The sequence below is a fragment of the Pseudomonas sp. AK181 genome, assembly GCF_051122975.1.
In the GTDB taxonomy this organism is placed as follows: domain Bacteria; phylum Pseudomonadota; class Gammaproteobacteria; order Pseudomonadales; family Pseudomonadaceae; genus Aquipseudomonas; species Aquipseudomonas lactis.
Genome location: NZ_CP146348.1, coordinates 3255221 through 3370563 on the forward strand (window position 1 = coordinate 3255221; position 115343 = coordinate 3370563).

Sequence of the window (115343 nt, forward strand, 5' to 3'; positions counted from 1 at the left end):
CCTGCCCGTTCTGATGAATGTTGAAGTCGCTGATTACATCGTGGCCGAACCCGCGTTGATCGAAAACAAACAGGTCGCTGCCCACGCCACCGCTGAGTTGGTCATTGCCCAGCCCGCCGATCAAGACGTCATTGCCGCTGGCGCCATACAGCGCGTCGTTGCCCGTGCCGCCCAGCAGTGTGTCGTTGCCGTCGCCGCCGTGCAGCAGGTCGTTGCCAGCGCCACCGTCGAGCCGGTCATTGCCGTTCTGGCCGAATATCAGGTCACGCGCGGCGGTGCCTTTGAGGGTGTCGGCCAACTGGCTGCCTTCGATAGATTTGGCATACGCCTTATCGGCGCCAAACAGGCCTTCGAAGTCGAGTTTGCCACTGGTCACCGTATAGGCCGGCGTGAGGACCTCGCCGATGCCACCGAAGAGCCCGCCGAGCACGGGCACATGGCCGAGGCTGTTGGCCAGGCCGGTTTCGAACTCCACATGCTCTACGCCGTGCAATTCCTTCAGGCCATATTGGCCGCTGCTGTCGTTGAGAAACAACGTGCCATCGCTGAGTTTTACCGCTTCGTAGGAAGACGCGGTGCCTTTGAGGAAGACTTTGTCGTTGCCTTCACCGCCGGCGACGATATCGGTACCGGTACTCACGCGGAAACTGTCGTCGCCCTTGAACCCGTCGAGGAAGTCATCGCTGCGCCCGTCCTGCAGCTTGTCCGAACTGTCGGTGCCCAGCAGGAAGGCCGGTGTGCCGTAGTGGTTGGAAGTGGCGGTCTGCTTGTCGCTGACCCAGGTAAAGCTGCGGCTGATGGCGTCAAGGTTGCTGATGATGATGGTGCTGTCGCGTTCGATGTAATCGTAGAAGGTCGATTGGGCGATACGCTGGATAGGGTTAATGAAAATGCCTTCCAGGTGCGCGGCCCACCCTGACAGGTTGGCAATCGAGAACGGACCATTGGGCCAGGTTGGCAGCGCGTAGATTGTGTCGAACAGCACGATGTTGTCGGTGGTCGAGGTGTAACTGGCGTCACTGCCTTGAAGCGCGTCGATGATGGCGCTGCCCACGTCGGTCTCTTGCCCCGTGAGGCGGTGGACCACATCGTTTTCAAAGCCGAAGTTAAAGATTCCGTCGCTGTTGCTGGACTTGGGCGACTCCATGCCAAAGTAGTCCGAATCCTTGAAAAAACCGTCGGCCAAAGTGTCCTTGCCGATATACATGCTGTTGGTAACCGAGCCACCCTGGCTGTAGCCGGTTACCAGAACATCTTTGCCGCTCAGGTTATGGCCGGTGGCGTAGTCCTTGATTGAATTGAGCAGGTAGTCGTAGCCGTTGATATAAGAGTTATCAATCATCGCCGGCCAACCCAGCAGATCAATTGGCGAGTTAGTGCCGGCAATGGAAAAACCCATTTTGACTAATTGGCCGCTGTCATCGTATTGACCAAACACCCTGGCCTGGGAGCCGAACACGCCGTCGCCGGTAAAACTTCCGGTGATGTCGGTGTGGCTGCTATCAACCTGCAATTCGCTCGCGCCGATCTCACGCCAGCCCTTGGGCAATGCGAAGGTGTTGCCCTCGCCCAGCACAAGCCCCGGAATGTTGTAGAGCGCGCCTACGGTGGCAACACCGCTGGTATAAGTGGCGAGGGTCCAGGCATCTGAAATCAGGACGCGGGCGTCTTGCCCCTTGTAATCGAATATAGCCATGTCAGTACTCCTTGAGCCCAGCGATCAACACCGAAAGTCAACGGTAATACCTGATGCGTCGGGCTAAACAATATGCATTGAAGTTGTTGTTGTGCATTCTGTTCAGGCTGCTTCGTTGCTTAATATCGAGGTTGACCATTAAGGAAGCTCGTCAACACTAGCCTAGAAGTGCCGCCGGAAAGTGACCGACTATCGGAAGGTAAGGGTATGTACTTAGGGATATAGACGACAAAAGCGCCATAAGCGCTGTTTGTCGAACAAGAAAGGAAGTGTTGTGTTATTCGTGACTACCGAGTCAAAGAAACTCAAGCCCTTATAGCAAGTTGTGAACTGCAATAAGGGTTCAAGAAGTTCAGGTTTCTCTGGCGCTCATGAAGAATAAACCTCAGCACCTTGGCATACAGGCTGCTTGAACCTGGGCAATTGCTGGCGGGCCAGTTGTGCCTGCACGCCCGCGACCGCTTCAAGCACTCTTTGCGCCCAGTGCTCATCCTGCGGGTCGACCACCACCACGCGAAAGCCGTGGTCGTTACCTTCAATGCGCACGCCTTCGGAATCATCCACGTGCAAATCAATATCGAAGGCCGGCGGAAATTTCGACGGGGTGTTCGACAGCCCATGCACCGTGAGGGCGTGGTTATGCCGCTCGCTATTGACCACGCCGTCGACACGGATGCCGTACAGCATCAGCCAACGCCTGATGTAGGAAGGCGCCCTGCCCGATGAGGTGTAGACCCAGATACTGCAACCCTGGCGCCGCAGCTCCCGCGTCAGCGAACGGGTGCCGATACGCAGCGGTTCTCCCCACCAACGATGAGCGCAGGCCGGCAGCCAACTGCTCTCGACGTCAGCGTGGTCAAGCTGGCAAGCCAGTGTGTCGTCAATATCAAAGGAGATGCGTACGCGCGGGCGCTTGGCGGCACGCGTGAGGACCGCTTGCTGGACGGCTTGCACGGCTCGGCTGGCGAGCGTTGGATACCAGCGCATTAATGGCCTCCCTGATAGATAGGCTGTGGTGTATCGCTCAAGAAAAACGCCTTGGGATCCGGAGCCTGTTCCTCCAGGAAGGCGGCGTATTTTTTCTTGATCTTGGGCAATTCATACAACGCCTTGACCCCATGTTTGGCCGAGTTGCGGATCACCGAGGAAGGATTGAAATAGCCCTCGGCATTTTCCAACGTCAGCACAAACGGTGGCAACCCGGCGCGCATCAGCAGATAGCTGACGATCAGCGAGCCACTGCGGTTGTTGCCTTCGATGAACAATTGCGGCTTGCTGAGGATGCGCACATACACACCGGCCGCACGCTTCCACACCGATTCACTGCGATACGCGCAGTACCAGTTGAACAAGTCCTTGATACCGCCTTCAACATTGTTGAAGAAGTGCTCCTCGGTGGCGGCCAGGTGCTGCGCGTACTCCACGCGGCGCGCAGGGTCGCTACCACAGAGCACGGTGGCGTTGATCTCCAGCATCAGGTCCAGATGATGAAGGTCAAACAGGTCAACGCCCCGTGCGACATAGTCGTCAACCAGCGCATAGCCTTCAAGCACGTTGAGCAGCACTTCGTCGGTCAAGGGGTCGCGCGGCTCGGTGAATTGCGTGCTGAGCTCGGCAAAGCGGCTCTGCACTTTACGTAGCGCGCGTTCAATCGCTGACAAATCAAGACGATGCGTTGCAGACATTGGCATTCCTGGGCTGACGGTGGCGCACCTGTGGTTTTTATCGAACATAGGGACTCAGCTGAACTTGCCGCTGATGTAATCCTCGGTCATCTGTTCACGCGGGCTGCCAAAAATCTGCGCAGTCGGGCCCATTTCCACCAGGTAGCCGGTACGCGTGCCCTGGGAAATGTCCACCGAGAAAAACGCCGTGGTGTCCGCCACGCGAATGGCCTGCTGCATGTTGTGGGTGACCAGGGCGATGGTGTAGTCCTTCTTCAGCTCCACCATCAGTTCCTCTACCCGGCGGGTTGCAATCGGGTCGAGTGCCGAGCACGGCTCATCGAGCAACAGCACTTCCGGCTCGGTGGCGATAGCGCGGGCAATACACAGCCGTTGCTGCTGGCCACCGGAGAGCGACAGGCCGCTGACCTTGAGCTTGTCCTTGACTTCGTCCCACAGCGCCGCGCCTTGCAGGGCGTGCTTGACGCGGTCGCCCAAGTCGCCTTTGTAGCGGTTCAGGCGCAGGCCGAAGGCGACGTTGTCGAAGATGCTCATGGAGAACGGGTTTGGCTGCTGGAACACCATGCCGATGTAACGGCGCACCACCACCGGGTCTACACCCTTGCCATACACGTCCTGCCCCAGGAAATGCACGTGGCCCTCGAAACGAAAGCCCTTCACCAGGTCGTTCATGCGGTTGAGGCTGCGCAGCACTGTACTTTTGCCGCAGCCGGACGGGCCGATGAAACCGGTGATCTTGTTTTTCTCGATCGGCACATGGCTGTCACGCACCGCCATGAAATTACCGTAGAAAATCCGGTCCAGCTTGCAGTCCATGACCACAGGCGATTGGGTGACAAACGGAGCGGCTATTTGCGCAGTTGAGACGTTCAAGATTCAGATGCTCCCGTTCTTAATACTTAGGCTTGCCGAAGATACGGCTCACAATATTCACGACCAGCACGATCATCACCAACACCAACGAGGCCGCCCAGGCGAGCTCCAGCTGGTTGTCGAAGGGCATGCCGGAAAAGTTGTAGATCAACACGGCAAGGGAGGCCGTCGGGTTCATCACCGCCAGGTCGCCGTCGTGGTAGATCCAGTAGTTGCTGAACAGCGCGGTAAACAGCAACGGCGCGGTTTCGCCTGCGGCACGTGCCACGGCAAGCATCACGCCGGTGAGGATCGCCGGCAGGCCGGTCGGCAAGATGATCTTCCAGATCACCTGGGAGCGGGTGCAGCCCATGCCGTAGGCGGCGTCCTTCATGATCTTGGGCACCATGCGCATCGACTCTTCAGCCGTCAGCACCACGATGGGCAGCATCAGTACCGCCAGGGCTACGCCGCCTGCCGGTGCCGAGTAGGTGCCGGTGGTCATCACCACCAAGGCGTAGGCAAACACGCCGGCCAGGATCGAAGGCAAGCCGGTGAGCATCTTGGCGGCAAAGCGTGCAGCGTTGGCCAATTTGCTGTCCGGCCCCAGTTCGGCCAGGAAGATCGCCGCCATGATGCCGACCGGCACTGCGATCGCCGCAGCGATACCGACCATCACAAAGGTGCCGGCCATGGCGTTGCCGAAACCGCCGCCCGTTTCAAAGCCAGTGGGCGGCAGTTCGGTGAACACCTCCAGGCTCAGGCGTGCGCCGCCACGGGTGATCAGCATGTAGAGCACCGAAATCAGCGGCACACTGGCCAGCAGCGCGCCAAACCATACCAATGTAGTCAACACCAGGCTGCGCAAGGCGCGGCCTTCGAACTTGCGCTGCAGGCTCGGTACCGCGGTGATAGGGGATGTGAGATTCGTCATCATCGGTTACCCCGTTGGGCGTAGAGCATGATCATGGAACCAATGACATTCACCAGCAGGGTGATGAACATCAAGACGAGGGCGGCGTACATCAAGACCTCCACCTCGTTGGGCCCGGCTTCGGGGAAGTTCAGCGCCAACAAGGCTGCCAAGGTATTGGCCGGCGCGAACAGCGACAGGGAAATGTTGTTGGCGTTGCCCACCAACATCGCCAGCGCCATGGTTTCGCCCAGCGCACGGCCGAGGCCGAGTACCAGGGAGCCGAAAATACCGGTGGCGGCGGATGGCACCATCACCTTGAGGATCGCCTCCCAATGGGTGGTGCCCATGCCGTAGGCGGCCTGCTTGGTTTTCATCGGCACGCTGGTGAGCGCGTCCTGGGACACGGCGGCAATCGTCGGCAGAATCATGATGGCCAATACCAGGGCCGCCGGCAGCAACCCCGGCCCGCTCAAGGACGTGCCGAAAAACGGGATCCAACCCAGTTCGCTGTTCAACCAAGTGGTCAGTGGCCGTATAGCCGGGATCACCACGTAGATGCCCCACAAGCCGTACACCACGCTGGGGATGGCGGCGAGCAATTCAACGATGGTGCGAAACACGGCGGCCAGCTTGGCCGGCAGGAAATCCTGGGTGAGGAAAATCGCCATGCTGACACCGAAAAAGCCGGCGATCAGCAGCGCGATAAACGCGCTGTAGAGCGTGCCCCAAATGGCCGGCAGGATCCCGTACTTGCCTTGGTTTACGTCCCAGACACTGCCAAAAAGCACATCGAACCCGTGCTTTTCCATGCCCGGCAAGGCCTTGCGTCCCACCTCGAAGACCAAGGCTGCGACCAACGCCAGAATCAGTACCACCCCGATTCGCGCGAGCCCACGGAAGGTGCGATCGACCAGGAAGTCTTTGGCCGAGGGAGGTTGGCAGGCAGAATCCCGGTTAACCGGTACGACGAAAGGTTTGTTCATTGGCTAATTCCGGAACAGGGGGGAAACGCCCCCGGCGCGGCAAACAGCCCACACCGAGAGCGGCCTCACGGGTGTTACTGAATGTTGGCGGAGGCTTTGCGAACCTGCTCTACCACCGATGGCGGCAGCGGGATGTAACCCATCGAGTCGGCGATTTTCTGCCCCTCGGTCAGGCTGTACTCAACCATTTCGCGCATGGCCTTGGCCTTGGCAGGGTTGCCGTTGTCCTTGCGGAAGATCATCCAGGTGTACGAGGTGATCGGGTAAGACTTGGCACCGTCCGGGTCCGGCAGCCAGGCCACCAGGCTTTCCGGCATCTTCACGGCGGCCAGGGCCTCGGCGCCGCTTTCGGCGTTCGGCACCACGTACTGGCCGGCCTTGTTCTGCAACTGAGCGAAGTCAACCTTGGCCAATTTGGCAAAGCCGTACTCGATGTAGCCAATCGCGCCTGGGGTCTGGCGGACGGTGGCGGTCACACCATCGTTCTTGGGCGACTTGATGAATTTGTCGCTGGCCGGCCAGTTGACGGTGTTGCCCTCCCCCAGCGCCGTTTTGAATTCAGGGTTGATGGTGGCCAGGTGCTTGGTGAAGACCGCCGTGGTGCCGCTGGAATCTGCGCGCACTACCACGGTGATCGGGGTGTCGGTGAGTTTCAGGTCCGGGTTGGCGGCAACGATCTGTGGGTCGTTCCACTTGGTGATCTTGCCCAGGAAGATATTGGAGTAAACATCGCGGGGCAGCTTGAGGCCCTTGGGATTGCCCGGCAGGTTATAGGCCAGCACGATTTCACCGGCGGTCATTGGCAGCAACTGCACGCCTTCGGCGACCTTGGCGATGTCTTCGTCTTTCATGGCCGAGTCACTGGCAGCGAAGTCGACGGTTTTATTCAGGAAGTCCTGCACACCTGCGCCGCTGCCCTTGGATTGGTAATCCACGGTGACGCCAGCGGTCTTCTTGCTGAAATCCTTGAACCAGGTGAGGTAGATCGGTGCAGGGAAGCTGGCGCCGGAGCCGGTGAGGCGTACGTTCTCGGCGGCGAAGGTCACGGAGGAGGCACACAGGGATACCGTAATGGCGAGTGCTGCGGACTTCATCAAGCTTTTCATTAAAAGGAACTCGTTGTGGTGACGGGCTCCCGAACTGTGAAGCAGGGTTGTTACATTTTTATGAAAATTGAGTGGCGAGGTGGCGTTTTGTCCTGTTTTGCCGCCACAGGGCTGAATTTTTAGGACATGGGTTAGTAACAAAATACGACTTAAGTTCTGTCATCCTTCTAGCGGTGCTGATCCAGTGGTGAGGGAGCTTGCTCCCACGACGGTCAACGCTGCCGCCATCGCAGCATAGGACTCTACACAACGCTGTAACCGTAGACGGTAACCACGATGCGAAGCGAGTCGCTCTTGATCTTGCTTTTGATCTGAAGCGCCCCGTTAAACCCCGCTGGCCGGAATTCGACAGGGATTTGGGGGGTAAACCGGCAGGGATGCCGGTTTAGCCGCCCCGCGCCATGGATGGCGCGTGGCGGCGGCCCCCCAAATCACTGGCGGATTACGGGCACACCGAGCCTAGGCGAGGTGCCGAGGGGTGGGGCAAGAGCGTTTTGCTTACTTTGCCGCTTTTGCAAAGTGAGCCGCCGTCAGGGCGGAACCCTAAGCGGCCGTTACCGCAGCAATGGATATGTACACAATCCAGCTGTGTTGACTGCCAGGCCGCCTTCGCGAGCAAGCCCGCTCCCACAGTTGGATCGCGGGGTGTCAGGTAGGTAAATGTCGGCTGGCAGGCCGTCATCGCAGGCAAGCCAGCTCCCACATTTGAATCGCGCGTCGGTTATCAGACCTTCGCGTGAGCAAGCTCTCTGGCCACAGATCCAGTGTCGCATCGAATCGGTATAGACCCAGATCGCCAGCAGCCTCCCATCAGCCTCACTTGCCTTCAGTCAACGCGTTGTAGCTGGTGAACAGGTTGCGGTAGTCCGGAATGTGGTTGGAGAACAACGTCCCCAAGCCCTCGATGTCGTTGCGCCAGTCGCGATGCAGCTCGCAGGCCAGGCCGAACCAGGTCATCAGTTGCGCGCCGTTGGCCGACATGCGGGCCCAGGCCGATTGCTGGGTCAGTTCGTTGAAAGTGCCGGAGGCGTCGGTGACCACAAACACTTCAAAGCCTTCGGCCAGGGCCGACAGCGCCGGGAACGCCACGCACACTTCGGTCACGACGCCGGCAATGATCAATTGCTTCTTGCCCGTGGCCTTGATGGCCTTGACGAAGTCTTCGTTGTCCCAGGCGTTGATCTGGCCTGGGCGCGCAATGTACGGCGCATCCGGGAACAGCGCCTTGAGCTCGGGCACCAGCGGGCCGTTGGGGCCGGTTTCGAAACTGGTGGTGAGGATGGTCGGCAACTTGAAGTACTTGGCCAGGTCAGCCAAGGCCAGCACGTTGTTCTTGAACTTGTCCGGGTCGATGTCACGGACCAATGACAGCAAGCCGGCCTGATGGTCGACCAACAGCACCGCGGCGTTGTCTTTGTCCAAGCGAACGTAAGGTGTAGACATCTTCATACTCCTGATAAATAGAGGCAGCGCCCAACATGGGCGAACCGCAAAAGGCCCAAGCGTATTTACGTGCGCTGTGAGTCTAGTACTTCGTGGTTGTTTGCCACTTCCTGGGCCTTGATGTAGCTCTCGATCAGCAGCTGATAGTGCGGCATGGCCTGGGTGTAGACGTTGGCCCACGCCTGGGCATCCGGGCGGTTCCAGGAACCTTGCAGCTCCGACAGCGTGCCCATGATGTCGATCGGCACCACGCCGGCCTGGGCCAGGCGTGCGACGGTCAGGTCGGTGGCCAGCCTGGAGTGGTTACCCGAGGCATCGACCACCGCAAACACCTTGTAGCCTTCATGCACCGCCGCAATGGACGGGAACGCCAGGCACACGCTGGTCAGGGTGCCGGCGATCACCAGGGTCTTCTTGCCGGTGGCTTTGACGGCGGCATGGAACTCGGGATTGTCCCAGGCGTTGATTTCGCCACGGCGGGCCACGTACTGGGCGTGCGGCGCGGCTTCGTGGATTTCCGGGATCAACGGGCCGTTGGGGCCTTGCGGCACCGAAGCGGTGGTGATGACCGGAATTTTCAGCAGGGTTGCGGCCTTGGCCAGCGCGATGGCGTTGGCGCGCAATTGAGGAACATCAATGTCCTTGACGATCTGGAACAGACCACTCTGGTGGTCGATCAGCAACATGGCGGTGTCAGCGGGGTCAATCGTCGGCTTTTGACCATTGAAGTTTGCAGCGTTACCTGATGCAGTCATTTGCATTTCCTCTTGCTTGGCGATACCTCCCTGGCGTGGTGCGCCGGAACTGCGTCCGGCCGTGCCTGCGCTTCCTGTACAGACACGCTTGGGCCGCGACCTGGACGTGTGTCAGCAGGCCCACCCAAAAAAACAGTGGGACCACCTTAGTCATCGCGTTCGGGGTTAGGTAGTAGCTGAAACGGACCGCTCCATCCCATAAATGGAACAATGCAACTGCACCGTGGCAAGGGCACTTGGACGTGCCGGCCGTTACAATGCGATCATCGGCTCATTTGCAGGCAGGTGCCTTCATGGACATCAAACAACTTAAATTCCTGATCGCGCTGGAGCAGACCCGCCATTTCGGCCAGGCCGCCGCCCGCTGCAACATCACCCAGCCCACCCTGTCGATGCGCCTGCGCAACCTGGAGGAAGAACTGGGCCTGGAGCTGGTGACCCGCGGTCAACGTTTCGAAGGCTTCACCCAGGCCGGCGAACGCGTGCTGGCCTGGGCCAGGACCTTACTTGCCGCCCACGACGGCCTGTTCGCCGAAGCGGCTGCGTGTCGCGGCCAGTTGGTGGGTAACCTGCGCCTGGGCCTGGTGCCCCTGAGCGGCTTCAACCCGATCAGCTTCATTCAGGGCCTGTCCCACAGCTTTCCGGAACTCAAGTTCAGCCTCACCTCCATGAGCTCGGACAAAATCATCGAAGCCTTGGGCACCAACCAACTGGACTTGGGGGTGTGTTACCTGGACCACGTCAGCCCCAACTACCTGGAGTTTTTCGAACTGGGCGAAACCCGTGTCGGCCTGCTGTACGACACCCGCCACTTCCACTTCGAAGGCACGCAGATGAGCTGGGAAGAAGCCGCCGAACTGCCCCTGGGGATGATCAGCAATGGCATGCACTACCGAAAATCCATCGACCTGAGTTTCCGCAGCCGCGGTCTCGATCCCCAGCCGATTCTGGAAAGCGACTCCACCTATCAACTGTTCCAGGCCATTCACGAAGGCTTCTGTTGCGCGATCATGCCGTTGGACAGCGGCCTGGAAAGCCCTATCGAGAACCTGGCGTTTATCCACCTGCCGGATGCCAGCGTCCTTGCCCCCCTGGGCATGGTGATGCGCAAGACCGAACCGCGCTCGGCCATCGCAGAGAAATGCTTTGCCGAGGCCAGGCAGTTGTTTGCACCCAACACCCAGGTTTAGCCGGCCTGGGTTTGCAGCGCACACAAAAAAGGCGCTCCGTAGAGCGCCTTTTTACCGCCGATTGTTTTACTGCAAGCTGACCTGACGCAGCTCGGGTTTGGCCTCGCCACCAATCATGATGCGTTTTGGCTTGGCCTCTTCAGGCACTTCACGCAGCAGGTCGATGTTGAGCAACCCGTTGGTCAGGGATGCGCCACGCACTTCGATATGGTCCGCCAAGCGGAACGACAACCGGAACGCACGTTGGGCAATGCCCTGGTGCAGGTAAGCGACCTTATCGTCGGTTTCGCGTTTTCCGCCGGAAACCGTCAATACACCCCTCTCGACCTGGATATCCAGATCCTCCTCGGTCAGGCCAGCCACGGCGATGACAATGCGGTACGCGTCGTCACCGTGCTTTTCCACGTTGTGAGGTGGATAGGAATTCGGAGCCTCGCTGCGCAGCGCCGACTCGAACAGGTCATTGAAGCGATCAAAGCCCACCGATTGACGGAACAGTGGGGCCAACGACAGGGTAGTAGCCATTTTAAAATCTCCTGAGTTTCTCCAAGTGATTTAGTACGCGACCCGGATTCGGCATCGCGTGATCAAAAATTTATGGACGCGCAACAGGAATTCAAGAGGGCCGAAAAAAATTTTCTTGTGCAAGGGGCGATCACCGAAGCCCAAGTGTTATGGCGTGTGCTCTAATCAAAATGCCAGGCGTGCTTTACCCCGTGAGCGCCTGAGACAGCCCTTGAGGTACAAAAAAATGAAAATGACATTCCCGGCCCTGGCATTGGGCATCCTGATCTCCCAAGGCGCTCTGGCCGCTGGAGATGGTACGGCGGCGCTGGGAGGCGGTGTCGGCGGTGTGTTGGGCAATGTGGTGGGCCAGCAGCTCGGTGGCTCGACTGGCGCGGCCATTGGCGCAGGCGTAGGTGGCGCCGCCGGGAGTGCGGTGGGTGCGCAAAAAGGTAATAAAACCGAAGCGGCGATTGGCGGCGGTTTGGGTTCGGCGGGCGGTTCGCTGATTGGCAATCGCCTGGGCGGCACCACCGGTTCGACCATCGGCGCGGGCGTGGGCGGCGCAGCCGGTGGCGCGCTGGGTAATAACCTGGCCGATGACGAGAGCGGTCATCGTTCCGGTGGTGGCAAGCACAAAGGCAACAAACATAAGCACAAGAACAAGCACCACTGATCCTCTGGCTTGCCCGGTAGGAGCGAGCTTGCTCGCGAAGAACTCACAGACGCCGCGTTTATCCAGGAAGCACGCGTTATCGTTGACGTTATTTCGCGAGCACGCTCGCTCCTACAGGCGATTTACATCGGCGTGCTGCTCACCACCCGCAACGCCAGCCCTTCATAAGCGTCCAGCGTGATCGTGAACGCGCCCTCCTCGGTCAAATCGCCTTCCACCCGCTCATTGATGATATCCACTACCGGGCCCGGTGCGATGTTGGGCAGGTGCAAGGTTTCGGTGATCGGCGTGGCACCAAAGTTCAGCGCCGTGATTTGCGTGCCCTTACCCGCTGGCAGTTCGTGAACCATGATCAACAAGCCGGGATGCTCGACATCTGGCACCAGGATCTGGCGGCTGGCGGCGATATCGTAGGCGCGGCGCACGGCGAGGATTTTTTGCAGTTGGGAGGCAAAGGACTCCGGGTCCTGCAGTTGGCTGTTCAGGCTGCCATACAGGCTTTTTGAGCGCGGCATTTGCCCCGCCGACAGCTCGGCGTCGGGGTTCAGGTCTACCAGGTCATAGGCGCCACGGTGGATCCACCGGGTGTCGCCATCGGCCATCAGGTGCGCCACGTCTTCGGCCGCCAACGGCAACGCGCCCACCAGGTCCCAGCCGGACAAGGCAAACACCCCAGGTTGCATGGCGTTGTACATCACCAGCAGCAAGTGGATCTGGCGAATCTGCTGGATATCCGCCGGGGTGATCGTCTCCAGGTCACGAATCCCCAGGGCTGCGGTGATGATGCTGGCAGTGGTGCAGGACACGCCGTTGGTGACGAACTTGAGGTTATACGGCGCATGCTCACCGGTCAGCCGTTCGTACATCTGCTCGCGGATATGCTCGCGCAGGATGTTGCCGGGGAAAGTCTGGCCCTGGAACAGGAAACTGTCATGGGCGTGCAGCGTCCAGAAATGCACCAGCTCCAGGGTCAGCTCATCGTGGTTCTGTAGCGCGTGAATCAGCGAGCCAGGGTCGATGCCGAGGCTGTGCATCTGACGCAGCATCAGGCGCAGGAACTCGGTGTCGCCCATCAACAAAGCATGCTGGTAGGCCGGCCGGGTGATGAAGTCATAGGACAGGTCGGCGCCGCCGTGGGACATGGATGCGATGTCGTCCACAGTGAGATTGAGCTCCTGAAAACTGAACCCGCCCGCCTTGCGAATGGCGCCGCCGAGTAGTTGATTGCCGGTGATCGACAGCGGATGGCTTTCGGACCACGCCGTACCATCGAGCTTGCGCTCCACGCCCAGAAAGCCGTTGGCATCCAGGCGCAGGATTTTCGCGCCCATCACATCAATGGCGTGCAGCGCATCACCGATGATCATCTGCTGCGCGGCAAACGAAGGGTCGAGCCAGTTGAGCGACGGCTGGCCTTCCTTGAAGTAATGCAGATACACCCAGCGCCGCGGCTTGCCATCTACGCCGAGCACCACCGGGGTGGCGCTCCAGTCGGTTTCCTTGACGCCGGGCTCGAAGAAAATCACCCGCTGCAATTGGCCGACGATGTAGTGCTTGTCGCGCAGCGCGTCTACCTGGGAGGGGCTGAGGTTTTGTGCATCACGCCCGGCGGCCACGTCGGGCAGTAACGGCCAGTCTTCCTCGCGGATTTCGACCATGTGGTACAGGCCCGGATAGTCCTCATAGGCCATTTCCGCCAGGCGAAAATCCGCGCCTTTGCCGGTGTGCGACGGGATCACATCGTCGATGATCACCGCATTGTGCGCGGCAGCCATGCGCGTCAAGGCCTGCAATTGTGCCTCGGTGCCCAGTTGCGGGTCGATGTCGAAGCTGATGCGATCGAAATTGCCGTCAATGGTGGGGGTGTGCTCAGTGCCAGACAAACCACCGGACTTCTTCAACGGGCCGTTGTGAATGCCCTGGATACCGATTTTGGACAGGGTATGCCACAGGGTTTCGTCCCCCAGCGCTTCCAGTACGGTGCCGCCTTCGCGGGTGACAATCGACGCGGGGTAGGCCGTGAACCACACGGACGACAAGGCTGAAGCGTCACGCGGCCGGGTCTGTGCATAGGGCTGCTGCCACAAGCGCCCTTGCCCCGAATACAGCTTGGCCCGCTGCCGCGCCGCGTGAAGCATGGAATGTTGCACCAGCCAGTTCACATGATCGTTGTTCGCCGCGGTCATAAGCTCGTTACCTGTCGTGGTGAAAAGTGTCGGTGTAAGCATATGAGGGGCGTGCGCGCCATTCGTTGCATTGCAATAGAACGCTTACCCTGTAGGAGCGAGCTTGCTCGCGAAAAACTCACAGGCACCGCGTTCATTCAGGAAGGGCGCGTTATCGTTGAGGTTTTTCGCGAGCAAGCTCGCTCCTACAGAAGACATTCATCTGCGCTGCCGCCTTGTGTGGCTTGCCGGTACTGCCTCGGGGCGAAGCCTGTAGAGGATTTGAATTGCCGGGTAAACGCACTGTGATCGGTGTACCCGCACTGCAGCGCCACCTCGGTAATTGGCAGCTCGGTATGCAACAACCGCCGGGCATGTTCCAGCCGGACTTTCTGGATCATTTGCCGAGGTGTGAGGTGAAACACGCGCTTGCAGTAACGCTCCAGTTGCGCCACAGAAATCCCGGCGATGCGGGTCAGTTCACCCAGGGTGACACGGCGGTTGAAGTGGCTGCGGATATGTTCGTCCACCGCTGCCAAACGCTGGTAAGCCGGGTGGGTTTCACTGGCCGATTGCAGGTCTACCGAGATTCCGGCCAGGCCGATGATCGCGCCGAGCCGGTTGTACAGCGGCCACTTGTGGGTCAGGCACCAGCCGGGTTCGCGGGTGCCGTAGAGGTGCAATTCGAGTTGATCCTCCAACACCAGGCCTTGCTTGAGCACGCGCCGGTCCTGCTCGGTATAGCCGGGGCCCAATTGCGCGGGAAACACTTCGGCGCTGGTCTTGCCCAGCAGCGGTTGCAGCTGCTTGAGGCCGCAGCGTTGCACCAGGGTACGGTTGGCGAGCACGTAGCGGGCGTCGATGTCCTTGATGAAAATCGCCGCGTTGGGCAGTACATCGAGCATCGGCAGCAACTGCTCTACCCCGCTCAATAGCTGCTCGATGCTGTGGGGTCGGCTGCCCTGGAAAAGGCTCGCGAACGCGCTCTGCAACATGACTTTATCTGCCCTTTTATTCGTCGACAGCCAGCAGATTGCGCCATGGAACGAGCGCTGTCGAGCGCGGCAAATTGTGCTGAATTCGTCATCCATCGCCGCATAAAACATCAATCGTCAGCCAGGCCTGTGGGTTCAGGATAGCGCCACTGCATGCCTATCCAATAACTCACAAGAAGGCGCCGCTATGTCAGGCCAAGGCAAGTTCAAGAAACAGCTGTCACTGATGGACCTCACCTTTATCGGGTTGGGGGCCATCTTCGGTTCGGGTTGGTTGTTCGCTGCCAGCCACGTGTCTGCCATCGCAGGCCCGGCGGGGATTTTTTCCTGGTTGCTGGGTGGTTTCGCTGTGCTGTTGCTGGGCATTGTCTATTGCGAACTCGGCGCCGCCCTGCCCCGCGCCGGCGGCGTGGTGCGCTACCCGGTGTACTCCCATGGCCCGTTGCTGGGCTACCTGATGGGCTTTATCACGCTGATCGCGTTTTCCAGCCTGGTGGCGATTGAAGTGGTCGCCTCGCGCCAGTATGCGGCAGCCTGGTTTCCCCAGCTGACCAAGGCCGGCTCCAGTGACCCCACTACCCTGGGCTGGCTGGTGCAATTTGCCTTGCTGTGCCTGTTCTTTGTGCTCAATTACCGCAGCGTGAAGACCTTTGCCATCGCCAATAACCTGGTGAGCGTGTTCAAGTTCATCGTGCCGTTGCTGGTGATCGGCGTGCTGTTCACCTTCTTCAAGCCTGCGAACTTCCAGGTGCATGGCTTTGCACCGTTCGGCTTGTCGGGCATCGAGATGGCCGTGTCGGCAGGCGGGGTGATCTTTGCCTACCTGGGGCTGACGCCGATCATTTCGGTGGCCAGCGAAGTGAAAAACCCACAGCGCACCATCCCCATCGCCCTGATCCTCTCGGTACTGTTGTCGACGGCCATCTATGTGCTGCTGCAAACCGCGTTCCTCGGCGGCGTGCCTACCGAAATGCTCGCCAATGGCTGGGCCGGCATCAGCAAGGAACTGGCCCTGCCCTATCGCGATATCGCCCTGGCGCTGGGCGTGGGCTGGCTGGCCTACCTGGTGGTGGCCGATGCGGTGATCTCCCCCAGTGGCTGCGGCAATATCTACATGAACGCCACCCCGCGCGTGGTGTATGGCTGGGCGCAGACCGGCACCTTCTTCAAGATCTTCACGCGCATCGATGAGAAGTCCGGCATCCCGCGCCCGGCGCTGTGGCTGACCTTTGGCCTGTCGGTGTTCTGGACCTTGCCGTTCCCGTCCTGGGAAGCGCTGATCAACGTGGTGTCCGCCGCCCTGATCCTCAGTTACGCCGTGGCCCCGGTGACCGTCGCCGCCCTGCGCCGCAATGCCCCCGACATGGCACGCCCGTTTCGGGTCAAGGGCATGGCGGTGCTGGGCCCGCTGTCCTTCATCATCGCTGCGCTGATCGTGTACTGGTCGGGGTGGAGCACCGTGTCCTGGCTGCTGGGCCTGCAAATCCTGATGTTTGTGGTGTACCTGCTGTGTGCACGCTGGGTGCCGACCGCGCACCTGAACCTCAAGCAGCAGGTGCGCTCCTCGGCCTGGCTGATCGGCTTCTACGCCGTGACCATCCTGCTCTCCAAACTCGGCAGCTTTGGCGGTATCGGCGTGATCAGCCACCCGTTTGACACCCTGGTGGTGGCGGCCTGCGCCTTGGGCATCTACTACTGGGGCGCCGCCACCGGCGTGCCCGCCCACTTGGTGCGCCTGGAGCAGGAAGAGGACGAAAGCGAAGCCGTCAGCGACGCGCACTACAGCGCCCCACTGTCCCCGGCCACCCACTGATGGAGCGCCTTATGAAACGGCTGCACGTGATTGACTCACACACCGGCGGTGAACCTACACGCCTGGTCATGAGCGGTTTCCCCGCGCTGGTTGGCGACACGATCGCCGACCAACTGCACCACCTGCGCACCCACCACGATCAATGGCGCCGCGCCTGTCTGCTGGAGCCACGAGGCAATGATGTACTGGTGGGCGCGCTGTACTGCGCGCCAGTCACGCCGGGGGCGACCTGCGGGGTGATCTTCTTCAACAACGCCGGCTACCTCGGCATGTGCGGCCACGGCACCATCGGCCTGGTTGCCTCGCTGCACCACCTGGGGCTGATCCAACCGGGCGTGCACAGTCTCGACACGCCGGTCGGCCCGGTAGCGGCCACCTTGCACGACGACGGCAGCGTGACCCTGCGCAATGTGCCCGCTTACCGCTATCGCAAACAGGTGCCGGTTGACGTGCCTGGGCATGGCGTGGTGCTGGGCGACATCGCTTGGGGCGGCAACTGGTTTTTCCTGGTGTCGGACCACGGCCATCAGTTGCAGATGGATAACGTGGAGGCTCTGACCGACTACACCTGGGCGATGCTCAAGGCCCTCGAAGCCCAAGACATCCGTGGTGCAGACGGTGCGCTGATCGACCATATCGAACTGTTCGCCGACGACGCCCACGCCGACAGCCGCAACTTTGTGATGTGCCCTGGCAAAGCCTATGACCGCTCCCCCTGCGGCACCGGCACCAGCGCCAAGCTCGCCTGCCTGGCCGCCGACGCAAAACTCGCCGCGGGAGAGCTGTGGGTACAAGCCAGCATCACCGGCAGCCAGTTCCTCGGCCGCTATGAGTGGGACGGTGAACACGTACGCCCATTCATCACCGGCCGCGCCTACATGACCGCCGACAGCACCTTGCTGATCGACGAACAAGACCCGTTTGCCTGGGGCATCTGAGCCCTTCATCAATTCAACTGAAATGGAGTTAGCACCATGAGCGACAACATCTTCACCGGCTGCATGCCCGCCCTGATGACCCCTTGCACCGCCGAACGCCAACCGGACTTCGACGCCCTCGTCGCCAAGGGCCGCGAGCTGATCGACATCGGCATGAGTGCCGTGGTGTATTGCGGCTCCATGGGCGACTGGCCGCTGCTCACCGAGGCCCAGCGCCAGGAAGGCGTGGCGCGCCTGGTGGCGGCGGGTGTGCCAACCATCGTCGGCACCGGTGCGGTGAACAGCCGTGAAGCCGTATCCCACGCGGCCCATGCCGCCAAAGTCGGCGCCCATGGTTTGATGGTGATTCCCCGCGTGCTGTCCCGAGGTGCTTCGGTCACTGCGCAAAAGGCCCACTTTGCAGCGATCCTCAACGCCGCCCCCAGCCTGCCGGCGGTGATCTACAACAGCCCCTACTACGGCTTCGCCACCCGCGCTGATTTGTTCTTCGAACTGCGCCGCGAACACCCGAACCTGATCGGCTTCAAGGAGTTCGGCGGCGCCGCCGACCTGCGCTACGCCGCGGAAAACATCACCTCCCAGGATGACAATGTCACCCTGATGGTCGGCGTCGACACCCAGGTGGTCCACGGCTTCGTCAACTGCAACGCCACCGGCGCCATTACCGGCATCGGTAATGCACTGCCGCGCGAAGTGCTGCAACTGGTGGCGCTGAGCAAAAAAGCCGCCAAGGGCGATGCCAAAGCGCGTCGCCAGGCCCGTGAGCTGGAAGCTGCGCTGGCGGTGTTGTCGTCGTTCGACGAAGGCTGCGACCTGGTGCTGTATTACAAGCACCTGATGGTGCTCAACGGCGACCAGGGTTACGCCCTGCACTTCAACGAAACCGACGAGCTCAGCGCGGCCCAGCGCCGCTATGCCGAGCAGCAGTACGCGCTGTTCCGCCAGTGGTATGCCAACTGGTCGGCAGAACAGAACGCCGCTTGATTTTCTGTAGGAGCGAGCTTGCTGTGGCGAGGGAGCTTGCTCCCGCTGACTGCGCAGCAGTCTCCGGCTTTTATTGGGGGCGCTTCGCACCCCAGCGCAAGCAAGCTTGCTCGCCACAAAAGCTCGCTCCTACAACACTCCTCTGTTTTTCAGGATGCCCCCATGACTCTGACAGGCAAGCTGCTGATCGGTCAGCAATCCATCTCCGGCCATCGCGATGCGATCCGCGCGATCAACCCCGCCACTAACACCCCACTGGAACCCGCCTACGCTGGCGGGGATGAGCAGCACGTCGAACAGGCCTGCGCACTGGCGTGGGCCGCGTTTGACCCTTACCGCGAAACCACCTTGGCAGATCGCGCCACGTTGCTCGAAACCATCGCCACCCACATCGAAGCCTTGGGTGATGAGCTGGTCGAACGTGCCTGCGCCGAAACCGGCTTGCCTCGCGCACGCATTGAAGGTGAACGCGGCCGTACCTGCGGGCAACTGCGCGCTTTTGCCCGCACCGTGCGCCTGGGCGAATGGCTCGACGTGCGCGTCGATACCGCACAGCCCCAGCGCCAACCCCTGCCCCGTGGCGACCTGCGCCAGCGCCATATCGCTCTGGGCCCGGTGGCGGTGTTCGGTGCCAGCAACTTCCCCCTGGCCTTCTCCGTGGCGGGCGGCGATACCGCATCGGCCCTTGCCGCCGGTTGCCCGGTGATCGTCAAGGCGCATAACGCCCACCCCGGCACCAGCGAACTCGTGGGCCGCGCCATCGCCCAGGCGGTCAAAGATTGTGGCTTGCCGGAGGGTGTGTTTTCACTGCTCTACGGTGCGGGTAACGAGGTGGGTATCGCATTGGTGAGCGACCCGCGCATCAAGGCCGTGGGCTTTACCGGTTCGCGCAGTGGCGGTATTGCCCTGTGCCAAGCGGCGCAGGCACGCCCGGAGCCAATCCCGGTGTTTGCAGAAATGAGTTCGATCAACCCGGTGTACCTGTTTTGTGCTGCGCTTGAAGCCCGCAGTGAAGCCTTAGCCGAAGGGTTCGTGGCGTCGCTGACCCAAGGCGCCGGCCAGTTCTGCACCAACCCTGGCCTGGTGATTGCCCTGCAAGGCGCCGCTCTGGACCGCTTTATCCAGTCAGCCAGTGACCGCCTCTCGCGTTGCTCGGCCCAGACCATGCTCACACCGGGCATCTTCAACGCCTTCGAAACCGGTTTGAAGACCCTGGCCCAACACGCCAATATCGCCGCCAAGGGCTTGCCAGCGACCGGGCCGAACCAGGGCCAGGCCCATCTGTTCGTGACCCACGCCGAGGCGTTCCTGAACAACGAACACCTGCAAGCCGAAGTCTTCGGCCCCGCCTCGCTGGTGGTGGAGTGCCGCGATGTCGAGCAGATGCGCCAGGTGTCCGAACACCTGGAAGGTCAACTCACCGCCACCCTGCACATGGATGACCACGACCTGCCACAGGCCCGGGCACTGCTGCCGGTACTGGAGCGCAAGGCCGGGCGTTTGCTGGTCAACGGCTGGCCGACCGGCGTAGAAGTGTGCGACGCCATGGTGCATGGCGGGCCCTTTCCGGCGACTTCGGATGCGCGCAGCACCTCGGTGGGTACGGCGGCGATCCTGCGGTTCCTGCGCCCGGTGTGTTACCAGGATTTCCCGGACGCCTTGCTGCCCACCGCCCTGCAGCACGACAACCCGCTGCGGTTGCGGCGCCTGCTCGACGGCCAGCGAGAAGCATAACCATGGCCGAGCCCAATCAAGCAGACATCGTGGTGGTCGGCGCCGGCATTATCGGCGTCGCCTGCGCCTTGCAGTTGGCACGCCAGGGTCGCCAAGTCGTGGTGGTCGACGCCCAGGCACCCGGCATGGGCGCCTCCTACGGCAACGCCGGCCACCTGGCGACGGAGCAAGTCTTCCCCATCGCCGACCTGTCGATCCTCAAGCGCTTGCCCGCCATGCTCCTGGACCCCATGGGCCCGCTGCGCCTGGACTGGGCCTACCTGCCCCGCGCCCTGCCCTGGTTTATCCGCCTGCTGCTGAACCTGCGGCCAGCGCCTTACCAAAGCACTGTGGCGGGCCTTCGCGCCTTGAACGAAGGCAGCCTGGGCGCGTGGCAACGCTTGCTGCAATCGATTGGGCAAGCGCCATTGCTGCGTGAAGACGGTTCGCTATTGGTGTATGAGCGCACCGAATCCCGCGCTGCACTGGATGCAGTGCAGCAACGCATGAGGCAGCAAGGCGTCGCCGTGGAGTTCTGGAGCGGCGATGCGGTGCGCAAGGCTGCGCCGCAACTGAGCGACGCCATACAAGGCGGTTTGTTCTTCCCCGCTACCGGGCACTTTCTGGACCCGTATACGGTGGTTGGCGAGCTGGTGAAAGCGGCCAGGGCCGAGGGGGTGAAATTTCTTCAGCAGCGGGTTCTGGACGCGCGCCTGGAGGGCAGCGGCGTTTCCCTGATGACCGACCAAGGCCTACTGACAGCGCAGCACATGCTGATCGCCTGCGGCGCCCATTCGGCCAAACTCACCGCCGCACTCACCGGCAAACAAGTGCCACTGGACACCGAACGCGGCTACCACCTGATGCTGCCCCACGAGCAACAGCGCCTGCCATTCGCGGTCACTTCGCTGGAGCGCAAGTTCATCATGACGCCCATGACCGGTGGCCTGCGCCTGGCCGGCACGGTCGAATTCGCCGGCCTCGACCGCCCGGCCAATATGCAACGGGCCTGGCAGTTGCATCGGTTGAGCAAAGGGCTGTTCCGACACGACCTGAGCGACTGCGAAGCCACGCCCTGGATGGGGTTTCGCCCGTCCCTGCCCGACTCGCTGCCGATCATTGACCGGGTGTGCGAGGGCAAGGTACTGCTTGCGTACGGTCACCAGCATCTGGGGCTGACACAGGCGGCAGTGACGGCCGAACGGGTTGGGCAGCTGGCGGCGGGTGAGCGGGTGCCTGAGCTACAGCCTTATCGGCTGGATCGTTTCTGAACCTTGCTGTGGTAGGCACGCGGTGCTGAATAACGCATCAGCCGTTTCTTGAATTTCATCGCGCATGCATAGTTTGTTCAACCAATCGGCGGGGATAGCCTGGACGCCATAATACGCCCCCGCCAGTTGCCCAACGATTGCGGCAGTAGTGTCTGCATCATCCCCAAGGTTGGCGGCGGTGAGTATCGCGTCAGCAAAGTTGGAGGTCTGATCGAAACACCAGAATGCGGCCTCCAGCGAAGCCACCGCGTAACCTGAGCCAACGATTTGAGCAGAGGTTTTATCGCGATAATCGCCAGAGGCGATAGCCTTGACCTTAGGGGCCGACAGCACGGTGTGGGAAAAGCTCAGCACCTGCTTCTTTGGAACACCGCTCAGGGCATTGCTGATAGCCTCGGCCAGCAGCAGGCAGCACTCGATAGCCTCCTGCGCGGCATGAGTAGTTCGCGAGCTTTGCTCGGCAAACCGGTGGATGTGCGCCCTATCTGGAAAGTAAAACAACACCACAGGTGCGAGGCGCATCATTGAACCATTGCCGGCCGAGTACGGATGCGTTGAGCCCGCAAAAGCGTTGCCACTTTGCTGAAATTGCTCCAGCGCCTCACGAACCGTCATGCCGATATCAAAGCACTCTCCGGTAGAACTCAAGTAACCCCACTTCCACCAATTCAGATAACGCCCCATCTGGTCCATCGCGTCAAAACCGCCTTTGCGCAACAGGCTTTCGGCCAGACACAGTGCCATGGACGTATCGTCAGTCCATTGGCCAGGTTTGAGGCTAAACGGTCCGCCGCCTAGCATATCCGTCACGGGAGAAAAGCTGCCACGGGGCATGAATTCAACGGTCGTCCCTACCGCGTCGCCACACGCCAGCCCAAGTAGGCTGCCGCGATAACGATCCAAAAGCGTGATGTCCATTGCCACTCCTTATGAAAATCTTTCTACACACGCCAGGCTACTTGACCAACCGCTTCTCCTTCGAGGGGCGATAGCCGAAATACGCGCTGTAGCATTTGCTGAAATGGCTCGGCGAGACAAACCCGCACGCCACCAGCACATCCACCTGGGATAACTCGGTGTGCTGCAACAGGCGTCGCGCTTCAGTGACGCGCAGTTCCATGTAGTAGCGTTGCGGCGTGGTACCCAGTTGTTCTTTGAACAGGCGCTCCAACTGGCGGCGGGAACGGCCGGCGTAGACGGCGAGTTGATCGAGTTCCAGGGGCTCTTCGAGGTTGGCGTCCATCAGCTTCACCACCTCGCGCAGCGGCGCGCTGACACACATGTTTTCGGTGGGTTTGATACGGCGGTAGCGCGACTCTTCGAACGCCAGGATATCTTCGATGCCTTCGACCAAGGCTTTGCCATGCAAGCTCTTGATCCAGTCCAGGGCCATATGGAAAGCGCCCGAGGGGCTGGACGCAGTGAGGCGGTCGCGGTCGATGACGTAGGGTTCGCTGGTGACCTGCGCCGCCTTGGACACTTCGGCCAGCGCCGGGCGATGTTCGGGGTGGATGGCACAGCGGTAACCCTGCAACAGCCCCGCACGCCCGAGGAACCATGAGCCGTTCCACAAGCCGGCGAGGCGCACGCCTGCCTCGCCAGCGCTGCGCAGCCATTGGATAAATGGCTCGCTGGCTTTGAGTTCGGTGCGAAAACCACCACAGATCACCAGAAGATCCAAGTCCTGCAAGGTCGCCAGCATCAGGTTCGCATCCGGGCGAATGACCAGGCCCAGGTCGCTGATGACTTCGCCTTCGCCCCAGCCGAAGGTGCGCGTAGCGAACAGATCGGGGCGCAACAGGTTGGCGGTTACCAGCGTATCAAGGGTCTGGGTAAACGCCGGCAAGGAGAAGTGTTCGAGCAGCAGGAAACCGACACGGGTGACCGAGGTTGATTGCTGAGGGTTATCACTGAGGTAGCGCAGGTTCTTGCCTTGCATGCCACCGCTGAACTGGCGTCTTTCCATCGAGGGTCGGCCCACGCTTATTGTTGTGCAGTGGGCGCTATCTTAGGGGCAAATGCAGTGGCTGTCTCAGGTGACGCTCAAGGCGGGCAGCGGCCATGGCCCTGATCTTGATAAAAGCTGTTCGCTTGAAAAGCCACGGCCCAGGCGCTGCGCGGTGATCTGATACGGTTTTTTCTTTTCGATCTGCGCCTGTATTGAAAACCGCTTGAGGCGGACAATAGCCCCATCCCGACATTCCTGTCGTCCCCTTCCCCTCGGAGGCCTTATGACCAAGATGGCGATTTTCCTGTTTGGCTTTTTGGTGTTGACCATTGGCATCGGTATGTTGGCGACCATCTCGCCGGTCTAAGCCCGCGCTACTGCCCCTGTGGCGAGGGAGCTTGCTCCCGTGACGGCCTGACAACCGACGCCTATCTCCATGGCACCCTGCAATCCAACTGTGGGAGCTGGCTTGCCTGCGATGGCGGCCTATCAGCCGACATCTATCTACCTGATACTCCACAATCCAAATGTGGGAGCTGGCTTGCCTGCGATGACGGCCTCACAGTCAACACAGTTGGACCGGGTACATATCCGTTATTTAGGTAACGGCCGCTTAAGGTTCCGCCCTGACGGCGGGTCACTTTGGAAAAGCCCCAAAGTAACCAAAGGGCTCTTGCCCCACCCCTCGGCACCTCGCTTGGGCTCGGTGTGCCCGTAATCCGCCAGTGATTTGGGGGGCCGCCGCCACGCGCCATCCATGGCGCGGGGCGGCTAAACCGGCATCCCTGCCGGTTTACCCCCCAAATCACTGTCGAATTCCGGCCAGCGGGGTTTAACGGGGCGCTTCAGATCAAGAGCAAGATCAAAAGCCGAGCGGCTCGCTTCGCATCGTGGTTACTTACTCAGCCCACAAACAGCATCGGATACAGCGACAACACCAACAGCCCGGCCATGGACCAATTGAACATCCGTAACCAGCGCGGCTCACGCAGCAAGTTGCGCAAGCCGCTGCCACATCCCACCCACACGCACACACTCGGCAAGTTGACCACTGCAAATACCAGGGCGATCACCAGCACATTGGTGACATAACCCTCGGCGGGCGTGTAGGTAGTGATTGCCCCCAGCGCCATGATCCAGGCCTTGGGGTTGACCCACTGGAACGCTGCCGCACCGAGGAAGGTCATCGGCTTGCCGTGTTCATCCGGGTTATCAGACATGCCGCCCGCATTGGCAATCTTCCACGCCAGGTACAGCAAATACGCGGCGCCGACATAACGCAACAGCGTGTAGGCCCACGGGAACACCTTGAACACCTCGCCCAAGCCCAGCCCCACACAGATCACCAACAGCATGAAGCCGATACTGATCCCCAGCGCATGGGGCATCGAACGGCGAAAGCCGAAATTCACGCCTGAGGCCAGTAACATGGTGTTGTTGGGCCCTGGAGTGATTGAAGAGACAAAAGCAAACAGCACGAAGGCTGATAACAGGCTGGTAGACATGAACATGGCGCGGCATCCAAGCGGTGGTGATGTGCCTGCGACAGTAGTGGGTTATGGCGCGCTGCGCCCCGTACAGCTAGGGGTGGATCGAGGCATACACTTGCACAGCCTAAGCGCTTACCGAGACGCGTCGGGAACCGGTGTGGGAACCTGCCATGCCGGTTTTTTGCCCTCCTGACTGTCGAAAATACGCCGCGCCTTGCGAAAGTCCTCCACGTTTTCCACCACCCAGGTCCAGACAGGCGACATCCGAATCAAAAGCTCTCGGCCCAGGGGCGTCAGCTCGTACTCGACGCGGGGCGGAATCTCACCGAACTCGCGCCGAACCAACAAACCATCGCGCTCCATGGCGCGTAGGGTCTTAGTCAACATGCGCTGAGTCACACCTGTCATCTGCCGTTTTATCTCGGCATGACGCATCGCACCGTACACACCCAAGGCATGCAGAATGCCCAGTGACCAGCGGCTACCGGCGTGAGCCAGGACTGCACGCCTGACGCCATCGTCTTCTTCCCTGAGCGACTGGCAGATAATTTCTGCCTGGCTGAGCGTTTCATGATCGGTCATTTCTACCCCTGGTATCACCCGTGTGCCTTCTTATGAGCGCTGCCGAATCGTGCCAGCATGGGCTCATCTTATCGCCAACAGGTCTGCGGAGAAATCATGCCTGAAATGCCCCCACGTCCCTCTCAATCGATCCTCGTTCTAGGTGCCGGCGAGCTCGGCCTGCCGGTGTTACGCAACCTGGCGCGTGAGGCCAAACGCGCGCCCGGCTCCACCCTCAGTGTGTTGCTAAGGGAGTCGACCATCAACACGCAAGTGCCCGAAAAAAAGGTAGAGATCGATGAGCTGCGCGGCCTGGGCATCCAGATGGTCGCCGCAGACCTGGTGAACGACTCAATCGATCAACTTGCCAAGGTCTTCGCACGCTTCGATACCGTGATCGGCTGCGCGGGCATGGTCGCGGGCCGAGAAACCCCGATGAAGCTGGCGACCGCCGCGCTCAAGTCCGGCGTGAAGCGCTACTTCCCCTGGCAGTTCGGCGTGGATTTCGAAGTGATTGGCCGGGGCAGCCCTCAGGATCTGTTCGATGCTCAGCTCGATGTGCGCGAGTTACTGCGCGCCCAGCACAACACTGAATGGGTCATCATCTCGACAGGCATGTTCACCAGCTTCCTGTTCGAGCCGGTGTTCGAGGTCGTCGACTTCGACAACAACACAGTCAACGCCCTGGGCAGTCTGGCGAACAGCGTGACGCTCACCACACCGGACGACATCGGTACGCTGACAGCGCAAATCGTGTTCTTCGAACCGCGCCTGCGCAATCAGATCGTCTACCTGGCCGGCGACACCGTGACGTATGGGCAGGTTGCGAGCATGCTGGAGCGTGTTCTGGATCGTTCGTTCAAGCGCAACGTGTGGACGGTTGACTACCTCATGCAGGCACTGGAGCAAGACCCCACACACCACATCAAGAAGTACCGTGCCGTATTCGCACAAGGCAAGGGTGTGGCCTGGCCTAAGGCGGCCACCTTCAACGAGCAGCAGTCGATTCCGGTCACCACTGCCGAGCAGTGGGCTCGGGAAAACCTTGCAGGCCATTGAAAGCCGGATTCTGAGGCCAGCCGTAAAGGCTGGCACAGGTGAAGGGACGGTTAGCGGCTTTGAGCTTCACGCTGCTGGCCAGAGCCATGTTGTTTTTTTACATGCTTGCGCGACCTGAGCTCGTATTGATGGTGAATAAACCAGGCGACCAACAACAACCCCGTTACGCCAAAAACCAAGACCAACAGCTCTAGTGCAGTACCTTCATGTGAAAACATTTTTCGTTCCTCGTCCTGAAGCCGTGTGACCGAAAAAACAGCCACACCGAAATTGTTTGTAATAATTCAAACATTTTCAGGGTAGTCGGCGAAAGCTCAGGTGACAACCCCCGATCGGGCTATAACCCTTGATCTAGACGTGTCACTCGTCGAAAAACGGGTAAATCACGGGCAATAAAAAACCCCGTAGACGCTAATCTACGGGGTTTGCGCGAGCTTATTTGCTGCCAGAAGCGTCCTGCTCGACCACCATATCCAACACATAAACCGTCGAAGGCGCATCCGCTGGCGGATTCTTCCATTCGTACTGCTTGACCCGCAACACAGTGCGCACGCCGTCGTGATGCACAAAGCCTTCGATAGGCTGGTACAGCGGATGCCAGGTGTCTTGGGTCGCCAGTTGCAGGCCCGCGTCGTCATAGCGACGCTCGCGCACTTGCAGGCATTGATAGTTCGGGATCAAAGGGTGGCTACACTTGACCGTCTTGGCCGCCACTTCCAGAAACTTGACCTCACCCTCGCTACCGTAGCGGGTCTGCGGGGTGGCCTCGCCTTGCAGCTTGAGCAGCGAGCCGTCCGCTGTCGTCAGTTGCAGCATCGGCGCCCCGTTATCGCCGGTGATCACAGCGCGCAGATCGCCCTTGAACAGCCTTCCTACCTGGGCGTCAAGGTCCATCAAGCTCTTGTCACACGCCATCAGCGTAGAGGCCAGTGGCTGCACCTTCAGAACCCCGTCCTGGTAGTGATAGCCGCCGAACTGACGATTGCAGCCGCTGCTGATGCTCAGGTTTTTGTCACCGAAGGCAACGCGCAACTTGCGCTCGATGCCTTTGTTCATCGCCACGAGAGGCTTGCCCGACGCATCCGTTGCCGAGACCAGGTTCCAGTCGTAAGCAGATAAGGTTGGCGGGGCTACAGCGGCTGAGGTAGTAGGCATCGAAGGTGATTCTTCATGGCTTTTGGAAGGGGCGGCACAGCCTTGGATGAGTGCAGCACACACGGCTACAAGAAGAATTTTTTGTTTCATGGGTCACTCTGTCAGCTTTGATGAGTGCGGGCGTTATCTTGCGCTGGCAGGATAAGCGCGCGGCTAAAACGGCGTGAGGAGGTCGCTTGAGACCTTACTGAGCCTAGACCCAATGCGTGCTTGGAGGACCTCTTCCTTGGCCGATAGCAATCGGACATCATTTGCTTCGATCAGTTTCACGCAATGAGGGCGACGGCGGTAATGATTCGTTGCGTTCGATGGGCGCAATTCTGTACTCAGTTGCCTATACCTGTAGCTTATCTCAAGGATGTACCGATGCCTCGGCCAAAAGCAGTCAGTCATAACCGGCCGGCTGCCCTTGATGTAGCTGTGTTGTCGCCCTATCTTATTGGCATTCATGGAGGATTCTGACTGATGCCACGTGTGGGATTGATACTGACACCCGGTTTTGCGGACTGGGAATACGCTTTCATTGCTGGAACTGCGTCTGCGTTTTACGGGATCGACGTCAGGTTTTTCGCTTCTGCTACGGGGCAATTTCGCTCGCAGGGTGGATTGGCGGTAACGGTCGATAGCAGTTTGCAACAATGTCTGGACTGGAAGCCGGACGTTGTAGTCGTGATTGGAGGAATGGTCTGGGAGCGTGCAGAAGCACCCGATATTCGAGAGTTTCTTCATGCGAGCCGTTCAAATGGAGCGACAATTGCCGGTATCTGCGGGGGAACGCTGGCACTTGCCAGGGCCAGCCTTCTCGACACCGTTGCTCATACATCGAACAGCGCTGACTTCCTGCAACAGAATGCCGTAGGTTATGAGGGGCGCGCGCTTTATCGAAGCAGTCCAGTGGCTGTGGTTGCAGACCGCATCATCACTGCTCCAGGCCCTGCACCCGTTAGCTTCACCTGCGCAGTGTTCGAAGCTGCCGGGCTATCTTGCGAGACCATTTCTCAATTCAGATCAATGTTGGCAGCGGAGCATCGGTGACTGCGCCGCCTTACAAAACAGCCGGCTAGGTGATGTGTTCGAGTGGCCGCCCATGGACAATTTTTGCCTGTTATGAACGGCTGAAATCGCCATTCAAGAAACCGGATCCCGAGAACGTCTTATCCAAGAATACTGGAAGGATTTAGCCTCGACTTAATGGCTTCGCCGCCGATAGCTGCCCAGATCAGCGCTGTGGCAATAAGTACAATGTTGGAGGACCTGAATCTGTTCAATACTCACACCGCTCGCCACCAAGTGGCGCAGCGCATATTTGCGTAGATCAAACCAGGCTTCATTATGTGTGATCTCAGGTTCGACCCAAGGCGCACTTGCCGGTGGCGCACGATGGTGGGTCCACGGCGCAGAATCGTTTTGCCAGAGATGGCTGTCGGCATGTTCAATATCTTCGACAAACTTCCTGCTCACCTCATAACAACACGGGCCAATAGATGGGCCTATCGCTATTCTCAATCCAGTAAGAGAAGCACCTTCTTTCTCTAGCCGTCCGATCGAATGACCGAGAATACCTGCTTTCAAACCCTGCCATCCGGCGTGGATCGCCGCTACAAGTGGTTGATCAACCGAAGCAACCGAACCGGCAAGCAATCGGCAGTGATGACCGCTATCGCACCCTGGGCTCCTCTCGAGAATAGTGCATCGGCGACAGGACGCTCATCTCGCCTTTTCTGGTCAGCATCGACGATGTGCGTACCGTGAGCCTGAGCGCAGTAAAGTGTTCCTTCCGGCAACGTTAAATTTCCCGAAGTCTCGAAACCGTGGTCCACGCCGGGGATCTCGAGCAGCAATGAAGACAGGTAGGTCATAGAGCAGATCCTATCGATGGCAACCCGGGTACCGGCATATCATCCGTAAGAGGGATGGGTCAAGTTCGTATAGAACTCTGTGTTTCGGATGCGGTGAGCGCACGTTTAACGGCGTCTCAAATTTGCTGAAAAAAGGTTGGGTTGCGCAAGCGATCCGAAAAATTGCGGAAGCGATGACTAAATCGCAGGCATTAAAAAACCCCGTAGACGCTAATCTACGGGGTTTTCAAGAGTGGAGGCCGAGGTCGGAATCGAACCGGCGTAGGCGGATTTGCAATCCGCTGCATAACCATTTTGCTACTCGGCCTCAAACGATCAATGCCCTTGTTGCTGACATTCACCGCATACAAACTTGAGTGGGCTATGTGAAGCTTGCCTCTACTCTAACTCATTGAATACATTGAAGTTTTTAATGCTTCGTTGCGTTCGATGGGCGCCATTATGTACTCATTTGCCTAGGCCTGCAACCCCTTGATTTCAAAAAATATTCTGCCTTGGCATCAAGGGGTTGTGTGTCTGCCCTACTCCTTCACCGTGTGGATTTGGTAGTGCGGGTCAGCCTTGATCTGGGCCTCGGTGAAAGGCAATGGGCGCAGTTTTTTCTCGGAGAAGGCTTGGGTCTGGTCCTTTGAGTAGGCGGACATCGGATTACTGGACTCGGAGAATGCCAGTACGCCGAGTGCGTTGGGGCCTTTGTCGTCGAAGGTGACGATTTGCAGGTAGCTGGTGCCGCTGACGACTTCGCGTTTGCCATCGGCGCGGGGCACGGTTTGCATGGCGTTGTAGATGCCCAGTTCTTGCGGGCCGCCGTGGATGGGGGTTTGGCCGGAGACTTGGATATCGCCCCAGCGGGTCTGGCCCAGTTTGCCCACCTCTGCGCTGGAGGCCAGCATGGCTTCGCGCAGGGCTTTGGCGACCGGGGCGCGGTCGATGGCGAGGCCGCTGGGTGTGGTCAGGGGGTGGGCCGGGTCGAAGGCCACGCGCCAGGCGTCGGGGAGTGTCTGCAGGTGCTGCATCAGGTTGATGAAGTGCACCAGGCCCACGCCGCTGTCGAGGTTGGCGCGCTGGTCCCAGTTTTTCAGGCTGGTGCACAGCGGTTGCAGCGCATTGGCGTCGGTGCCGAGTTGGTTGGCGCAGAACGTGAGCAGGTCGGGCATGACTTGGCCTGCCAAGTACACTTCGTTGTCCATGACCATATTTTGCAGGTCGGTGACGCTGATCGGCTGTTTCTCAAGGGTTTGCAGGCGCTGAAGCGCGAAGCGCGCACGCGGGCCTAGGCCAATATGGTCCTGGCTGATCACCGGCGAGAAGCCGCTCAACGGCGCCTCGGGGTTGGCCATCCAGGCGGAATCGTTGGAGTGCTGCACGTAGTCGGTGCGTTGCAGCTGTGGCAACTGGTCGGCCGGGAAGATACCGGGCTGGGCCGCGCGCGGGTCTATATCCCAGGCGCAGGCGCTGTGGGCGCCGTCGAGCACGATCATTTGCAGACCGGCCCGTGGGTCGCTGCAGGTTGCCAGCTTGGCGGCGCTGACGTTGGGCACCACCGACAGGTTCATGTACAGGCTCTGGCCCTGATCATCGGCGGCCAGGGTGTTGACCCAGGGGATGCCTTGCAGGGTGTGCACCGAGGTTTGCAATTCCTTGAGGCTGCCGGCGCGGTTCATGGCGTACCACTGTTGCAGCACCCGGTCGTTGCCCAGGTTGGCGTCGCGCAGGCTGAAGGCGTAGTGGCTGTCCCAGTCGAGCTTGCCGGGCCATTGCACCACAGGGCCGAACTGTGAACTGTAGACGGTGTGGGTCACGGCCTTGACGCTGCCGTCGGCTTGCTTGACCTGTACCGTTACCGCCGTTTTATCCAGGGGGATGGACTTGTCGTCCAGCAGGTAACGGGTGGCGTCCTTGGGGTCGAGGGTAAGACGGTACAGGGTGAAATGTTTGGACGTGTCCACGGTATGGGTCCACGCCACATGCTGGTTGAAGCCGATGTTCACCACGGGCAGCCCTGGCAATGCGGCGCCCATCACATCCAACTGGTCAGGGATGGTCAGGTGCATCTGGTAAAAACGCATGCCGCCCACCCAAGGGAAATGCGGGTTGGCCAGCAGCATGCCACGGCCATTGAATGAGCGGTCACGGCCCACGGCAACGGCATTGCTGCCTCGGTCCAGGGTGAAGCGTTGCTGGTTGGCTACGGCCAGTGCAAAGGCTTTGGCGCTGGATTGCACGCCGGCGGTGGCTTGGGGTGGCGCAGCCCCGACCAAGGCCTCCGCGAATTGGCCGATGCCTCCTTCTACCAATAGCCTACGGGTCAACTTGACCAGGTCTTCCACTACCAAGGGCCGTACCCACGCGGACTGGCACTGTGCGGGCGCACCCTGCTCCTTGAGGTAACGGTTGTAGCCGGCCACATACCCTTCGAGGCGCTGCTGCATCGCTGGCGTCTGGGCTTTCCAGAATGCCGCCACGGCCTCGGGTGTATTCAGCCAGTTGAAGAACACATCGCTGGCGAGGTTGTTGCGCTCCTCCAGGGTCGCCTGGTCCGGCCCGAAAAACCTGGCGCGCTGGCCATTGACCGTGGTCACCTCATTGGCCAACAGGCACAGGTTGTCCTGGGCATAGGCGTACCCCATACCCAACCCCAGGCCACGTTCATCAACGGCGCGAATATGCGGCACGCCATAACTGGTACGGCGGATATCCGCCGACGCCTGCGTCATTTGTTCCCGTGCCGATGCGGCCAGGCTCAGCCCCAGCAACAGCCCTGCCACGCCCACTCTGGACAACCCGTTGGAAATAATCACGCCGACTCCACAGTCAAATTGAACACCCTCACGATGGATGTTTACCCCACCGTAAGAACGCACATCGACCGGAATAATTTAGCCGCACACGGCTGTATATCGTCAGCGCTTGAACAGTGACAAACCCGATACCGACAAATTTTCTACATCCGCCGTTTCATGATTTGCGTCACTCGTTCGTCTTATTACTCAAGAGCACCATCTTTTTCCTGATCAGGCTCTGAAAAGGAGTTTTGCATGTATAACCCTCAAGTGCCCACGGATGGACATTCAAAGGCCACAGATACTCACTTTGGCAAAGGCACACAGGCGTTCGGCAACGCGCCCGAACAGCAGGGCAACCAGCGCATCCGCCATTTGCTCAAGTGTTTCGGTTTGCGCACCAGCCTGATCCGGCTGAAGGTCATCGACGCCCTCCTCACCGCCGCCGACAACCAGCGCACCCTCGGGGTCCGCGGCGTGCACAGCCACTTGCTGGAGCTGGGCATTCCGTTGTCGTTTCTCAGCGTGCGCGAGGTGCTCAAGCGTCTGTGCAGCGAGGGCGTGATCACCCTGAACGCTGACAAGAGCTACAGCCTCCATGAAGAGGCTGCCAAGGTCCTTGAAAGCCGTGCCTGACTGACGCCCGTCAGAAGTTAGGCTTGACCTTGCGGCGCATGATGCCGTTGATCACCACGACCACCACGGCAATCGCGATCGCCAGGTACTGGAAGGTTTTTTCGCTGATCACACCTGTGTTCTGCAGATAAGACAGGCCGAACATCGCCCCCAGTACCGCCAGGGCAATCAGAAGCGAGTATTTCAAGCGTTGCTTTTGGGTCATGACAAGTTCCTGAACCTGAAGAGTGTATCCACTGTGTATCGCCGTGCATGCCAAGCACATACCCAATTCTGGGGATGGCACGGGGTCGGCGGGGTCTTATGTTACAGGCGATGAAAAGTTTTGTCCGGCGCCTGACTGACTCTGTAGGAACCCTTGAGGATCGTTAAATGCTTCGACGACTCGTGCTGCTGATTCCCCTTCTGATCATGCTGAGCATCAGCGGCTGCTTCTTCTTCCCGCGCGGCGGTGGTTGGCATGATCACCACGATGACGGCGGCCGCGGTTACGAACGGCGCTGACCCCCTCCGTAAAACTTACCTGACCCTGCATACACACAGCGGGCGGCAAGCTGGGCAGCCCGGCATTGCCGCCCCGGGCGATACATATCCGTAAATAACATTTCAGCGGGCCTGCTCGGAACCTTCCGACGCCTTCGCCCCAATTATCCGAGGCCCAACTAAGGAAGAATCATCCATCGGATTACCATCAGGACGCCTGGGCCAATGCCATCGGAATAACTCACTTGATTACAGGTATCGCCCACCCTCGCCTGCGCCGGGACATCTCCAGCGAAGAAACCACCCAGGCTTCTCACACCCCACAAGTCTCACCCTTGGCCCAAGCCCCTTCTGCTCCCGAGGTAGAGGCTATCGCGCCGGCCAGCGCGATTCGCTCTGACCTGATCAAGGGCCTGCAAATAACTGATCAACGCCTGTTGCTCAATCAATACCAGCAACTCAATCAGGACATCCAGGCACTGCTATTACGCCAGCCGACGCTCAGCAGCGTTATCGAGCAGCAACTCGCCCGCAGTTTAGGCATTACGCCTCCCGTGGACGTCTCGTCGCTGTATGTACACCGCTATCACACCGATGAGCAGGGCCAGCGCACGTTGGTCTCGGTAGAAGGCATCACCGAGGCGCTATTCAAGGCGTTGCGCCAACTCAAGACATCTCCCGACGCTGAGCCCTCGACCAGTACCGTCGGCATGGAAGTCGGCTTTTACCGCAGCGACTCGCCAAGCGAAAGCACCCAGCAATTGCAGACTCGCGACACCCTGCTTTCAATTGCACAAGCCATCGAAAAAGAACTGCCCCTGAGCCTTGCCCGATTCTGGACCGAGCCACGTAAAGGCGAACCCAACCCTGAGTCACCCCAAAACGAGTTGCTGGCTATCCACCGAGAGATGCTTTCCACTCTGGCGGCCTTGGGAGTGGAAGACGGCGCGTTGACGCCTGCTGCCAAGTCACTGATCGACAAGGCATTCGAATACCCGACCCTTGAGGCTCGGGAAAGCGCGATGAAAGATGGAGAACGGCCTGGCGTCTACCCGCTCAAGCTCGAGGTACCACGCCCGGCCGGCAGCCTGTTGGCGGGGGCCTTCCTGATCACCAGCAGCGATGGGTCGTCAGCGACACGCCCATTCAATGGCGCGAACACTGACCGGACCTTGCTGCCTGGCCAACAGCAAGGGCTGACCGTGCTCTACACGCCCCGCGATGGCTACGAAACATTCGACAGCCCGGCCAAGGCGCTTGCGGCGCTGCGTCAACGCATCAACGACGACCCCGATGCCGCAGAGCAATTGTTACTGGGCCTGCCAATAGAGGTTCAGCAAGACCTGAAGGGGGACTGGAAAACTCAATTGAGCCAGAACCTCTCCCCGGTGGAGGCTGACGTCATCGCCGCAGGCGTGCCGCAGTTGCTGGCGCGTCAGCGACAACAGGTGATCAACACACTGCAAGCGCTGTATGACCCGCAAAGCGTCGAACCCGAACTGGTCGACCCCTGGCGACACCTATTGACTGAGGCGGACCTGCATTACGCCGCTGACCTGGGGCCGCATTTCGACGGCAGCAACGCCCTGGAGGCTCGTGAAGAATGGCTTGACAGCCGATCACGCAGTATCGACGCACGCCAGGCACTGGATCAAAAACTGGGGAATCAGAAAAACTGGCGCTACCTGGCGCAAAAACTCAACGAGTTTACCGAGACTTTGTCGGAAAACCCCACAGAGCGCGACGTGTCGGCCATCTTGAAAAAAACGCCGATGAATATTGCGCCAGACTCCGCCCACTACCAATCCTATATACGGGCACCTGGTCTGTCCGTAAGCCTTGAAGCCTTCCTCATTGAAAATGGCTTGCCGTTGCCCAAGACCAGGGATGACTTGGTGACGTTGGCGCAAACCGCCAAAGCGCGAGCCCAACAACACCCGTTGGGCAATTTCGCCGGAGGCCTGTCTTGGCCGATACCTTTGGATTCCGACCAGCAACAGACGCTGCGCAGGGAAGCCGTCGAACATGCGCACAGCGATCCTGAGTTACCGCAGGAGATCCCCAAGCGCGGCGCACTGGAACATCTGGGCAGGAACCTGCATCTCTGCGACCAGGTATTGGCGGACCCGGTCAAGGTGCTCGAAACCCTGATCAGTTCCAAGGATGGCCAGGCGCTGGGCCAGGCCATGCAAACCAAAATGGATGGCATCGCCACGGACTCCAGCGCAAACGACTACGCACTGGCGGCAATCCAATTAATGCTGGATCCCGAATCGTTGACATCACCGCAACGAAACCATGTGGCAGGTTTCGACCTGGCGCACAAAAAACATTGGGGAAAAAAGCTTTCGACCATCGTCTCCGGCCTGCGCCAACACCTGATTGATACGGGTCGCGAATCACCGGCACTGGCAGGGGCGGCCGCACATCTGTTACTCAGCCGCGCAGCCCCGCATTTACTGGTCAAGAACATCCCTGACTCCGTGGTGTACGGAAGCAATGCGTGGGCAAACCTTTGCATTGCAGCGGCTGCCATTGAAGCCAACACCCCAGGCAGGGTTGCCACTATGTCGTATGCCGAAGTGATGCTTACCGCCGACACGGCAGGCACCGCCCCCGCCTCTGCGCAAGCCGCAACGATATTGGACTGGGCAGTGGCCAATGACATTCTCCCTGCCAAGGACGATGCCCTGTACCAGCCAGCAGACCTGGATAAAGCCCAGACGTTGTTCAAAGCCCAACTCGATAAACTGATGGAAGCCTCGTCGCTCATCGGCGGGAGCTTTCCAAGACGCAAACAAATGGCGCTGGACCTGTTGTTGAAAACATTCGGGCCTGGCATGGACTTCGAGCGCAAAATTTTTTCCAAAGACAATGAAAATCCGCGATCGCTGCTGGAAATTGTCATGGAAGAACTGGTGATGGATGGCAACTGGAAGTTGACCGAGCACGTTACCGGCGTAGACCTTGATGCCATTATTGCGTTCACCAAAGGTGCGTCATTCAATATTAAAAGAGCGTTTGAGGATGCCTTCTCAACCGCCCTGAAGAATTTTAAGACCGTCAAGAAAACAGCCATCCTCAACGCGCTCAGTAACCTGCCGCCCGAAGATAGAGAAAACCTGACCCAGGGCAAACTCAATTATTTTCAAGAAAAAAGCTACCGGATCAGTTTGACTCCCTTTGCAGGGGACACCTTGTTTCATACCAGCCCTGTCATACTGGTGACCGCGCAACACAAGGGAAAGAAAACAACCTATGAATTCGATACCGCAAAAGGCGTTGTCCGAAGTCTGGGCAACAGAAAAACACCGCGTGCGCCTGTAACGTTCTCCGACGAGATGATCAAGGAGGAGCCATTCTATCCGGACAAAAAGAAAGCAAAAGACGTTGACGGCTGGCAATCGCTCTTCAGTCTCGTCCCCGGCAATCCCGTGCCGGTTGGGAGAATGGACCTCGGTGATCTCAAGGAAAGTGAACTTGATCGCGCCCAGCCCTCCTCCGCCCCACAGCCTTATATGCTCCTCAACCCGCGCAGTCATCATATTGCTGACTCGGTGATCAAGGCATTGGAACTGGATAATCCAGCCATCAAGAAAGCCGCTGCGGACACGACGACGTTTGAAAGCAACCAGGAAACAAAGGAAGCCGTCATAGAGTTTTTCCTCAACCTTATTCCCTTCCGCTCCGCAATCGTCAACTTCATGGAAGGCAACTATGCCGAGGGGATCACTGACCTCGCGGTGGACGTTTTCGGTTTTGTCACTGCTGGCGCCGGCATGGCGGCCAAGATTGGCAAAGTGGTGGGTACTGCTGGAACTGCGGCCAGCAAGGCACTCAAGGTCGCGAAAATCATGCTGCCGCCTCTGCTCAAGGAGCTCAACCCGTTAAATGGCGTGGGCGATCTGCTAAAAGGCGCGGGTAAAATTGTTTACGAAGGCGCAGAAGCGATAGCCGGCACGGTGGGCGCCCTCAAGGGCACCACGAACCGCCAAGCGCTGGTTCGCGCCGCAAGCCGCTACGAGGCGGCCGCAACAGGCACCTTTAAAGTCGGCGGAAACAGTGTCGAAGGCATTGCGGTCAAGCGGAATGGGCGTTGGTATGCATACGATGTGCATGAGCAGAAAGCTTTCGGTGGACCTCAGAATTTCAATCCGATGCATACGCTGATGCCCCCCTCCCCCAAGGCTGACTTTTCCCCTCAAGGGCATGTGAGCACTGGTCCCGATAACCGATTTCATCCCTATAAAAAAACCAACACAAAAATGCCTTACAACAATGGGAGCACGCCAACAAAACCGCCTATCGTCAACAAAACCGATCACCTGGATTCCATCGAAGGCGAATACATAAAGCACTTTAATGATGCTTCCAATGAAGCCCATTTCACACCGAGCCGCATGGGGCCGACAGAGGAGCGCTTCAACCAGAACATGGATGAATTTCATAAAGCACTGGACCCGCTGAACCCAACGAATCGCCCAGTGATTCCGGATGCGGGCGACTACGAAGAAATACCCAGTGTTATCGAAAAAGCCCTGGACAGTTCGGATGTAGTGATATTTGGGGAGAACCACGAGAGCCTGACCATGTTCCATGAAATAGACAAATGCATAGAGCTGTTCAAGCGCAAAAATGTAAAGGTGGTCGGCATTGAAGGTATCGTCTATGACAGAGCCGGAAAGATCATAGACGATGGCATGGGCTTTACAGGTCCTGGCCACAGACCCGCCCACCCTGAATTCAATCTTGACACACTGATGAAGAAATTCGACGCGGCCGGAATAAAGGTCGTGCCACTTGACCACATGTATCTGACACGCCACCGGCATAAGCTCGGCATCTATAAGGGCCAAAGCGAAGCCGATCGACACCTGCAGCGACTCAAGGAATTTAACTACTACGCCACACGCGTCATTGAAAAACACAAACACGAGGGTAAAGTCATCGCCTTGGTGGGGCGTCAGCACATCAATACGACTCAAGGCGTCACCGGCCTGGCTGAAGCGACCGGAGGGATCGGCATCGGTGTTTACGAACGGTTAGGCATTAACGTGGGCTACGGCACGAAGTCAATGGATAAGCAACCGGGCCCGCTGGGTACCCTGAACGCACAGAACGATCTAACAGGAGATCTGCAGATCTTTACGCCAGAACCCTGACAGCACGTTAACCAGTTGCCTGCGCAGCACGCAGGCAACTATCAGAGCCATCATCCCCCATGCACCCAACGCCGGTGCAACCCACGCGCAAACGCATCCAGCGCAAACCCCAGCACCCCGATCACCACCACCATCGCCATCAACTCCGAGTACGCCAGGCGATCTCGGGTATCAAGGATGTAATACCCCAACCCAGCACTGACCCCAAGCATCTCGCACGGCACCAGCACGATCCACAGAATACCGATGGCCAGGCGCACGCCGGTCAGCACATGCCCCACCACGCCAGGAATGACCACCCGACGCAATGTTTCCCAACGCGTGGCGCTCAAGCTCTTGCTCAACTGCAACCAGCGCGGGTCGAGCTGACGTACGCCTGCTGCGGTGTTGAGCATGATCGGCCAGACGGCGGCAAACGCCAGCAGGAAGTAGATAGGCTGGTCCCCTACCCCCATCAGCATCACCACGATAGGCATCCACGACAGTGGCGAAATCATCCGCAGAAACTGGAATGCCGGCGTGGTCGCCGCCTCAAGGTTACGCGAACTGCCCACCAGCAACCCGAGGGGTACCCCGACCAACAACGCGAGAAACAACCCGACAAAAATACGCTTCAGGCTTACGGCGATATGCAGGTACAACTCACCGCGCCCGAGCAACTCCCACAGGCTGCTGGCGGTGGCCGCCAGGGAAAAGCGCGCCGACAGGCCATCGGCCTCGCCAAAGACTTTCACGCCCAGCCACCACAGCACCAACAACCCCGCCAAGCCACTCAGCCCCAGCCACCAGCCGGGGATTCTGCTGTTGTTCAAACGCCGATCTCCTCGTGCCGCTCATAGCCATCTGGCAAACCGAAGGTCTGCATGCCGCCCACGGCTTCGATCGCCTTGCGCACGAAGCGGTCGTCCACCAGGTCCTTGGCGACGAAGGCTGGGTCCAGGTCTGCGAGAAACTTTTTATCGCCTTCGATCAAGGTGTCCTTCAAGCGCCGCACCAGTTCTTCGGTGTAGCTGGGGAACGGGTACGGTTGGAAGTCAATGCGATGCTCGTCCCAGTTGGCATGCTGGATTGCGCCGTCGGCAACATAGCCGGCGCGGTCGCTGGCCGCGGGCGCCAGGACTTTGCTCAACACCGGCTCGGCATGGGGCGTGTAACGGTTCGGGCCATCCTTGGACAGCAGCTTTACCGCCTCTTCACGGTTGTCGCGGGTCCACACCTGGGCCTTGACGATAGCGTTCACTACCTTTTGCGACCATTCCGGACGGTTGGCCAGGTCGTGCTCGTGCATGAACACCACACAGCAGGCATGGTTGCGCCACACGTCGCCAGTAAAGCGCTGCACGCGACCGACCTTGAGGTTTTCTGCCAGGGCATTGAACGGTTCGGCGACGATGTAGCCGTCGATGCGTTTGCTGGCCAGGGCCGGAGGCATGTCCGAGGGCGGCAACACGATCAGGTTGACCTCATTGGCGGCAATCGAACTGCCGGTGGCACGAGTGACCGGGATAAGGCCGTTGTCACGAAACAGTTGCTGCACCACTACGTTATGGATCGAGTACCAGAACGGAATCGCCACTGACTTGCCGCCCAGTTGCTTCACGTCGGTAATGCCTGGGGAAACCGTCAAGCCCGAACCGCCCACATGGTTCCACGCCACGACTTTGGCCGGCACTTTACTGCCGTAGCGCGCCCATACGGTCATTGGCGACAGCAGGTGTATCACGTTGACCTGGCCGGAGATAAACGCCTCGATCACCTGGGCCCAACTGCGCAACAGCACCGGGCGCTCGGCCTTGATGCCTTCGGCTTCGAACAGGCCATTGTTGTGGGCAACCAGCAGCGGCGTGGCGTCAGTGATAGGCAAATAGCCGATGCGTACCGGCGCATCGGGTTCGTTGGCGGCACGGGCTTGCAGGCTGCTCAACAACGGCAAGGCGCCGGCGGCACTGAGCACCGCCGACAGCTTGAGAAAGTCACGGCGCGAGTGGGTCAAGTCATCCAGACACATGGTTAAGCTCCTGTTGTTCAAGGGGGTTGGGGTGAGGGCGGCTCGCCTGCCGTAAGGTTTTCAGAATATCGATACGCAGTGCGCCGATGGCCTCGACCTGTTCTTCCCGAGGGTGTGGCAAATCAATAGCCCACTCGCCCAACGTCCGCGCCGGGCGGTTACCCAGTAGCAGGATGCGATCGGACAGCAGCAGGGCTTCGTCGATGTCGTGGGTGATCAATACGGCCGCCGAGCCTTGCTCACGATTGACCTTGAGCAACAGGTGCTGCATATCGGCGCGAGTCACTTCATCCAGCGCGCCGAAGGGTTCATCGAGCAGCAACACTTGCGGCTGACGCGCCAGGCAGCGAGCCAATGCCGTGCGCTGGGCCATGCCACCGGACAATTGCGCCGGGAACTGCTGGCGCGCAGGTTCCAGCCCTACCGCCGCAATGGCGTGGTCGACACGCCGGCGACGCTCTTCAACACTCAAGTGCGGTTGGCGGGCGAAATCCAAGCCGAAGGCAACGTTCTTTTCCAGGGTCAGCCAAGGCAGCAGGCTCGGGTCTTGAAAGGCCACCACCACGCGCGGATGCGGGCCGCTCAATGGTTCGCCCAACACCTGCACGCGGCCAGCCTGAGGTGCCTGCAAGCCGGCCAGCACCCGCAGCAGGCTGGATTTGCCCACGCCGCTCGGGCCCAGGATCGATACCACTTCACCCGGTTGCAAGTGCAAGTCGAAGCCTTGCAGCACCGGCCCGCTGCCATACCCCAGGCAAATCCCCTGGGCCGTCAATACCGCCTGGCTCATAGATTGGCCTGGCGATGCAGCTCGGTGCGCAGTTGCACCAGACTGGGCGTCACGATCGGCACAAAGGCCGACTCGCGCCAGCGCCGGGCAAAGCCGCTGCCGTGGGCGGTCAAATAAGCCTTGCCACCGCTGGCTTGCAGTTCAAGCTGCACGGCGCTGGCGGCGGTTTCGGCCAAGGCGATGCGCAGCTTGAACAGCGGTATGGGCTCGGCGGTAAAACGCCCGGCCAACAGCCCGTTTTTAAGCTCGCTGACCAGATGATCCAGGGTCACGCGCAGGGCTTCTAACTCTTCGCGCAGTACAGTGCGACTGGCACCCAAATGGTGAGCCACTTCGGCTAGCGAACGCCGGGCCAAGCCAATCGACATGCCGCACTGCAAGCCCAGAAACGCCGGGCGTACCGCTGGCAAGAACTTGCGCGCATCCTCGTGCAGCAACCACTCGCGACTCAGCTCCACGCCTTCCAGGCCAAGCGCTGCGGTGTTGCTCGATTGCAGCCCGAGCAGCTCCAGGTCGCGTGAACGCTGTAACCCGGCCACCGAATCCGGAATCGCCAGGATAAACGGCGCGCCGCCGCCCGCATGCTCGATGGCCGCTGCAGCGACAAAGCCGTTCTTGCGCAAGTTGGTCACCCAATGCAGGCGACCGTTGAGGGTCCAACCGTGGTCGTTGGGTTCGGCGCTGATCTGCAACGTCTCGATACCCGACAGAAACTTCATCGCATTCGACAGCCCGGTGGCCCCGGCCAACTTGCCGCTGAGCAGGTCTGGCATCAGTTGCTCGCGCAGGCGCTGATTGGGACTCTGTAACAAGTACTCGATGAACGAGCGCTGGCCCCAGCACACAAACGCCGCCGCCAGGGAATGGCTGGCCACATTGGCGATGGCCTCGACCGCACCCGCCACATCACCGCCCAGGCCGCCCAGGTGAGTGGGCACGCCGATTTTCAGAATATTGGCTTCTGCCAGCCGCGGCAGCACTTCCTGTGGATCGCAACTGCCCACGTCCAGGGCCTGCGCTTGAACATCGAGCCAACGGCTCAAGATTGGGTCAAGCATTCATGTCTCTCCTTTTACAGCAGGTAGGCCAACGCCGAATCAGTTGGCCGGTTTTTCCCAACGGTATTGCGCAAGCTCCGGGTTCAGCGGGGTGCGGGCAAACACGTTAGCGAAGTTGCACAGGGTTGCCAGGCTGACACCCAGGATGACTTCCAGCGCGTGGCCGTCGGTGTAGCCGGCGGCGCGGAATGCCTCAAAGCCCGCATCACTCACATCCCCACGGGTGGCGATCACTTCTCGGGTAAAAGCGGCGAGTGTCTCATAGCGCGCGCCAGGCAATTCACCACGGCGGCGCAGGGCCTCGATCACCGCCTCCGGCAGCTTGGCTTTGTTGCGGGCAACCGCGGTGTGGCCGGCGACGCAGAAATCACACCCGTGGCTGGTGGCGGCAATCAACTGCACCACTTCACGGTCGGCCAGGCTCAGTTCTGCCTTGGCATTCAAGCCGGAGACAGTGATGTAGGTTTCCAGCGCGGCCGGTGCGTTGGCCAGTACGCCAAGCAGGTTAGGAATAAAACCCGAGCCTTTGAGCGCGTTTTCCAGGAAGGGTTTGGCGGCTTCCGGGGCAGTTTCGGGGGTGAGCAGCGGTACGCGGGACATGAAGTGGACTCCTGTTGGGTTTGAATGCCCCAGTCTGTTGGTTCTAAAAAAAGCGCTCAATAGGCTAAAGTAGCGATTACTTGCTCTTGAGTCTTTCCATTAGATGAATTCGTCCAGCGTCCTTGTCGATTGGTTATTAGATAGCCTCGAACTCAACACCAGCTTGTTTCACGTCGGCCGCTATTGCGGTGACTGGCACGCGAGCACCCACGGCCTGGCACAGGCGAGCTTCCACTTGATCGTGCAGGGCGAATGCTGGCTGCATATCGACGGCGATCCAAGGCCACAACACCTGAATAATGGTGACGCGGTGTTTCTGCTGCGTGACTTTGCTTTTCGCCTGTCCGGCCAGGCCACGGCAGCCGGCGCCCAAGAGTGCCCACGCCGCTCGATGTTGCCCCTCGATAGCACGGCCACCGACGGCGTGGGATTGGTCTGCGGTTTCTTTCACTTCCAATCCGGCTTGTCGACACTCATTGTCGACACCCTGCCCAGCTGGATCATCCTGCGCGCCGGCGACCCGTCGCTGATGGCTGCACGCAACCTGTTCGAATTGATCCTGCAAGAATGCGCACGCACGCCAGCGCCCTCTTCCGCTTTGCTGGAGCGCCTGTGCCACCTGCTGTTCCTGTATGTGTTGCGTCAGCAAGTGCTCGACAACACCGAGCTTGGCGGCCTGGCCGCGTTGGGCCGGGCTCCTGCGTTTGCGCATTTGCTGGAGCAATTGATCGCCCGCCCCGCCGAGCCCTGGAGCCTGGAAAGCATGGCGGCCTGCACCGGGTTGTCGCGCTCGGCGTTTTTCAAGCGCTTCAGCGAATTGTGCGGGCAGTCACCCGGGCAAGTACTGCTGATGATCCGCATGCGCCACGCCTGTGGGTTGCTCAAGGCGGACCAGACCGTGGCCGAGGTGTCGCTGGCGGCCGGGTATCAGTCGGTGGCAGCGTTTACCCGGGCCTTTCATAAAGTCACCGGGCAACAGCCTGGGGCCTATCGCAGGGCGCAAGCCTAGCCGTGTAAACCGGTGCCGGGCCGGGCGCATAACTGCACCAGCCAATCGACAAACACCCGCACGCGCTGCGACAACTGCCGATGAGGCGGGTACAGCGCTGTCAGCGCCATTTTTGGTACTGCTACATCGGCCAGCACCTGCACCAACGTGCCTTCGGCCAGTTGGCGCAGCGCGTGATAACGAGGGGCCTGGATCAGCCCATAGCCGGCTTCGCACGCAGCGAAGTAACCGGCGGAGCTGTTCACGGCAACCACCTTCGCCAGGTTGATCGGGCGCAACTCGCTGCCCAGCAGAAATTCCAGGCCAAACCGTTTACCGCTGGCACTGGAAACGTACTCGACCATTTGGTGACCCGCCAACTGCTCAAGGCACAAGGGCGTGCCCATGCGCGCAAGGTACGCGGGGCTGGCCAGGGTCAGTTGTTCCATCATCGCCAAGGGGCGCGCCACCAGCGATTCGTCCAGGGCCGGACCACCGCGCAACACGCAATCAACGCCTTCGCGTATCAGATCTACCGGGCGGTCGTTGAGGCCGATCTCCAGTTCGATCTGCGGGTACAGTGCGGTGAATGTGGGTAAGGCCGGAATCACGATCAAACTGCCAATGCCTGAAGGCATATCGATACTCAAGGTGCCACGGGGGTTCTGGCGCTGCGTGGAAAACACCGCCTCGGTTTCCTCAAGATCGGTCAGCAACTGCACACAACGTTGGTAGTACGCCGCGCCATCCAGGGTCGGGCTGACGTGGCGTGTGGTGCGCTGTAGTAGTTGCACGCCCAGATGGGCCTCCAATTGCTTGATCAAAATGGTCACTGAGGCGCGTGGCAATTGCAGGCTGTCGGCGGCCTTGGCAAACCCGCCCAACTCGACAATCCGAGTAAACACGCGCATGGCGTTAAAACGATCCAAAAGAGTGCTCCCGGGAGGATTGTTTAGATATTACAAACAGTGATAGCACTTTTAGCGGGTTTATCTGCATTTTTTCAAGGGTAACAATGGGCCCTCATCACCAGGAGCGCCCCTATGCACACTCGACAACTCGGTAAAAACGGCCCGCATGTGTCTGCCATTGGCCTTGGCTGCATGGGCATGACCGATTTCTACACGCCCGGCACTGACACCACCGAGGCCACTGCAACCTTGCACCGCGCCTTAGAGTTGGGCGTCAACTTTCTCGACACCGCTGACATGTACGGCCCCCACACCAATGAGCAATTGATCGGCAAGGCCATCGTTGGCAAGCGGGACCAGGTCTTCCTGGCCAGCAAATTCGGAATCGTGCGCGACCCCGCCAACCCCGTAGTGCGCGGCGTGAATGGCCGGCCCGACTATATCCGCAACGCCATCGACGGCACCTTGCAACGCCTTGGGGTGGATACGCTGGACCTGTACTACCAGCACCGTATCGACCCGGACGTGGCCATCGAAGAAACCGTCGGCGCCATGGCCGACCTGGTGAAACAGGGCAAAGTTCGCTATCTGGGCCTGAGCGAGGCGTCTGCCGTTACCCTGGAACGCGCGCATAAGGTCCATCCTATCAGCGCCCTGCAAAGTGAATATTCGCTGTGGAGCCGTGACCAGCAAGACAACGGCTGCCTCGCCACCTGCCAACGCCTGGGCATCGCTTTTGTACCGTACAGCCCGTTGGGCCGAGGTTTTCTTACCGGCGCCTTGAAGAGCCCGGATGATTTCGGCGCCGATGATTACCGGCGCTTCAGCCCGCGCTTTCAGGGTGAGAACTTTGCGAAAAACCTGCGGCTGGTAGAACAGGTTAAGGCCCTGGCGGCAGACAAAGGCGTGACGGCCGGGCAACTGGCGCTGGCCTGGGTATTGGCCCAGGGCGATTACATCATCCCGATTCCTGGCACCAAGCGGCGCACCTACCTGCAAGAGAATGTGGAGGCGCTGTCGATTTCCCTCAGCGCACAAGAACTGGCTGCCCTGGATGCGATCTTCCCTGCCGATGCAACCGCAGGCCTGCGTTACCCCAAGGAAGTGCTGGCCATGCTGGATATCTGATTGCCCCGAGGGGCATAGGTATCTACCCCCGATGCGAAGCGAGCCGCTTTTGATCTTGCTCTGCTTTTGATCTTAGGCGCCCCGTTAAACCACGCTGGCGGATTACGGGCACACCGAGCCTAAGCGAGGTGCCGAGTGGTTGGGCGTGGACCTTTTGGTTACTTTTGGCTGGGCCGGCATTCCGGTCCTTCCAAAAGTGACCCGCCGTTGAACTGCCCTAAGTGGCCATTACCGCAGGAATGGATATGTACACAATCCAACCGTGTTGACTGTCAGGCCGTCTTCGCAGGCAAGCCAGCTCCCACATTTGGATCGCGGTGCGTCAGTTAGAACAGCGTCGGCTATCCGGTCGTCACGGGAGCAAGCTTCCTCGCCACAGGTCCAGCGTCGCACCAAAGTTGTGTAGATGCCTATGCCCGAGGGGCGCATTAAAGGTTGGCACAAATACCTTGACGCAAATGCGCCCCCCGCCCGCAGGAACCCTTTGGGCCGATCCTCCACGCAAGAGTAGTCATGACGCACTGTCAGACTTTCTACGATCAACTCGAAGGACACCTGATGCTATTACCCCTCACTCATGCAGCAGTCCCCCATCACTCCACGGCTTCCACCGAACCTCAGCAGTCCAAGCCGACCCCCTATGACCCCCCCTCAGACCTGCAACTGGGCGTACCGAATATCAGAACGCATCTACTGCTTGAAAAAAGTGATGTGACCTTCAGTCGAGAAATCACCTGGAGCACCTGGAACCCCGAAAAACCGAAGATCGCAACCAATCGGCTCGTAGTAGAAACCGGTAACGCCGCCGACGAAATCCACGTGCGCAGTTGGCCGGGCGACAAGCTGCCGTTCATCATCAACGGCAGACCGTATGTGCTTGACGCCAAAGCACTACAAGGCCCGGATCAGAGCCTTTTGATCAAAACCAATGGCGGCGATGACAGGGTCATCGTCGATGATGACGTCAAGCACCTCCTGGAAGTAGAGGGTGGCGCCGGAAACGACTTCATCCAGGCAGGCGGTGGCATGTCCGGGCTCTTTGGCGGAGGCGGCCACGATACCCTGCTCTTGGGTAGCAACTCTGGCTATGCCGAAGGCAACGACGGAGACGACCTGATTATCGGCGCAAGCGGTAACACCATTATGTTAGGTAACGCAGGCAACGACCGACTCTATGCCGGGTTCGGCAACGCACATAAACAGAACCTGCTCGACGGTGGCGACGGCGACGACAAACTGTATGCCGGTAGCGGGAACAACTATCTGAAAGGCGGCAAGGGCGATGACCTGCTGACAGGGCATGACCGTACGTCCTTCTACACCGGTGAAGATAACGACCGCATCACCAATCATCAGCCCACGGACAGCATTCACACGCGCGTCAATGATCATTGGACGCTCGCCCAAAGCACGGCCTTGAATGAGGCGATACCGGGCAAAGCCGGCGAGCAGCCAAGTTAACCAACGGTCGCAATACTCCCGTGCAAAGCACGGGAGTCAGGCTACTCTCACAGCTCCTAGTGTAAAAACCGCCACACAGGAGGTGTGTCATGCACGCGACTGAGCATTCGGTCCGCTTGGAGCAGATCAGTCAGGAGCGCTTCATCCAGGCGCCGATCGAGGCGGTTTACGACTATGTCACCCAGCCCGACCGCTGGCACGAGTGGCACCCCACCTCCCTTAGCGCCGACACCGGCACCACCGGTTCATTGCCGGTCGGCACGCGCTTTACCGAAATCATCGACCTGCTGGGCATACGCGTCCCCATGAGTTACCGCGTACAAATCGCCCGCCGCCCCAGCGAGTTCAAGACCGTGTTCACCTCCCTGGCCGTTGACGGTTGCATCCATTATTGCTTGCGCGCTCATCAGGGCGGCACGCTGTTCAAGCGGGTGCTGACTTACGAGACCGAACTGCAACTGGCGTCTTTGCATGAGCGCATGGTCGCGTTGTCGGCGATTGCGTTGGACCGGCTCAAGCACAGGCTGGAAAACCAAGGCTTCGTATAATTTAGAAACATTACAACGACGTCACAATGCAAACACGCCTGCAAAAGCAGGGAGAATGCCCGGCTTATTGCCGCGCCTTCAGTGAGACCCACGATGAAAACCCCATTGCGACTGGCCCTGCTCAGTGCCCTGTTCACCACCACGCTGGCCCAGGCTGCCGAGTTGATCCCCATCGACGTCCACCGCGACGCCAACTGCGGCTGCTGCAAAAAGTGGATCAGCCACTTGGAGAGCAACGGTTTCAAGGTCAACGACCACGTTGAAGCCGACATGAGCGCGGTGAAACAACGCCTGGGCGTGGCGCCACGCCTTGGCTCCTGCCACACCGCGGTCATCAACGGCAAATTCGTCGAAGGCCACGTACCCGCCGAGCAGGTCCTGGCCCTGCGCAAGCGCAACGACCTGCTGGGCCTTGCCGCACCGGGCATGCCCTTGGGCTCGCCAGGCATGGAAGTGGACGGACGCAGCGAGGCCTATCAAGTCATAGGCCTTACCCTTGAGGGCAAAGACGTGGTGGTAGCGGACTACCCGGCTCACTGACCGGTGTTGATGGGTTACCTGGGGCTGTTCGTCGCGGCATTTGGCGCCGCGACGTTATTGCCCCTGCAATCGGAAGCCGTCTTGGTCGGCCTGCTGCTCAGCGGGCATTACAACCTTTGGCTGCTGCTGGGCATTGCTACCCTGGGTAATGTGCTCGGCTCGGTGGTGAATTGGCTGCTGGGGCGCTCGGTGGAACGCTTCAAGGACCGACGCTGGTTTCCGGTCAGCGCCAGGCAGCTCGAAAAAGCCCGCAGCCATTACATGCGCTGGGGTCATTGGACGCTGTTGCTCAGTTGGGTGCCGATCATCGGTGATCCGCTGACCCTGGTGGCTGGGGTGATGCGTGAGCCGTTGTGGCGGTTTCTGCTGTTGGTCAGCGTGGCCAAGAGTGCGCGGTATGCCGCGCTGACGATACTCACCCTGCTCCACCTCTCTGCTCAATAATGACCACTTGTCGCCACTGTCAATTCTGACAGCTAGACACCCGCTGCCGCTCAGCGCCTCATCACTCTTGCCCATGCGCCCGCGAATACGACGTGCGGCTCTCATCGCAAGGAGTGTTGACCATGCCGACTGATCCCATTATCCCCCCTGATAAAAGCCCTGAAGCCCTTCCGACAGGGCAAAGGGTTGATGTTGATTTAGAGGAGCCATATTCAAGGTTTTCTAAAGTGGACCTGAGTCCTTTTCCTGACGAACCCTATGATTATGGGCTAGGTATCCGCCAAGTAGTGCCTCATCTCACCATGCTGTACGAGCGTTGGGCGATATTAAATCAGTTTGATGAATACCAGCTGTATACGGACAGGGATACGCTTCCGCTCGCCCGTGATTCAGTTATCTCGACCACAGAGGCTCGTTACCCGCTGCATGTGCCTGAACACAATGTCCCTAGAGGCGAAGTCTTTATCAAAGGACGTGTCGTACGTGTCGGTCCTGGCACACCCAGTGAATCGCCAGGGCAATTTGTTTACATCAAGACCACTCGCCCGGGCGGCGTCAGTAAAGACCCGCAACCGGGATTGCCCGGATGGCATGAAGGGCTGACCATGGAGGTGGAAGGTTTTGAAGAAGGTAAGCTTCTTAAGCCTGGTGATATCACCAATGGCTTGTGGTGTGTCATACATCCGTATCTCCATATGCGCAGGAATGATCTTATCGAACTGCAGTGGGACGGTATCGAAGTTGAAACGCCACGGGTGACCCAAGCCGACGTCGACGCTGGGAAAGTCAGAGTACATGTTTCGAAGGATGTTATTGAGAAGGGTAGCCTCAAAGGAACAATCAACATCAGGTATCGAGTGACCGACTTTGTGGAGAATATCTCCGGTGGCGAAAAATATCAGTTTTCCAAACCGTACAAACTTCACAGTGAACTGGATCCCAACTTACGTAGCGCCCCCGAGTTCCTCATAAATGGAACGACGGCTCTAGAAATAGATTTCGATAAAGATCACACCTCGCAGTTCAGTGTGAAAGCACACCCCGATGTGGTGCCCCCCCCGATTCCGGATCCCCCTCACCGCGTCACAGTGACCTTGAGGGCGACCCTGGCGGATGGCACGATGAAATCCTTCGTCTTGGATAGCGTAGAAGACCAAAATATCGCCGAGACCATCACGCCGGTTCCGGCTGAAATCATCTTTGAGACTGTAGGCGGCTCGTTTAGCGCTTCTTATGAATGGCATGACAGCGCCGGCAAGACGCTTGGGCAATCAGCCAGCATCATGATCGTGGTGGTGGGCACTCCGGTAAGGATGCCGGCGCTCACCATCGAACCGATTGAGTTGGGGTTGATTGACCCTGATCATGACTGTGTGGCCCATATCCCCGACTACATTCCGTATGCGTTTGATTTATGGGAAACCCTCGTCATAGAGGAAGTCGTTGCTGGCGGCGGCGGTGCTTATTATGACCAGGGTGAGCTGGCGGGCGCACCGGGTGGCACGCGATTGATCTCCCAAGCGGTACTGCAACGATTCAGGGGACGCAGCAATGTCGTCGCGTATTACCTGGTCGACGACGGCAAGGCCAAAAAACCGCCTGGTCGGGGCGTACTCACCGTTCGAAAATCGTTGGAACTGGGCATCCAGGTAGGAGCACGCAACCCGACAATGCCGGCAGCACGGCTGGAGGGCAGCATTGGCAATAACATCAACCCAGCACACGTGATTGGGCCAGAGGTACGGGTGACTTTCACTTATACGGGCACCCAAGACAAAGACTCCCTTCACTACACCATACTGGGCTCCAAACCTGACGGTTCGCTCAGTGGCACGCTAAACATTAACCCCGGCACTGCGGGCAAAGAACTGCCCTTACCGGTAACGCGAGATATCGTTGACCGTAATAACGGCGGTACCCTGACTATCACCTACAGCCTGCTGCGCAAGGGCCCGCCCGAGCAAGTACTGCGGTCCGACGTGCTCAAGCTTACCGTGGGCACGGGTATCAAGTTGGCGCGCCCTGTTATTGAAGGTGCCTCCGTTTTCCCGGACCAACTGAACCCTCTGGCAGCGCTGAACGGCACCCAAGTGCACATAAAATTCCCAATGCGCGACAACGAGGATATTTTTCTGGACTGGCTGACCGCTGACGGCACCGGCAGCACCACTGTAGCGGTCAAGGGTAACGCGACGACCCAGGAAGTTGAGGCGCCAATACCGGAGCGCATCATCGCCGAGGGTATCCGCGAGAACAATCACCGAATAAACGTGCAATACCGTTTCTTGCGCGACGCAATTCCTTATGAATCCGAGATCGTGCCCCTGGATCTGTTGACGCTCACCGGGTTGCCCAATACCTATATCGAAGGTATAGGCGATGTGCCTGAACTCCAGCTATCCAGGTTGACTGCCGGGGCGCGTACATTGACCCCCGCTTGGCATTTTATTCATCCTGTTTGCATCATCTGGCAAGACTTTTATGGCACCGACACGAACGGCCTTCCATTTCACACAAGCACCTATACCGGTGAACCTTTAGGTCAAGATGGCGCGTTAATCGGCTTGAACCGCCACGCACCGGTAGAGCAATTACGTTTGCTGATGGACGGCTCGACACTCACGATTCAAGTTTGGGTGGCCTTGAGCGGTGTCCCCAACATCGCCAGGGCGATACCGCTTCCCACTAAAACCTATACCGTGCGAGCAACCTATTTCATAGATTTGACGAATTTCGTCAATTATGAACGCAATGGCTGGGAAAACACCCTCAATGCCAGAGGTGAGCTGGCGGTGGAAGGGGCTGAAAACATTTGTTGGCGTGCCAGTAAAACCGCAGGTGAAACTGTGCAACCGGGCCTGCATAAAGCCTACCTTGATCTGAAGGCGAACACGCGCTATGAGGTCAGTTTCTATTGCAAGGTTTCCGGCACCGCCACTGCCACCAGTGCGCGCCTTGAGTTCGGAACGATGAGCGCGACCAGGTCGGTGGAGCCGAATCGAAACTGGGCGAAGGTCAGCCATGTGTTCACGACACCTGCGGCTCCTCCTGTGCAAACGCTAACTGCACGTCTTTCTCTCTCCGTCGGCACTGCTGCTACGTTTATGGTGGATCAAATTGTCGTTCAGGAAACGTCGTTGGTGACGTGAAAAACAAGGGATGCGACGAGAGGCAGCCGCAGGGACTGCCTCTTTTTTATGAACGTCCCCCCCAGCCAGGCCTAGGGGGCAGACACAGGCAGTGGGAGCCCGTTGGCAAACATATAACGGGCGCAAGTGAGGGTTATATCGTCCATTCAAAATGGTTTTTCGTTGATTTTTGCTCGCGGGTCGAAGTATTGGTTATGCACATTGCCGCCCCATAACACATAGGTACCATCGGTGCGTCGCGCGGCAAATGACGGGTCGTTATGAACGGGCCTTGGCGGTGGGGGATTCCCCACATAAGGAAAGCGTTTTATCGAATACAACTCAACGACATTGCTGCGCACATACTCGGCCAGCTCGGGGGGAATTTCTCCAGCATCTTCCATCCTTAAAGTAGCGCCCCATACAGACACGGCACCCTCCGTGCCTCCCTGGGTAGTAATCACCCCGTAGGCCCCGTTGGTGCAGTAAACATCCCGTATGAGACTGGCCATCAACGTTTGCCGCAAGGCAGCACTCATTTCACCGCCTGAGGTATGAAGACCATGTAAAACAATTGCATTGGTCCTGCCGTCATCGTGACGACTGAGCAAGAAAAAGCTGTGGTCATTGGCATATAGACTCAGATGGCCATCCACGATAATGGCTCTGGACGACACATTCTTGTGTTGTCTTTGGGGCTCCTTGCTTGTGCCAGGCCGGGGCGGATCACCCGGGACTGCGATAGCACCGTTAAAGGCCGCCTCAAATTGCTCTTGTACCTGAGGCGGTATCGGGTCCCCCCCGAATCCGATGGCCCCCCACGCCTCGGCCTGGCCCCATTGGTTTGCGATCACAAACGCCCAACGATTTGCCGTGCAAAGAATGATATTGCCACGTAGGGCCAAGTTAGCCGCGCCTTCAGACATGTTCCCGCCTTCGCCCACCCTGCCCCAACTCACCGCAATACGACGCCGTCGGGTGATCGCGCAAAAAGCCGTTGTTGCCGCGATCACCGATTCGATCCCATCGTCCTCGAGGATCTGACGCAATTGCTCAACGGGAATGGTGCCACCACCCGTGGCATGCCCCCATACAGCGAAATTGCCTTCAGCGGTCATGGCACAAAAGGAGATAGCTGTCGCCACAATCCGAGTAATAAACATCGTGCTTAGCTGGTCACGAACGGCCGGTGGTATCGTGCCGCCTTTATTCGGATCACCCCACGCATACACACGACCGTTTTGGGTTCGCACAGCAAAGGCATCATCTGCGGCGTAAATAGCCAATGGCGGATCGGACAGCAATTCTCTATGAATATCAGCGGGAATGGCGGACACGGGATTATTCGGCAGACCGATAGCCTCAATACGGTTGGCCCCTTCAGCGGGGTTGCTGTAAATAACGGCGAAACCGCTTCGAGTACTATAAACAGAGCGAATGCCATACAACGGCGGCAACGTGGCAGGAATATCGCTTCCCCAACACAACAACTGGTTAGCGCCGCCCAGCGGCACCAGCGCGGCGAAACTGCGTTCGCACGAAAACAACCTGACGGCGTTATTATTTTTCAGATAATTGATTATTTCAGGTGGAACCGGTAGGCCCCATCCATTTTGCCCTTGCAGGTGAACATCACCACTGGCCGGGTCCAGCAAGGCAAAGACGCCACCTGAAGACACAAATATCCTGTCGGTGGGCTCCGGCACATGAAAAGAAAAATTCCCGCGTTGCTTTAAATAGCACCATTCGTTTTCCTCATCAGAGATGTTTTGAAAGTCCGAGTTGATCAGGTAAAGCGCAGATTTCGCTTCGTCACCCTGCGCCCCATCAGAGGCTACGGGAACGACAGCAAACTGCAGAAACTTTCCGCCGTCTGCCGCCCTCAACTTTATATCCAGTTGCCCTTCATCAGTCAGGCGCTCGCCGTCGATATACCAATAAAATTTAGACAGCCCCTCAGGGCTTCCACCATTGCTGTTGTAAAGATAAAAACCATGTACGGTCGCACCAACAAAGACATCCCCCACCACTTGGACGTGAGTGGCTTCTGGGACCACAAATATGGCATTGATTTCTTTCATAAGATTCTCCAAACACTTCATACGACGTGGTGGGATGAATGAGGCGGCGCTTAGGATGGAGACCCTCGTTGCAAGGTCCTGGAATCGCTTGCAAGTAACCCGCGCGAGCGCGGGTTACAGGGTTCCATCAAACAACTATTTTTGCGTGTCATGGTTCCGTGGATCGAAAAGTTGGTTTCTCACGTTCCCGCCCCATAGCGCATAGGTGCCATCCGTGCGTCGCGCCGCAAACGAGGGATCGATGTGCACAGGTCTTGGTGGTGGTGGTGGAGGCGGGGGCGGGGGTGGCGGCCGAGGAGGAGGATCGGGCTGCTTCACATAGGGGAAACGTTTGATGGAATAAAGCTCCACCACGCAACTGCTTACATGCTCGGCCAATTCAGGCGGTATTTCTCCGGCATCTTCCATCGCCAGCGTCGCCCCCCAGACAGAAACAGCCCCTATCGTGCCACCCTGAGTGGTAATCACACCGTAAGCCCCGTTGGTGCAATACACATCACGAATCAAACTGGCCATCAGTGTTTGCCGCAGGCCCTGGCTCATGACAGCCCCATGGCTAGGATAACCATGCAGTACGATCGCCAGAGTTCTTCCATCGTCGTGACGACTCAATAAAAAGAAACTGACATCGTTGGCATACACACTGATATTGCCTTCGAGGACGATGGCGCGGGACGAAACACAAGGGTGATCCCTGGGCTTTTGTCCTTTGACGGGTAAACGCTCCGGGGTCCCGGGAACCGCGAGGAGATCTTCAGGCGATACGTTCGGGTCCGTGCTGATCTTGAATGCGTTCTCGATTTCCAGCTTCACGTTGTTGGGCAGTGGAGCACCACCATAAAGCGCTGCGCCCCACGACTCCGCCTGGCCGGAATTATTGGCCATCAAGAAAGCCCAACGATTGGCCCTGCAAAGAATGATATTCCCACGAACAGCCAAGTCTGCCGCACCGGCCGACATGGTTCCGCCCTGGCCAGGCGCCCCCCAACTGTAGGCCCGACGAGGGGTTCGAGTGATGGCACAAAATGCGTTCTCGGCGGCTATCACCGATTCAATGCCGCCCTCCTCACGAATTTTCCCGTATACGGCCGCCGGGATTACGCCGCCACCACCGGGGTTGCCCCACGCAACACAGTCACCATTGTTGTCATCAATGGCGCAGAACGACATCGCGGTTGCAACAATCCGTTTGACAAACATCGAGTTGAGTCGTGTCCTGACGTCATCGGGAATGATGCCGCCGTTGTGAGGATGCCCCCAGGCGTAAACCCTACCGCCACTGGTTCGCACGGCAAATGCATCATCTGTCGCATAAATGGCCTCGGGTTGATCCCATAACAGCGCTGATTGAATCTCATCGGGCACAGTGGAAACGGGCCTGCCCTCCGGGCCGATGGCAGCGATTCGGTTACTGGCACCCTGAGGGTTGCTATAAATGATCGCAAATGCGCTTCTAGTACTGTAGACCGACCGGATGCCTTGCAGCGGCGGAAGGGTCGCCGGAATGGTGGGCCCCCACATTAACAACTGGTTGGTACCGCCCAATGGAATGAGCGCCGCGAAACTCACCTCTGAAGAAAACAACTTGATTGCCTTGTTGTTTTTCAGAAAATTCACAATCTCAGGCGGCACCGGCAACCCCCACCCTGTTTGCCCCTCCAAATGAACATCACCCGTAGTAGGCTCGAGCAGTGCAAACACCCCACCTGTCGAAACAAACAGCCGATCCGCAGGCTCCGGAATATGGAAGGAAAAGTTACCGCGCTGCTTTAGGAAGCACCACTCATTTTCATTGTCCGATATATTCTGAAAGCCTGAGATCACTTTGTAGGTGGGTGAAAATCGCTCAACGCCTCGGCTGCCGTCAGACGCAACCGGGATAACCGAAAATTGCAAAAACTTGCCGCCATCTGCACCTGTTAATTTCAGGTCCAACTGCCCTTCTTTTTCAAGCACTTCGCCATTGAGATGCCAATAGAACTCAGATAGCCCCTCGGGGCTGCCACCATTATTGCTGTAAAGATAAAAGCCCCTCACCGTAGCACTGACATGCACGTCACCCAGAATTTGGACCTGGGTGGCTTCCGGCACAGTGTCAGTAGATTCAGCATTTATCATCATACCCTCCCAATCGCCAGGGTAGGCGAGTTCAAGGCCTTGAGGCTTGAGCCATAACGCGCCTTCCGTGACAGGCTCTTTTACAAGCCCTCAGCGATTGCCCTGGATTTACGGTTTAGTGGGATCAATATGTTCATTCGGAATAAGTGCTGTCCCTCCCCAATTAACCCATGTTCCATTGGCAACCCTGGCGGAGAAAGCACCTTGCCTACCCACATTCGGGTTATACGGGGGCATTTGTTGGATGGAGTACAGTTCTTTAATCTGGGAGCGCAAATGCGGCTGGAGCGTCACGGGTATCTGCCCTGCTTCTTGCTGAGCGTTAGTGGCGCCAAACGCGACTACAGCCCCGGTAACGCCTCCCTGATTAGTGATCATTGCATAGGCACCGTTCGTGCAATACACATCAGTGATTTGACTGGCCATCAACACTTGCCGAGTAGCCGAAGGTATCGCCCCGCCATAGCCCGCATGGCCCCATGTAATAAGATCTATCGTGATGCCACCGCTGCCCTTGCTCGACATGAAAAAACTTGAGTCATTCGTGCTCAGCGTAACTTCACCCATTTGGGTCACGAAATGGGTCAAACTGCTGCGTTTTTTGCCGACACTGTGACAGGCACATTCGATGCCGGACGCCCCCGAGGGGCCTTCGTCAACGCTGTTAACCTGTAATTTTTCGAAAACTGCTCGCACTCGCGCCTTCACATCGCTGGCTTCAAGCACCTCTCCCGCGTCCATGACCGTGAACGTCTCCTCCGACGCCCCGTCGCCCTGGGAAGTGGGTGTGTTTCCGCCCATGCCATTGACGCCCCACGCTGCTATCCGACCTCCCCGGTTGACCATGCAAAACGCATACGGGGTGCCGGCACACATCACAATATCGCCACCTGCGGCCAGGTCCTCGGCATCCTTATTCATCAACCCCCCATAGGGCCCCCCCCAACTCGTGGCTTTCGCTCTTCCACGGGTAACAACGACAAATGAGTCACGATTAGCAACGATGTGGTTTGCTCCACCGTTATCCAAGATATCGTTGATGTTTTTTGAGCTCATTACCCCACCACTGTTAGCCGGCCCCCAAGACACTACCTTGTCGACGTTAGTACTACCGGCACGGGCGGGACCAATCGCGCAAAAGGCACCTGCCGAACAAACAATTCGGGTCGTCGTTATTGCATCTAGCTCATCTCGCTTGGCCTTATCGAAGGTGCCTCCTGCGGCAGGGCTGCCCCACGCGAAAACGCGTCCCGCCTCAGTGCGAACCGCGAAAGCCGCCGCAGTACTGTAAATAGCTATAGGTTGATCAAATAAAAGAAACGTCTGAATCTCGTCTGGAACTGCCCCACCATGGGCAACGCTGCCGAATGCACCGATCCTGTTTTTACCGGCTGGCGGATTGTCATAAATCCAGACAATTGCCGCCTCATTGCAGTACACGTATTTAATATTGCTCAAGTCCAAGTCATGTGGAATGGGCCCAATATTTTGGCCCCACAGGAGCAATTGGTTGGCACTACCGACCACCGGTACCAACGCACCAAAGTCCCTGGCGGTTGAAAACATGCGCGTGGCTGGATTGTTTTTCAGGTACTGCTCTATTTCCACCGGTGGGGCACCACCAGAATCGGTGCGGCCCTTTACGAAAACACTCTGCGTGGCTCCACTCATCCAGGCAAACGCCCCGGCAGTGGAGTTTACGATACGGTCATTGGGTTCGTTTCGATATAAGGAAAACGCACCATACTGTTTGATAAAACTACTGTTGCTTTCTTCTTCCGAAATATTTTGATAACCGCTGACGATGGTTTTAACTTGCGAATACACTTCATTGCCACTGACGCCAGAAGCTGAGACTGGCGTGACGGCAAATCTCACTTCTTTACCGATCATGCTTTGCATAATAGCGAAATCCAGATTCTCCGTAAGAAACCCAGGCTCGTCGTCTACGTACCAGCGGCACAATGATTTTCCTTCTTCATGCTCGCCGCCTGTAGCGCTGTACTTGTAACTTCCCCGGATAGTCCCCCCCGGCATATTTTCGCCAATGATCGTGACATGGGTCGCTATTGGAACCGATACCGTGGATTCGCTCATGCTGCTCTCCTTAGAATAGAAAGTCCCACATCAAATGAATGCCACCGCTCAGGACGATAGCAACGTGCTAAATACCGTGAGACACAGGGTGAATCTTCTGCCAACTGGACAATTGCATTTAACTTGCTTTAGTACTCTCAGTTGGCGCCCGTTAACCCAACCTGTCTACTGTCAGAATTAACAGGTCAGCGCACCATTCGTCCGATTCGGCGAAGCCATGCCAGCCACGCCACGTGCAGGGTTAATCAACGGTTAATGCAGCAGCTTCATCTTCATTTTTTTATCTTTGGAGAAGTCCATCGTGTATTTGCACATTGCTTCGCTCACGGGCCTGCTGCTCGTTGGTGCAACGCCCGCATGCGCTGAGTCCCCCACCTACGGCCCTGAACTCCAAGGCTTCCAGTACCCCCACCCCCTCCAACACTTCGCCTTCCAATCCCAAGGCAAATCCCTGCAAATGGGCTACATGGACGTCCCCGCAACCGGCACTCCAAACGGTCGCAGCGTGGTGCTGATGCACGGCAAGAACTTCTGTGGTGCCACCTGGGAAGGTTCGATCAAGGCCCTGAGTGACGCCGGTTACCGCGTCATCGCCCCGGACCAGATCGGCTTTTGCACCTCCAGCAAGCCCGACCATTACCAGTACAGCTTCCAGCAACTGGCGACCAACACCCATCAACTGCTGGAAAAGCTCGGCATTCAAAAGGCCACGGTGATCGGCCATTCCACCGGCGGTATGCTCGCCACGCGCTATGCGCTGATGTACCCCCAGCAAACCGAACAACTGGGGCTGGTGAACCCCATTGGCCTGGAAGACTGGAAAGCCCTCGGCGTGCCCTACCAGAGCGTCGACCAGTGGTATCAGCGCGAGTTGAAGCTGAGCGCCGACGGTGTACGTAACTATGAGCGCACCACTTATTACGTGGGGCGCTGGAAACCTGAATACGAGCGCTGGGTGGACATGCTCGCCGGCCTGAACAAAGGCCCGGGGCATCTGCAGGTTGCCTGGAACTCGGCGTTGATTTACGACATGATCTTCACCCAACCGGTGTACTACGAGTTCAAGGACTTGCAGGTGCCCACCCTGCTGCTGATCGGCACCAGCGACACCACCGCCATCGGCAAAGATGTGGCGCCGCCGGCGGTCAAGGCCAAAATCGGTCATTACGAGGTACTGGGCAAGCAGGTGGCCAAGCTGATTCCCCACGCCACGTTGGTGGAGTTCCCCGGCCTTGGCCATGCGCCGCAGATGGAAGAACCTGAACAGTTTCATAAAGCCCTGTTGCAGGGGTTGAAGGCCCTTTAATTTCACCTTTTCGAGGCCCACGTGCATGTCGATACAAATAGCAGTGTTGGACGATTGGCAAAACGTGGCCAGCGAGGTGGTGGATTGGTCGACACTGGACAGCGTTGGCAAGGTGCATTTTCTCCACGACTACCCCGCCGATACCGCCACCATGATCGAGCGCTTGAAAGGGTTCGAGGTGATTTGCCTCATGCGCGAACGCTCAACCTTCGACAAAGCCCTGCTGCAAGGGCTGCCCAAGCTCAAATTGCTGGTGACCGGCGGCATGCGCAATGCCGCCATCGACCTTCCCGCAGCCAAGGCCCTGGGCATTCAGGTGTGCGGCACCGACAGCTATAAACACGCCGCCCCGGAACTGACCTGGGCGTTGATCATGGCCTCTACGCGCAACCTGCTCGCCGAAGCCAACTCGCTGCGCGCAGGTGGATGGCAGGTTGGCCTGGGCGGCGACCTGCATGGCAAGACCCTGGGCATCCTGGGGCTGGGCAGCATTGGCCAGAAAGTCGCAAAGTTCGCCCAGGTGTTTGGCATGCGGGTGATTGCCTGGAGTGAGAACCTCACGCCTGAACGTGCGGCGGAGTCGGGGGTGACCTGGGTCAGCAAGCGCGAGCTGTTTGAGCAGGCGGATATCCTGACCATCCACCTGGTGCTCAGCGAGCGCAGCCGTGGCCTGGTGGATGCGCAAGCCTTGGGCTGGATGAAACCCACCGCGCGGCTGGTGAACACCGCACGCGGGCCGATTGTGGATGAGCAGGCGCTGGTGCAAGCGTTACACAGCGGTCGCCTGGCCGGGGCGGCGCTGGACGTGTATGCCGAGGAACCGCTGCCGGCTGACCATCCGTTTCGCAGCCTGCCCACTGTGCTGGCTACGCCACACGTGGGGTATGTGAGCGAGCAGAATTACCGGCAGTTCTATCAGCAGATGATCGACGATATCCAGGCCTGGGCCAGCGGTGTGCCCATTCGCGGGCTCAGCTGACGCACCATTAAAGTGCAATCTTGGTTGCTCGCGAAAACGCCGACGATAACGCGGGCATTCTGGTTTTACGCGGCGCTCTCTGGTTTTTCGCGAGCAAGCTCGCTTCTACAGAGGCTGGGCGGCATATCGTTAAAAGTTTTTTGTCCTACAAAATCTGCATGAAAACCCAGCAGGCGCTGGGATCTGTCCTAGACTCATGACCGATGGGTCCGTTCCAAAACAAAAACCCCGCAAAAAATCTAAACTTTCGAAACCTGCCGCTGGTCAAGTTTTAGGTAAGGGCGAGCATGCGCGCTTCAGGCCGAATGCCCGCTCATCCAATCTTTTTAAGCCGACGTTACAACTGGCATACGCCTTGCCAGCTTGTATAGCGCTTGTGTGCCTGGCCGCAGGATGCGGCCACTCGGAGCCGATGGCAGCGGGCCATTAGCCAACCAACAGATGGGAGTGCATTATGATCAGTGCCGCAGTAGATACTCAGGGAGAGCGTTTTAGTCAGCCGGCAGGAGGGCCAAAGTCTTTGGCCGACCTGCCCAATACTGTGCGGCCGGTCGTGAGTCAGAATCCGAATCGAAAGAAAGTCTTGTTTGTCACCTCCGAGTTCGCGGACCTGGTGAAAACCGGTGGCCTGGGCGACGTCTCCGCTGCCCTGCCCCGCGCCATGGCCCACCTGCATGACGTACGTGTGCTGATTCCGGGTTACCCGCAAGTGATGGAAAGCGACAACCCGATTCATATCGTCGGTGAACTGGGTGGCCATGCCGCGTTGCCACCGTGCAAGATCGGGCGCATGGACCTTGCGGACGGCCTGGTCATCTACGTGCTGATCTGCCCCGAACTGTACGAGCGCGAAGGCACGCCCTACGGCGCCAACAACGGCCGCGACTGGCCGGACAACCATATCCGCTTCGCCCGCCTGGGCCTGGCCGCCGCCGACATGGCCGCCAACCTCGCGCAAATCCACTGGTGCCCAGACCTGGTGCACGCCCATGACTGGCCTGCGGGCCTGGCTCCGGCCTATATGCACTGGCGTGGGTCACGTACGCCCACCCTGTTCACCATTCATAACCTGGCCTACCAGGGTGTGGTCAGCCTGGCCTCGACACCTGAGCTGGGCATTCCGCCCCATGCTTTGCAACAGGAAGGCATGGAGTTCTACGGCAAGATGTCGTTTCTCAAGGCGGGCATGGCGTATTCCAGCCATATCACCACTGTGAGCGCCACTTACGCCCAGGAGATCACCACCCCGGAATTCGGGTGTGGCCTGGATGGTTTCCTCGCCAGCAAGACTCAACAGGGCCTGCTCAGCGGCATTCCCAACGGTATCGACGAAAGCTGGGAGACCTCCACCGACACGCACCTGATCCACAACTTCAATATCGGCGACTGGGAAGGCAAGGCCATCAACGCCGCCCATGTGCGCGAGCTGTTTGAGCTGCAGCCATCCAGTGGCCCGCTGTTCGCGGTGGTCTCGCGCCTGGTCTACCAGAAAGGCCTGGACCTCACCGAAGCCGTCGCCAGTTTCATCGTCGAAAACGGCGGCCAGATTGCGATCATCGGCCGAGGCGAGCCGGAAGAAGAACAGGCCATGCGCGAATTGGCACTGCGCTTCCCGGGCCAGGTGGGCGTGCGCATCGGCTTCAACGAGACCGATGCCCGTCGCATGTTCGCGGGCAGCGATTTTCTGCTGATGCCGTCGCGCTATGAGCCGTGCGGCCTGAGCCAGATGTATGCGCAACGTTTCGGCTCATTGCCAGTGGCGCGTAACACCGGCGGGCTGGCGGACACCATTGAGGATGGCGTCACCGGGTTCCTGTTCAATGAGTCAACCGTGCAAAGCTACGAAGAGGCGCTGCGCCGCGCCTTCAAGGTGTTTGCCTTCCCCGGTCTGCTCAATGCCATGCGCAGCCGTGCCATGACCCAGCCGTTCAACTGGTGCCAGGCGGTGGAACCCTACGCCGAACTCTACGAACAACTGGTGGCCAAGGCCCTGGGGAAATCGAACAAATAGCGATTGGAACAACTAAGGGAGGTCTTCATAGATGCCGTTACGGACTCTGGAAACCTGGCCCCACGGCGCAATCATGCTGGACGCGCACCGCACGCGCTTTGCGTTATGGGCGCCAGATGCATTTTATGTCAGCGTTGAATTGGAACAGGGTAAAACCATCGTCATGCTGCCCCAGGCCGGTGGTTGGTTCGAAGTCGAAGTCGCGTGCCCTGCCGGCACGCTTTACCGCTTTAATATCGATGGCGAAAACACGGTGCCCGACCCTGCTTCCAGGGCCCAGGCGCTGGATGTGCATGGCTGGAGCCGAGTAGTCGACCCCCTCGCCTATCAATGGCGACACAGCCAGTGGCAAGGCCGCCCCTGGCACACGGCGGTGATCTACGAGCTTCACGTCGGTGCCATGGGCGGCTACGCTGGCGTCGAGAAACACCTGCCACGCCTGGCCGAGCTGGGCGTCACCGCCATTGAGTTAATGCCTCTGGCGCAATTTCCCGGCGAACGCAATTGGGGCTATGACGGCGTGCTGCCCTACGCGCCCCACGCCACCTATGGCACGCCTGAGCAACTCAAGCAACTGATCGACAGTGCCCATGGCCACGGCTTGGCCGTGATCCTTGATGTGGTCTACAACCACTTCGGCCCCGACGGCAATTACCTCGGCCAGTACGCCCAGGGTTTCTTCCAGGAAGACGTGCACACGCCCTGGGGCGCCGGCATTGATTTCGAGCGCCGTGAGGTGCGGGATTTCTTCCTCGATAACGCCTTGATGTGGCTGCTAGAATACCGCTTCGACGGCCTACGCCTGGATGCCGTTCACGCCATCGACAACCCTGGGTTTCTGCAGGAACTGGCGCAACGGGTACGCCAGCAGGTGGACGGCGGACGCCACGTGTGGCTGATGCTGGAAAACGAGCTGAACCAGGCCAGCCTGTTGCAGCACGATTTTGACGCGCAATGGAATGATGACTTTCATAACGTGCTGCATGTGCTGCTCACTGGTGAAACCGACGCCTATTACAGCGACTTTGCCGAGCAGCCCACCGCCAAGCTGGCGCGCTGCCTGGCCGAGGGGTTCATCTACCAGGGCGAGACCACACGCCATGGCCATGCCCGCGGCGAACCCAGTGCGGATCTGCCCCCCAGCGCCTTCGTCGCATTCCTGCAGAACCACGACCAGGTCGGCAACCGCGCCCTGGGCGAACGCCTGCACCAGCTGTGTTCGCCCGAGGCGCTGAAAGCGGCGACTGCCCTGCTGTTGCTGTGCCCCATGATCCCGATGCTGTTCATGGGCGACGAGGTAAATGCCGCCGAGCCCTTCCTGTTTTTCACCGACCATCATGGCGAACTGGCCGAGGCCGTGCGTGAAGGCCGGCGCAGTGAATTTGCCGACTTCGCGGCGTTTCACGACCCCGAGCAACGCCAGCGTATCCCCGACCCCAACGCGCTACAAACCTTTTTGCAATCGATGCCCTCCTTCGTCGAAAACGACCACACCCAGCTCTACCGCCACCTGCTGAGCCTGCGTCACGCGCACGTGGTGCCGCACTTGCCCGGCACCGTGGCGCTCGGCGCTCACGTGCTGGCCGACCGCGCCGTCACCGCGCGCTGGCGCCTGGGCAACGGCCGTGTGCTGCAGATCGACCTGAACCTGAGTGAGCAGCCCCTGGACCATCCGGCGCCCCAGCCGATTATTTTCCAAACGCCTGCCGAGCAAGGTGCGCACTTACCGCCCTTGAGCGCACGCGTTTGCTTATCCCCTGTTGGAGAAATGCTTTGAGCGAAGCGAACCTGGAAATTCTCGCCAGCCGCGCAGGCCTGGCCGTCGATTGGATCGATGCCAACGGTCGCCCGCAGCATGTAAAGCCTGACGCCCTGCGCGCCGTCCTCAAAGGCCTTGGGCACCCGGCCGACAGCGATGCCGAGATCGACGCCAGCCTGCGGCAACTTGAGCAGGCGCAGCAAGACACCCACCTGCCGCCCTTGATGACCACCGACAGCGGCGCGGGCCTGGACCTGGCGCGTTACTTCGCCCCGGACACCCCGTGCCGCGTCAGCCTGGAGGGCGGCGAAACCCTGGAGCTGCGTCTGGACGGCGAAGCCGTGCTGCCCGGCGTCATTGCCCTCGGCTACCACCAGGTGCATATCGACGGGCAAACCTTCACCCTGGCCGTCGCGCCCAGCCACTGCTACAGCGTGGCCGACGCGGTCGACAGCCAACCCGCTCGCGCCTGGGGCCTGAGCGCCCAGCTCTACGCCTTGCGCCGTCTCGGCGATGGCGGTTTTGGCGACACCCTGGCCCTGGAACACCTGGTGCGTTCCGCCGCCGAGCGCGGCGCCGACGCCGTGGCAATCAGCCCGATGCACGCGATGTTCAGCGCCGACACTGAGCGCTTCAGCCCGTATTCACCCTCCAGCCGCCTGTTCCTTAACAGCCTGTATGCCTCGCCGGCGTGCATCCTTGGTGAACGTGAGGTGCGTAACGCCATCGAGGCTGCCGGCTTGGCCGATGAGCTGCATGCCCTGGAAAAGCTCACGCTGATCGACTGGCCGGCCGCCGCCAAGGCCAAGCAACGCCTGCTGCGTACGCTGTATGAAGACTTCCGCCACGGCGCGCATCCCCAGCACGCCGACTTTCAAAGCTTCCGCCAGGCTGGTGGCGAAGCCCTGGAAAACCACTGCCGCTTCGAAGCCATACAGGCCCAGCGTGCTGCCGCCGGTGAGGACCTGGACTGGCGCCAATGGCCCGAAGCCTGGCGCACGCCGCACAGCCCGGCCCTGGCGCAGTTCGCCGAAGACAACCGCGATGAAATCGGCTATTTCGCCTTCACCCAGTGGCTGATCGCCCGCAGCCTTGAGCGCGCGCAGCAGGCCGCCCGTGGCAGCGGCATGGGCATCGGCCTGATCGCCGACCTGGCGGTGGGTGCCGACGGTGGCGGCAGCCAGGCCTGGAGCCGTCAGGATGAACTGCTGGCCGACCTCACCGTGGGCGCGCCACCGGACATTCTCAATCGCGCAGGCCAAGGCTGGGGCATCTCGGCCTTTTCCCCCGAAGGCCTCAAGCGCAATGGCTTTCGCGCCTTTATCGAAATGCTGCGAGCCAACTTCGCCCATGCCGGCGGCTTGCGCATCGACCATGTGATGGGCTTGCAACGCCTGTGGGTGATCCCCTTGGGCGCATCACCTCGCGAAGGTGCCTACTTGTATTACCCGGTGGACGACCTGCTGCGTTTGCTCGCCCTGGAATCGCACCGCCACCAGGCCATCGTCCTCGGTGAAGACCTGGGCACCGTGCCCGACGGCCTGCGCGAAAAGCTCAGCGCCCGCTCGATCCTGGGCATGCGTGTGCTGCTGTTCGAACAGAACCATGACGGCCAGTTCAAGCCCATCCTCGATTGGCCCGACAACGCCTTGGCCACCACCAGTACCCACGACTTGCCGACCCTCAATGGCTGGTGGCACAGCCGCGATATCGAATGGAATATCCAGCTAGGCCTGATCGACGCGCCCACTGTGGACCAATGGAGCGAACACCGCCTGCGCGAACGCCAGGCACTGCGCCAGGCCTTGAGCCAGGACCCGCAGAACTTCATTGATGAGATCCGCAACGACACCGACCATATGATCGACGCCAGCGTGCGTTACCTGGGCCACACCCGCGCGCCCCTGGTGTTGTTGCCCCTGGAAGATGCACTGGGTATCGAGGAGCAAGCCAACCTGCCAGGTACCCTCGACACCCACCCCAATTGGCGCCGCCGCTTGCCCGGCGAAGCCGCCAGCCTGCTCGACAATGACAGCGCCGCGCGCCGCCTCGAGCTGCTGGCCGTGGCGCGCAACCAAGCCTATGAGCGTGACCGATGAACGCACTGCCCCTGCGCGCCACCCAGCGCCTGCAATTTCATAAAGGTTTTACCCTTGACGACGCGGTGCCGCTGGTGCCGTATTTCGCCCAACTGGGCATCAGCCATCTGTATGCCTCACCGCTGTTAAGCGCCCGCGCCGGCTCCATGCACGGCTACGATGTGGTCGACCCGACCCGCGTCAACCCGGAGCTGGGGGGCGAAGCGGCGTTGCGTCGCCTAGTCGCCACGCTGCGTGAACACGACATGGGCTTGATCCTCGATATCGTCTCCAACCATATGGCCGTGGGCGGCGCAGATAACCCTTGGTGGCTGGACCTGCTGGAGTGGGGCCGCCTGAGCCCCTACAGCGAGTTCTTCGACATCCAGTGGCATTCCCCCGACCCGCTGCTCAAGGGCCAGTTGCTGATGCCCTTCCTCGGCAGCGATTACGGCGAAGCCTTGCAGAATGGCACCTTGGCGCTCAAGTTCGATGCCGCCCAGGGGAGTTTCTACGTCGAGCATTACGAGCATCGCTTTCCGATTTGCCCCAGGGACTACGGCCTGATCCTGGGCAGCGATGAGTTACTCAAACCGCTGGCCGAACGTTTCGCCGCCCTCGCCTACCAGCATGACGCCTACGCCGAAGCCGCCACGCTCAAACAAGCCCTGGCCGAACGCGCCAGCGAGCTGCTACCAACTATTGAACAACGCCTGGCCGCATTCGACAGTCGCCAGCCCGAGGGCTTCGAGCGCCTGCATCACCTGCTTGAGCAACAGACCTATCGCCTGGCCAGTTGGCGCACCGCCGCGGACGACATCAACTGGCGGCGCTTCTTCGACGTCAATGAGTTGGGCGGCCTGCGTGTCGAGCGCGCGGCGGTGTTCGAAGCCACCCATGGCAAGATTTTCGAGCTGATCAGCGCGGGGCTGGTCGACGGCCTGCGCATCGACCACATCGACGGCCTCGCCGACCCACGTGGCTATTGCCGCAAATTGCGTCGGCGGGTGGATGCGCTGTCACCCCAGCGCCACTTGCCGATCTTTGTCGAAAAGATCCTTGGCGAAGGCGAAACCCTGCGCGAAGACTGGCAGGTGGACGGCACCACCGGCTACGAGTTCATGAACCAGCTGTCATTGCTGCAACACCACCCCGAGGGTTTTGCGCCGCTGGCCGAGATGTGGACGCGTTACAGCGAACGTCCTTCAGCCTTCGGCGAAGAAGCGCGGCTGGCGCGCCAGCAGATCCTCAATGGCTCGTTGGGTGGCGACTTCGAAAGCGTGGCCCAGGCCCTGCTGCAAGTGGCCCGCGATAACGTGATGACCCGCGACCTGACCCTGGGCGCCATTCGCCGTGCCTTGCAGGAACTGATCGTGCATTTCCCGGTGTACCGCACCTATATCAGCGCCAAGGGCCGCAGTGCGGACGATAACAAGGTGTTCCAGCAGGCCATGGAGGGTGCGCGCAGCACCCTCAACGAAGGCGACTGGCCGGTGCTCGACCACCTGGAGCAATGGCTGGGTGGCCAGCCCTGGCGCAATCGCCCGGTGGGCCGCGCGCGCAAGATGCTCAAGCATGCCTGCGTGCGCTTCCAGCAACTGACCTCGCCTGCCGCCGCCAAAGCCGTGGAAGACACCGCGTTCTATCGTTCGGCGGTGCTGTTGTCGCGTAACGATGTGGGCTTCAGTACCGAGCAATTCAGTGCGCCGCTTACAGACTTCCATGCAGCCAATCAACAGCGCCTGAAGACCTTCCCTGACAACCTGCTGGCCACCGCTACCCATGACCACAAACGCGGCGAAGACACCCGCGCGCGCCTGGCGGTGCTCAGCGAGTGCGCCTCCTGGTATGCCGAACAGGTCGAGCACTGGCGCCGCCTGGCCGAGCCCTTGCGCGAGAGCGCCGAGAGCCCCTCGGCGGGGGATGAGCTGATTCTTTATCAGGTGCTGCTGGGCAGTTGGCCGCTGGGGCCCAACCCCGATCTGGAGGCTTACCAGCAACGCCTGTGGCAGTGGCAGCAAAAAGCCCTGCGCGAGGCCAAGTTGCAGAGCAGTTGGAGCGCGCCCAACGACGCCTATGAACAGGCAGTGGAAGGGTTCCTCAAGCGCCTGCTGCTCAGTGAGGCCGGTGCGCCGCTGCGCAGTGCCTTGGACAGTGCTGCGCAGGCCATCGCCCCCGCCGGCGCCCTGAATGGGCTGGCGCAAACCTTGCTTCATCTGACCGTGCCGGGTGTGCCGGATATTTACCAGGGCGATGAGTTTTGGGACTTCAGCCTGGTCGACCCGGACAACCGTCGCCCGGTGGACTTCGCTGCGCGGCAACGTGCATTGCAGGCACCACCGGACATCGGCGAACTGTTGTTCAACTGGCGCGACGGGCGTATCAAACAGGCAGTGATCGCCCAGGTGCTGGGCCTGCGTAAAGCCTGCCCCGAGCTGCTGCGCCATGGCAGCTATACACCGCTGCAAGTGCTGGGCCAGCACGCTGAGCGCGTGGTTGCGTTTTACCGTGAACATCAGGGCAAGCAGTTGCTGGTGGTGGTGCCGCGCTGGTCTTATCCGTTGCTTGAAAACGGGATGTTTCCCCAGATCAATGCGCAGGTTTGGGGCGATACGCGGGTGAAATTACCGTTCGCCGCCCCTGCACAAAACTGGAAGGGACTTTTTCAAACGGGCGTAGTCACACCCAACAAGGAGCTGTTGATCAGCGCTGCCCTGGGGGATCTCCCGGTCAATGTCTTTATCAATCCTGATAATCAAGAAAGCTGAAAATTTTCTGTGAGGAGTTTGTGATGAGTAAAGAAGACAAACGCATTCGCGAACTGGCGCATCAGATCTGGGAGTCTGAAGGCAAGCCCGATGGCGCCCATGATCGCCACTGGGAAATGGCGCGCAAGCTGGCCGAAGCCGAGGCGCTGACGCCAAGCAAGCCTAAACCTGCCGCCAAGCCGAAAACCGCGCCCAAGGCTGCGGCCAAGCCCAAGCCGGCTGCGCCTGCCGTCGCCAAGCCTGCGGCAAAGAAACCCGCCGCCCCGAAGAAGCCCAAACCGCCCGCCCCATGATTTCTCGGGCCTGCAGCACGCAATGCGCGCTGCAGGCCCTTTTCCGTCCATGTCATGCGCTGAAGCACCGTCAGTACGGCGGCGTTCGGCCCGAAAAAAGACCCCTTGCAGGAGCAACTCGATGAGCAAACCCGACAACACCACAGCGACGCCGGATCATGAGCCGTCGCGGATCCGTGAAGGTTTGCCCTTCCCCCTCGGCGCCACCTGGGATGGCCTGGGTGTGAACTTTGCGCTGTTTTCCGCCAACGCCACCAAGGTGGAGCTGTGCCTGTTCGACGATACCGGCGAGGTTGAGCTGGAACGCATCGAACTGCCCGAATACACCGATGAAATCTTTCATGGCTACCTGCCCGATGCTCACCCCGGGCTGATTTACGGTTATCGCGTATACGGCCCCTATGACCCAGCCAATGGTCACCGTTTCAACCACAACAAGCTGCTGATCGACCCCTACGCCAAGCAACTGGTGGGCGAACTCAAATGGTCCGAAGCGCTGTTTGGCTACACCATCGGCCACCCGGACGACGACCTCAGTTTCGATGAACGCGACAGCGCGCCCTTCGTGCCCAAGTGCAAGGTCATCGACCCGGCACACACCTGGGGCAACGACCAACCGGTACGGGTGCCGTGGGACCGTACGATCATCTACGAAACCCACCTGCGCGGCATCAGCATGCGCCATCCTTCGGTTGGCGAGTCAGTGCGAGGGACCTGCGCCGGGTTGATGGAAGATGACGTACTCAAGCACATCCGTCAGTTGGGCATTTCCTCGGTCGAGCTGTTGCCCGTGCACGCCTTCGTCAACGACCAGCATCTGCTGGAAAAAGGCATGACCAACTACTGGGGCTACAACAGCATCGCGTTCTTCGCCCCCGACCCGCGCTACCTGGCCAGCGGCAAGATCGCCGAGTTCAAGGAGATGGTCGCGCACCTGCATGAGCAGAAGCTGGAAGTGATTCTGGACGTGGTCTACAACCACACCGCCGAAGGCAACGAGCGCGGCCCGACCCTGTCCATGCGTGGCATCGACAATGCCTCCTACTACCGGCTGATGCCCGACGACAAGCGTTTCTACATCAACGATTCCGGCACTGGTAATACGCTGGACTTGAGCCATCCGTGCGTGTTGCAGATGGTCACCGATTCCCTGCGCTATTGGGCCACCGAGATGCACGTCGACGGCTTCCGCTTCGACCTGGCGACCATCCTCGGGCGCTACCGCGACGGCTTCGATGAGCGCCACAGTTTCCTCGTGGCTTGCCGCCAGGACCCGATCCTGCGCCAGTTGAAACTCATCGCCGAGCCCTGGGACTGTGGCCCCGGTGGCTACCAGGTGGGCAATTTCCCGCCAGGCTGGGTGGAATGGAACGACCGTTTCCGCGACACCGTGCGGGCGTTCTGGAAAGGCGACGACGGCCAGCTCGCCGACTTCGCCGGGCGCATGACCGCCTCGGGCGAGATGTTCAACCACCGTGGGCGCAGGCCGTACAGCTCGGTGAACTTCATCACCGCCCACGACGGCTTCACCTTGCACGACCTGGTGTCGTACAACGACAAACACAACGAGGCCAACGACGAGAACAACCAGGACGGTAGCAATAACAACCTGTCCTGGAACCACGGTGTCGAAGGCCCTACCGACGACCCGGAAATCAACGCGCTGCGCCTGCGCCAGATGCGTAACTTCTTCGCCACCCTGCTGCTGGCCCAGGGCACGCCGATGATCGTCGCCGGGGACGAGTTCGCTCGCACTCAGCACGGCAACAACAACGCCTATTGCCAGGACAGCGAAATCGGTTGGGTCAACTGGGACCTGGACGATGACGGCAAGGCCTTGCTCAAGTTCGTCAAGCGCCTGATCAAGCTGCGCCTGGCGTACCCGATCCTGCGGCGCGGGCGTTTCCTGGTGGGCGACTACAACGAAGACATCGGCGTGAAGGACGTCACCTGGCTGGCGCCGGATGGCAACGAGATGACCACCGAGCAATGGGAAGACAGCCAGGGTCGTTGCCTGGGCATGCTGATGGATGGCCGCGCCCAGGAAACCGGGATTCGCCGTGCCGGGGCCGATGCTACGCTGCTGCTGGTGGTCAACGCCCATCACGACATGGTCAATTTCCGCCTGCCGCCGGTGCCGGAGGGTGAGTTCTGGACCTGCCTGCTCGACACCAACGACCCGGCTGTGCGTGGCCAGGAACGCTTTGATTTCGAGCACGAGTACGCGGTCACCGGTCGCTCGCTGCTGCTGTTTGAACTGCAGCACGAAGGCGAGGTGTGAAATGGCCTTGCACGGTTTCCTTCGGGGCTACCGGGGCTATGCCGACACGCAAGCCCTGGGCAATGCGCTGAGGGCCCTTCAAGAGGAAGGCCTTGATCAACTGCCGTTGCCGGGCAGCGGCGATACCCTGGCCCGCTTGAGCCAATTGGCTCAGGTGGCCGGGCATGACCTGCGCCTGTGCAAGTTGTTCGAAGGCCATACCGATGCGCTGGCGATCATTGCCGAACTCGACAGCCCCTTGCCGCCGCTGGGCAGCACCTGGGGCATGTGGGCGGCCGAGCCGCCGACCGCCAAGGTGCGCGTGCGCCGCGACGGCCAGCGGCTACTCGTTGAGGGGCGCAAAGCCTGGTGTTCCGGTGCGGCGGTGGTCAGCCATGGATTGTTGACGGCCTGGGACGAAGAGGACCGCCAGCAACTGGTGGCCGTGGCGATGGATCAGCCTGGCATCACGGTGACGGATGAAGGTTGGAAGGCGGCGGGCATGGCGGCGACCGGTAGCGTCGACATCCTGTTCAGCGCCGCCAGGGGGATTGCCGTGGGTGGCCCGGGCGACTATCTGTCTCGCCCGGGCTTCTGGCACGGCGGCATCGGCATCGCCGCGTGCTGGTACGGCGCGGCGCAACGCCTGGGTGAAGTGCTGCGCGCCCAGTGTGCCACGCGTGCGGAGCCCCATGCATTGGCCCACCTCGGCGCGGTCGACAGCGCCCTGAACAGCGCCGCCTGCGTGTTACGCGCCAGCGCCGCGCAGATCGACCGCCAGCCACGCGCCGATGCGCGGCAGCTGGCACAACAGACGCGCGCGTGTATCGAGGACACCGTCGAGCAAGTGATCCACCATGTGGGCCGTGCGGTCGGCGCCGGGCCGTATTGCAAGGACCCGCATTTTGCCCAGTTGATGGCGGATTTGCCGGTGTATGTGCGGCAAAGCCATGCCGAACGCGACTTGGCCGCTTTGGGCGAACACGTCGCTGGCGAGCCTACAGGGAGATGGGAGCTATGAGGCCCAACCCGATTGTTGGCCAGGGCACACCGTTAAGCCACTGGCAAAACTCTGAACGGTTGGCCGAGTTGCCACACATCAGCGTGGCGCAGTTGGTGCCGCCAGGGCATCGAGCGGTGATCGTCGCCCCGCACCCTGATGATGAAGTGCTGGGCAGCGGCGGCTTGCTGCAAGGGTTGGCTGCATTGGATCGCCCCATCCAGTTGATCTCCGTCACCGATGGCAGCGCCAGCCACCCTGGCTCCCGGCGCTGGCCGGTGGAGCGCCTGAGCGTGGTGCGCCCGCAGGAATCAGCCCAGGCCCTTCACCGCCTTGGCTTGCCGTTGCACAGTTTGAAATGGCTGCGCGGCGGGTTTACCGACAGCCATGTGGCCGAGCGCGAAACCCAGCTGTGCGAGTTTATCCAGCGCTACCTCAAGCCCAACGACGTGGTGTTTGCCACGTGGTGCGAGGATGGGCATTGCGATCATGAAGCCGTGGGCCGCGCCAGCGCCAAGGCAGCCAAGGCCGTCGGCGCAGTGTTGTGTGAACTGCCGGTATGGACCTGGCACTGGGCCACCGCCGAAGACCACAAAGTGCCCTGGCATCGGGCGCGCAAGATCCCGCTGACCGCCGAACAAGTGGCGCGCAAACGCCATGCGATCCACGCCTTTGCCAGCCAGTTGGAGGGCGACCCGCAAATCGGCTTGCCTGCGGTGTTGGCGCCCTATGTGGTGGAACGCTTGCTGCAACCTTTTGAGATGGTATTCGTATGAGTGTGGCAACCCCCTACTTCGACCAGTTGTTTGCCGGCAATGACGACCCCTGGGCGTTTCGTCAGCGCTGGTACGAACAACGCAAGCGCGCCCTGACCTTGGCCGTGCTGACGCGGTCGCACTATGCGTCGATATTCGAGCCGGGCTGTGCCAATGGCGAACTGAGTGCCGAGCTGGCGCCACGTTGCGACCGCCTGCTGTGTTGCGACACTGCAAGCGCTGCGGTGCGGCTGGCACAGGCGCGGCTGGAGCGTTTTGCTCATGCCCGCGTGGAGCAGCGCCGCCTGCCAGAGCAATGGCCCAGCGGGCAGTTCGAACTGATCGTATTGAGTGAGCTTTGTTACTACCTGGATGCAGATGATTTGAATCGTCTGATCGATTGCGCCCTCGCCGCCTTGACCGCTGACGGGCAACTCTTGGCCTGCCACTGGCGAGCGCACATTGACGGTTGCCCGCAAACCGCCGAACAGGTGCACGCCGTGCTGCAACAGCGTCTGGGTGTAGCACCGTTGGTGCAGTACCAGGACCCGGACTTCCTGCTCGACCTGTGGAGCCTCGACGGCACCTCGGTCGCTCGCCACGAGGGCTTACGATGATCGGTATTCTGATCCCGGCACATAACGAAGAAGCCTGGTTGGATGATTGCCTGAGGGCTGCGCGGATCGCCGCCGACCATCCTGGCTTGCTGGGTGAAGCGGTACAGATTCTGGTAGTACTCGACAGTTGCAGCGATGCCAGCGCGGCGATTGCCCAGGCCCACCAAGTGCACTGCCTGCACGTGCAGGCTCGCAATGTGGGGCATGCCCGCGGCGTGGGTGCACGGTATTTGCTGGAGCAAGGCGCGCGGTGGATTTCCTGTACCGACGCCGACAGCCGCGTCGCCCCTGACTGGCTGGTGGCCCAACTGGCTCAAGGTTGTGACGCGGTGTGCGGCACAGTCACCGTAGACGCCTGGAGCGAAGGCTTCGACCCGGCTGCGCAGATCCGCTATCACCAGGCCTACCAGGCCCGCGACGGGCATCGGCATATCCACGGTGCCAACCTGGGCGTGAGTGCCCGCGCCTATGTAGAGGCCGGTGGGTTTGAACCGCTGGAATGCCACGAGGATGTACAGCTGGTGCGTGACTTGGAGCGTTGCGGCGCCTCCATCGCCTGGAGCCATGCGCCGCAAGTGGTGACCAGTGCACGCCTGGATTGCCGGGCTGAGGGTGGGTTTGGGGACTATTTGAAGAGCTTGATGCAGGCTGGGTGAAAACAAAAACGTTTAACAGCTGACTGATCCAATATCCCCGTCGGCTGGGGCGCCGTCATCGCAGGCAAGCCAGCTCCCACAGGGATCTGTGCCAGACGCTGATTTTGTGGGCAACATAGCCCCCTGTGGGAGCTGGCTTGCCTGCGATGACGTCAGCCCAGCAAACATCGCATCAAAGTTGTGCAGACCCCCATGCCTGTCTATGCTCCTAACGCCTCGCACAGCACTCACCCCAGCGGAGCCTGGGGTGAAGACAAGAGCGTCGTCCCGTCAACGGGGTACGACCCGGTATCAACCGACAAGGATGTGACACCCATGAAGCCTGCCTCCTTAAGCGAAGGCCGCCGCGGCCCCGCGCAAATCTGGAACAGTGCGCCGCAGTTGGCGCAAACCCCCATCATCTCCCTGAACACCCTGGTACCGCGCGGCGCTCGCGTGGTGGTGATCGCCCCGCACCCAGGCGATGAAGTGCTGGCATGCGGCGGTTTGCTGCAACTGCTCAGCACCCAGGAGCATCCACTGCAATTGATCTCCATCACCGACGGCAGCGCCAGCCATCCCGGCTCGCAAGTATGGCCGGCCAGCCGCTTGAGCGTGGTGCGCCCCCAGGAAAGCGCCGAGGCCCTGCGCCGATTGGGCATGCCCTTGCACAGCCTGAAATGGATTCGTGGCGGGTTTTGTGATGACGCCCTGGCCGCCCGTGAACAGCAGATGAGCCAATTCATCGCGCGCTACCTGCAACCCGGCGACGTGGTGTTTACCACCTGGCGCAACGACGGCAATGACGACCACGATGCCGTTGGCCGCGCGAGTGCCAAGGCGTGCAGTCTGGTGGGTGCGCAGTTGTATGAACTGCCGGTCTGGGCCTGGCACTGGCCAGCACGGGAAAGCGCGTTAATGCCCTGGCAACGTGCGCGCAAGGTCCGCCTGGACACCTGGACCGTCGCGCGCAAGCTGCACGCCGCCCATGCCTACGCCAGCCAATTGGTGGGCGACCCGCAGATCGGCTTACCACCGATGCTCGCGCAAATATTGCTGGAACGCATGCGCGAGCCCTACGAAATCCTGTTCACCTGAAAGCAACCCTGTAGGAGCGAGCTTGCTCGCGAAAAACCTCAACGATAACGCGTGCGTCCTGGATAAACGCGGCGCCCATGAGCCTTTCGCGAGCAAGCTCGCTCCTACAGAGTTGGGGCTTTTACCTACAGACTCAATCTGCCAAACTGATGCGAATAATTATCAACAGATTTACTATTCGCCACGGACGGCACTTGGGGAGCCCTACTTTCATGTCTGTGCAACAACGCGGCGGCAACGTTTTTACACCCAGTCTGATGGCAATCACTATCGCTCTAGCAACCTCCAATGCGGCCATTGCCGCCGACGCCGAAGCTCCGGCCACCATCGAGCTGGGTGCCACCCAGGTCTCGGGCCAACAGCTTGGCGCAACCACCGAAGGCAGCGAGTCGTACACCACCGGATCGATGAAGACCGCGACCAAACTGCCGCTGACCCTGCGCGAAACCCCGCAGGCCGTCACCGTGATCACGCGCCAGCGCATGGATGACCAGGCCATGACCAGCATCAACGACGTGGTCAATGCCACGCCGGGGCTGTTCCTCAATTACTCCAACGGCCCTGGGCGACAAGGCTTTACCGCACGCGGTTTCGACATCGACAACCTCATGTATGACGGTATACCCAGCGGCTACAACGGTGCCTCGGTAGGCGCCCAGCCGAACCTGGCAATGTTCGACCGTGTCGAAGTGGTGCGCGGCGCTACCGGCCTGGTGACCGGCGCGGGCAACCCTTCGGCCGCCATCAATCTGATCCGCAAGCGGCCACTGGACGAGCAGAAAGTCACGCTCACCGGCGCCGTCGGTAGCTGGGACGACTACCGTGGCGAACTCGACGCCTCCAGCCCACTCAATGACAGCGGCACCTGGCGCGGTCGCGTCGTCACCTCTTACCGGGATGCCAACAGCTTCATCGACAAGGCTGAACAGGATCACGGCCTGTTCTATGCCGTCACCGAAGCCGACCTGGGCGAAGACACCACCCTGACCCTCGGTTACTCGAACCAGAAGGACAAGACCAACTACTTCTGGGGCGCTTCGATGGTCGGCCTGGATGGCCGCCACCTGGACCTGTCGCGCTCTTACAACCCAGGCACCGACTGGGAAAACAAGGACCAGGAAATCAACACCGTTTTCGCCGAACTGCGCCAGCGCCTGGCCAATGACTGGAGCCTGCAGGTCAACGCCAACTACGCCGAACAGAACGCCTTGTTCTCCGGCTCCTACCAATCGCGCTGGACCAACAACACCCTGGCCCGCACCGTGTACCAGGCCAGCTACGATGAAAACCAGGCCGGGCTCGACGCCTTTGCCAGCGGCCCGTTCGAGGCGTTCGGCCGTACGCATGAACTGGTGGTGGGCGCCAGCAAGCGCATCTACGACATGACCACCCACAGCTACAGCCCGTACGACCTCAACTGGCCGATCAATGCCGGCAAACCGAACTTCACCCACACCAATAATGTGCGCGAAGTCACCACCCAGGACGGTTTCTACCTCACCAGCCGCCTGAGCCTGGCCGACCCGCTGAAGCTGATCCTCGGCGCTCGCCTGGACTGGTATGACTACGACAACCGTGATGCCGCCGGCGACTACAAGGTCACCCGCAACCTCACCCGCTACGCCGGCCTGATCTACGACCTGGACGACCAGCATTCGGTATACGTGAGCTACAGCGACATCTTCACGCCGCAAAAGGAAAAGAGCACAGCCGGCACTCCGCTCAAGCCCATCGTCGGTAAAAATTATGAAGTTGGCGTCAAAGGCGAATACTTCGGTGGCACGCTGAATGCTAGCGTGGCGTTGTTCCGCGTCGACCAAGAAAACCGCGCCGTGCCGGTGGTGGTGCCCAACTGCCCGCAGGCGTCCTGTGCCGAAGCCTCGGGCGAAATCCGCAGCCAGGGTATCGACTTCGAACTGCAAGGCGCCTTGACCGAAAACTGGCAGGTCGGCGGCGGCTATACCTATGCGCGCACCCACACCATCAAGGACGACGCCAACCCGCAGAAGGTCAACAAGCAGTTCGATACCGACGTCCCGGAACATCTGTTCAAAGTGACCACACGCTATAACTTCCAGGGCCCGCTGGAAAAACTCCGAGTCGGCGGCAATATCTCCTGGCAGAGCCGCATGTACAACGACATCAAACTGGCGGATGGCAGCTACTATCGGCTCAAGCAAGGCGGCTACGCCGTCACTGACTTGATGGCAGGCTATCGCGTCAACCAGCACCTGGACTTGCAGCTCAACGCCAACAACATCTTTGATCGCCACTACTACCAGTCCATCTCCAACAGTGTGGACTATGGCGGCGACTCCTATGGCAGCCCCCGCAACATGATGCTGACTGCCAAGTACAGCTTCTGAGGCTCACGGCAACCTCGGCTGCCCGCTCGGGCAGCCGTTCTTAAAGTCCCGCGCCCGCGTGCCGATAACGCGTGGGTAACCGGCGACAATCCCGAACATCTGCTTGACTCCACAGCGGCGCGCCTGTGTGGCACACCGCGTGCTTGCTTGACCTCGACGCCCCCTCTCATGGAGTAAGAGTGAATGCCCGTCCGTTTTCTAGAGCACTATCGCAAGGCCGACCGCATCATGCTGGCATTGATCTGGCTGATGTTCCTGTTCTCCCTCGGCCTGGCGTTCTGGCACGACACCCTCATGCAGGCCGTGATCGTCGGTGGCGGCACTGGCGTGGTGCTCACGGCGCTGTACCGCATCATCGGCGGCACCCGCGTGATGCGCTGTGCACTGGGTGCCGGCTTGATGGTGATGGCGGCGTTGCACATCAACCAGGCGCACGGGGTGATCGAATCCCACTTCGGCATTTTCGCGCTGTTGGCGGTGCTGACCTTCTACCGTGACTGGCTGCCGATTCTGGTGGCGGCACTGACCATCGCGGTGCATCACGTGGTGTTCCATGCCTTGCAGCATCAGGGTTTCCCGGTGTTTGTAATGGAGCATCACGGCGGCTGGACGATGGTTTTCGTCCATGCCTTCTATGTGGTGATGGAGACCGTCGCCCTGCTCTACCTCGCCGTCCATAGCCAGGCCGAAGCGGTGGAGAGCCAGGAAATGCTGGAGAAGATGCTCGCCGTTACCTCGCAGTTCACCGTGGAAACCGCCCAAGGTGAAGGCAAGGCCCACGTGTCCCTCGCCAAGCGCTTCGACCACTTCCTGCAGCAACTCACCCACCTGATCGACGGCGTCGCCCGCGACTCCCATGGCCTGGGCCAGCTCGGCCAGGAACTGGCCAGCGCCAGCGGCACCCTGGAAAAAGGCGCCCGGCATCAACTGGCACAGATCGGCGAAATGACCGGCTCGATGCAGCGCATGGAAGACGCCATGGGCCACATTACGGTGCAAGTTGAACAGGCAGTCGAACACGCGGGCCAGGCCAGCCAGCAGATTGTGCGCGGCCAGGAAAGCGTCGGCCGCGCCCAGCATGAAATCAGCCAACTGGCTTCGCGCATCAACGGCACGGAGTCGACCGTAGAATCCCTGGCGGTGCAGGCTGAACAAATCGGCTCGGTGCTGGAAGTGATCAGCAGCATCGCCAACCAGACCAACCTGCTGGCCCTCAACGCCGCCATCGAAGCCGCCCGCGCCGGCGAGCAAGGCCGTGGCTTTGCCGTGGTGGCCGATGAAGTGCGCAGCCTGGCTCAACGCACCGCCCTGTCCACTCAGGAAATCAAGAGCATCATCGAGGGCCTGCAACACGGCAGCCGCCAAGCCGTCGAAGCCATGCACGCCAGCCGCGAAGGCGTAGAGCGCTGCGTGGCAGACAGCCAAGAGGCCGTGGACATGCTACGGGCGGTGGGCGAGGACATCGCGCACATAGACCAACTCAACGGCCACATTGTCACCACCACCCGCGAGCAGACCTCCGCCAACCTGGAGATCGTCGAGCGCTTGCAGTCGGTGCAAAGCATCGCCCAGAACACCGCCGACGACGTCGAGACACTCGCCCGCAGCAGCGAACGCCTGCCACCGATCGCGGTGCGGCTGGATGCGTTGGGGCGCAGGTTTCATCCTTGAGCGCGTGGAAAATAACCCGCCAGACATTTGCGTTTCCCGGTAGCAGCCGGTTCCACTTCACCGATCCGGATGGGTATGAGTTAGCGGTGTGGAGTGCTGCGGAATGTTGAGCGTAAACTCAGCAGGGTCTGTGTCACTCAAGCGGAGTACCCATTATGGAATACGACGAAAAACTGATTGAGGAAGCCGTACTTGCCCTGCTGACCACCTTCAGCTTTGATAACGGCAACTCATGGAAAGGCCACGACTTTCAAATAATGAACCGACTTCACGAGCAAGGGTTTATCAGTAATCCGGTGAACAAAAATAAATCCATTTGGCTGACGCCGGAAGGCTTGGAACGGGGCCGGCAAATCGCCGATCGGTTGTTTGGCGCAGCACCTGAAGCGCTCGCGGGGCCGTAAGCCCCGCCACGGATTGTTAACCCACGTTTAATGCCTTACGACCTGCCAACCCGGAGCCACCATGGACCTCGCCACCCTCGCCCTCTTCCTCCCCGCTTGCTTCGCCCTGAACATGGCCCCCGGCCCTAATAACCTGCTATCCGTGAGCAACGCTACCCGCTACGGTTACCGCACCTCCTGCCTCGCGGGTCTCGGCCGCCTGCTGGCCTTCGCCGGCATGATCGCCCTCGCCTCCGCCGGGTTGGCGGTGGTGCTGCAAACCTCGGAGCTGTTGTTCTACGGGATCAAGATTCTCGGCGCGGCGTATCTGTTTTACCTAGCGTACCAGCTATGGCGCGCAGACCCGCAGCAGCAGGTGGACACCGCAACAAATAAGGTAGGGCTGTGGGCCTTGGCGCGACAGGAGTTTCTGGTGGCGGCAGGCAACCCCAAAGCCATCCTGATCTTCACCGCCTTCCTCCCGCAATTCGTGGTGCCCGGCCAACCCGTCACCGCGCAATTTGCCCTGCTGGGCGTGATGTTCCTGGCTCTGGAATGGGTCGCCATCAGCGCCTACGCCTATATGGGCCTGCATATGCGTCGCTGGTTTGCCGAGCCGAAGGGCAAACGCCTGTTCAATCGCTGCTGCGCGGGGTTGTTGTCAGCGGCGGCGGCGGTGTTGTTGACTGCGCGCAGGGCATAACCGCGGTGGGGAGTGCTCCTGGCAGCCGACGCCGATCTAACTGATGCCCCGCGATCCAAATGTGGGAGCTGGCTTGCCTGCGAAGACGGCCTGCCAGCCGACGCCTATCTACCGGACACCCCACGATCGAAAATGTGGGAGCTGGCTTGCCTGCGATGGCGGCCTGGCAGCCGATACCTCCCTACCTGACACCCCACGATCCAACTGTGGGAGCGGGCTTGCTCGCGAAGGCGGCCTGACAGTCGACGCAGTTATACCGAGTACATATCCATTCCTGCGGTAACGGCCACTTAGGGTTCCGCCCTGACGGCGGCTCACTTTCGAAAAGCGCGAAAGTAAGCAAAGCGCTCTTGCCCCACCACTCGGCACCTCGCTTAGGCTCGGTGTGCCCGTAATCCGCCAGTGATTTGGGGGGCCGCCGCCACGCGCCATCCATGGCGCGGGGCGGCTAAACCGGCATCCCTGCCGGTTTACCCCCCAAATCACTGTCGAATTCCGGCCAGCGTGGTTTAACGGGGCGCCTAAGATCAAAAGCAGATCAAGAGCGACTCGCTTCGCATCGTGGTTACCGTCGGCTGCTACCGTCTGCAAAGTTGCGTAGATACCTACGCTATCTCAACGGCAAACCATACCTCACCTCCACCAGCGCAACACCGCCCCTCTCAAGATCGCGCTCAGTCGCGGCCTCCTCCACACACCCCGCCCGGCGATAAAATCGAATAGCCCGTTCATTACCGGCCAAGACCCACAGCGTTAAACGCTCATAGCCTTGCACCAATAGATCCTGCAAGCCGGCTTTCCACAAGGCCAGCCCGACGCCGGTTTGCCAATGCTCGGCGAGCACGTAGATGGCCATGACCTCACCTGCATTAGCCTGCACAGCGTCTTCATCACGGCTGGCGCCCACAGCTATCCAGCCAACCACCTGCTGGCCCACCTCGGCAACCCATACCGTCGACTCACCCAAGGCAAGCGAGCGAACCCAATGGGCTTCGCGCCTAGCCAGCGTTGCTTGCAACCTGCTCAAGAACTGGGCGGGCATCAGGTCACGGTAGGCATCCTGCCAACTGCTGATATGCACCTGGGCAATGGCTTTTGCGTCGGCGGGTAAGGCCCTGCGAATCATGGAAATGCTCCTGAAATACGGTTATTTCAGTATGCATGCCTGTCGATGACAGAAAGCCCTGCGCTGAACACGGCCCAATATCAATACCAACCCCAATGTAGGAGCGAGCTTGCTCGCGAAGAACTTCAACGATAACGCGGGCTTCCTGAGTGAACGCGGCGCCTGTGAGTTTTTCGCGAGCAAGCTCGCTCCTACAGTTGCAGGGCGATTCCGGCGTCGATGAAGAACACCGGGGCCCGCGTGAAGGCTCCAGCCAACATCACCCCTTGGTCAAATCCACCAAAGGCATCTGCCGCACCTCAGTCTCCCGCCCACCCTGAATCTCGCTGACCTGCTTCAAGGCCTTATCAACAGCCGCCTTATCCGCCAACAAGCTGTAGCTGATACGAAACTGCTTATGCTCCTTCGCCCCAATGGTGGGTACCAGATTCAGCGGCCGCTGATAACGACGGTTGTACGAAAAACTCGTCCCCGGCTCCAGCCCCGTCACATAACCCTGCCCTTGGGTATCAGTGTTCTTCCACAGCGAAAACACCGGCAGCGTCTGCGTATTGAAACCAACCGAAACCCCCAGGCTGCCGGCTTTGTTATGCAGCACCGTCAAGGTATCGCCCTTGGCATCGGCATACGGCACCACGTTGTAGACCGTTTCGTCATAGTCCTTGGTCGGTGCGCGGTAGGTTTGCCAGTCGGCCAGTTCGCCCTTGGCCTTGTCGTTGAACGGAGACACCTGCTTCACTGGCGCAACGAAACGCGCGCGCTGCTCCAGGAACGGCGTGCTGAAGTTACTGTGATACAGCGCCTGGTATTCCTTCGGATAATCGCCATTGTTGGTCAGCGTGTCGTTGAGGGCAAACACCACACTGCCAGGTTCGGTAACCAGTTCGGTCGCAACGGAGAAATCGACCTTCTTGAACGCCTGCTCTTTCAACTCGCCGCGCAGGGTGATGGCGTACGGCGGTTTTTCATCGATATGCAGGGTGACTTTATTCGCAGGAATATTGGCCGCCCGCCCGTGCAGGGTCAGCAGCTCACCGTTGTCGATGCCAGGATGCCCAACCCATTCGTAGCCGCAACGGGTAACCAGTTCATTGAAACCTTCCAACCAACCCAGGCCACCACGGCCATTGAGCTCGATAAAGGACGGATTGACCACTTCCTTGACCGGCGAATCCCACCCCATGCGCACATCACCAACCGACGCCTGCAACACGTTCATGCCACGCGTCGGCACTACCGAGAGCTTCATCGTGCCGTTATCGATATCAACAATGCTCACACCCTCCTGTCGGCCACCGTGCAGGGTGCGCAGGGTAACGCTGAAGGGTTTGCCGGTTTGGATGCCGAGCTGCTGGCTGGTGACCTGCCAGTTCTGGGCGGGTTTGTCGGTATCGAGCAGCACGTAATCCCAGGCCAGGGCGTGGGAGGCGGCAGAGAATGCGCTGAGGGCAACGAGGAGTTTGAGCGGGGTCATGGCGGTGGCCTTTATTGGAGTTGTTTGCGTTTTATAAACTCGATGAAACGTTTCAGCAAGCTTAAAAGACGAGACCGTGTGTGGAAAGGCCATGAAGCAGGTGGAACAGATCAGGAGGTCAAGGCGATGCGCTTTCCGGCAGGCTGGAACGAAAACGCGAGTGGGCGGTGTATGAGCTTTGGTCCATCCGTGCCGGATACAACCTTGCGTTGACTCATTGGCTGCAATCGGCCAGAAGCGGACGCTCTCCAGAGTCCTTCTACATAGTTGATTGCCAAGCTAATCCCCAAGCTCGAATTGCTGAAACCCCACGCGCCTGACGTAAACCCAAAAGTCATCCTTTGGCTCATATTGCTCCATGCAAACACTTTGATTCTGGCACAGTTCATCTTCGTCGATCAGGATGCGATCCCAATCGAAGTCAGGGTTCTTGGAAATGGTATAGCTAGGGTAAGGTTTGTCGAGATCGAAGTGGATCGAGTACACGAACAACGGAGATTCCCACGGCATGTGGGTTTCGTACAACCGCATCAGTTCGGGCATCTGTGCTTTACAGTGCTGTTCGGCAAACCTCAATGCCTGGGGCAAATCATCCCACGTAGCCTTGACCGCGCGTTGCGCAGCGGCGAGCCTGGCGTAAGGTGGCTCGTCATTGTGGTGCTGGACGTAAATCAATCGGCTGCCGAACTGGAATTCGCATTGCCAGACACCCGAGGGAGCACGCCAGTGACCAAGCATGGATTCGGTCAGTAGATTGATGTCCATATCGGTACCACAGATGGAAAGGTGCTCAGTTTACCCTCTCAAATATCAGCCTGGGAATGCGCAGGCGTTTGGGCTATTTGTCCGACATCCATGGGGTGTGACCGGCAGCAATGGGTCGAAAACTGCCGATCGTGAACGGCGGAAATCGACCCGAAGCGTGGTAATCCACAATTTCTGGCTCTAGGCAGTGCCAGCAAACGTCTCGGTTAGGCGTTTGATTGTTCCAGGCTGCTTGCATAGTGCTGTATCGCCATTCGATACCCATCAGTGCCGAACCCTGCGAGCACGCCTTTGGCAACGCGTGACACGTAGGAAAAATGCCTGAAATCTTCACGCCTGTGGACATTTGAGATGTGAACCTCAATCACCGGTACCTCGGCTGCAATCAACGCATCGTGGATGGCTGCCGATGTATGGGTCCATGCTCCTGGATTGATCACAATCCCCGCAATCCTTCTACGGGCGTGGTGAATCCATTCAATCATTTGCCCTTCGTGATTGGTTTGCTGAAACTCAATTACAAGCCCAAGTTCTTCGCCGTACTCACGACACGTCTGCTCAACGTCGGCCAATGTTTCCGACCCATACACCTCGGGCTCTCTCAATCCCAACATGTTCAGGTTAGGGCCGTTCAAAACCAGGATGGTGTTCATCATTTAATCCTCGCGAGTCGCTTCATTTCTTTACGGTACTCATGGCTGCCAGACGTGCCTTATGATATTCGCCGGCTTCTGTGGATTGGGCATCGCGGTTACCGAGGTCGGCTGTAGGAATTCGAGAGGTCTCGGGCGCGCACCAGGCCGCGATACCCGCTAGCAACGTGCACACACAGGCGATCCCACCGACAATCAAGGGTATGTTTTCAGTCCCAGGGCCTGCGATCAGGGCAAACAGAGCAGGTAACATTGCGGTGATGAACAGTCCGCTGTTTTGCGAAATTGCCATCCCCGACACGCGGTAACGTGTTTCAAATTGCTCTGGGAAAAAGGATGGGAACACCGCGTTGTAGCCCTGGTAGATCATTCCCCACATCAGCAGTGAGGCGCCGAAAGCAAGCGGGAGGCTGTGAATGCTGATTGCGTATAAATAAGCAAAGGACATCAGCCCGCAACCAAAGGCGCTTGCGATGATCAGAGGCCGGCGCCCAACCTTGTCAGAAAGATTGCCCACGAAAGGGATGCACAGCACCGCCACGATATTGCCAACGACCGGGATCCACAGGTACACGCTTTTATCGAAACCGATGCCATAGGCAGGTTGCACCGCATAGGCCGCTCCAAACACGGTCGTAATGACTGGAATAACATTCATCAACGAAACCCCAACGACCACCAGCATGCCTCTCCAGCTGTGTTTGAAAGCTCCGATAACCGGCGATTCAGACTTCTCATCTTTCTTTGTTTGCTCTACGAATACTGGCGGTTCCTCAACTTCCCGGCGAATGATAAAGCCAGCGATCAGCACCACAGCGCTCAAAAGAAAGGGAATACGCCAGCCCCAGCTATTGAAGGCTTCATCGGACATGAAATAGGCCAGAGGCAGGAAAATGGCTGCTGCGAGTACCTGACCTGCCTGTACCCCTTGAAGTGTGTAGCTGCCGAAGTATCCTCTTCGTCCTTGGGGTGCATGCTCCAGAATCATTGAGCTGGCTCCCGAGATCTCTCCCGCTACAGCAAACCCCTGCACCAGTCGCAGAACTACTAGCAGGATAGGTGCCCATATACCAATCTGGTGGTAGGTCGGCAGCAGGCCTACCGCCATGGTGGCGAATCCCATCAGGAACATGCATAGCAGCAGTACGTTCTTGCGTCCTCGAGTATCACCCCAGTGCCCCAAGAAGAACGCGCCGATAGGGCGAGCAATGTACCCAACCCCGTAAGTCGCCATAGCCGCCACGATGGCAATCTTTGGATCGGTTGAGGGGAAGAAGAGTTGTGGAAATATCAGTGCTGCCGCTTGGGCATAGATGAAAAAGTCGTAATACTCCAACGCGGAGCCGATCCAACCACTCGCGGAGGCTTTCTTGGCTTGCTTGGAACGGTGCTGCTCTGTCGCTGTTGCTGTGTTCATCTGACTACTCCAGATATTGTTTTTATAGGTCTGGCAGGGCAGCAAAAACCGCCCCTGGTACACGCAAAACAGGGCATGACTGGAAGCCATGCCGGGCTCAAATACGGTCGATTTCTATGATCGAGCCGCTTTTTGCGGCCTGTGAAATAGCCTCAGTAATGATCAGATTCCGCAGTCCGTCGCGCACGGAGACCAAAGGCGTTTCCGTGCCTCGTATGACGTTGCAAAAGTGCTCAAGCTGGATCTCAAGGGGATCTGTGCGGTCGACAGCGCAGTGGCCCGTTTGGAAGGGCTTCCACCATGATCTGTCTTCGGCCTTCACGTAGTATTTGAGACGCATTGTGGGCACTGACAGTGAGCCGTTCTTCCCACTGATGACGTAGCAATCCTCATCCTCGTAGGACGGATAGCTCGCGTTTTCTTGCGATGTTTGTTCCCAACTGCGGGCACATCCGGTGCTATCGGAAAGCAAGAAGGAACCGAGAGCTCCATTCTCAAAGCGCAGGCCGATACACACGGTATCTTCGACAGGAAATCCACGTGCGACACTCGACTGCATTGCTTGAACAGCAACAATTTCTCCGCACAGCGAACGCAGGTTGCCGATCTCATGGATCATATTGATCAAGATAGGGCCACCGCCTTCCTGGCGTCGCCAGATGGCAGCGTCGAAATAGTCATCTGGTTTGTAAAACAGAGCGCTGCCTTGCACGGCAACGATGTCTCCAAGAATGTCGCCACGGATGATCTCTCGCGCCTTGGCAAGAATTGGGCTATGCGCTCGATGATGTCCTACGAGCAGCTTGGCGTCAGTTGCATCGGCAACAGCGAGTAACCGCCTGCCCTCCTCAACGCTGTGCGCCACCGGCTTCTCTATCAGCGCTGCAACACCAGCCTCAATGCATTGCAAAGTCTGTTCGACATGTAAGGCGTTTGGAGTGGCGAGAATTACGCCGTCAGGCTTGTGCTCGGCGAAACAAGCCAGAAGATTTTCATACTGCGAGGCGCCCAGCGAGTCTAGGTAGGAGCCATCAAGTTCGAACGGATCGATAACGGCTGACAGTTCGCAAGAAGAACTCGCTTGGATGAGTTCGATATGGCGTCGACCGATGAGGCCGGCACCCGCTACCGCAATTCTGATTTTGGACATGCTTTGATCTTCGCGAGCGTTATTGTTTTAAATCTCGACGTACTGAAGTCGTGATTCGATCTGCTAGGATCAAGGCTACTATCAACGCGCAAAGCTATAATTGAGCCATATGGAAAATCAGAATTCTCCATTAGTAAATAATGATCCCTTCCTGAGGGATCTGCTTCTGTTCTCAGTCATCGCAAAACGTGGAAGTTTTAGCGCGGCCGGGACAGAGCTTGGAATTTCTCCCGCCCATGTCAGCAAGCGTGTTTTGGCGTTGGAAGAAACGCTGAGCTGCAAGCTCTTTAACCGGACAACCAGGCGGGTTTCGATCACCAAAGATGGCGAAACGATGCTCGTTTGGGCGCAGACGATCATGGACAACGTCAATGGGATGCTGGAGACATCACTGGGTGACCGGGTCGAGCCCAGAGGCACGCTGCGTATCAGCACAAGCCAGCGAATGGGACGATTTCACATCGCTCCAGTTCTAGCCTTGCTTCGTAAACGCTACCCAAAATTAGAGGTGTGGCTTGAGCTGGTTGACCGTCGAACTGATCTCATTGGGGAGCAGTTCGACATCGACATCCGAGTTGGAGAAGTTAACGAGCAAAATCTGATTATTCACAAAATCGCAGATAGCCAGAGGATTCTCTGTGCTGCTCCGAGTTACCTGGAAGAGCGCGGTAATCCAAACTCTGTGAGCGAGCTTCAACGCCACGATTGCCTGTTGTTTCGTGGGAGGGATCAAAGCTTTGGTGTATGGCGGCTCGAGGGGCCAAACGGTCTTGAGTCGGTGAAAGTCACAGGGCCCATGGCATCCAACCACAGTGATGTCGTTCGAGAGTGGGCGCATGATGGTTTCGGCATCATCATGGCATCAACCTGGGATGTGGCCCCGAGCATCAGGAATGGGACACTCATTCGCATTCTGCCTGAACATTTCCAGCCGGCGAATGTGTCCGCAGTCACTACGATTCGGGCTTCTGGCTCGATGAAGATCAGGGTATGCCTGGAGTTTCTGAGTGCACACCTGAGTTGTGGCCCTTACGCGCTACGAAATGGCTAAGTCCCAGAGGGTGTCGCTACGACCGGCATTTATTGGCCGAAATCCGCCGGTCAGCCCCCTCCTCCCCAAAAATCCCGCCCCTCAACCCACATGCTTCTCCACCAAAAAATCCACAAACGCCCTAACCCGCGCCGGCATCGCCGCTCCCCCCACAAACACCGCATGAATCGGCTCCACATCCCCCGGGTTAAACTCCTCCAGCAACACCACCAACTCCCCCCGCCTCACCTCCTCCACCACACTAAACGCCCCAATCCTCGCCACCCCCGCCCCCAGCTTCGCCAACTGCGCCAATGCCTCGCCGCTGTTCCCCTCAATCGTCCCCGCTACTTTCAGCGAAAACTCCCGCCCCTCCACCCGAAATGGCCAATCCGGCGCCGCCCGGCGGAAGTTGAAGCGCAGGCAGTTGTGCTGCAGTAAATCCTGCGGCGTCACGGGGGTGCCATGCCGTGCCAGGTACCCCGGCGAGGCGACGATAACCTGCCTGGTAGAGCCGATAAGGCGAGCAGTCAGGGGGCTGTCGGCGAGGGGGCCGAAGCGGATGGCGACGTCGGCCTGGCCGCCGAGGATGTCTACGACTTCGTCGCCGAGCATCAGGTCGACGACGATGGCGGGGTAGCGGGCGCTGAAGGCGGCGATCAGGGGGACGATGGTCATGCGGCCGTGGGCCAGTGCGGCGCTGACGCGCAGGCGGCCGCGGGGCGCGCCCTGGTCGGTGATGGCGTCTTCGACTTCGGCCATGTCGGCGAGGATGCGCCGGGCGCCGCGCAGGTAGGCTTCGCCTTCGGCGGTGAAGGTGATGGCGCGGGTGGTGCGCAGCAGTAAGCGGGTGCCGATGCGCTGTTCAGTGCGGGTGATGATGCGGCTGATGGCCGATGGGGTCAGCCCCAAGGCCCTTGCCGCACCCGACAGGCTGCCGTGCTCGGCGACCATGGTGAACACTTCCATCTCGCCCGACCGCCCGCCGATGTCCATTTGTGCCTCCTGCGCAAAGCTGTAGTTCCCAACCAGGGGCTACTGCTGCAAAAGGCAGGATTGTAGCATTTGGCTCACAGATGAGGAGTCACCCATGCGTATCAATCCACCCCTTGTAGCATTGTCCGTCGGTGCCTTTGGCATCGGGGTCACAGAGTTTGCCCCTATGGGCATGTTGCCCGGTATCGCCGCTGATCTTGATGTCTCCATTCCCGCTGCGGGGCTGTTGGTGAGCGCCTACGCCATGGGCGTGTTGATTGGCGCGCCGATCATGACCCTGGCGACGGCCAGGGTGCCCCGCCGCTATTTGTTGATCGGGCTGATGGCGATTTTTACCCTGGGTAATTTGCTGTCGGCGTTGGCCAGCAACTACCAGACGCTGATGATCGCCAGGCTGGTGACGTCGCTCAATCACGGGGCGTTCTTTGGGATTGGCTCGATCGTGGCCGCAAGCCTGGTGGCGCCCGAGAAGCGCGCGGGGGCTGTGGCGGCGATGTTCATGGGGCTGACCCTCGCAACCATTGGCGGCGTACCCCTGGCGACCTGGTTTGGCGAGAACTTTGGTTGGCGCACAGCGTTCTGGGGCATCAGTGGGCTAGGCGCAGTGGTGATGGCGGCGCTGTGGTGGGCCTTGCCCAATGCTCCGGCCCCTAAAGGCGGCGGGCTGATGGCGGAAATTCGTGTGCTGGGGCGCGGGCCGGTGCTGGCGGCGTTGGCGCTGACCGTGGTGGGCTCAAGTGCGATGTTCACGGTATTCACCTACATCGCGCCGATTCTGCGAGACGTCACCCACGCTTCGACCAACTTCGTCACCGGGATGCTGGTGCTGTTCGGCATCGGGCTCACCCTGGGCAATGTGTGGGGCGGCAAGTCTGCGGACCGCTCGGTGGACCGCACCTTGATCATCTCGCTGGTGGTGTTGATTGCCGTGCTGTTGGCCTTCTCGGTGCTCATGCAATGGCCGCTGCCCGCTGCGCTGTCGATCCTGCTGTGGGGCGCTGCCAGCTTTGCCCTGGTGCCGCCGTTGCAGATGAGGGTGATGGAGGCAGCAAAGGATGCGCCTAACCTGGCTTCGGCGATGAACATCGGTGCGTTCAATTTTGGGAATGCGATTGGTGCGGCATTGGGTGGCGCGGTGATCAATGCCGGGCTGGGCTACCCGGCCATATCCCTGGCAGGCGCACTGATGGCGGGCCTGGGCTTGCTGATGGTATTGGGGCTGAGCTGGCGTTCGCGGCGGGCCGACTCACGCGCTGGCCGGGAGACGGTGCAAGCCTGAGTAGCGTGCAGGTTGTTCGTCTAGACTTCATGCACCTTTCAACCCGAGGAGCCTTGCGATGAACAACAAGAATACGATCTGCCTCTGGTACAACGGCGATGCCCTGGAGGCAGCGACCTTCTACGCGCAGACCTTCCCCGACAGCGCAGTAAAGGCCGTGCACCGTGCGCCTGGCGACTACCCGGCTGGCAAGCAGGGCGATGAGTTGACCGTGGAATTCACCGTGCTGGGTATCCCCTGCGTGGGCCTCAATGGCGGCCCGGCGTTCAAACACAGTGAGGCGTTTTCCTTTCAGGTGTCCACGGATGACCAGGAGGAAACCGACCGCTTGTGGCATGCCATCATCGACAACGGTGGGCAGGCAAGCGCTTGCGGTTGGTGCAAGGACAAGTGGGGGCTGTCGTGGCAGATCTCACCGAGGGTGTTGGTCGATGCGGTTACCAGTAAAGATCCTGCCGTCGCCAAGCGTGCGTTTGAAGCGATGATGACCATGACCAAAATCGACATCGCTACCATCGAAGCCGCCATTGCCGGGAAGTAATGTGGAAGCGCTCGAGCCTTGGCGAGGCCGCGATGGCGGTGGGTCAGGCAACATAGATGCCGACAGCACCGACGCCATCGCAGGCAAGCCAGCTCCCACCCTTGATCTTCAGCGCAGTCCTGAATTGCGCACCCTTCCCATCCTCATGCGCTAAAAAAATGTGGGAGCGCTCGAGCCTGAGCGAGGCCGCGATGGCGGTGGGCCAGGCAACATACATGCCGACAGCACCGCCGCCATCGCAGGCAAGCCCGCTCCCACAGTTTGATTGCGCGCCCTCCCCCCATGCGGCAAAAAAAGTCATCCAACGGACGCCCGGTTGCGACACCGGCGATACCGGCCTATGTTCCAAGCCATGCTGTTTTTTTGCTGTCCCTCGCCCTACGCCCATCCCGTAACCAGGAGACGACATGCCCACGCCTTCACGCCCTGCCGTACTTGAGCTGATCGGCAACACCCCATTGGTCAAGGTCAGCCGCTTCGATACCGGCCCCTGCACGCTGTTTCTCAAACTGGAATCGCAAAACCCCGGCGGTTCTATCAAGGACCGCATCGGCCTGGCGATGATCGACGCTGCCGAACGCGACGGTCGCTTGCGCCCTGGCGGTACCATCATTGAAGCCACCGCCGGCAATACCGGCCTGGGCCTGGCGCTGGTGGGCCGGGCCAAGGGCTACCGGGTGGTGTTGGTGGTGCCCGACAAGATGTCCACGGAAAAGGTCCTGCACCTCAAGGCCATGGGCGCCGAGGTGCATATCACCCGTTCCGATGTGGGCAAGGGCCACCCCGAGTATTACCAGGACGTGGCGGCACGTTTGGCCAAAGATATTCCAGGCTCGTTCTTCGCCGACCAGTTCAACAACCCAGCCAACCCCTTGGCCCACGAGACCAGCACCGCGCCGGAGATCTGGGCGCAGACCCAGCACGACGTGGACGCGATTGTGGTGGGTGTCGGCTCGGCCGGCACCCTCACCGGTTTGACGCGCTTCTTCAAGCGCGTGCAACCCGAACTGACCATGGTGCTGGCCGACCCGGTCGGTTCGGTGATGGCCGAATACAGCCGCAGCGGCAAGCTGCAAACTCCCGGTTCCTGGGCGGTGGAAGGTATCGGCGAAGACTTCATCCCCTCGATCGCCGACCTGTCCAGCGTGCGCCACGCCTACTCCATCAGCGACGCCGACAGCTTCGACCACGCCCGCCAGTTGCTCAAGGCCGAAGGCATTCTCGGCGGCTCATCCACCGGCACCCTGCTCGCCGCTGCCTTGCGCTACTGCCGCGAGCAAACCGAGCCTAAGCGCGTGGTCACCTTTGTCTGCGACACCGGTACGCGCTATCTGTCCAAGGTTTACAACGACCAGTGGATGAACGACGCAGGCCTGTTGCAGTACAAGCACTACGGCGACCTGCGCGACCTGATCGCGCGCCGCTTCGAAGACGGCCGGGTGATCAGCGTGAGCCCCGACGACACCCTGCTCACCGCCTTCCAGCGCATGCGCCTGGCGGACGTGTCGCAACTGCCGGTGCTGGTCGATGGCCAGACCCTGGTGGGCGTGATCGACGAGTCCGATATTCTGCTGGGCCTGCACCACGACGCCGCAGACTTTTCCATGAGCGTCGCCAGCGCCATGACTAATACGCTGCACACCCTGGCCCCCAGCGCCAGCCTGGCCGAACTGCAGGCAGAACTGGATCGCGGCCTGGTCGCCATCATTGCCGACGCTTCAGGCTTCCATGGCCTGATCACCCGCGTCGACCTGCTTAACCACCTACGGAGATCCCTTGCATGAGCCAGCCCGATAACAGCGCGTTTGCCACCCGTGTGATCCACGCCGGGCAGTCACCCGACCCGACCACGGGCGCGCTGATGCCGCCGATCTACGCCAACTCCACCTACCTGCAAGACAGCCCCGGCGTGCACAAGGGCTTTGACTATGGCCGCTCCCATAACCCCACGCGTTTTGCCCTGGAACGCTGCGTGGCCGACCTTGAAGGCGGCAGCCAGGCGTTTGCGTTTGCCTCGGGGCTGGCGGCGATCTCCACTGTGTTGGAACTGCTGGATGCCGGCGCGCATATCGTCTCGGGCAATGACCTGTACGGCGGCACCTTCCGACTGTTCGACAAGGTGCGCCAGCGCAGTGCCGGGCACCGCTTCAGCTATGTCGACCTCAGCGACTTGTCAGCCTTTGAAGCGTCATTGCAGGACGACACGCGCATGGTCTGGGTCGAAACCCCTAGCAACCCGCTGCTGAGCCTGACCGACCTGCGCGCCGTGGCTCGCATCTGCCGTGCCCGCGGGATTATCTGCGTGGCCGACAACACCTTTGCCAGCCCCTGGATCCAGCGCCCGCTGGAGCTGGGCTTCGACATCGTGGTGCACTCCACCACCAAATACCTCAATGGGCATTCCGATGTGATCGGTGGTATCGCTGTGGTTGGCGACAACGCTGAATTGGCCGAACGCCTGGGCTTCCTGCAAAACTCCATTGGCGCCATCGCCGGGCCGTTCGATGCCTTCCTGACCCTGCGCGGGGTAAAAACCCTGGCGCTGCGCATGGAGCGCCATTGCAGCAATGCCCTGGACCTGGCCACCTGGCTGGAACAACAGCCGCAAGTGTCACGGGTTCACTACCCAGGCCTGGAATCCCACCCACAGCACGACCTGGCGAAACAGCAGATGCGCGGGTTTGGCGGGATGATTTCAGTGGACTTGAACAGCGACCTGGCCGGCGCGACACGCTTTCTGGAAAACGTGAAGATCTTCGCCCTGGCCGAGAGCCTGGGGGGCGTGGAAAGCCTGATCGAACACCCGGCAATCATGACCCATGCCAGCATCCCGGCGGCGACGCGAGCGCAATTGGGCATTGGCGATGGGCTGGTGCGGCTGTCGGTGGGGGTTGAAGATGTGGAGGATTTGCGCGCCGATCTGGCGCAAGCCTTGGCCCACATCTAACCGCCATGATCGTTCCCACGCTCTGCGTGGGAATGCCACCCAGGACGCTCTGCGTCCCCAAGCGTGACGCAGAGCGTCACCGGATGCGTTCCCACGCGGAGCGTGGGAACGATCAGTGTGGGTCAGCCTTGGGTGATGTTGGCCCGCGCTGCATGCAGCTTCTTGTAGCTGTCGATCAAGCGCAAATGCCGGTCCAAGCCTTCCAGCTTCATGCTGGTCGGCGTCAGCCCGTAAAACCGCACGCTGCCGTTGACCGAACCGATCACCGCGTCCATGCGCTCATTACCGAACATGCGCCGGAAGTTGGCCTCGTAGTCAGCCAGTTCCAAGTCGTCATCCAACTCCATCTCCAGCACCGCGTTCATCGCCTGGTAAAACAGGCCGCGCTCAACCGTGTTGTCGTTGTACTGCAGGAACATCTCCACGCACTCCTTGGCCTCTTCATACTGCTGCAAGGCCAGGAAGATCAGCAGCTTGAGCTCCAGGATGGTCAACTGGCCCCACGCCGTGTTGTCATCGAACTCGATGCCGATCAGCGTGGTGATATCGGTGTAGTCGTCCAGCTCGCTTTCTATCAGGCGCTCGACCAACGCCTGCAACTCTTCCTCGTTGAGGCGGTGCAGGTTGAGGATGTCTTCGCGGAAAAACAGCGCCTTGTTGGTGTTGTCCCAGATCAGGTCGTCCACCGGGTAGATTTCCGAGTAGTCCGGCACCAGGATGCGGCAGGCGGTAGCGCCCAGGTGCTCGTACACCGCCATGTACGACTCTTTGCCCATGCCTTCGAGGATGCCGAACAGCGTGGCGGCTTCCTGGGCGTTAGAGTCTTCGCCCTGGCCAGAGAAGTCCCATTCGACGAACTCGTAATCGGACTGGGCACTGAAGAAGCGCCACGACACCACGCCGCTGGAATCGATAAAGTGCTCGACGAAGTTGTTCGGTTCGGTGACCGCCTGGCCTTCGAAAGTTGGCTGCGGCAGGTCGTTCAAGCCTTCGAAGCTGCGGCCTTGCAGCAGCTCGGTGAGGCTGCGTTCCAGCGCCACTTCCAGGCTGGGGTGCGCGCCGAACGAAGCGAACACGCCACCGGTGCGCGGGTTCATCAAGGTCACGCACATCACCGGGAATTCACCGCCCAGGGACGCATCCTTGACCAGCACCGGAAAGCCCTGGGCTTCCAGGCCTTCGATGCCCGCCAGGATGCCTGGGTACTTGGCCAACACTTCGGCGGGTACATCTGGCAGCGCAAATTCGCCTTCGATGATTTCGCGCTTCACCGCCCGCTCGAAAATCTCCGACAGGCACTGCACCTGGGCTTCGGCCAAGGTGTTGCCGGCGCTCATGCCGTTGCTCAGGTAGAGGTTTTCGATCAGGTTGGAGGGGAAATACACCACCTCGCCATCGGACTGACGCACGAACGGCAGCGAGACAATGCCACGGGCCTCGTTGCCGGAGTTGGTGTCGAACAGGTGTGAACCACGCAGCTCGCCCTCGCGGTTGTAGACTTTCAGGCAGTAGGCATCGAGGATTTCACTCGGCAGCTCGTCGTTGGGGCCCGGCTGGAACCAACGCTCGTCCGGGTAATGCACGAACGGCGCGTTGGCCAGGTCCTCGCCCCAGAACTGGTCGTTGTAGAAGAAGTTGCAGTTCAGGCGCTCAATGAACTCACCCAGCGCCGACGCCAGCGCGCCCTCTTTTGTCGCACCCTTGCCGTTGGTAAAGCACATCGGCGAATGCGCATCGCGGATATGCAGCGACCATACGTTGGGCACGATATTGCGCCACGAAGCGATCTCGATCTTCATGCCCAGGCCGGCGAGAATCGCCGACATGTTGGCGATGGTCTGCTCCAGCGGCAGGTCCTTGCCGGCAATGTAGGTGCCCGCCTCGGACGTGGAATTGGGCATCAACAGCGCCTGAGCATCGGCGTCGAGGTTGTCGACTTCCTCAATCACGAATTCCGGGCCGGCCTGCACCACCTTCTTCACGGTGCAACGGTCGATGGAACGCAGGATGCCTTGGCGGTCCTTGTCGCAGATGTCTGCGGGCAATTCGACCTGGATCTTGAAAATCTGGTTGTAGCGGTTTTCCGGGTCGACGATGTTGTTCTGCGACAGGCGAATATTCTCGGTGGGAATATTGCGCGTCTGGCAGTACAACTTCACAAAGTACGCCGCACACAACGCCGACGAAGCCAGGAAGTAGTCGAATGGCCCCGGTGCCGACCCATCGCCCTTGTAGCGGATGGGCTGGTCGGCAATGACCGTGAAGTCATCGAACTTGGCTTCAAGCCGAAGGTTGTCGAGAAAGTTGACCTTAATTTCCATGCGGGCACACCAGAATAACGAGCTAAACAAATTGGCCGCCATTATGAAGCGTTTCGCTGGGAAGTCTCAGGGATTTGCGTATGGGCTGCCGATCGGTGCTAACGTCCAACCAGTTAGATAATGCTCACCTCTGCCAGGACAGGCCATGGAACCGATAGCGACGAACGCCGCACTGTTGATCATCGATATGCAAAAAGGCATGGCCGATCCCACCCTTGGGCGCCGCAACAACCCAGACGCTGAGCTGCACATACAGCAATTGCTCAATGCCTGGCGCCAGGCGCAACGCCCGATCATTCATGTGCGGCATATCTCCCGCTCTGACGCTTCGGTGTTCCGGCCAGGCCAACCTGGCTGCGAGTTCCAGGATGCGTTGCACCCCCTGACCCACGAACATGTGGTGGAAAAAAATGTACCGGATGCCTTCAGCGCCACGGGCCTGGAGCGCTGGCTGCACCTGCGCTCGATCCAGCAGTTGGTGATCGTCGGCGTCATCACCAACAATTCAGTGGAATCCACCGCACGCTCGGGCGGCAACCTGGGGTTCGACGTGATCGTGGCGGCGGATGCGTGTTTTACCTTCGACCAAACCGACTTGTCGGGGCGGCTGTGGGCCGCTGAAGATGTGCATGCGTTGTCGCTGAGTAACTTGGCGATGGATTATGCAAGGGTGCTGAACACCGGGGAAATCCTGGCACGCCAATAACAAGGACGGCAGATATGGTTCGAGGCAAACGCATTGTGGTCATTGGCGCCGGTATCGTGGGGGCTTCACTGGCCTACCACCTGGCCGGCAAGGGCGCGAATGTGACGGTGGTCGATGCCGGCGACGTTGCGTCCGGGGTCACGGCTACTTCATTCGCCTGGATCAACACCACCCACAACGCGCCTGACCCCATTGCCTCTTTGCGCAGTGCAGCTATCCGCGAGTATCACCGCTTGGAACAGGAGCTGCCCAGCGTAAAAATTCGTTGGACGGGCGCCCTGTGTTATGGCACTAACACCCAACCGGCGATGGCTTTACGGGTCAACCGCAAGCGTATTCGCGAGCTTGAACCGCAGTTGAAAAAACCGCCCGAGCACGCGCAGTTCAAAGCCGAAGAAGGCGCGTTGGACGCGGTACACACCACCCTGGCGTTAATAACGGGGGCCCAGGCCCACGGCGCCAAGCTGCTGACGCATACGCGGGTGTTGGGCTTCAAGACTCAGGGCTCACAGGTCACCGGCGTTGAAACCCGCCTAGGCGTCATCAATGCTGACGTAGTGGCGCTCGCCGCCGGAACGGGCACCCCAGCGCTAACGAAGCTGCTGGGTTTCCCCTTGCCGATTGATGCCTCCCCCGCGATCTTTATCCGCTACAGCGCCCCTTCCGGCATTGTGCGCACGCTTATTTCCAACCCGGCGATGGAGGTGCGCGAAAGTGCCGAAGGTGCCTGGCTGGCAGCGGAAGACTACCTGGACGATGCCCCGCACAACCAACCGGCCGCCATTGCCATGCGCACCGCCCGCACCATTGCAGATGAGCTCGAAGGCGTCACGTCTATCGAGCTGCAATTGGCCTGCGTCGGGCTCAGGCCCATGCCGGCAGATGGCATTCCCATCATTGGCGAGTTGCCGAGCCTGAGCGGTGTGTATGTCTGCGCGATGCATCCTGGGGTAACGCTGGCGGCCATCGTCGGGCGGCTGGCCAGTGAAGAGATCATGGATGACAGGGCCTGCCCCGCCCTGGCCGCTTGCAGGCCGCACCGATTCTTTCCCCGCTAGAAACGGCTAAAACACCCGGCATCTTCCAGCATTTGCGGCAACGCCTGCGGCCATACCGTATCGCTCGTCGCGCGTAGGGCCTCTGCCGACCACCAGCGATGATCCGCCATCACTTGGGCCTCCTGTACCGTCCACTCGGCCCTGGATAACGCCTCGCTGGGCGCATGCACAACGAAGTACCGCTCAACCGCCAGCACCGTTTCGCCGCAGGGTAGCATCAAGGTCACGTTGCGCTCTGCTACACATTTCCCGACGCTACTGACGGTGATACCGGTCTCTTCGCGCAACTCACGAATCGCGGCGCTGTGAAACGTCTCCCCGGCCTCCACGCCACCGCCCGGCGTGGCCCAGTAATCCTGGCCGGCCAAGGCACCGTCTTTATGCACGAAGCGGAACAGCAATACTTGCTGTGCAGGGTTTATGACCAGTAATCGTGCGGCTTTGCGTTCACGCATGTGATTGACTCCTTTTCCACCACTATGGAAGGTCATTCTAACCGCACAAGTTCCGGCGTTTTCGTCATGCAGGCACTTCGCGCTGAAGGTTGCTGTAATATCCCCTCGCTAACCAATACAGCCAAGCCAGTACCAGGAGCGACAGTGCCATGAAGGACCATGATTCGATGAAACCCAGGCGTAAGACATTCAAGGCGCTTGTCTACATAGAACGCGACGGGGACGAGGACGGTTGGGTAACGTTTGACTGCTTCAGTAGGCGTATATCGCGCTCCGGCTTTTATGGACCAAAGCGAATCGGTGGCCTCCTAACTCTTCGCCTGCCTTTGATGTCCCTGGTGCAGCGATTTCCAACGATTGAAGACTCTGAAAGCCAATGGGTGCAGCTGATCGTAGCGTCCCATGCCAACGAGAAATCGGTTGAAGCACTAGTTGTGATGTTTGGGGACAACGCTGAGCCAGTCGTCCTGCACATCTGTGACATCACTCCTCTACAGTTAAGCCAGGAGGAGAATGACGCTTTCATGCTAACGAACGCACCGCGCTCTCCTGAAACGCTCATTACCGGTGTACTGGATTTCTCTTTGCAGCACGCAGGTGAACTCTCGGTCGCGGCATATGATGTAGGCCAGGGTAACTGCAACGCGATCATTGATGAGTTTGAACACCCACGTGTCTTTTTTGATTTGGGATGGGCGCCCAACTTTCATGCGTGGACGCGACCACCGCGTCAGCCAAATTTTTTCTCATGTGACGACGTCAGAGTTGCACCCGTTGTTCTCTCTCACTGGGATATGGACCATTGGTCATACGCAATCGCCAGAAGCCAATACAACCCCGCAAGCTTAACCACTCGGCACGAGTGGAACCCCAAGGCGCTGGCTCGTTTCTGGATTGCCCGCGCCCCCGAACGACCAGAACATCAAGTCAGTCCACTAGCATTGAGCTTCTATGAAGCGCTGACAAACAAGCAGCTTATGCCGGGTATATCGGCCATGCTTCTATGGCCGGATGATTGCGCGCACATTCGATTTTCCGAGGGCTGGCTTGAAGCCTGTGAGCCCACATTGCCGACTCCAAGCGACAGAAACAACACAGGAATCGCGATGTTTGTTCAACAAAAGGGCCAAGGGCCGGCAATTCTCATGACAGGTGACGCCGACTTTCCGTCCATACCCTCCCTCACAAGCAACCAGCAACTTGAACTAGCCGGCATGGTGGCGCCTCATCACGGGTCAAAGATAACGATGACCTCTGTACCTCGCCCCAAGCCGGGCACCCCCATGAGATTGGTTCTATCCGTAGGTAAAGGAAATGGATACGGGCATCCCACGCAAGCTTCACTCAATGCGTATCAAGCAGCAGGCTGGCATGGCACTGCGGTGCTGACTCAGGATCGGCAGATCTGCAGGGATGCTCACAGACACAAACACGCCCACGGCAACGTCATACTTAAGTTCTCGGTGAATACCCCGGACCCTCTATGCAGTTGCTGGAGAGTGCTCATGGGCGGCTTGTGCATGACGCCAAGTATAGCCCCTACTGTTCCACCGATCGCCGGGGTAAAGCCTGTGCGATTGCGTTAGGGCAGGGTAACAACAGACTAGAAAGCGACCCTCCTGTCATTGCGCCGCAACCATCCAACTCAAAAATGCTCGTAATCGCGTGGTAAATACCTCGCGCTGCGCGCTGGGGTTGCGTGCTTCAAACAGGAAGTAGGCGATTTGCACGCGCATGTTCGGGTAATGCTGAACGAACAGCCCGACGTAGTCTTCCAGGGTTTTCGGCCATTTTTGCGCATCTTCCGATCGCAGGGTGTGGGTAGCGCGGATCAAGGCCCGCGATGCTTCCCGCTGCTGGCCAAGCCGTGTGTGTTCAGTGCTGGCCTGCTCGATACGTACCAGATACGCCGTAAGCGCCTGTTCAAAATCGCCGTTGACCGCCAGGGCGATGGCGCGAGACGGGCGAAACGGTTCGAAGTGCAGCGACAGGTCTTCGCCCCAGAGACAGCGGCAATGATGTTTGAGCCAGAAGCCCCAACTGTTTCGGTTTTCGGGCGCCAACACCTGGGCGCGATGGCCGATGTCGAAGTCGATCTTGGTGACCTGGGGATGCCGTTGCTCCAACGCGAGTCGGGCCGACTCCAATTGTTCAAGCACGGGCGCATCCGGTGGCTCGACCAGTATCAGGGAAAGGTCAAGATCAGAAATGCCGATCTCACCTTCGCCCCGTGCGATGCTGCCATACAGGTAAATCCCGTGCAGCCCCAGTTCAGGTTGGGACAAGGTGGCGCAGATGTCCGCCAGGAGGGGTTGGAACTCGAGTTGTATAGGCCCATCGGCAACGGTGAGGATATAGCCGTCGACATCAATGCCTGCAGATTTTTGGGTGTTCACGGGCGGTGCACCTCAATCACCAGACCTTCCTCTTCACTCGGCACACTGAAATGGCGAGTGATCAGGTCGAACTCGGCATCGGTGGCGGCAAAATCGTGCTCACCTCGGGCGTTGCGCGCGTGCAGGCGCGCACGAGAGGTGGCGTCGTCCAGTTCCAGGTAATGCAGGCAGTGCGGCACCTTGGCTGCCTGGGCCAGGGCAAGCAACCATTGACGATTGGCGAGGGTGTTGGCCGGAAAATCCAGCACCACATTGACGCCGCACGCCAACAGATCAATCACCAGCGGCTCAAGTACCCCACAAACCCGCTGGGCACAGCGCAGGTAGTCGGCAATGCTCTGGATCTCACCAGGGTAGAGACTGGCCAGCCACTGGTCTTCGCTGAGCACAATGGCCGCGTGCTCGGCAGCCAGGGTTTTGGCGAGTGTGGACTTACCGGATGCGATCTTGCCGCAGAGCAGATGCAGAGTGGGCATAACGCGATTCCTCATGTCGGGCCAGGAAGGATGAGTCATATAGCCGCTGTGGTAAACGTATCTACATAACTTTGTGGGCTGTAGCAGCAGACGGTAACCACGATGCGAAGCGAGCCGCTTTTGATCTTGCTCTTGATCTGCTTGTGATCTTAAGCGCCCCGTTAAACCACGCTGGCCGGAATTCGACAGGGATTTGGGGGGTAAACCGGCAGGGATGCCGGTTTAGCCGCCCCGCGCCATGGATGGCGCGTGGCGGCGGCCCCCCAAATCACTGGCGGATTACGGGCACACCGAGCCTAGGCGAGGTGCCGAGTGGTGGGGCAAGAGCCCTTTGGTTACTTTGGGGCTTTTCCAAAGTGACCCGCCGTCAGGGCGGAACCCTAAGTGGCCGTTACCTAAATAACGGATATGTACCCGGTCCAACTGTGTTGACTGTGAGGCCGTCTTCGCAGGCAAGCCAGCTCCCACATTTGGATTGCGGTGCATCAGATAGATCAGCGCCAGCTGTGAGGCAGTCACGGGAGCAAGCTCCCTCGCCACAGGTCAACATTGTGTAGATACCAATGCCTATGCAGGGGAACGCCGGACCGAAACACACCTCGACACGCCCTCCCAGTGAACTTTCTTACAAGTGCCATGCTCCTTTCCTATGCGAAGTCAGCGCGCCCTGAGTCCAGGGTGCAGAACGATAAGGAGCCGCCACCACCATGACAACCCTCCCCACTTACCCCGTCGTCAGGCCTGGGCCGTTGCACGGGGCTTTGCTTGCCGGCACCGTGCCGTTGTTTCTCGGGGCCTTGCTCAGTGATATCGCCTACGGCCAGACCTACCAGATCCAATGGGCCAATTTTGCCTCCTGGCTGATCGCCGGAGCCTTGGTGTTCTGTGGTTTTGCCCTGCTGTTTGCGCTGGTCAACCTGATGCGTGCCGAACGCAAGGCCGGGCGCCCGGTGGCGTACTTCCTGCTGTTGCTGGGCACTTGGCTGCTTGGGTTGGTCAATGCCTTCCAGCATGCCAAGGACGCCTACGCCATGATGCCTGCTGGCTTGGTGCTGTCGGCGATCGTCACCGTGCTGGCGATTGTCGCCACCTGGATCGGCTTGACCAACTTGCGCTCAGGAGCTGCCCGATGAAACCACTCAACACACTGACCCTGCTCAGCGCCGCCCTGTTGCTCAGTGCCTGTGGCGGCGAAGGTGACAAGACCCAGGCACGCGGCCCTGACCCCAAACTGCCCGAGCAACAAAGCAGCCTGTTGCCGAGCATGAAGATTGCCGAGCCCACGCCGTGGGGCGATCAAAAACCCAAGGTGCCCGAAGGCTACAGCGTGACCGCCATTGCCACTGACCTGGCGATCCCGCGCCAGACCCTGGTGCTGCCCAACGGCGATATCCTGGTGGCCGAAGGCCGTGGCGGCAGCGCGGCCAAGCTCAAGCCCAAGGACGTGATCGCCAGTGTGATCAAGGCCCAGGGCAACACCAAGGTCAAAGGCGGCAACCGCCTTACGCTGCTGCGTGACGCCGACGGTGACGGCACCTATGAACTCAAGACCGTGTTCGCCGACAACCTCAACGCCCCCTACGGCCTGGCATTCGCCGACGGCAAACTGTATGTGGCCAACCAGGATGCACTGGTGCGTTTTGACTACGCCGACGGCCAGACCAAGGCCAGCGCGCCACCGGTCAAAGTCACCGACCTGCCGGCGCAGATCAACCATCACTGGACCAAGTCGTTGGCCGTAAGTGACGACGGGCGCCAGCTGTATGTGGGCATCGGTTCCAACAGCAACATCACCGAACGCGGCATGGAAGTGGAGATCGACCGCGCAATGGTCTGGCAGATCGATGCCGCCACCGGTGCGCACAAACCCTACGCCACGGGCCTGCGCAACCCGACAGCGCTGACCATCCAACCGGGTTCCGGGCAATTGTGGACGGTGGTCAACGAGCGCGATGAACTCGGCCCCGACCTGGTGCCGGACTACCTGACGTCGGTGCGCGAAGGTGCCTTCTACGGCTGGCCTTACAGCTACTGGGGCCAGAACGTCGACCCCCGCGCCCAACCGCAAAACCCGGCCAAGGTCGCTGCTGCGATCAAGCCCGATTACAGCCTGGGCTCCCACGTGGCCGCGTTGGGCGTGGATTTTTCCATCCCCGCCCTGGGTGAAAAATTCGCTGACGGCGTGTTTGTCGGCGAGCACGGCAGTTGGAACCGTGACAACCCAGTGGGCTATAAAGTGATCTTCGTACCGTTCAGCAACGGCAAACCGGCGGGCGAGCCCATCGACTTTGCCACCGGCTTTCGCGGCGAAGACGGCAAAACCCGTGGCCGCCCGGTTGGAGTGACCGTGGACCCCAAAGGCGCGCTGATCATTGCTGACGACTTGGCCAATACTGTTTGGCGAGTCACACGTAACCAATAATCGAGGAACTACGCAACGGGGTAGTGAGACTGATGGGAGGCGGTCTGATCCAACCTGCTGTTCGGCTGTCAGGCTGCCATCGGGCGCACACAAGGTCTGTGCCAGGCGCAGAGTTTGTGGGCGATGCATGACCAATGTGGGAGCTGGCTTGCCTGCGAAAGCGGTGGTTCAGTTAAAGATTCAGTCACTGACACACCGCCTTCGCGAGCAAGCCCGCTCCCACAAGCCCACCGTCGTATATTTGATACCTAACCGTTACCGCAACACAGCAGCAGCCCCGCTACACGCCTGCCCCGCCCGCTCGCAGATCTCCCAGCCACCCCCCAGCGCCTTATAGATCCCAACCACCGCCAAACGCTGTTCCGTGCGCGCTGCGGTCAATGCGCGGCGGCTGGTGAAGTCGGCACGTTCGGCCTCAAGCACATCCAGGTACACGCCCTCGCCTTGCGCAAACCGCTCGCGCGCAAAGCTGGCGGCCTCACGATTGGCAGCCGCCTCCAGCAGCCGCAAGCCCAGGGTGTTGCCGGCCGTGCGGTTGGCCTGGAACGCATCGTCGGTTTCCTGCAGGGCCCGCAACACGGTCTGGTCATAAGCGATCAAGGCCGCCTGGGTGCGCGCCTCGCTGGCGGCAATCCGCGCACGTACGCGCCCGGTGTCCAGCAGCGACCAGCGAATCACCGGCGCGATAAAGTTCGACTGCATGCCCGCATCGCCCAGCGCGTTGAGGCTTCCGGCCAGTAGACCGATGGAACCTTGCACCTGAATGTCCGGATACAAGCCCGCGGTTTCCACGCCGATCTGCGCGGTCGCGGCCGCCAGCGTGCGTTCGGCCGCAGCAATATCGGCGCGGCGCGCCAGCAAGCCGGCTGGGTCTCCCACCTGCAGCGTGCGCAGGTTCAAGGTTTCACGACCAGGCCGGGCCTGCGGTGGCTTGAACCCTTGAGGTGCTTGCCCCAGCAGCACCGCCAGCGCGTTGGTTGCCCTGGCGCGACGTCGCTCCAGGTCAGGCGCGACCGCCTCCACATTGCGCAACAAGGCCTCGGCGCGCAGCCGGTCGAATTCGGTGGCGGCGCCGACGCTGACCATCTGCCCCACCAGGCCCAGGCTGTCGCGCTGGCTCTGGCTGATATCCGCAACCACGGCCTGTTCGGCTTCGATGCCTTGCAGGTCAAACCAGGTGGCCGCGACCGTCGCCGCAACGCTCGCTTGCACGCTGCGCAACAACGCCTGACGCGACCCCGCCTGGGCCTGGGCAGCCTCCACCGAGCGACGCACGCGGCCAAACAAGTCGATTTCCCAGGCCGCATTCACCGCCGCGCGGGTGGTTTCAATGGAGCGCTCCTCGCCAAACGGGGTCTCGACCTCGCTGCGCTTGCGGTGCTCGTAGCCCAGGGCGGCGCCGCCGCTGGGCAGGAAGCCTTGGCGGCTTTCACGCAACAGCGCCTTGGCTTCGTCCAGGCGCGCGGCGGCGATGCCGATGTCGTGGTTGGCCGCCAGTGCCTGTTGGATCAACTGACTCAGTGCCGGCTCATCAAACACCTGCCACCACTGCACCTCCACCTCGCCCGGACCCAGCCCGGCGATGGGCGCGCCAAAGCTCGTCGCCCGTTGCGCAGCGGGCAGCACCGGCGCGGAATAGTCCGGCCCCACCGAACCGCAACCGGCCAGCAGGGTCAACGACAACACAAAAGCTGGATACGCCTGTTTCATGATGCGCTCTCCTTTAGCTGCACCTTCGGGCTCGCCCCCTGGCGCTGCACGCGCAGCGCCAGGCTGCGCATCACCACATAGAACACCGGCGTGAGGAACAGGCCGAACAGCGTCACACCCAACATCCCGGCAAACACCGCAACCCCCATGGCATGGCGCATCTCGGCACCGGCACCACTGGCAAACACCAGCGGCACCACGCCGGCGATGAACGCCAGAGACGTCATCAAAATAGGCCGCAGACGCAATTGGCACGCATGGATCACCGCTTCCAATGGGCTGGCGCCTTCGGCTTCGAGGCTGCGGGCAAACTCGACGATCAGAATGGCGTTCTTCGCCGCCAGGCCCACCAGCACCACCAATCCGATTTGCACGAACACGTTGTTGTCGCCGTCCACCAGCCACACGCCGAGGATTGCGCTGAGCAGGCACATGGGCACGATCAGCAACACCGCCAACGGCAGCAGCCAACTGTTGTACTGCGCGGCAAGGATCAGATACGCCAGCAACACACACAGCGGGAAAATAAACAGAACCGATGACCCGGCGAGCTTTTGCTGGTAGGTCAGGTCCGTCCATTCATAGGTCACGCCCTCGGGCAGTACCTCCTGGGCCAGGCGCTCCATGAGCGCAACTGCCTGCCCGGAGCTGACTCCTGGCATCGCGCCGCCAGAGATATCCGCCGACGGATAGCCGTTGTAGTGAATCACCCGGTCAGGCCCCGAGCTCGGCGTGACCGTGACAAACGCTGACAACGGCAGCATGTCCCCAGCGGCGTTGCGCACCTGCAGACGGCCGATGGCTTCGGCCTGCATGCGGTGGTCTGCATCGGCCTGGGCCGTGACTTTATAAGTGCGGCCAAACCGGTTGAAGTCGTTGACATACAGCGACCCCAGGTAGACCTGCAGCGACTCGAACACATCCGCCAGGCGCACGCCCTGGCTCTTGACCTGGGTGCGGTCGATGTCGACATTCAGTTGCGGCGCGTTGACGTCCAGGCTGGTCATCAACCCGGCCACCTGGCCTGACTCGGTGGCTTTGGTCATCAGCACCTGGGTCTGCTGCACCAACGCCTCAAGGCCGACGCCGCCACGGTCTTCGACCTGCAGCTTGAAGCCGCCGGTCACCCCGAGCCCCGGTACCGGCGGCGGTGGGAATACGCCGAGGAAGCCGTCGGGGATGCTCGCAAACTTGGCTTGCAGGCGCCCAGCAATAGCGACCGCTGTCATATCCGCCGAGGTGCGTTCTTTGAACGGATCCAGCATGACGAACATCACCGCCGCATTCGGGACGTTGACGAAGCCGTTGACCGACAGTCCCGGGAACGCCACCACACTCTCGACCCCCGGCTCGTCCAGGGCGATTTTCGACATTTGCCGCACCACCGCATCGGTACGCTCCAACGAGGCCGCGTTGGGCAGTTGGGCGATGCCGACCAGATAGTACTTGTCTTGCATCGGCACGAAGCCGGCCGGTACCGCGTTGAAGCCAAACCAGGTCAGCGCGAGCAAGCCGCCGTAGGCCAACAGCGCCACGCCGCGACGGCCGACAACCTTGCGCACGCTGTTGCCATAGGCTTGCGGCGCCCGCTGGAACGGACGGCCCAGCACCTCCAGCAGCCGCTTGGCGCGACCGCGCAGGCTGCGTGGGTCAGGCGCCACGGCGGCCTGCCGCGGCCGCAGCAACAGACCGGCCAGCGCCGGGCTGAGGGTCAACGAGTTGACTGCCGAGAGGATCGTGGAAATCGCGATGGTCAGCGCAAATTGCCGATAGAACTCGCCTTGCAGGCCACTGAGAAACGCAGTGGGAATGAACACGGCCGCCAGTACCGAGGTGATCGCAATGATAGGGCCGGTGACCTCGCCCATCGCCCGTCGCGCAGCCTGCATCGGCTCCTCGCCGTCCTCGATATGCCGCTCGACGTTCTCGACCACCACGATGGCATCGTCGACCACGATGCCAATCGACAGCACCAGGCCGAACAGCGACAAGGTATTGAGGGAGAAGCCCATCAGGTGCATGACCGCAAAGGTGCCGATGATCGACACCGGCACGGCCATCAAGGGGATCAGCGACGCGCGCCAGTTGCGCAGGAACACCACCACCACAATCACCACCAACAGGATCGCTTCCATCAGCGTGATGGCCACCGACTCCAGCGAAGCGCGCACAAACACGGTGGGGTCATAGGCAATCCGCGACACCAGCCCTTCCGGGAAGTTGGCCTGCAGGCGCTGCATGGTGTCGCGCACCGACTGCGCCACATCCAACGCATTCGCCCCCGGGCTCTGGATGATCTGCAAAGCCACCGCAGGCTCGCCGTCCAACAGGCTGCGCAGCGCGTAGGCATCGGCGCCCATCTCGATACGGGCCACATCGCGCAAACGCGTGACCTGGCCGTTATCGCCGGTGCGGATGATGATGTCGCCAAACTGCTCTTCGTCCGTCAAGCGCCCCAAGGTATTGACTGTGACTTGGAAGGCCGCACTCGAATCCGGCGACTGGCCGACCGAGCCCGCCGCCACTTGCACGTTCTGCTCGCGCACGGCAGCAATCACATCGCCGGCGGTCAAGCCACGGGCGGCGATCAGGTCCGGGTCGAGCCACAGGCGCATGCTGTATTCACCCGCGCCCCACACCAGCACATCGTTGATCCCCGGCAGGCGCGACAGCTCGTCGCGCACCTGAAGATAGGCGTAGTTGGAGATGTAGAGCGGGTCATAACGTTGGTCGGGGGACAGCAGGTGGACCACCATGAGGATGTCCGGCGAGGTCTTCTGCGTGACCACGCCCAGGCGCTGCACCTCTTCGGGCAAGCGCGGCAAAGCCCGCGACACACGGTTCTGCACCTGGATCTGGGCCATGTCCGCGTTGGTGCCCTGGGCGAAGGTCGCGGTCAGGATCATGCGGCCATCGGTGGCCGACTGCGAGGTCATGTAAAGCATGCCCTCAACCCCGGTGATCACCTGTTCCAGCGGCGCTGCCACTGTCTCGGCAATTACCTGCGGGTTGGCCCCCGGATACGACGCAGTCACTTGCACCGTGGGCGGCGTGACGGCCGGGTATTCGCTCAACGGCAAATGGAAGAAGGCCACGATGCCGCCGATCATCATCAACACCGACAGGACGATGGCGAAGATCGGCCGGTCAATGAAAAAGCGTGGGAAGCTCATTGCACGCCCCCCACCGCCAGCGGTGCCTCAAGCGGCTTGCCCTCGATGCTGGCGGCCAGTGGTGTCACCTGCATGCCGGGGCGCACCAGGCCTTTGACGACAATGCGCTCGCCCGGTTGCAGGCCCTGTTCGATGACCCGCAGGCCATCAACCACCGGGCCCAGTTCGACCGGGCGGTATTCGGTCTTGTCGCCTTCACCGACGACCAGCACATAGCGGCGGCCCTGATCGGTGCCGATGGAATGGTCGGCAATCAACACCCGGGGTTGCGCCGTGCCGGTGTCCAGCTTGACCTTGGCGAACAGCCCCGGCGTCAAGCGCCCATCCGCGTTCGCCACCACCGCACGCACGCGCACCGTGCCGGTCTTGCGGTCGGCCGAGTTGGCCAGAAAGTCCACGCGCCCGGCCCGTGCATAGGTGGTGTCGTTGAGCATCGCCACCATGACCTTGGCGGCGTTTTCGGCCTTGGACCCGGCGTGCTGCCGCGTCGCTGCCAACGAATGCAGGTAGGTGCGTTCATCCACATCGAAGTACACGTGCAAGGGGTCGATGGAGACAATTGTGGTCAGGGGTGTTTCCCCACGGGTGACATAGTTGCCTTCCGTCACCAATGCGCGGTCGATGCGCCCGCTGATAGGCGCGGTGACGCGGGTGTAACTCAGGTCCAGTTGCGCCGTATCCAGCGCAGCCCTGGCCGCCTCAACCTGGGCCCTGCCGGCATTCAACGAGGCAATGGCGGTGTCGAGGCGATCACGCGCCACCACTTTTTTGGCGTACAACTGCTCGGCGCGGCCATGCTCGGCCTGGGCCAGTGATGCATTGGCCTCGGCCTCGCGCAAACGCGCCTTGGCGGCGTTCACTGCCGCCTGAAACATGCGCGGATCGATCACAAACAACGGGCTGCCCTTGGCCACGAACTGGCCTTCGGGCACGCTGACACTTTGCAGATAGCCACTGACTCGCGGGCGCAATTGAACCTGGTCGATGGCGGTCAACGAACCGGTGTACTCCACAAACGGCGTCACCGCCCGCGCTACCACCTGGGCCACCGGCACCCCGGGTGGTTGGGCGGTTGCGGCTGGCGGCGCCTTGTCCGAGCATCCGCCCAGCGTTAACGCTAAGGCCAACGCCCCGGCAATCAGGCTTACTGGTTTGGTGTACATCGTTCACCCTCCTTGGAATTTTCAAGACAAATCGACACGTGGGGTTTTTATCCGGCTTGCCATACTGGGAAGGTCAAGCGCTATAAAACCGGGGGTGTGTTTTGTCTGAGAAATACTTGGAGGTGAATCAAATGGCGGCCAGCGAGGCGTGGTGGCGCTCGGGGCTACCTGTCGAACGCGGTTGAAGGTGGGAGCTGGCTTGCCTGCGAAGGGATCAACCTGGTTTGGCTGATAGACCGAGGTGTCTGCATCGCAGGCAAGCCAGCTCCCACATTTGGATTGAGCGGTGTCAGCCAGGTATCTGTGGGCTCAGGTCCAGGCGACTACCAACAAGCCGGCGCCCAACACCAGGCACAACGGCGAGTAAAAATACGTATCCAGGCGAGCAAACTTCGACCCGCCGACCTTCTTGAAAAACCCCACCAGCTCCGAATCCCCGATCGCCCGGGCAAACATCAGCACGGCTATCGCACTGATGCCCCACTGCAACGCCCCATGGGACACCGGCGAGAAATACAGCCCGGCGCGCAGGCACACGAGTAGGGCAATCGCCACCAGCCCCATCGCCACCAGGAAGGTGCCCAGCGCCGACGGTTTGAACGCCGGCCTCGGCCCGCTGGCAAACTCTCCGGGCAGTTGCGGGATAGCGGCCAGGCTGCCGAGCTTGCCACCCGCAGCCCAATACAAATGCACCATGCTGATGAAGGTAAATACCCCGACGATCCACCGCGCAATGACAAAGCTCATGGTCGGCGCTCCACAAAAATGTGCGAATGAGGATAGTCGCCCTGAGATTTTTTGCAGGCATTTCGTCGGTCGCTGATGATAAAGTGCCGCCCCATGAAACTCGCCCGTGCCGACCGCTCACTCATTGCCTGGATGCTCTACTGCTGCGTCCTGTTCAATGTGTTCGCCTGCAGCATTGGTCATGGGCAGATGGTGGGGATGCAGCTCAACGGCATCAGCGGCCAGTTCTGCACGGTCGACCCACGCACCCAGGCGCCGCTGCCCAGCAACTCGACGGACGAGAACCTGCCCACGCTGTCGAAGGCGTTTGGTTGCCCGCTGTGTTCTACCGGCGGCATGGGCCCGGCGCTCAACTCCCACCTGAATGTGGCGGTACTACCGCAACCCCATGCGCCGCCTGCTGCGGTGGTGCTTGCCGCTGACATTCCTGCCCGCCTCACCTGGCCTGCGGCTAATCCGCGCGCGCCACCTGCCTTCGCCTGATCCCTGCGCTTTCTGATCTGCACCGCCTCGTTTCCGTCAGGAGTACGGGTAGCTGTGCGTTGTTTTCGAGCCAAGTTTTCAGGATTCAACTATGAAACATTTTCCCCTGTTGGCGGGCCTGTTCGGCTGCCTGCCTATCTGCGCTTCAGCCCTTGAGCTGGCGCCGACCACCATTGATGGCGAGCAAAGTGCCGAGCCTGGCCTGGCCCTGGACCAATCCAGCGGCATGGCCTCGCGCCTGGGCCTGAGCGTGCGGGAAACCCCGGCGTCGGTGGCCATCGCCAACCGCAACGATATCGAGCGCCATGGCGCCAAGACCTTCCGTGATGCGGCCAATACCCTGCCCGGCGTCAACGCCAGCGCACCGCCCGGGTTTGGCGGGTTTGTCTCGTACCGAGGGTTTACCAGCAGCCAGATCACCCAGATGTTCAACGGCATCAATGTCGCCACGGGCCTGGCGCGGCCGGTGGATGCGTGGATCTACGACCGCGTCGAACTGGTGGGCGGCCCCTCCTCCTTGATCAACGGCGCAGGCTCCGTGGGTGGCTCGCTGAACTACGTGACCAAGCTGGCAACCCGCGAGGAACAGGCCGTCGAAGGCCAACTGAGCTACGGCAGCTACGACACCGCCGGTATGGCGTTCGGCCTCAACCATGCGCTGACCGAACCCGGCGCCGAGGTGCAGCATTACACCCGCCTGGATGTAAGCCGCAACACCAACCACAGCTACATCGACCGCGACCAGCGCGATGCCTGGAGCGTCGCGTTCTCCCTGCTCAGCGACCTCACCCCAAATCTGTCCCACACCCTGGCGCTTGAGTATCAGGACGAACATGAAGACAGCCCGTACTGGGGCACGCCGGTGCTCAACCCCAAGGCCGGTGAGCTGAAGATCGACAAGCACAACCGCTTCAATAACTACAACGTTGCCGACGGCCGTTATGAGCAACGCACCATCTGGGCACGTTCGATCATCGACTACCGGATCAACGACAGCACTACGCTGAAAAACACGCTTTACCACCTCGACAGCCAGCGCGACTACCGCAACCTGGAGACCTACCAGTACAACGCCGACAACAGCGCGGTGAACCGCTCGACGGCCTATCAGGTGCGGCATCAGGGCGAGCAGAACGGCAACCAGTTCGAACTGCGCCATGACACCAGCGTGTTCGGCCTTGCCACCACCTGGTCCGGCGGTTTTGAGTACAAGGTCAACAGCACCACCAACAGCCCCTTGAACGTGCCGGGCAAAAGTAGCGTGGACCCGAACCACTACTACCCAGGGCACTTCTATGCTATTCCCGGCACCCAGCCAGGTTTCGTCAAGGACAAAACCAACCAGGTGACCACCAAGGCACTGTTCGTGGAGAACCGCCTGGGGCTGACGGATAAGCTTTCGCTGCTGACCGGCCTACGCTACGACGCCATCGACCTGGACGTGACCAACCACCGCACCATTACCGCCACCAACCCGCGGCACTTCAAGCGCAGTTGGGAACCGGTAACGGGCCGGGTGGGCCTGACCTATCAATTCATCCCGTCCGCCAATGTCTATGTGCAATACAGCACCGCCGTCGAACAGCCCAATACCACTACCCAAGTGTTCGACGTGTCCACCGGCAAGCAATGGGAAATCGGCAGCAAGTTCGATTACCTGGAAGGTCGGGGTTCGGCCACGGTCGCGGCCTACAAGATTGAACGCAAGGACTTTGCCGTCACCGACCCGCTGGACCCGACCAACAGCATCCCGGTGGGCGCGCAGTCGTCCAAGGGCATCGAACTGGCCAGCTCGTTGCGTATCACACCGAGGCTACTGGCCGAAGGCAACTTCGCCTGGGTGGATGCGCAGTACGATGATTTCAACGAAAAAACCGCCAGCGGCGCCGTGGTGTCGCGCAAGGGCAATACGCCAACCAACGTGCCCAAGCGCGTGGGCAACCTCTGGCTGACCTACGACTTCGCCGAGGACTGGCAAGGTGGCGTGGATGCGCGCTACGTCGCCCAGGTGTATGCAGACAACGCCAACACCCAAACCGTGCCGGCCTATACGCTGTTTGGCACGTTCCTGCGCTATAAGCTGGATGCGAACACCTCGGTCACCGGGCGGGTGCGTAACCTGACCAACGAGGTGTATGCCGAGTTCGCCCATGTGTCGCCGGCGTATTATCTGGGGTCGCCGAGGACCTTTGAACTGGCCGTACAGACCAAGTTCTAACGCTGCAACGACCGTTGACTTGAAATGCAATTGAATGTGGGAGCTGGCTTGCCTGCGATGACTGAGTGTCAGACAACCTATTTTTATGCTGACCCACCGCTATCGCAGGCAAGCCAGCTCCCACATTTTGATCTGCACTGGATACAAAGACCGTCGCCTACTTGAGGCGCGCCTCGACCTTCTGCGCCACCTCTTGCGTCAACCAGGCCTTCCACACTTGCGGATGTTCCTTGAGAAACGCCTGGGCCACTTCCCTAGGGGGCGTGTGACGCTCACTCATCGTCGCCAAGGCTTTGTTAAGCGGCTCGATGGGAAACTCGACCTTCTCGAAAAACTGGGCAATCTGAGGGTGTTCCTGCTGGAACGGCGTCGATACGCCAATGCTCAACTTGGACGCCAACGAGCGTGTTGGCTTTGGGTTCGGGTTGTCGGCATCGGTCAGGGTCTTCCACGCGTCTGCATCAAACGGCGGTTCTTGCAGCTGGATCAATTTGTATCGGCCCATCAACGGGGTCGGCGACCAGTAGTAGAACAGCACGGGCTTGCCCCGGCGAATCGACGAAGCAATCTCCGCATCCAGCGCCGCGCCCGACCCGCTGCGGAAGTTCACGTAGCTGTCGTCCAGGCCATAAGCCTTGAGCTTCTGTTTGTTGACCACTTCGGAGGTCCAGCCGATGGGACTGTTGAGAAAGCGCCCCTTGCCTGGGGATTCAGGGTCTTTGAACACGTCCTTGTAACGCGCCAGGTCCTGTACGCTTTTCAGGTCCGGTGCCAGGGGCTTGAGCCCTTTTGACGGGTCACCCTTGACCACGTATTCCGGCACCCACCACCCTTCGGTGGCGCCTTTGACGATATCGCCCAGGCCCGCAACCTTGCCTTCGGCTTCAGCCTTGACCCACACCGGGCTGCGGCCTGCCCACTCCTCGCCGATCACCTGAATATCATTCTTGGCCAGGGCGGTTTCCAGGGTGATGGTGGTGCCCGGCAAGGTATCGGTGGGCAGGTCATAACCCTTCTCGACGATAAAACGCAGTACTTCTGTGATCAGGCTGCCGCTTTCCCAGTTCAGGTCGGCAAAATGCACCGGTGCCTGGGCAGCCGATACCGGCAATGACAGACTCAGGGTCGTCAGGCCCGCCGCCAGCAGTGACTTCAATCCTTTCATGCCTTTGCACCTCGCGTTTTCGCAGTCATGGCGAACGGCTTTGCTGCGAATGCGCGAAGCCTCTGAATA

96 protein-coding genes, 1 tRNA gene and 1 pseudogene (1 of these 98 cut by a window edge) are annotated in these 115343 nt (G+C 60.0%); 49 read left to right on the forward strand and 49 right to left on the reverse strand.

Annotated features, from left to right (window positions below; translation table 11 throughout):
• From V8689_RS14900 to V8689_RS14940, 9 genes are all read right to left on the reverse strand, one after another.
• Positions 1-1696 carry the 5' portion of a calcium-binding protein gene (locus V8689_RS14900; protein ID WP_056783346.1) on the reverse strand. Its footprint begins 164 nt before the window's first position, so the window shows 1696 of its 1860 coding nt (coding positions 1-1696); the start codon lies at positions 1694-1696; its stop codon lies off the left edge, out of view.
• Positions 1697-2065: 369 nt separating this feature from the next.
• A complete protein-coding gene (locus V8689_RS14905) occupies positions 2066-2683 on the reverse strand; it encodes a hypothetical protein (RefSeq protein ID WP_056783349.1) in 618 nt (205 codons plus the stop codon).
• Positions 2683-3381 carry a hypothetical protein gene (locus V8689_RS14910; protein ID WP_032897161.1) on the reverse strand — a complete coding sequence of 233 codons (699 nt, stop codon included), beginning with the start codon at positions 3379-3381 and terminating at the stop codon, positions 2683-2685. The genes V8689_RS14905 and V8689_RS14910 overlap by 1 nt, the downstream gene beginning before the upstream one ends.
• Positions 3382-3435: 54 nt before the next feature.
• Complete coding sequence (gene pstB / locus V8689_RS14915; RefSeq protein WP_019817112.1) at positions 3436-4197, reverse strand: phosphate ABC transporter ATP-binding protein PstB; 762 nt, start codon at positions 4195-4197, stop codon at positions 3436-3438.
• Positions 4198-4273: 76 nt separating this feature from the next.
• Positions 4274-5167, reverse strand: a complete 894-nt coding sequence (pstA, locus tag V8689_RS14920) for a phosphate ABC transporter permease PstA (RefSeq protein WP_014718563.1) — start codon at positions 5165-5167, stop codon at positions 4274-4276.
• The gene (gene pstC, locus V8689_RS14925) at positions 5167-6132 is read right to left on the reverse strand and encodes a phosphate ABC transporter permease subunit PstC (RefSeq protein WP_003191517.1); all 966 of its coding nucleotides are present in this window, start codon (positions 6130-6132) and stop codon (positions 5167-5169) included. Before pstC ends, pstA begins: the two co-directional genes overlap by 1 nt.
• Positions 6133-6206: 74 nt before the next feature.
• Positions 6207-7238 carry a phosphate ABC transporter substrate-binding protein PstS gene (pstS, locus tag V8689_RS14930; RefSeq protein ID WP_044274067.1) on the reverse strand — a complete coding sequence of 344 codons (1032 nt, stop codon included), beginning with the start codon at positions 7236-7238 and terminating at the stop codon, positions 6207-6209.
• Positions 7239-8054: 816 nt separating this feature from the next.
• Positions 8055-8681, reverse strand: coding sequence for an isochorismate family cysteine hydrolase YcaC (ycaC, locus tag V8689_RS14935; protein ID WP_003191542.1), 627 nt, complete (start codon positions 8679-8681; stop codon positions 8055-8057).
• 65 nt (positions 8682-8746) lie between these two features.
• Positions 8747-9436 carry an isochorismatase family protein gene (locus tag V8689_RS14940; protein WP_056783351.1) on the reverse strand — a complete coding sequence of 230 codons (690 nt, stop codon included), beginning with the start codon at positions 9434-9436 and terminating at the stop codon, positions 8747-8749.
• Positions 9437-9729: 293 nt separating this feature from the next.
• Between V8689_RS14940 and V8689_RS14945 the strand changes: the two genes are divergently transcribed.
• Complete coding sequence (locus tag V8689_RS14945) at positions 9730-10626, forward strand: LysR family transcriptional regulator (RefSeq protein ID WP_056783353.1); 897 nt, start codon at positions 9730-9732, stop codon at positions 10624-10626.
• A gap of 66 nt (positions 10627-10692) precedes the next feature.
• Here the strand turns inward: V8689_RS14945 and V8689_RS14950 are convergent, their stop codons facing one another.
• Positions 10693-11151, reverse strand: coding sequence for an Hsp20 family protein (locus V8689_RS14950; RefSeq protein WP_003191546.1), 459 nt, complete (start codon positions 11149-11151; stop codon positions 10693-10695).
• Positions 11152-11377: 226 nt separating this feature from the next.
• Here V8689_RS14950 and V8689_RS14955 point away from each other — a divergent pair, with 226 nt between their 5' ends.
• Positions 11378-11806: a glycine zipper domain-containing protein gene (locus tag V8689_RS14955; protein WP_034127523.1), complete on the forward strand. Its 429-nt coding sequence runs from the start codon at positions 11378-11380 to the stop codon at positions 11804-11806.
• A gap of 122 nt (positions 11807-11928) precedes the next feature.
• Here the strand turns inward: V8689_RS14955 and treS are convergent, their stop codons facing one another.
• Both treS and V8689_RS14965 read right to left on the reverse strand, forming a co-directional pair.
• Positions 11929-13992, reverse strand: coding sequence for a maltose alpha-D-glucosyltransferase (gene treS / locus V8689_RS14960; RefSeq protein ID WP_056783355.1), 2064 nt, complete (start codon positions 13990-13992; stop codon positions 11929-11931).
• A 185-nt stretch (positions 13993-14177) separates the two neighbouring features.
• Positions 14178-14966, reverse strand: a complete 789-nt coding sequence (locus V8689_RS14965; protein ID WP_056783357.1) for an AraC family transcriptional regulator — start codon at positions 14964-14966, stop codon at positions 14178-14180.
• Positions 14967-15153: 187 nt separating this feature from the next.
• Here V8689_RS14965 and V8689_RS14970 point away from each other — a divergent pair, with 187 nt between their 5' ends.
• From V8689_RS14970 to V8689_RS14990, 5 genes are all read left to right on the forward strand, one after another.
• Positions 15154-16779: an APC family permease gene (locus V8689_RS14970; RefSeq protein ID WP_060766396.1), complete on the forward strand. Its 1626-nt coding sequence runs from the start codon at positions 15154-15156 to the stop codon at positions 16777-16779.
• 11 nt (positions 16780-16790) lie between these two features.
• Positions 16791-17717 carry a 4-hydroxyproline epimerase gene (locus tag V8689_RS14975; RefSeq protein ID WP_056783361.1) on the forward strand — a complete coding sequence of 309 codons (927 nt, stop codon included), beginning with the start codon at positions 16791-16793 and terminating at the stop codon, positions 17715-17717.
• Positions 17718-17753: 36 nt separating this feature from the next.
• Positions 17754-18701, forward strand: a complete 948-nt coding sequence (locus V8689_RS14980) for a dihydrodipicolinate synthase family protein (protein WP_056783363.1) — start codon at positions 17754-17756, stop codon at positions 18699-18701.
• Positions 18702-18863: 162 nt separating this feature from the next.
• The gene (locus V8689_RS14985) at positions 18864-20435 is read left to right on the forward strand and encodes an aldehyde dehydrogenase (NADP(+)) (RefSeq protein ID WP_056783365.1); all 1572 of its coding nucleotides are present in this window, start codon (positions 18864-18866) and stop codon (positions 20433-20435) included.
• A 2-nt stretch (positions 20436-20437) separates the two neighbouring features.
• On the forward strand, positions 20438-21685 hold the full coding sequence (locus V8689_RS14990) for an NAD(P)/FAD-dependent oxidoreductase (protein WP_056783367.1): 1248 nt from the start codon (positions 20438-20440) through the stop codon (positions 21683-21685).
• Here V8689_RS14990 and V8689_RS14995 read toward each other — a convergent pair.
• The 4 genes from V8689_RS14995 to V8689_RS15010 all read right to left on the reverse strand — a co-directional run bounded on the left by V8689_RS14995 (position 21656) and on the right by V8689_RS15010 (position 25705).
• Positions 21656-22603, reverse strand: a complete 948-nt coding sequence (locus tag V8689_RS14995) for an ADP-ribosylglycohydrolase family protein (protein WP_056783369.1) — start codon at positions 22601-22603, stop codon at positions 21656-21658. The two genes, V8689_RS14990 and V8689_RS14995, sit on opposite strands and share 30 nt — an antisense overlap.
• A gap of 37 nt (positions 22604-22640) precedes the next feature.
• Complete coding sequence (locus tag V8689_RS15000; RefSeq protein WP_044274164.1) at positions 22641-23624, reverse strand: GlxA family transcriptional regulator; 984 nt, start codon at positions 23622-23624, stop codon at positions 22641-22643.
• 911 nt (positions 23625-24535) lie between these two features.
• Entirely contained in the window at positions 24536-25144 is a 609-nt protein-coding gene (locus V8689_RS15005) for a LysE family translocator (RefSeq protein ID WP_003191561.1), read from the reverse strand.
• Positions 25145-25255: 111 nt separating this feature from the next.
• Positions 25256-25705, reverse strand: coding sequence for a winged helix-turn-helix transcriptional regulator (locus tag V8689_RS15010; protein ID WP_056783371.1), 450 nt, complete (start codon positions 25703-25705; stop codon positions 25256-25258).
• 96 nt (positions 25706-25801) lie between these two features.
• On the opposite strand from V8689_RS15010, the gene V8689_RS15015 reads away from it, so the two are divergent.
• The gene (locus V8689_RS15015) at positions 25802-26743 is read left to right on the forward strand and encodes an aromatic alcohol reductase (RefSeq protein WP_056783373.1); all 942 of its coding nucleotides are present in this window, start codon (positions 25802-25804) and stop codon (positions 26741-26743) included.
• A gap of 50 nt (positions 26744-26793) precedes the next feature.
• Here V8689_RS15015 and V8689_RS15020 read toward each other — a convergent pair whose 3' ends face one another.
• Both V8689_RS15020 and V8689_RS15025 read right to left on the reverse strand, forming a co-directional pair.
• The gene (locus tag V8689_RS15020; RefSeq protein ID WP_177342990.1) at positions 26794-26961 is read right to left on the reverse strand and encodes a hypothetical protein; all 168 of its coding nucleotides are present in this window, start codon (positions 26959-26961) and stop codon (positions 26794-26796) included.
• A 217-nt stretch (positions 26962-27178) separates the two neighbouring features.
• Positions 27179-27898 (reverse strand): META and DUF4377 domain-containing protein, encoded by a 720-nt coding sequence (locus V8689_RS15025; RefSeq protein ID WP_223816988.1) that lies wholly within the window; start codon positions 27896-27898, stop codon positions 27179-27181.
• Between the two features lie 465 nt (positions 27899-28363).
• Between V8689_RS15025 and V8689_RS15030 the strand changes: the two genes are divergently transcribed.
• A complete protein-coding gene (locus V8689_RS15030; RefSeq protein ID WP_056783377.1) occupies positions 28364-28933 on the forward strand; it encodes a DJ-1/PfpI family protein in 570 nt (189 codons plus the stop codon).
• A 153-nt stretch (positions 28934-29086) separates the two neighbouring features.
• On the opposite strand, the gene V8689_RS15035 is transcribed toward V8689_RS15030, so the two are convergent.
• The 4 genes from V8689_RS15035 to pvdQ form a co-directional block, all read right to left on the reverse strand.
• Positions 29087-29470, reverse strand: a complete 384-nt coding sequence (locus V8689_RS15035; protein WP_263398749.1) for a laccase domain-containing protein — start codon at positions 29468-29470, stop codon at positions 29087-29089.
• A 26-nt stretch (positions 29471-29496) separates the two neighbouring features.
• Positions 29497-29757, reverse strand: a complete 261-nt coding sequence (locus tag V8689_RS15040) for a laccase domain-containing protein (protein WP_263398750.1) — start codon at positions 29755-29757, stop codon at positions 29497-29499.
• Positions 29758-29990: 233 nt separating this feature from the next.
• Positions 29991-30064: transfer RNA gene (locus tag V8689_RS15045), tRNA-Cys, on the reverse strand.
• A 214-nt stretch (positions 30065-30278) separates the two neighbouring features.
• The gene (pvdQ, locus tag V8689_RS15050) at positions 30279-32558 is read right to left on the reverse strand and encodes a bifunctional acylase PvdQ (protein WP_056783494.1); all 2280 of its coding nucleotides are present in this window, start codon (positions 32556-32558) and stop codon (positions 30279-30281) included.
• 237 nt (positions 32559-32795) lie between these two features.
• Here pvdQ and V8689_RS15055 point away from each other — a divergent pair, with 237 nt between their 5' ends.
• A complete protein-coding gene (locus V8689_RS15055) occupies positions 32796-33176 on the forward strand; it encodes a hypothetical protein (protein ID WP_003191568.1) in 381 nt (126 codons plus the stop codon).
• Positions 33177-33186: 10 nt separating this feature from the next.
• Here the strand turns inward: V8689_RS15055 and V8689_RS15060 are convergent, their stop codons facing one another.
• Positions 33187-33381: a hypothetical protein gene (locus tag V8689_RS15060; RefSeq protein WP_014718591.1), complete on the reverse strand. Its 195-nt coding sequence runs from the start codon at positions 33379-33381 to the stop codon at positions 33187-33189.
• A gap of 167 nt (positions 33382-33548) precedes the next feature.
• On the opposite strand from V8689_RS15060, the gene V8689_RS15065 reads away from it, so the two are divergent.
• Together V8689_RS15065 and V8689_RS15070 are read left to right on the forward strand one after the other, a co-directional pair.
• Complete coding sequence (locus V8689_RS15065) at positions 33549-33680, forward strand: hypothetical protein (RefSeq protein WP_263398728.1); 132 nt, start codon at positions 33549-33551, stop codon at positions 33678-33680.
• Between the two features lie 224 nt (positions 33681-33904).
• The gene (locus V8689_RS15070; RefSeq protein WP_056783497.1) at positions 33905-38821 is read left to right on the forward strand and encodes a membrane-targeted effector domain-containing toxin; all 4917 of its coding nucleotides are present in this window, start codon (positions 33905-33907) and stop codon (positions 38819-38821) included.
• 50 nt (positions 38822-38871) lie between these two features.
• On the opposite strand, the gene V8689_RS15075 is transcribed toward V8689_RS15070, so the two are convergent.
• Genes V8689_RS15075 through V8689_RS15095 form a run of 5 tightly spaced genes read right to left on the reverse strand, consistent with a single transcriptional unit; the run spans position 38872 to position 43277 of the window.
• Positions 38872-39633 carry an ABC transporter permease gene (locus V8689_RS15075; RefSeq protein WP_056783499.1) on the reverse strand — a complete coding sequence of 254 codons (762 nt, stop codon included), beginning with the start codon at positions 39631-39633 and terminating at the stop codon, positions 38872-38874.
• On the reverse strand, positions 39630-40829 hold the full coding sequence (locus V8689_RS15080) for an ABC transporter substrate-binding protein (RefSeq protein ID WP_060766397.1): 1200 nt from the start codon (positions 40827-40829) through the stop codon (positions 39630-39632). Before V8689_RS15080 ends, V8689_RS15075 begins: the two co-directional genes overlap by 4 nt.
• Positions 40816-41619 (reverse strand): ABC transporter ATP-binding protein, encoded by an 804-nt coding sequence (locus tag V8689_RS15085; protein WP_056783505.1) that lies wholly within the window; start codon positions 41617-41619, stop codon positions 40816-40818. Before V8689_RS15085 ends, V8689_RS15080 begins: the two co-directional genes overlap by 14 nt.
• Positions 41616-42677: an acyl-CoA dehydrogenase family protein gene (locus V8689_RS15090; protein WP_032897111.1), complete on the reverse strand. Its 1062-nt coding sequence runs from the start codon at positions 42675-42677 to the stop codon at positions 41616-41618. The genes V8689_RS15085 and V8689_RS15090 overlap by 4 nt, the downstream gene beginning before the upstream one ends.
• 39 nt (positions 42678-42716) lie before the next feature.
• A complete protein-coding gene (locus V8689_RS15095) occupies positions 42717-43277 on the reverse strand; it encodes a carboxymuconolactone decarboxylase family protein (RefSeq protein ID WP_056783510.1) in 561 nt (186 codons plus the stop codon).
• A 103-nt stretch (positions 43278-43380) separates the two neighbouring features.
• Between V8689_RS15095 and V8689_RS15100 the strand changes: the two genes are divergently transcribed.
• A complete protein-coding gene (locus V8689_RS15100; protein WP_056783513.1) occupies positions 43381-44286 on the forward strand; it encodes an AraC family transcriptional regulator in 906 nt (301 codons plus the stop codon).
• On the opposite strand, the gene V8689_RS15105 is transcribed toward V8689_RS15100, so the two are convergent.
• Complete coding sequence (locus tag V8689_RS15105; RefSeq protein WP_056783517.1) at positions 44283-45194, reverse strand: LysR family transcriptional regulator; 912 nt, start codon at positions 45192-45194, stop codon at positions 44283-44285. The genes V8689_RS15100 and V8689_RS15105 overlap by 4 nt on opposite strands.
• A gap of 114 nt (positions 45195-45308) precedes the next feature.
• Here V8689_RS15105 and V8689_RS15110 point away from each other — a divergent pair, with 114 nt between their 5' ends.
• The 6 genes from V8689_RS15110 to V8689_RS15135 all read left to right on the forward strand — a co-directional run bounded on the left by V8689_RS15110 (position 45309) and on the right by V8689_RS15135 (position 52446).
• Positions 45309-46304 (forward strand): aldo/keto reductase, encoded by a 996-nt coding sequence (locus tag V8689_RS15110; protein WP_056783522.1) that lies wholly within the window; start codon positions 45309-45311, stop codon positions 46302-46304.
• A 513-nt stretch (positions 46305-46817) separates the two neighbouring features.
• Positions 46818-47765 carry a calcium-binding protein gene (locus V8689_RS15115; RefSeq protein WP_223816895.1) on the forward strand — a complete coding sequence of 316 codons (948 nt, stop codon included), beginning with the start codon at positions 46818-46820 and terminating at the stop codon, positions 47763-47765.
• An 89-nt stretch (positions 47766-47854) separates the two neighbouring features.
• A complete protein-coding gene (locus V8689_RS15120) occupies positions 47855-48313 on the forward strand; it encodes an SRPBCC family protein (RefSeq protein WP_056783528.1) in 459 nt (152 codons plus the stop codon).
• Positions 48314-48406: 93 nt separating this feature from the next.
• Positions 48407-48853: a DUF411 domain-containing protein gene (locus V8689_RS15125; protein ID WP_056783530.1), complete on the forward strand. Its 447-nt coding sequence runs from the start codon at positions 48407-48409 to the stop codon at positions 48851-48853.
• A 3-nt stretch (positions 48854-48856) separates the two neighbouring features.
• Positions 48857-49297 carry a YqaA family protein gene (locus V8689_RS15130; RefSeq protein ID WP_056783532.1) on the forward strand — a complete coding sequence of 147 codons (441 nt, stop codon included), beginning with the start codon at positions 48857-48859 and terminating at the stop codon, positions 49295-49297.
• 122 nt (positions 49298-49419) lie between these two features.
• On the forward strand, positions 49420-52446 hold the full coding sequence (locus V8689_RS15135) for a hypothetical protein (protein WP_150073078.1): 3027 nt from the start codon (positions 49420-49422) through the stop codon (positions 52444-52446).
• Positions 52447-52592: 146 nt separating this feature from the next.
• On the opposite strand, the gene V8689_RS15140 is transcribed toward V8689_RS15135, so the two are convergent.
• The 3 genes from V8689_RS15140 to V8689_RS15150 all read right to left on the reverse strand — a co-directional run bounded on the left by V8689_RS15140 (position 52593) and on the right by V8689_RS15150 (position 58721).
• The gene (locus tag V8689_RS15140; protein ID WP_056783544.1) at positions 52593-54506 is read right to left on the reverse strand and encodes a hypothetical protein; all 1914 of its coding nucleotides are present in this window, start codon (positions 54504-54506) and stop codon (positions 52593-52595) included.
• A gap of 135 nt (positions 54507-54641) precedes the next feature.
• Positions 54642-56624: a hypothetical protein gene (locus tag V8689_RS15145; RefSeq protein WP_150073077.1), complete on the reverse strand. Its 1983-nt coding sequence runs from the start codon at positions 56622-56624 to the stop codon at positions 54642-54644.
• 108 nt (positions 56625-56732) lie between these two features.
• Positions 56733-58721: a hypothetical protein gene (locus V8689_RS15150; RefSeq protein WP_056783550.1), complete on the reverse strand. Its 1989-nt coding sequence runs from the start codon at positions 58719-58721 to the stop codon at positions 56733-56735.
• Positions 58722-59022: 301 nt separating this feature from the next.
• Between V8689_RS15150 and V8689_RS15155 the strand changes: the two genes are divergently transcribed.
• The 18 genes and pseudogenes from V8689_RS15155 to V8689_RS15240 all read left to right on the forward strand — a co-directional run bounded on the left by V8689_RS15155 (position 59023) and on the right by V8689_RS15240 (position 81403).
• Complete coding sequence (locus V8689_RS15155; RefSeq protein WP_397388081.1) at positions 59023-60027, forward strand: alpha/beta fold hydrolase; 1005 nt, start codon at positions 59023-59025, stop codon at positions 60025-60027.
• Between the two features lie 25 nt (positions 60028-60052).
• The gene (locus tag V8689_RS15160; protein WP_056783553.1) at positions 60053-61006 is read left to right on the forward strand and encodes a D-2-hydroxyacid dehydrogenase family protein; all 954 of its coding nucleotides are present in this window, start codon (positions 60053-60055) and stop codon (positions 61004-61006) included.
• A 454-nt stretch (positions 61007-61460) separates the two neighbouring features.
• On the forward strand, positions 61461-63017 hold the full coding sequence (gene glgA / locus V8689_RS15165) for a glycogen synthase GlgA (RefSeq protein ID WP_078467083.1): 1557 nt from the start codon (positions 61461-61463) through the stop codon (positions 63015-63017).
• A 31-nt stretch (positions 63018-63048) separates the two neighbouring features.
• Entirely contained in the window at positions 63049-64794 is a 1746-nt protein-coding gene (gene treZ, locus V8689_RS15170) for a malto-oligosyltrehalose trehalohydrolase (RefSeq protein WP_056783556.1), read from the forward strand.
• Positions 64791-66875, forward strand: coding sequence for a 4-alpha-glucanotransferase (gene malQ, locus V8689_RS15175; protein WP_060766398.1), 2085 nt, complete (start codon positions 64791-64793; stop codon positions 66873-66875). The genes treZ and malQ overlap by 4 nt, the downstream gene beginning before the upstream one ends.
• The gene (locus tag V8689_RS15180; protein ID WP_056783562.1) at positions 66872-69622 is read left to right on the forward strand and encodes a malto-oligosyltrehalose synthase; all 2751 of its coding nucleotides are present in this window, start codon (positions 66872-66874) and stop codon (positions 69620-69622) included. The genes malQ and V8689_RS15180 overlap by 4 nt, the downstream gene beginning before the upstream one ends.
• A 23-nt stretch (positions 69623-69645) precedes the next feature.
• Positions 69646-69915, forward strand: coding sequence for a DUF2934 domain-containing protein (locus tag V8689_RS15185; RefSeq protein ID WP_056783565.1), 270 nt, complete (start codon positions 69646-69648; stop codon positions 69913-69915).
• Between the two features lie 121 nt (positions 69916-70036).
• Complete coding sequence (gene glgX / locus V8689_RS15190; RefSeq protein WP_056783568.1) at positions 70037-72196, forward strand: glycogen debranching protein GlgX; 2160 nt, start codon at positions 70037-70039, stop codon at positions 72194-72196.
• A gap of 1 nt (position 72197) precedes the next feature.
• Positions 72198-73196: an acyl-CoA dehydrogenase family protein gene (locus V8689_RS15195; RefSeq protein ID WP_056783571.1), complete on the forward strand. Its 999-nt coding sequence runs from the start codon at positions 72198-72200 to the stop codon at positions 73194-73196.
• Positions 73193-73951, forward strand: a complete 759-nt coding sequence (locus V8689_RS15200) for a PIG-L deacetylase family protein (protein WP_056783574.1) — start codon at positions 73193-73195, stop codon at positions 73949-73951. The genes V8689_RS15195 and V8689_RS15200 overlap by 4 nt, the downstream gene beginning before the upstream one ends.
• Entirely contained in the window at positions 73948-74547 is a 600-nt protein-coding gene (locus V8689_RS15205; protein ID WP_056783577.1) for an SAM-dependent methyltransferase, read from the forward strand. The genes V8689_RS15200 and V8689_RS15205 overlap by 4 nt, the downstream gene beginning before the upstream one ends.
• Positions 74544-75203: a glycosyltransferase gene (locus V8689_RS15210; protein WP_056783580.1), complete on the forward strand. Its 660-nt coding sequence runs from the start codon at positions 74544-74546 to the stop codon at positions 75201-75203. The genes V8689_RS15205 and V8689_RS15210 overlap by 4 nt, the downstream gene beginning before the upstream one ends.
• A 315-nt stretch (positions 75204-75518) precedes the next feature.
• The gene (locus V8689_RS15215; protein WP_056783583.1) at positions 75519-76280 is read left to right on the forward strand and encodes a PIG-L deacetylase family protein; all 762 of its coding nucleotides are present in this window, start codon (positions 75519-75521) and stop codon (positions 76278-76280) included.
• Positions 76281-76492: 212 nt separating this feature from the next.
• Entirely contained in the window at positions 76493-78646 is a 2154-nt protein-coding gene (locus V8689_RS15220) for a TonB-dependent siderophore receptor (RefSeq protein WP_056783586.1), read from the forward strand.
• 183 nt (positions 78647-78829) lie between these two features.
• Positions 78830-80317 (forward strand): methyl-accepting chemotaxis protein, encoded by a 1488-nt coding sequence (locus V8689_RS15225; protein WP_056783590.1) that lies wholly within the window; start codon positions 78830-78832, stop codon positions 80315-80317.
• Positions 80318-80328: 11 nt separating this feature from the next.
• A pseudogene (locus tag V8689_RS15230) lies at positions 80329-80427 on the forward strand (VOC family protein); the annotation flags it as partial.
• Positions 80428-80472: 45 nt separating this feature from the next.
• Complete coding sequence (locus V8689_RS15235) at positions 80473-80721, forward strand: DUF6429 family protein (protein ID WP_056783593.1); 249 nt, start codon at positions 80473-80475, stop codon at positions 80719-80721.
• Between the two features lie 61 nt (positions 80722-80782).
• Positions 80783-81403 (forward strand): LysE family translocator, encoded by a 621-nt coding sequence (locus V8689_RS15240; RefSeq protein WP_056783596.1) that lies wholly within the window; start codon positions 80783-80785, stop codon positions 81401-81403.
• Between the two features lie 610 nt (positions 81404-82013).
• Here V8689_RS15240 and V8689_RS15245 read toward each other — a convergent pair.
• From V8689_RS15245 to V8689_RS15270, 6 genes are all read right to left on the reverse strand, one after another.
• Positions 82014-82529, reverse strand: a complete 516-nt coding sequence (locus tag V8689_RS15245; protein ID WP_056783599.1) for a GNAT family N-acetyltransferase — start codon at positions 82527-82529, stop codon at positions 82014-82016.
• Positions 82530-82788: 259 nt separating this feature from the next.
• A complete protein-coding gene (locus tag V8689_RS15250) occupies positions 82789-84003 on the reverse strand; it encodes an aldose 1-epimerase family protein (RefSeq protein WP_056783603.1) in 1215 nt (404 codons plus the stop codon).
• Between the two features lie 279 nt (positions 84004-84282).
• Positions 84283-84768: a hypothetical protein gene (locus tag V8689_RS15255; protein WP_056783606.1), complete on the reverse strand. Its 486-nt coding sequence runs from the start codon at positions 84766-84768 to the stop codon at positions 84283-84285.
• Positions 84769-84974: 206 nt separating this feature from the next.
• Positions 84975-85424 carry a type II 3-dehydroquinate dehydratase gene (gene aroQ, locus V8689_RS15260; RefSeq protein WP_056783609.1) on the reverse strand — a complete coding sequence of 150 codons (450 nt, stop codon included), beginning with the start codon at positions 85422-85424 and terminating at the stop codon, positions 84975-84977.
• Between the two features lie 19 nt (positions 85425-85443).
• Positions 85444-86838 (reverse strand): MFS transporter, encoded by a 1395-nt coding sequence (locus V8689_RS15265; RefSeq protein ID WP_060766120.1) that lies wholly within the window; start codon positions 86836-86838, stop codon positions 85444-85446.
• 97 nt (positions 86839-86935) lie between these two features.
• Positions 86936-87988, reverse strand: a complete 1053-nt coding sequence (locus V8689_RS15270) for a Gfo/Idh/MocA family protein (RefSeq protein ID WP_056787518.1) — start codon at positions 87986-87988, stop codon at positions 86936-86938.
• Positions 87989-88097: 109 nt separating this feature from the next.
• Between V8689_RS15270 and V8689_RS15275 the strand changes: the two genes are divergently transcribed.
• Entirely contained in the window at positions 88098-89039 is a 942-nt protein-coding gene (locus tag V8689_RS15275; RefSeq protein ID WP_056787516.1) for a LysR family transcriptional regulator, read from the forward strand.
• 81 nt (positions 89040-89120) lie between these two features.
• Here V8689_RS15275 and V8689_RS15280 read toward each other — a convergent pair whose 3' ends face one another.
• Positions 89121-90014, reverse strand: a complete 894-nt coding sequence (locus V8689_RS15280; RefSeq protein WP_056787513.1) for a LysR family transcriptional regulator — start codon at positions 90012-90014, stop codon at positions 89121-89123.
• A gap of 94 nt (positions 90015-90108) precedes the next feature.
• On the opposite strand from V8689_RS15280, the gene V8689_RS15285 reads away from it, so the two are divergent.
• Together V8689_RS15285 and V8689_RS15290 are read left to right on the forward strand one after the other, a co-directional pair.
• On the forward strand, positions 90109-91293 hold the full coding sequence (locus V8689_RS15285) for an MFS transporter (protein WP_056787511.1): 1185 nt from the start codon (positions 90109-90111) through the stop codon (positions 91291-91293).
• A 58-nt stretch (positions 91294-91351) separates the two neighbouring features.
• Complete coding sequence (locus V8689_RS15290; RefSeq protein WP_056787508.1) at positions 91352-91834, forward strand: VOC family protein; 483 nt, start codon at positions 91352-91354, stop codon at positions 91832-91834.
• Between the two features lie 43 nt (positions 91835-91877).
• Here the strand turns inward: V8689_RS15290 and V8689_RS15295 are convergent, their stop codons facing one another.
• Positions 91878-92135 carry a hypothetical protein gene (locus tag V8689_RS15295; RefSeq protein WP_155717288.1) on the reverse strand — a complete coding sequence of 86 codons (258 nt, stop codon included), beginning with the start codon at positions 92133-92135 and terminating at the stop codon, positions 91878-91880.
• Positions 92136-92241: 106 nt separating this feature from the next.
• Between V8689_RS15295 and V8689_RS15300 the strand changes: the two genes are divergently transcribed.
• The gene (locus V8689_RS15300; protein WP_056787502.1) at positions 92242-93618 is read left to right on the forward strand and encodes a pyridoxal-phosphate dependent enzyme; all 1377 of its coding nucleotides are present in this window, start codon (positions 92242-92244) and stop codon (positions 93616-93618) included.
• Positions 93615-94781 (forward strand): cystathionine gamma-synthase, encoded by a 1167-nt coding sequence (locus V8689_RS15305; protein WP_056787499.1) that lies wholly within the window; start codon positions 93615-93617, stop codon positions 94779-94781. Before V8689_RS15300 ends, V8689_RS15305 begins: the two co-directional genes overlap by 4 nt.
• Positions 94782-94903: 122 nt before the next feature.
• Here V8689_RS15305 and V8689_RS15310 read toward each other — a convergent pair whose 3' ends face one another.
• Positions 94904-97102, reverse strand: a complete 2199-nt coding sequence (locus tag V8689_RS15310; RefSeq protein ID WP_060766117.1) for an OsmC domain/YcaO domain-containing protein — start codon at positions 97100-97102, stop codon at positions 94904-94906.
• 145 nt (positions 97103-97247) lie between these two features.
• Here V8689_RS15310 and V8689_RS15315 point away from each other — a divergent pair, with 145 nt between their 5' ends.
• Positions 97248-97808, forward strand: a complete 561-nt coding sequence (locus V8689_RS15315) for a cysteine hydrolase family protein (RefSeq protein WP_056787493.1) — start codon at positions 97248-97250, stop codon at positions 97806-97808.
• A 14-nt stretch (positions 97809-97822) separates the two neighbouring features.
• Complete coding sequence (locus V8689_RS15320; RefSeq protein WP_056787490.1) at positions 97823-98866, forward strand: NAD(P)/FAD-dependent oxidoreductase; 1044 nt, start codon at positions 97823-97825, stop codon at positions 98864-98866.
• Here V8689_RS15320 and V8689_RS15325 read toward each other — a convergent pair.
• Positions 98863-99321 carry an NUDIX hydrolase gene (locus V8689_RS15325; RefSeq protein WP_056787488.1) on the reverse strand — a complete coding sequence of 153 codons (459 nt, stop codon included), beginning with the start codon at positions 99319-99321 and terminating at the stop codon, positions 98863-98865. The two genes, V8689_RS15320 and V8689_RS15325, sit on opposite strands and share 4 nt — an antisense overlap.
• Positions 99322-99470: 149 nt before the next feature.
• On the opposite strand from V8689_RS15325, the gene V8689_RS15330 reads away from it, so the two are divergent.
• Positions 99471-100907 (forward strand): hypothetical protein, encoded by a 1437-nt coding sequence (locus tag V8689_RS15330; protein ID WP_434520564.1) that lies wholly within the window; start codon positions 99471-99473, stop codon positions 100905-100907.
• A 36-nt stretch (positions 100908-100943) separates the two neighbouring features.
• Here the strand turns inward: V8689_RS15330 and V8689_RS15335 are convergent, their stop codons facing one another.
• Both V8689_RS15335 and V8689_RS15340 read right to left on the reverse strand, forming a co-directional pair.
• Positions 100944-101717, reverse strand: coding sequence for a nucleotidyltransferase domain-containing protein (locus V8689_RS15335; protein WP_056787484.1), 774 nt, complete (start codon positions 101715-101717; stop codon positions 100944-100946).
• Positions 101714-102193, reverse strand: a complete 480-nt coding sequence (locus V8689_RS15340) for an AAA family ATPase (RefSeq protein WP_056787480.1) — start codon at positions 102191-102193, stop codon at positions 101714-101716. Before V8689_RS15340 ends, V8689_RS15335 begins: the two co-directional genes overlap by 4 nt.
• Positions 102194-102900: 707 nt before the next feature.
• Between V8689_RS15340 and V8689_RS15345 the strand changes: the two genes are divergently transcribed.
• Positions 102901-103326, forward strand: coding sequence for a DUF2231 domain-containing protein (locus V8689_RS15345; protein ID WP_056787476.1), 426 nt, complete (start codon positions 102901-102903; stop codon positions 103324-103326).
• Positions 103323-104615, forward strand: a complete 1293-nt coding sequence (locus V8689_RS15350) for a PQQ-dependent sugar dehydrogenase (protein ID WP_056787475.1) — start codon at positions 103323-103325, stop codon at positions 104613-104615. The genes V8689_RS15345 and V8689_RS15350 overlap by 4 nt, the downstream gene beginning before the upstream one ends.
• 255 nt (positions 104616-104870) lie before the next feature.
• On the opposite strand, the gene V8689_RS15355 is transcribed toward V8689_RS15350, so the two are convergent.
• From V8689_RS15355 to V8689_RS15370, 4 genes are all read right to left on the reverse strand, one after another.
• Complete coding sequence (locus tag V8689_RS15355) at positions 104871-106325, reverse strand: efflux transporter outer membrane subunit (RefSeq protein WP_056787473.1); 1455 nt, start codon at positions 106323-106325, stop codon at positions 104871-104873.
• Positions 106322-109498, reverse strand: coding sequence for an efflux RND transporter permease subunit (locus V8689_RS15360; RefSeq protein ID WP_434520565.1), 3177 nt, complete (start codon positions 109496-109498; stop codon positions 106322-106324). The genes V8689_RS15355 and V8689_RS15360 overlap by 4 nt, the downstream gene beginning before the upstream one ends.
• Positions 109495-110661 (reverse strand): efflux RND transporter periplasmic adaptor subunit, encoded by a 1167-nt coding sequence (locus V8689_RS15365; RefSeq protein ID WP_056787469.1) that lies wholly within the window; start codon positions 110659-110661, stop codon positions 109495-109497. The genes V8689_RS15360 and V8689_RS15365 overlap by 4 nt, the downstream gene beginning before the upstream one ends.
• Positions 110662-110970: 309 nt before the next feature.
• Positions 110971-111408: a DUF3995 domain-containing protein gene (locus V8689_RS15370; RefSeq protein ID WP_003191649.1), complete on the reverse strand. Its 438-nt coding sequence runs from the start codon at positions 111406-111408 to the stop codon at positions 110971-110973.
• Positions 111409-111501: 93 nt separating this feature from the next.
• Here V8689_RS15370 and V8689_RS15375 point away from each other — a divergent pair, with 93 nt between their 5' ends.
• Together V8689_RS15375 and V8689_RS15380 are read left to right on the forward strand one after the other, a co-directional pair.
• Entirely contained in the window at positions 111502-111891 is a 390-nt protein-coding gene (locus V8689_RS15375) for a DUF2946 family protein (RefSeq protein WP_056787466.1), read from the forward strand.
• Positions 111892-111982: 91 nt separating this feature from the next.
• On the forward strand, positions 111983-114109 hold the full coding sequence (locus tag V8689_RS15380) for a TonB-dependent receptor (protein ID WP_434520566.1): 2127 nt from the start codon (positions 111983-111985) through the stop codon (positions 114107-114109).
• Positions 114110-114266: 157 nt separating this feature from the next.
• Here V8689_RS15380 and V8689_RS15385 read toward each other — a convergent pair whose 3' ends face one another.
• Positions 114267-115274, reverse strand: coding sequence for an ABC transporter substrate-binding protein (locus tag V8689_RS15385; RefSeq protein WP_056787461.1), 1008 nt, complete (start codon positions 115272-115274; stop codon positions 114267-114269).
• Between the last annotated feature and the right edge of the window lie 69 nt (positions 115275-115343).

What these genes read in the sequence shown, in the direction of transcription:
- V8689_RS14980 (WP_056783363.1), top strand. Translation starts at nt 17,754, where the DNA reads ATGAGCGACAACATCTTCACCGGCTGCATGCCCGCCCTGATGACCCCT.
- treZ (WP_056783556.1), top strand. Translation starts at nt 63,049, where the DNA reads ATGCCGTTACGGACTCTGGAAACCTGGCCCCACGGCGCAATCATGCTG.
- V8689_RS15135 (WP_150073078.1), top strand. Translation starts at nt 49,420, where the DNA reads ATGCCGACTGATCCCATTATCCCCCCTGATAAAAGCCCTGAAGCCCTT.
- V8689_RS15110 (WP_056783522.1), top strand. Translation starts at nt 45,309, where the DNA reads ATGCACACTCGACAACTCGGTAAAAACGGCCCGCATGTGTCTGCCATT.
- pstB (WP_019817112.1), bottom strand. Translation starts at nt 4,197, where the DNA reads ATGGACTGCAAGCTGGACCGGATTTTCTACGGTAATTTCATGGCGGTG.
- V8689_RS14940 (WP_056783351.1), bottom strand. Translation starts at nt 9,436, where the DNA reads ATGACTGCATCAGGTAACGCTGCAAACTTCAATGGTCAAAAGCCGACG.
- V8689_RS15125 (WP_056783530.1), top strand. Translation starts at nt 48,407, where the DNA reads ATGAAAACCCCATTGCGACTGGCCCTGCTCAGTGCCCTGTTCACCACC.
- V8689_RS15015 (WP_056783373.1), top strand. Translation starts at nt 25,802, where the DNA reads ATGCCTGAAATGCCCCCACGTCCCTCTCAATCGATCCTCGTTCTAGGT.
- V8689_RS14990 (WP_056783367.1), top strand. Translation starts at nt 20,438, where the DNA reads ATGGCCGAGCCCAATCAAGCAGACATCGTGGTGGTCGGCGCCGGCATT.
- V8689_RS15100 (WP_056783513.1), top strand. Translation starts at nt 43,381, where the DNA reads ATGAATTCGTCCAGCGTCCTTGTCGATTGGTTATTAGATAGCCTCGAA.
- V8689_RS15085 (WP_056783505.1), bottom strand. Translation starts at nt 41,619, where the DNA reads ATGAGCCAGGCGGTATTGACGGCCCAGGGGATTTGCCTGGGGTATGGC.
- V8689_RS15300 (WP_056787502.1), top strand. Translation starts at nt 92,242, where the DNA reads ATGCCCACGCCTTCACGCCCTGCCGTACTTGAGCTGATCGGCAACACC.
- V8689_RS15020 (WP_177342990.1), bottom strand. Translation starts at nt 26,961, where the DNA reads ATGTTTTCACATGAAGGTACTGCACTAGAGCTGTTGGTCTTGGTTTTT.
- V8689_RS15310 (WP_060766117.1), bottom strand. Translation starts at nt 97,102, where the DNA reads ATGGAAATTAAGGTCAACTTTCTCGACAACCTTCGGCTTGAAGCCAAG.
- V8689_RS15245 (WP_056783599.1), bottom strand. Translation starts at nt 82,529, where the DNA reads ATGATTCGCAGGGCCTTACCCGCCGACGCAAAAGCCATTGCCCAGGTG.
- V8689_RS15370 (WP_003191649.1), bottom strand. Translation starts at nt 111,408, where the DNA reads ATGAGCTTTGTCATTGCGCGGTGGATCGTCGGGGTATTTACCTTCATC.
- V8689_RS15255 (WP_056783606.1), bottom strand. Translation starts at nt 84,768, where the DNA reads ATGGACATCAATCTACTGACCGAATCCATGCTTGGTCACTGGCGTGCT.
- V8689_RS14995 (WP_056783369.1), bottom strand. Translation starts at nt 22,603, where the DNA reads ATGGACATCACGCTTTTGGATCGTTATCGCGGCAGCCTACTTGGGCTG.
- V8689_RS15295 (WP_155717288.1), bottom strand. Translation starts at nt 92,135, where the DNA reads ATGACTTTTTTTGCCGCATGGGGGGAGGGCGCGCAATCAAACTGTGGG.
- V8689_RS15290 (WP_056787508.1), top strand. Translation starts at nt 91,352, where the DNA reads ATGAACAACAAGAATACGATCTGCCTCTGGTACAACGGCGATGCCCTG.
- V8689_RS15030 (WP_056783377.1), top strand. Translation starts at nt 28,364, where the DNA reads ATGCCACGTGTGGGATTGATACTGACACCCGGTTTTGCGGACTGGGAA.
- V8689_RS14955 (WP_034127523.1), top strand. Translation starts at nt 11,378, where the DNA reads ATGAAAATGACATTCCCGGCCCTGGCATTGGGCATCCTGATCTCCCAA.
- V8689_RS15120 (WP_056783528.1), top strand. Translation starts at nt 47,855, where the DNA reads ATGCACGCGACTGAGCATTCGGTCCGCTTGGAGCAGATCAGTCAGGAG.
- V8689_RS15250 (WP_056783603.1), bottom strand. Translation starts at nt 84,003, where the DNA reads ATGACCCCGCTCAAACTCCTCGTTGCCCTCAGCGCATTCTCTGCCGCC.
- V8689_RS15205 (WP_056783577.1), top strand. Translation starts at nt 73,948, where the DNA reads ATGAGTGTGGCAACCCCCTACTTCGACCAGTTGTTTGCCGGCAATGAC.
- pstC (WP_003191517.1), bottom strand. Translation starts at nt 6,132, where the DNA reads ATGAACAAACCTTTCGTCGTACCGGTTAACCGGGATTCTGCCTGCCAA.
- V8689_RS15350 (WP_056787475.1), top strand. Translation starts at nt 103,323, where the DNA reads ATGAAACCACTCAACACACTGACCCTGCTCAGCGCCGCCCTGTTGCTC.
- V8689_RS15330 (WP_434520564.1), top strand. Translation starts at nt 99,471, where the DNA reads ATGAAGGACCATGATTCGATGAAACCCAGGCGTAAGACATTCAAGGCG.
- pstS (WP_044274067.1), bottom strand. Translation starts at nt 7,238, where the DNA reads ATGAAAAGCTTGATGAAGTCCGCAGCACTCGCCATTACGGTATCCCTG.
- aroQ (WP_056783609.1), bottom strand. Translation starts at nt 85,424, where the DNA reads ATGATGAACACCATCCTGGTTTTGAACGGCCCTAACCTGAACATGTTG.
- treS (WP_056783355.1), bottom strand. Translation starts at nt 13,992, where the DNA reads ATGACCGCGGCGAACAACGATCATGTGAACTGGCTGGTGCAACATTCC.
- V8689_RS15080 (WP_060766397.1), bottom strand. Translation starts at nt 40,829, where the DNA reads ATGTGTCTGGATGACTTGACCCACTCGCGCCGTGACTTTCTCAAGCTG.
- V8689_RS15280 (WP_056787513.1), bottom strand. Translation starts at nt 90,014, where the DNA reads ATGGACATCGGCGGGCGGTCGGGCGAGATGGAAGTGTTCACCATGGTC.
- V8689_RS15325 (WP_056787488.1), bottom strand. Translation starts at nt 99,321, where the DNA reads ATGCGTGAACGCAAAGCCGCACGATTACTGGTCATAAACCCTGCACAG.
- V8689_RS15380 (WP_434520566.1), top strand. Translation starts at nt 111,983, where the DNA reads ATGAAACATTTTCCCCTGTTGGCGGGCCTGTTCGGCTGCCTGCCTATC.
- V8689_RS15160 (WP_056783553.1), top strand. Translation starts at nt 60,053, where the DNA reads ATGTCGATACAAATAGCAGTGTTGGACGATTGGCAAAACGTGGCCAGC.
- V8689_RS15265 (WP_060766120.1), bottom strand. Translation starts at nt 86,838, where the DNA reads ATGAACACAGCAACAGCGACAGAGCAGCACCGTTCCAAGCAAGCCAAG.
- V8689_RS15225 (WP_056783590.1), top strand. Translation starts at nt 78,830, where the DNA reads ATGCCCGTCCGTTTTCTAGAGCACTATCGCAAGGCCGACCGCATCATG.
- V8689_RS15180 (WP_056783562.1), top strand. Translation starts at nt 66,872, where the DNA reads ATGAACGCACTGCCCCTGCGCGCCACCCAGCGCCTGCAATTTCATAAA.
- ycaC (WP_003191542.1), bottom strand. Translation starts at nt 8,681, where the DNA reads ATGTCTACACCTTACGTTCGCTTGGACAAAGACAACGCCGCGGTGCTG.
- V8689_RS14970 (WP_060766396.1), top strand. Translation starts at nt 15,154, where the DNA reads ATGTCAGGCCAAGGCAAGTTCAAGAAACAGCTGTCACTGATGGACCTC.
- V8689_RS15055 (WP_003191568.1), top strand. Translation starts at nt 32,796, where the DNA reads ATGTATAACCCTCAAGTGCCCACGGATGGACATTCAAAGGCCACAGAT.
- V8689_RS15145 (WP_150073077.1), bottom strand. Translation starts at nt 56,624, where the DNA reads ATGATAAATGCTGAATCTACTGACACTGTGCCGGAAGCCACCCAGGTC.
- V8689_RS14985 (WP_056783365.1), top strand. Translation starts at nt 18,864, where the DNA reads ATGACTCTGACAGGCAAGCTGCTGATCGGTCAGCAATCCATCTCCGGC.
- V8689_RS15270 (WP_056787518.1), bottom strand. Translation starts at nt 87,988, where the DNA reads ATGTCCAAAATCAGAATTGCGGTAGCGGGTGCCGGCCTCATCGGTCGA.
- V8689_RS15115 (WP_223816895.1), top strand. Translation starts at nt 46,818, where the DNA reads ATGACGCACTGTCAGACTTTCTACGATCAACTCGAAGGACACCTGATG.
- V8689_RS15195 (WP_056783571.1), top strand. Translation starts at nt 72,198, where the DNA reads ATGGCCTTGCACGGTTTCCTTCGGGGCTACCGGGGCTATGCCGACACG.
- V8689_RS15360 (WP_434520565.1), bottom strand. Translation starts at nt 109,498, where the DNA reads ATGAGCTTCCCACGCTTTTTCATTGACCGGCCGATCTTCGCCATCGTC.
- V8689_RS15060 (WP_014718591.1), bottom strand. Translation starts at nt 33,381, where the DNA reads ATGACCCAAAAGCAACGCTTGAAATACTCGCTTCTGATTGCCCTGGCG.
- V8689_RS15375 (WP_056787466.1), top strand. Translation starts at nt 111,502, where the DNA reads ATGAAACTCGCCCGTGCCGACCGCTCACTCATTGCCTGGATGCTCTAC.
- V8689_RS15215 (WP_056783583.1), top strand. Translation starts at nt 75,519, where the DNA reads ATGAAGCCTGCCTCCTTAAGCGAAGGCCGCCGCGGCCCCGCGCAAATC.
- V8689_RS14910 (WP_032897161.1), bottom strand. Translation starts at nt 3,381, where the DNA reads ATGTCTGCAACGCATCGTCTTGATTTGTCAGCGATTGAACGCGCGCTA.
- V8689_RS15150 (WP_056783550.1), bottom strand. Translation starts at nt 58,721, where the DNA reads ATGAGCGAATCCACGGTATCGGTTCCAATAGCGACCCATGTCACGATC.
- pstA (WP_014718563.1), bottom strand. Translation starts at nt 5,167, where the DNA reads ATGACGAATCTCACATCCCCTATCACCGCGGTACCGAGCCTGCAGCGC.
- V8689_RS15385 (WP_056787461.1), bottom strand. Translation starts at nt 115,274, where the DNA reads ATGAAAGGATTGAAGTCACTGCTGGCGGCGGGCCTGACGACCCTGAGT.
- V8689_RS15235 (WP_056783593.1), top strand. Translation starts at nt 80,473, where the DNA reads ATGGAATACGACGAAAAACTGATTGAGGAAGCCGTACTTGCCCTGCTG.
- V8689_RS15220 (WP_056783586.1), top strand. Translation starts at nt 76,493, where the DNA reads ATGTCTGTGCAACAACGCGGCGGCAACGTTTTTACACCCAGTCTGATG.
- glgX (WP_056783568.1), top strand. Translation starts at nt 70,037, where the DNA reads ATGAGCAAACCCGACAACACCACAGCGACGCCGGATCATGAGCCGTCG.
- V8689_RS15065 (WP_263398728.1), top strand. Translation starts at nt 33,549, where the DNA reads ATGCTTCGACGACTCGTGCTGCTGATTCCCCTTCTGATCATGCTGAGC.
- V8689_RS15285 (WP_056787511.1), top strand. Translation starts at nt 90,109, where the DNA reads ATGCGTATCAATCCACCCCTTGTAGCATTGTCCGTCGGTGCCTTTGGC.
- V8689_RS15320 (WP_056787490.1), top strand. Translation starts at nt 97,823, where the DNA reads ATGGTTCGAGGCAAACGCATTGTGGTCATTGGCGCCGGTATCGTGGGG.
- V8689_RS15185 (WP_056783565.1), top strand. Translation starts at nt 69,646, where the DNA reads ATGAGTAAAGAAGACAAACGCATTCGCGAACTGGCGCATCAGATCTGG.
- V8689_RS15140 (WP_056783544.1), bottom strand. Translation starts at nt 54,506, where the DNA reads ATGAAAGAAATCAATGCCATATTTGTGGTCCCAGAAGCCACTCACGTC.
- V8689_RS15315 (WP_056787493.1), top strand. Translation starts at nt 97,248, where the DNA reads ATGGAACCGATAGCGACGAACGCCGCACTGTTGATCATCGATATGCAA.
- V8689_RS15365 (WP_056787469.1), bottom strand. Translation starts at nt 110,661, where the DNA reads ATGTACACCAAACCAGTAAGCCTGATTGCCGGGGCGTTGGCCTTAGCG.
- V8689_RS15340 (WP_056787480.1), bottom strand. Translation starts at nt 102,193, where the DNA reads ATGCCCACTCTGCATCTGCTCTGCGGCAAGATCGCATCCGGTAAGTCC.
- V8689_RS15345 (WP_056787476.1), top strand. Translation starts at nt 102,901, where the DNA reads ATGACAACCCTCCCCACTTACCCCGTCGTCAGGCCTGGGCCGTTGCAC.
- V8689_RS15090 (WP_032897111.1), bottom strand. Translation starts at nt 42,677, where the DNA reads ATGCTTGACCCAATCTTGAGCCGTTGGCTCGATGTTCAAGCGCAGGCC.
- V8689_RS14905 (WP_056783349.1), bottom strand. Translation starts at nt 2,683, where the DNA reads ATGCGCTGGTATCCAACGCTCGCCAGCCGAGCCGTGCAAGCCGTCCAG.
- V8689_RS14975 (WP_056783361.1), top strand. Translation starts at nt 16,791, where the DNA reads ATGAAACGGCTGCACGTGATTGACTCACACACCGGCGGTGAACCTACA.
- V8689_RS15200 (WP_056783574.1), top strand. Translation starts at nt 73,193, where the DNA reads ATGAGGCCCAACCCGATTGTTGGCCAGGGCACACCGTTAAGCCACTGG.
- V8689_RS15000 (WP_044274164.1), bottom strand. Translation starts at nt 23,624, where the DNA reads ATGCAAGGCAAGAACCTGCGCTACCTCAGTGATAACCCTCAGCAATCA.
- V8689_RS15275 (WP_056787516.1), top strand. Translation starts at nt 88,098, where the DNA reads ATGGAAAATCAGAATTCTCCATTAGTAAATAATGATCCCTTCCTGAGG.
- V8689_RS15355 (WP_056787473.1), bottom strand. Translation starts at nt 106,325, where the DNA reads ATGAAACAGGCGTATCCAGCTTTTGTGTTGTCGTTGACCCTGCTGGCC.
- V8689_RS15010 (WP_056783371.1), bottom strand. Translation starts at nt 25,705, where the DNA reads ATGACCGATCATGAAACGCTCAGCCAGGCAGAAATTATCTGCCAGTCG.
- V8689_RS14950 (WP_003191546.1), bottom strand. Translation starts at nt 11,151, where the DNA reads ATGGCTACTACCCTGTCGTTGGCCCCACTGTTCCGTCAATCGGTGGGC.
- V8689_RS15305 (WP_056787499.1), top strand. Translation starts at nt 93,615, where the DNA reads ATGAGCCAGCCCGATAACAGCGCGTTTGCCACCCGTGTGATCCACGCC.
- V8689_RS15240 (WP_056783596.1), top strand. Translation starts at nt 80,783, where the DNA reads ATGGACCTCGCCACCCTCGCCCTCTTCCTCCCCGCTTGCTTCGCCCTG.
- glgA (WP_078467083.1), top strand. Translation starts at nt 61,461, where the DNA reads ATGATCAGTGCCGCAGTAGATACTCAGGGAGAGCGTTTTAGTCAGCCG.
- V8689_RS15025 (WP_223816988.1), bottom strand. Translation starts at nt 27,898, where the DNA reads ATGCCTACTACCTCAGCCGCTGTAGCCCCGCCAACCTTATCTGCTTAC.
- V8689_RS15210 (WP_056783580.1), top strand. Translation starts at nt 74,544, where the DNA reads ATGATCGGTATTCTGATCCCGGCACATAACGAAGAAGCCTGGTTGGAT.
- V8689_RS15005 (WP_003191561.1), bottom strand. Translation starts at nt 25,144, where the DNA reads ATGTTCATGTCTACCAGCCTGTTATCAGCCTTCGTGCTGTTTGCTTTT.
- V8689_RS14945 (WP_056783353.1), top strand. Translation starts at nt 9,730, where the DNA reads ATGGACATCAAACAACTTAAATTCCTGATCGCGCTGGAGCAGACCCGC.
- V8689_RS14965 (WP_056783357.1), bottom strand. Translation starts at nt 14,966, where the DNA reads ATGTTGCAGAGCGCGTTCGCGAGCCTTTTCCAGGGCAGCCGACCCCAC.
- V8689_RS15095 (WP_056783510.1), bottom strand. Translation starts at nt 43,277, where the DNA reads ATGTCCCGCGTACCGCTGCTCACCCCCGAAACTGCCCCGGAAGCCGCC.
- V8689_RS15040 (WP_263398750.1), bottom strand. Translation starts at nt 29,757, where the DNA reads ATGACCTACCTGTCTTCATTGCTGCTCGAGATCCCCGGCGTGGACCAC.